The organism is Actinoplanes sp. ATCC 53533 (assembly GCF_003947245.1).
Window position 1 is genome coordinate 1 of the sequence record NZ_QHHV01000013.1, and the last position, 91,780, is coordinate 91,780.

Annotated in this window: 65 protein-coding genes, 2 tRNA genes and 2 pseudogenes; 38 read left to right on the forward strand and 31 right to left on the reverse strand. The window is 71.4% G+C overall.

The genetic code is table 11. The features are described from left to right. The 4 genes from DMB66_RS04635 to DMB66_RS04650 form a co-directional block, all read left to right on the forward strand. Nucleotides 1-563, forward strand: a 563-nt coding sequence (locus DMB66_RS04635; RefSeq protein ID WP_148112717.1) for a Rieske 2Fe-2S domain-containing protein, incomplete at its 5' end; no start/stop codon positions are given. A gap of 145 nt (nt 564-708) precedes the next feature. Further along, nucleotides 709-1,557: a MoxR family ATPase gene (locus tag DMB66_RS04640; protein WP_233624303.1), complete on the forward strand. Its 849-nt coding sequence runs from the start codon at nt 709-711 to the stop codon at nt 1,555-1,557. Next, nucleotides 1,554-2,693: a VWA domain-containing protein gene (locus tag DMB66_RS04645; RefSeq protein WP_125802748.1), complete on the forward strand. Its 1,140-nt coding sequence runs from the start codon at nt 1,554-1,556 to the stop codon at nt 2,691-2,693. Before DMB66_RS04640 ends, DMB66_RS04645 begins: the two co-directional genes overlap by 4 nt. Then, nucleotides 2,690-5,008, forward strand: coding sequence for a CHAT domain-containing protein (locus tag DMB66_RS04650; RefSeq protein ID WP_125802749.1), 2,319 nt, complete (start codon nt 2,690-2,692; stop codon nt 5,006-5,008). Before DMB66_RS04645 ends, DMB66_RS04650 begins: the two co-directional genes overlap by 4 nt. A gap of 9 nt (nt 5,009-5,017) precedes the next feature. On the opposite strand, the gene DMB66_RS04655 is transcribed toward DMB66_RS04650, so the two are convergent. The 3 genes from DMB66_RS04655 to DMB66_RS04665 are packed head-to-tail and all read right to left on the reverse strand — an operon-like array spanning nt 5,018 to nt 8,290. Further along, entirely contained in the window at nt 5,018-6,397 is a 1,380-nt protein-coding gene (locus tag DMB66_RS04655) for a hypothetical protein (RefSeq protein WP_125802750.1), read from the reverse strand. Between the two features lie 28 nt (nt 6,398-6,425). Beyond that, entirely contained in the window at nt 6,426-7,958 is a 1,533-nt protein-coding gene (locus DMB66_RS04660; protein WP_125802751.1) for a CATRA conflict system CASPASE/TPR repeat-associated protein, read from the reverse strand. Then, entirely contained in the window at nt 7,958-8,290 is a 333-nt protein-coding gene (locus DMB66_RS04665) for a hypothetical protein (protein WP_125802752.1), read from the reverse strand. The genes DMB66_RS04660 and DMB66_RS04665 overlap by 1 nt, the downstream gene beginning before the upstream one ends. Before the next feature lie 214 nt (nt 8,291-8,504). On the opposite strand from DMB66_RS04665, the gene DMB66_RS04670 reads away from it, so the two are divergent. Continuing rightward, nucleotides 8,505-14,591, forward strand: a complete 6,087-nt coding sequence (locus tag DMB66_RS04670; protein ID WP_125802753.1) for a polymorphic toxin-type HINT domain-containing protein — start codon at nt 8,505-8,507, stop codon at nt 14,589-14,591. 10 nt (nt 14,592-14,601) lie between these two features. Further along, nucleotides 14,602-15,486: a pentapeptide repeat-containing protein gene (locus DMB66_RS04675; protein ID WP_158647141.1), complete on the forward strand. Its 885-nt coding sequence runs from the start codon at nt 14,602-14,604 to the stop codon at nt 15,484-15,486. A gap of 1 nt (nt 15,487) precedes the next feature. Here the strand turns inward: DMB66_RS04675 and DMB66_RS04680 are convergent, their stop codons facing one another. Next, nucleotides 15,488-16,153 carry a TetR/AcrR family transcriptional regulator gene (locus tag DMB66_RS04680; protein WP_125802755.1) on the reverse strand — a complete coding sequence of 222 codons (666 nt, stop codon included), beginning with the start codon at nt 16,151-16,153 and terminating at the stop codon, nt 15,488-15,490. Nucleotides 16,154-16,263: 110 nt separating this feature from the next. On the opposite strand from DMB66_RS04680, the gene DMB66_RS04685 reads away from it, so the two are divergent. Together DMB66_RS04685 and DMB66_RS65755 are read left to right on the forward strand one after the other, a co-directional pair. Next, complete coding sequence (locus DMB66_RS04685; protein ID WP_125802756.1) at nt 16,264-17,211, forward strand: SDR family NAD(P)-dependent oxidoreductase; 948 nt, start codon at nt 16,264-16,266, stop codon at nt 17,209-17,211. A gap of 74 nt (nt 17,212-17,285) precedes the next feature. Then, nucleotides 17,286-17,651: pseudogene (locus DMB66_RS65755) on the forward strand (phosphotransferase); the annotation flags it as partial. Nucleotides 17,652-17,900: 249 nt separating this feature from the next. Here the strand turns inward: DMB66_RS65755 and DMB66_RS65760 are convergent. Both DMB66_RS65760 and DMB66_RS04695 read right to left on the reverse strand, forming a co-directional pair. After that, nucleotides 17,901-18,263 (reverse strand): MFS transporter, encoded by a 363-nt coding sequence (locus DMB66_RS65760; RefSeq protein ID WP_370318333.1) that lies wholly within the window; start codon nt 18,261-18,263, stop codon nt 17,901-17,903. A gap of 66 nt (nt 18,264-18,329) precedes the next feature. Then, on the reverse strand, nt 18,330-19,433 hold the full coding sequence (locus tag DMB66_RS04695; protein ID WP_125802758.1) for a 5-methyltetrahydropteroyltriglutamate--homocysteine S-methyltransferase: 1,104 nt from the start codon (nt 19,431-19,433) through the stop codon (nt 18,330-18,332). A gap of 94 nt (nt 19,434-19,527) precedes the next feature. Here DMB66_RS04695 and DMB66_RS04700 point away from each other — a divergent pair, with 94 nt between their 5' ends. Further along, nucleotides 19,528-20,331 carry an MOSC domain-containing protein gene (locus DMB66_RS04700; protein WP_125802759.1) on the forward strand — a complete coding sequence of 268 codons (804 nt, stop codon included), beginning with the start codon at nt 19,528-19,530 and terminating at the stop codon, nt 20,329-20,331. A 42-nt stretch (nt 20,332-20,373) separates the two neighbouring features. After that, entirely contained in the window at nt 20,374-21,315 is a 942-nt protein-coding gene (locus DMB66_RS04705; RefSeq protein WP_233624305.1) for an expansin EXLX1 family cellulose-binding protein, read from the forward strand. On the opposite strand, the gene DMB66_RS04710 is transcribed toward DMB66_RS04705, so the two are convergent. From DMB66_RS04710 to DMB66_RS04730, 5 genes are all read right to left on the reverse strand, one after another. Next, complete coding sequence (locus DMB66_RS04710) at nt 21,255-21,830, reverse strand: GNAT family N-acetyltransferase (protein ID WP_125802760.1); 576 nt, start codon at nt 21,828-21,830, stop codon at nt 21,255-21,257. The genes DMB66_RS04705 and DMB66_RS04710 overlap by 61 nt on opposite strands. A gap of 85 nt (nt 21,831-21,915) precedes the next feature. After that, entirely contained in the window at nt 21,916-22,812 is an 897-nt protein-coding gene (locus DMB66_RS63490) for a hypothetical protein (RefSeq protein WP_233624306.1), read from the reverse strand. Nucleotides 22,813-22,841: 29 nt separating this feature from the next. Further along, nucleotides 22,842-24,077, reverse strand: coding sequence for a DUF2786 domain-containing protein (locus tag DMB66_RS04720; RefSeq protein ID WP_370318334.1), 1,236 nt, complete (start codon nt 24,075-24,077; stop codon nt 22,842-22,844). Between the two features lie 241 nt (nt 24,078-24,318). Further along, nucleotides 24,319-24,858, reverse strand: a complete 540-nt coding sequence (locus DMB66_RS04725; RefSeq protein ID WP_125802762.1) for a hypothetical protein — start codon at nt 24,856-24,858, stop codon at nt 24,319-24,321. Nucleotides 24,859-24,898: 40 nt separating this feature from the next. Continuing rightward, on the reverse strand, nt 24,899-30,709 hold the full coding sequence (locus DMB66_RS04730; RefSeq protein ID WP_125802763.1) for a ThuA domain-containing protein: 5,811 nt from the start codon (nt 30,707-30,709) through the stop codon (nt 24,899-24,901). 578 nt (nt 30,710-31,287) lie between these two features. On the opposite strand from DMB66_RS04730, the gene DMB66_RS04735 reads away from it, so the two are divergent. The 5 genes from DMB66_RS04735 to DMB66_RS04755 all read left to right on the forward strand — a co-directional run bounded on the left by DMB66_RS04735 (nt 31,288) and on the right by DMB66_RS04755 (nt 36,363). Further along, a complete protein-coding gene (locus DMB66_RS04735) occupies nt 31,288-32,502 on the forward strand; it encodes a hypothetical protein (RefSeq protein ID WP_125802764.1) in 1,215 nt (404 codons plus the stop codon). Beyond that, complete coding sequence (locus DMB66_RS04740; RefSeq protein WP_125802765.1) at nt 32,489-34,852, forward strand: nitrate- and nitrite sensing domain-containing protein; 2,364 nt, start codon at nt 32,489-32,491, stop codon at nt 34,850-34,852. Before DMB66_RS04735 ends, DMB66_RS04740 begins: the two co-directional genes overlap by 14 nt. Beyond that, nucleotides 34,849-35,322 (forward strand): roadblock/LC7 domain-containing protein, encoded by a 474-nt coding sequence (locus tag DMB66_RS04745; RefSeq protein ID WP_125802766.1) that lies wholly within the window; start codon nt 34,849-34,851, stop codon nt 35,320-35,322. The genes DMB66_RS04740 and DMB66_RS04745 overlap by 4 nt, the downstream gene beginning before the upstream one ends. Before the next feature lie 146 nt (nt 35,323-35,468). Continuing rightward, on the forward strand, nt 35,469-35,795 hold the full coding sequence (locus DMB66_RS04750) for a DUF742 domain-containing protein (RefSeq protein WP_233624307.1): 327 nt from the start codon (nt 35,469-35,471) through the stop codon (nt 35,793-35,795). Next, the gene (locus tag DMB66_RS04755) at nt 35,773-36,363 is read left to right on the forward strand and encodes an ATP/GTP-binding protein (protein WP_125802768.1); all 591 of its coding nucleotides are present in this window, start codon (nt 35,773-35,775) and stop codon (nt 36,361-36,363) included. The genes DMB66_RS04750 and DMB66_RS04755 overlap by 23 nt, the downstream gene beginning before the upstream one ends. 9 nt (nt 36,364-36,372) lie before the next feature. Here DMB66_RS04755 and DMB66_RS04760 read toward each other — a convergent pair whose 3' ends face one another. Next, entirely contained in the window at nt 36,373-39,459 is a 3,087-nt protein-coding gene (locus DMB66_RS04760; RefSeq protein WP_125802769.1) for an AAA family ATPase, read from the reverse strand. 121 nt (nt 39,460-39,580) lie between these two features. Between DMB66_RS04760 and DMB66_RS04765 the strand changes: the two genes are divergently transcribed. The 4 genes from DMB66_RS04765 to DMB66_RS04780 are packed head-to-tail and all read left to right on the forward strand — an operon-like array spanning nt 39,581 to nt 41,898. Next, a complete protein-coding gene (locus DMB66_RS04765; protein WP_125802770.1) occupies nt 39,581-39,940 on the forward strand; it encodes a cupin domain-containing protein in 360 nt (119 codons plus the stop codon). 26 nt (nt 39,941-39,966) lie between these two features. Continuing rightward, nucleotides 39,967-40,827, forward strand: coding sequence for a TIGR03086 family metal-binding protein (locus DMB66_RS04770; RefSeq protein ID WP_233624308.1), 861 nt, complete (start codon nt 39,967-39,969; stop codon nt 40,825-40,827). A gap of 41 nt (nt 40,828-40,868) precedes the next feature. After that, nucleotides 40,869-41,192 carry a hypothetical protein gene (locus tag DMB66_RS04775; protein WP_125802772.1) on the forward strand — a complete coding sequence of 108 codons (324 nt, stop codon included), beginning with the start codon at nt 40,869-40,871 and terminating at the stop codon, nt 41,190-41,192. A gap of 7 nt (nt 41,193-41,199) precedes the next feature. Beyond that, nucleotides 41,200-41,898, forward strand: coding sequence for a nucleotidyl transferase AbiEii/AbiGii toxin family protein (locus DMB66_RS04780; protein WP_125802773.1), 699 nt, complete (start codon nt 41,200-41,202; stop codon nt 41,896-41,898). Between the two features lie 126 nt (nt 41,899-42,024). Here the strand turns inward: DMB66_RS04780 and DMB66_RS04785 are convergent. From DMB66_RS04785 to DMB66_RS04810, 6 genes and pseudogenes are all read right to left on the reverse strand, one after another. Next, nucleotides 42,025-42,107: transfer RNA gene (locus tag DMB66_RS04785), tRNA-Leu, on the reverse strand. 364 nt (nt 42,108-42,471) lie between these two features. Further along, nucleotides 42,472-42,943 (reverse strand): annotated as a pseudogene (bcp, locus tag DMB66_RS04790) (thioredoxin-dependent thiol peroxidase). Further along, nucleotides 42,936-43,922 (reverse strand): hypothetical protein, encoded by a 987-nt coding sequence (locus DMB66_RS04795; protein WP_233624309.1) that lies wholly within the window; start codon nt 43,920-43,922, stop codon nt 42,936-42,938. Before DMB66_RS04795 ends, bcp begins: the two are co-directional and overlap by 8 nt. Continuing rightward, nucleotides 43,919-44,656 (reverse strand): thioredoxin domain-containing protein, encoded by a 738-nt coding sequence (locus DMB66_RS04800; RefSeq protein WP_125802774.1) that lies wholly within the window; start codon nt 44,654-44,656, stop codon nt 43,919-43,921. Before DMB66_RS04800 ends, DMB66_RS04795 begins: the two co-directional genes overlap by 4 nt. Beyond that, complete coding sequence (locus DMB66_RS04805) at nt 44,653-45,144, reverse strand: MauE/DoxX family redox-associated membrane protein (protein ID WP_125802808.1); 492 nt, start codon at nt 45,142-45,144, stop codon at nt 44,653-44,655. Before DMB66_RS04805 ends, DMB66_RS04800 begins: the two co-directional genes overlap by 4 nt. A gap of 70 nt (nt 45,145-45,214) precedes the next feature. Beyond that, nucleotides 45,215-45,754, reverse strand: coding sequence for a sigma-70 family RNA polymerase sigma factor (locus DMB66_RS04810; RefSeq protein ID WP_125802775.1), 540 nt, complete (start codon nt 45,752-45,754; stop codon nt 45,215-45,217). 157 nt (nt 45,755-45,911) lie between these two features. Here DMB66_RS04810 and DMB66_RS04815 point away from each other — a divergent pair, with 157 nt between their 5' ends. From DMB66_RS04815 to DMB66_RS04830, 4 genes are all read left to right on the forward strand, one after another. Beyond that, a complete protein-coding gene (locus DMB66_RS04815; protein WP_125802776.1) occupies nt 45,912-47,642 on the forward strand; it encodes a copper resistance CopC/CopD family protein in 1,731 nt (576 codons plus the stop codon). A gap of 144 nt (nt 47,643-47,786) precedes the next feature. Next, nucleotides 47,787-51,932: a hypothetical protein gene (locus DMB66_RS04820; RefSeq protein WP_125802777.1), complete on the forward strand. Its 4,146-nt coding sequence runs from the start codon at nt 47,787-47,789 to the stop codon at nt 51,930-51,932. 321 nt (nt 51,933-52,253) lie between these two features. Then, complete coding sequence (gene orn, locus DMB66_RS04825; protein ID WP_125802778.1) at nt 52,254-52,844, forward strand: oligoribonuclease; 591 nt, start codon at nt 52,254-52,256, stop codon at nt 52,842-52,844. A 97-nt stretch (nt 52,845-52,941) separates the two neighbouring features. Continuing rightward, nucleotides 52,942-53,014, forward strand: a tRNA-His gene (locus DMB66_RS04830). A 56-nt stretch (nt 53,015-53,070) separates the two neighbouring features. On the opposite strand, the gene DMB66_RS04835 is transcribed toward DMB66_RS04830, so the two are convergent. The 3 genes from DMB66_RS04835 to DMB66_RS04845 form a co-directional block, all read right to left on the reverse strand. Next, complete coding sequence (locus DMB66_RS04835; protein WP_125802779.1) at nt 53,071-53,280, reverse strand: hypothetical protein; 210 nt, start codon at nt 53,278-53,280, stop codon at nt 53,071-53,073. A gap of 240 nt (nt 53,281-53,520) precedes the next feature. Continuing rightward, nucleotides 53,521-54,399, reverse strand: coding sequence for an MHYT domain-containing protein (locus DMB66_RS04840; RefSeq protein ID WP_125802780.1), 879 nt, complete (start codon nt 54,397-54,399; stop codon nt 53,521-53,523). A 178-nt stretch (nt 54,400-54,577) separates the two neighbouring features. Continuing rightward, nucleotides 54,578-57,778 carry a BTAD domain-containing putative transcriptional regulator gene (locus DMB66_RS04845; protein ID WP_125802781.1) on the reverse strand — a complete coding sequence of 1,067 codons (3,201 nt, stop codon included), beginning with the start codon at nt 57,776-57,778 and terminating at the stop codon, nt 54,578-54,580. Between the two features lie 73 nt (nt 57,779-57,851). On the opposite strand from DMB66_RS04845, the gene DMB66_RS04850 reads away from it, so the two are divergent. Beyond that, nucleotides 57,852-58,730 carry an alpha/beta fold hydrolase gene (locus DMB66_RS04850; RefSeq protein ID WP_125802782.1) on the forward strand — a complete coding sequence of 293 codons (879 nt, stop codon included), beginning with the start codon at nt 57,852-57,854 and terminating at the stop codon, nt 58,728-58,730. 237 nt (nt 58,731-58,967) lie between these two features. After that, on the forward strand, nt 58,968-60,128 hold the full coding sequence (locus tag DMB66_RS04855; protein WP_233624311.1) for a M20 family metallopeptidase: 1,161 nt from the start codon (nt 58,968-58,970) through the stop codon (nt 60,126-60,128). Nucleotides 60,129-60,146: 18 nt separating this feature from the next. On the opposite strand, the gene sigJ is transcribed toward DMB66_RS04855, so the two are convergent. Further along, a complete protein-coding gene (gene sigJ / locus DMB66_RS04860; protein ID WP_125802784.1) occupies nt 60,147-61,058 on the reverse strand; it encodes an RNA polymerase sigma factor SigJ in 912 nt (303 codons plus the stop codon). A 152-nt stretch (nt 61,059-61,210) separates the two neighbouring features. Between sigJ and DMB66_RS04865 the strand changes: the two genes are divergently transcribed. After that, a complete protein-coding gene (locus DMB66_RS04865; protein WP_125802785.1) occupies nt 61,211-62,275 on the forward strand; it encodes an LUD domain-containing protein in 1,065 nt (354 codons plus the stop codon). On the opposite strand, the gene DMB66_RS04870 is transcribed toward DMB66_RS04865, so the two are convergent. From DMB66_RS04870 to DMB66_RS04895, 6 genes are read right to left on the reverse strand one after another with little or no spacing between them, the layout of a single operon-like run. After that, a complete protein-coding gene (locus DMB66_RS04870) occupies nt 62,272-63,663 on the reverse strand; it encodes an FAD-binding oxidoreductase (RefSeq protein ID WP_125802786.1) in 1,392 nt (463 codons plus the stop codon). The genes DMB66_RS04865 and DMB66_RS04870 overlap by 4 nt on opposite strands. A gap of 2 nt (nt 63,664-63,665) precedes the next feature. Next, nucleotides 63,666-64,457, reverse strand: coding sequence for an ABC transporter permease (locus DMB66_RS04875; RefSeq protein ID WP_125802787.1), 792 nt, complete (start codon nt 64,455-64,457; stop codon nt 63,666-63,668). Continuing rightward, the gene (locus tag DMB66_RS04880; RefSeq protein WP_125802788.1) at nt 64,454-65,317 is read right to left on the reverse strand and encodes an ABC transporter permease; all 864 of its coding nucleotides are present in this window, start codon (nt 65,315-65,317) and stop codon (nt 64,454-64,456) included. Before DMB66_RS04880 ends, DMB66_RS04875 begins: the two co-directional genes overlap by 4 nt. A gap of 4 nt (nt 65,318-65,321) precedes the next feature. Further along, nucleotides 65,322-66,533, reverse strand: a complete 1,212-nt coding sequence (locus tag DMB66_RS04885; protein WP_125802809.1) for a spermidine/putrescine ABC transporter substrate-binding protein — start codon at nt 66,531-66,533, stop codon at nt 65,322-65,324. Between the two features lie 41 nt (nt 66,534-66,574). Next, nucleotides 66,575-67,699: an ABC transporter ATP-binding protein gene (locus DMB66_RS04890; RefSeq protein WP_125802789.1), complete on the reverse strand. Its 1,125-nt coding sequence runs from the start codon at nt 67,697-67,699 to the stop codon at nt 66,575-66,577. Between the two features lie 10 nt (nt 67,700-67,709). After that, nucleotides 67,710-69,146 carry a gamma-aminobutyraldehyde dehydrogenase gene (locus DMB66_RS04895; protein WP_233624312.1) on the reverse strand — a complete coding sequence of 479 codons (1,437 nt, stop codon included), beginning with the start codon at nt 69,144-69,146 and terminating at the stop codon, nt 67,710-67,712. 374 nt (nt 69,147-69,520) lie between these two features. Between DMB66_RS04895 and DMB66_RS04900 the strand changes: the two genes are divergently transcribed. The 6 genes from DMB66_RS04900 (at nt 69,521) to DMB66_RS04925 (ending at nt 76,037) form a co-directional block, all read left to right on the forward strand. Further along, complete coding sequence (locus DMB66_RS04900) at nt 69,521-70,483, forward strand: efflux RND transporter periplasmic adaptor subunit (protein WP_125802791.1); 963 nt, start codon at nt 69,521-69,523, stop codon at nt 70,481-70,483. Next, nucleotides 70,480-71,169, forward strand: coding sequence for an ABC transporter ATP-binding protein (locus tag DMB66_RS04905; protein WP_125802792.1), 690 nt, complete (start codon nt 70,480-70,482; stop codon nt 71,167-71,169). Before DMB66_RS04900 ends, DMB66_RS04905 begins: the two co-directional genes overlap by 4 nt. Beyond that, the gene (locus DMB66_RS04910) at nt 71,166-72,449 is read left to right on the forward strand and encodes an ABC transporter permease (RefSeq protein WP_125802793.1); all 1,284 of its coding nucleotides are present in this window, start codon (nt 71,166-71,168) and stop codon (nt 72,447-72,449) included. Before DMB66_RS04905 ends, DMB66_RS04910 begins: the two co-directional genes overlap by 4 nt. A 30-nt stretch (nt 72,450-72,479) precedes the next feature. Next, nucleotides 72,480-73,394, forward strand: a complete 915-nt coding sequence (locus DMB66_RS04915) for a RimK family alpha-L-glutamate ligase (protein WP_233624313.1) — start codon at nt 72,480-72,482, stop codon at nt 73,392-73,394. 205 nt (nt 73,395-73,599) lie between these two features. Beyond that, nucleotides 73,600-74,169 (forward strand): RNA polymerase sigma factor, encoded by a 570-nt coding sequence (locus DMB66_RS04920; RefSeq protein WP_125802794.1) that lies wholly within the window; start codon nt 73,600-73,602, stop codon nt 74,167-74,169. Beyond that, nucleotides 74,166-76,037, forward strand: coding sequence for an EAL domain-containing protein (locus tag DMB66_RS04925; RefSeq protein ID WP_125802795.1), 1,872 nt, complete (start codon nt 74,166-74,168; stop codon nt 76,035-76,037). The genes DMB66_RS04920 and DMB66_RS04925 overlap by 4 nt, the downstream gene beginning before the upstream one ends. 51 nt (nt 76,038-76,088) lie before the next feature. On the opposite strand, the gene DMB66_RS04930 is transcribed toward DMB66_RS04925, so the two are convergent. Further along, nucleotides 76,089-77,273 carry a hypothetical protein gene (locus tag DMB66_RS04930; RefSeq protein ID WP_125802796.1) on the reverse strand — a complete coding sequence of 395 codons (1,185 nt, stop codon included), beginning with the start codon at nt 77,271-77,273 and terminating at the stop codon, nt 76,089-76,091. Continuing rightward, nucleotides 77,270-78,973 (reverse strand): YncE family protein, encoded by a 1,704-nt coding sequence (locus tag DMB66_RS04935; protein WP_233624314.1) that lies wholly within the window; start codon nt 78,971-78,973, stop codon nt 77,270-77,272. The genes DMB66_RS04930 and DMB66_RS04935 overlap by 4 nt, the downstream gene beginning before the upstream one ends. 174 nt (nt 78,974-79,147) lie before the next feature. On the opposite strand from DMB66_RS04935, the gene DMB66_RS04940 reads away from it, so the two are divergent. The 6 genes from DMB66_RS04940 to DMB66_RS04965 all read left to right on the forward strand — a co-directional run bounded on the left by DMB66_RS04940 (nt 79,148) and on the right by DMB66_RS04965 (nt 90,315). Next, entirely contained in the window at nt 79,148-84,808 is a 5,661-nt protein-coding gene (locus tag DMB66_RS04940; RefSeq protein ID WP_125802798.1) for an AAA family ATPase, read from the forward strand. A gap of 100 nt (nt 84,809-84,908) precedes the next feature. Then, on the forward strand, nt 84,909-86,825 hold the full coding sequence (locus tag DMB66_RS04945; RefSeq protein ID WP_125802799.1) for a serine hydrolase: 1,917 nt from the start codon (nt 84,909-84,911) through the stop codon (nt 86,823-86,825). A gap of 99 nt (nt 86,826-86,924) precedes the next feature. After that, complete coding sequence (locus tag DMB66_RS04950; protein WP_125802800.1) at nt 86,925-87,716, forward strand: RNA polymerase sigma factor; 792 nt, start codon at nt 86,925-86,927, stop codon at nt 87,714-87,716. Nucleotides 87,717-87,762: 46 nt separating this feature from the next. After that, nucleotides 87,763-88,692 (forward strand): S-4TM family putative pore-forming effector, encoded by a 930-nt coding sequence (locus tag DMB66_RS04955; RefSeq protein ID WP_125802801.1) that lies wholly within the window; start codon nt 87,763-87,765, stop codon nt 88,690-88,692. A gap of 139 nt (nt 88,693-88,831) precedes the next feature. Then, a complete protein-coding gene (locus DMB66_RS04960) occupies nt 88,832-89,032 on the forward strand; it encodes a hypothetical protein (RefSeq protein ID WP_125802802.1) in 201 nt (66 codons plus the stop codon). Further along, nucleotides 89,029-90,315, forward strand: coding sequence for an HEXXH motif-containing putative peptide modification protein (locus DMB66_RS04965; protein ID WP_125802803.1), 1,287 nt, complete (start codon nt 89,029-89,031; stop codon nt 90,313-90,315). The genes DMB66_RS04960 and DMB66_RS04965 overlap by 4 nt, the downstream gene beginning before the upstream one ends. Nucleotides 90,316-90,364: 49 nt before the next feature. On the opposite strand, the gene fxsT is transcribed toward DMB66_RS04965, so the two are convergent. Beyond that, nucleotides 90,365-91,780, reverse strand: a 1,416-nt coding sequence (gene fxsT, locus DMB66_RS04970) for an FxSxx-COOH system tetratricopeptide repeat protein (protein WP_148112718.1), incomplete at its 5' end; no start/stop codon positions are given.

Consider the following 91,780-nt stretch of genomic DNA (forward strand, 5'->3'; position numbering starts at 1 on the left):
TCCTCGAGGAGTCCCTCTTGATGGCCAACGGGGTCGGCGGCCCGGTCCGCTTCGACCTGACGGACTCGTTCGGCTCGGGCGGCGAGGTCGTCGAGTCGATCGTCGTGGACTTCCCGGGCAAGCAGGTCCGGCCGTACGGCGACGAGAAGGTCCGCTACCGCTTCAAGACCGGCCGCGCCCTGATCGAGCACCTGATCTTCATCGACGAGGGCGACTGGGTGAACTCGCTCTTCCTGTCCTGCCGCTTCTCGGCGGCGCGGATCGGGCAGTACAACGAGTTCGTCTACGCCTTCTTCAAGTGCCTCTCCGAGGAACGCTTGCAGTACGCCGAGGGCTGGTACGACGAGCACGAGCGCTCCGTCGACGCCGAGGACACCACGATCGGCGACTGGAACGTGCAGCGCCGCTGCCCGCACCTGAAGGCCGACCTGTCCCGCTTCGGAGTGCTCGACGGCAACACGCTGACCTGCCAGCTGCACGGCTGGAAGTTCGACCTGCCCAGCGGGAGGTGTCTGACGTCGGCCGGGCACAAGATCCGCGCCGAGAAGACCGACCGTTTCTAGCGCATTTTCCGACGCGACGGCGGCGACGATCAGCGACCTGAGTGGCCTGCGGCTGCTACGCCGCCGGTCGGTGGTCCCATCTGGACGGACCCACTCACCCGATCATGTGATCGACAGATCTCGGGGATCACTGAATCCTGGTGGGGTGTCCGACAACCCGTTCGCGAGTCCGGAATCGGTCGCCGCAGCCCTGGCCGCTCGGAACTACTTCCCTGATCAGGGGCTCGCCTCGGCCGTCTTTCTCGCCATGAAGCTGCGCCTGCCGCTCTTCCTGGAAGGCGATCCCGGGGTCGGCAAGACCGCGCTGGCCACACATGTCGCGGCGATCATGGGGATCGAGCCGATCAGGCTCCAGTGTTACGCCGGGATCGATCGGGCGCAGGCGGTTTACGAGTGGAACTTCGCTAAGCAGCTGCTGCACATGCGGGCGGAAGGCAACGGCACCTCGGTTTACACCGAGGAGTTTCTGATCGCCCGGCCGATCCTGCGGGCAGTGCGGCAGCAGCCCTCGGTGCTGCTGATCGACGAGATCGACCGGGCCGACGACGAATTCGAGGCGTTCCTGCTCGAGATGCTCGAAGGCCGCACCCTGAGCATCCCCGACTACCGCACGATCGAGATCGTCGAGCCGCCGTTCGTGACGCTGACCTCGAACGGCACTCGTGAGGTGCACAGCGCCCTCAAACGCCGCTGCCTTTACCACTGGATCGACCATCCGACGTCCGAGCGGGAGGCCGACATCATCCGCGCGAACGTGCGGGAGTTGGCCGACGGCAAGCTCGCCGACGACATCGCCCGCGTCGTCGCCGAACTGCGAACCATGCCGCTGACCCGGGCTCCGGGGGTAGCCGAGTCGATCGCGTTCGCCCGCGCCGCGGTGGCGCTCCAGCGGAACACCGTCGAGGAGGCGCTGGAACCGGCACTCGGTCTGCTGGTCAAGCAACGGGAGGACCAGGAACTCGTCAGCCGGAGGTTCCGGATGGGCTCCACATGATCGACGTCGTCGCCGACCTGGCCGGGTTCGCTCGGCTGCTGCGCGTCGCCGGCCTCACCGTGGAGGCACCCCGGATCACCACCGCGCTGCGGGCCCTCGCCGCCTACCAGCCGCTACGGGCCGAGGACGTCTACTGGGCCACCCGACTCGCGTTCTGCGCCCGGCACGACGACTATCCGGCGTTCGACCGCGCTTACGAGGAGTGGTTCGGCCGCCCCGCTGCGGCCATAGCCGCCCCGCCGGCCGACGTCTCGCGGCAGGCCGCGGCCCTGGCTGGGGAAGGCACGCCGGCGGACGCCGGTGACCGACGCACGGCGGTGCGGGCGGGCTCGGCCGAGCGTCTCTCGCAGCCGAGGGGGTGGACTCTCGGTGCCGCCGACCGGGCCGAGATGGCCACCTACATGGCAGCGCTCGCCGGCGTGCCGCCCCGACGCCGGACAAGTCGGCACACGAGCGGCGGTCGTCGCGAGATCGACGTCGTGCCGACCATCCGGGTGATGATGCGGCACGCCGGAGAGCCCGCCGGCCTGCGCTACCGGACCAGGCGGGAGCAACGCCGCCGGCTGGTTCTGCTGCTCGACCTGAGCAAGTCGATGCGCGAACACCGGCGGATGCTCCTGCGGTTCGCGTTCGCTGCGGTGGCCGTGGCACCCACCACGACCGAGGTGTTCAGCGTCGGGACCCGGCTCGACCGGATCACCGCGGAGCTGCGGCGGCGCGATCCGCAGGCGGCCGTGGACGCGCTCTCGGGACGGCTTCTCGACTGGGACGCGGGCACCCGGCTCAGCGACGCGGTCACCGAGTTCACCCGGTCGTGGGGCGAACGCCGTACCGTCCGGGCGGCGAACGTGGTGCTGGTCTCCGACGGCTGGGAACTCGGGGATCCCACGCCCTTCGCCGGACAGATCGCGCGGCTGGCCCGGCTGGCGCACCGGGTCTACTGGCTGGACCCCTCGACGGGCGAAGCAGGGTATGCGCCGGAGGCTCCTCCGCTGGTCAGCAGCCTGCGACACGTACGACTGCTGGCCGGCGATGACCCGCCCGCGCTGTGCACGGCCGCTGGCGTGCTGGCCTGCCCGTCCTGTGGTCCCCGGTGCCGGGTGCACCGGGACGTCCGCTCCTGGGTGGCGGCGTGACGACCGCGGACTTCGACGGGTTGGTGGACCGCGCGCTGGCCCGCGACACCATGCTGACCATGGCCCACGACGCCGAGGAGGTCATGCTCGTCGTTCACCGCCGGGACAGCGCCGTCACGGTCGCCGGTGACACCGGCCATGAGGATCTCTTCGCCCTGGCCGTCGCCCGTCTCCTGCGCCAGGCGACCAGCGCCGGGCCCGATCGTGACTGGGCGCTGCGTAGCCAGGGATACGCACACGCCGCCACCGTCCTGCGGTTCGCCGACCACATGGGTCCGGGCCGGTCCGAGTCCGACCCGGGGGACCTCTACCGTTCCGCACTGGCGGAGCTGCGGCCGGACGGCCCGGACGGCTTCGCCCTCGACCCGATGAACGAGGTCCTGTTCACCTACCGGCACATCCGCGGCCTGCGCGCGTCGGGGCAGACCGGCGAGGCTCTGCGGCTGGCGGCGGAATTGTCACCGAAGTTCTTCAACGCCAGCGGCGCCGAACCACGGCGGGCCGACGTCCAGTTCGAGATCGGCGCCTGCCTGCTGGCCAAGGGCCAGGCCGGCCAGGTGTTCAGGGCCCTCGGCGAACTGGAGGAGGAGTACTGGCGGAAGCCGGAGACCGAGGTCTTCTCCACCCGGCACCGCTACGACTACATCCTGGGGCTGGCCGAGCAGGCGCGCGGCCGCACCGAGGAGGCGGCCACCCGGCTGGAGGCGGCCCTCGACCACCTGCGGATGTACCGGTTGTCGGACACCTGGCACGACGTCTACGAGCTGTCGCTGACCCTCACGCTCGCGGAGATCGAGGCGGTGCTGGTGCTCGAAGGCAGGCGAGCCGCGGATCCGGTCGGCCGGGCCGAGGCCGCGCTGAGGCTCTCCGAGCGGATCCAGGGGCGGTGGGGTGTCATCGCCCGGACCCAGACCCCGCTGTCCGCCGCGTTCCGCCGCATCTACGGCGACATCGCACTGATGGTCGCCGGGCTGACGTCGGGCCCCGCCGAGGCGCGACTGGGACTGCGGGTCTGCCTGTCGGCCAAGCAGACCGGATTCGCCGGCCACCTGCGGTCCGGCGAGTCGCTGCTGCCCCGGGCGATCGCCGGCCTGGTGCACGAACTCCTCTCCGCCGAGCAGGACCCGCCGCCCGAGCTCGGCGCCCTGCCGGAGATCATCGGCGCCTGGAAGGCACAACGGGCCGAGCGGCTGACCGCACTGCACAAGCGCATCAAGAGCCGGGTCAATCCGGTCCTCGCCGACATGTTGCTGCCGGTTCCCGCGGACATCGATGCCCTGATCCGGACGCTGAGGCATCGGTCGGCGCTGGATTTCACCGGCCTGCCGGACTCACTGGGCGACGGCCCGAACTGGTTCCGGACGCTGATCGACCCCTCCGGCACGGTCACATTCGAGAGCTTCGATCCAACCGGGGCGATCAAGGCGCACGCGACGGCCGCCGCGAGCGGGGACTACGACGAGGCGCCGTGGGACCGGATGGCGCGTGCCCTGCTTCCCGGAACGCTGCGGCAGCTCGTGGAGATCCCGGGGGACGAACCGCCGGGGATCGTCATCTCCGCCCATCGAGAGCTGAGCCTCATGCCATGGGCGGCCCTGCTGGTCGAGGACGGGACCCGTCTGGTCCGGTGCGCGCTGCTCACCCACACCCCGGTCCTGACCTGCCTGGCGGCCGACCCGCTGCCCGCGGTCACCGGACCGGCGCTGGTCCGGCTCGTGTCCCAGGACGAGACCGGCGGCGCGCCGGGCGAGAGCGGCGTCTACACCCTGCACGAGCAACAGGCGTGGGGTCTGGCCGACCACGACGGCCGGATCGCGCTGAGCCGGTGCACCCTCGACGGGCAGCCACCCCGTGCCGCCGGGAGTGGGCAGCTCAGCGTCGCTCTCGGCCAGGACGGCTGGGGTTTCGTCCACATCGCCACGCACGGGCACGGCACCGGCCTGGAACAGTGCCTGTGGATCCCGGAGGAGACCGGGGTCGGCGGTCTGCTCTCCGCTGCGCAGGCCCTCGGGCTCCGGTGGCCGGCGTCCACACTGATGGCGTCGTGTGACATCGGCAAGCTGCTCAACGCCGAGGACGCCGAGCCGCTGGGCTTCGTGATGGCGGTGCTGACCGGTGGCGGCCGGTGTGTGGTCGCCGCCGTCGACCACGTACGGAATAAGCAGGCCGGAGAGCTGGCCGCCCACATCGTGACGCTGATCCGTGGCGGCGGCGTCCGGCTGGATCAGGCGCTGCGGAGTGCGCAGCTCGCCTTCGAAGAGGACGAGCACGAGCCGGTAGGCGCCTGGGCGCTGTTCAACGCCTACCTCCGGTGAGTCGACCGGTCAGACCGGTCGCTCGACCGACACAGGCCGGCCCAACACCCGCTCGGCCGCCCCGCGCCGCGCGGATTCGCTCCCGTACTTGTCCAGCACGAACCAGCGGGCCCGCCAGGCCCGGTAGCCCGGCTCGCCACCGAAGCCCGCCCGGCAGGCCTCCACGCCGTTGACGAAGTTCGGCATGATCGCCGCTCCGATACCGCGGTACCGGCTGCGCTGCTCCGGGACGGGTTCGGTCAGCCAGGCGCTCAGCCCCTCGATCGCCGCGTCGTCCAGGACCTCGTGCGACAGGCAGGATGCGAACGTCTGGCGGGTCGGCAGGCGCAGACCCGGCATGAGCAGCCCCGCCCCGAGCCGGATCTGTACGATCGCCAGCTTGAGGTCGTCGCGCGGCGGCACGGTCCCGCCCTCGGCGTTGAGAACGGGCCGTTCGATGTAGTCGTACGCTTCGATGAACCGGTCCCGGAGGCGTTCCCGGCTCTGTTGCCAGGTCTTGTCCTCACCCATCGGGAAATAACCGAGGCGCTCCATCTCCGGCGAGAAGGCCAGCAGCAGCAAAAGCGCCCGGGCGGTCATGATTCCCGGGTTGATGAACCAGGCCCGCAGGGCGAGCCCTTCCTCATCGGGCTCGTCCTTGAAGCCGTGCAGGCGGTGGACCCGGTCCAGGGCCTTCAGCGCCTCGCCGCCGATGTCGGCGCCGTCGGTCAGCTGCTGGAAGACCAGTTGGGTCTGGGCGTCCTGGCGCTGCTGGTCCGCTGCCTCGTCGGTGCCGGCGAACTCCTCGGCCCATCGGTCGATGACCCGCTCGGCGGTGCGGCACGCAGTGCCGGTCTCGGCGAGCGCGAGCTGGGACAGGACCTCGTCCAGCGCCCTCAGGTGGAGGTCCCGCTCGTCGTCGGCGCGCTTGCGATGGTAGGCGAGGATCTGCGCGTGCCGGGTGCGCCCCTCCAGGTGCAGGGTCTGCGCCTCGACGTACGACTCCTCGGTGTCCACCTTGGACGCGGCGAGCGCCTGTGCCCGGATCGCGCCCAGCGCCCGCGGCGCGTACTCCGGCCAGGGCATGCCGCGGGCGGCGTTGGCACACCGGACGATGTAACCGGTGTTCTCGGTGGCGATGCGGAGCAATTCCCCGCCCCGCTGGCGGAAGCCGTTCGGGATGGCCTGCAATGCCCGCCAGCTCGCCTCATAGATGAGCCACCCGAGCAGCGGCAGCACCTCCTCCACATCGTGCGGTGGAAGCTGGGTCTGCTCGCGGCTCCGGTACTGCTCGATCTCCCGCTCGATGATCGCAATCATCGCCTCGTCGCAGGGCATCTTCTTCCGCCGAAGCCCCAGGCTCAATTCCTTGAGCCCGGCACGGCTCCTGATCGGCGTCGGGTCGGTCATCGTCGCTCCTCTTCGTCGTCTGATTCGTTCAGCGAGTGACCCGCCGGAAGCGTCGCCTCAGCCATGCAGTGCCACGCCCCGGCTGCAGGCCCAGCCACGTCAGCGTTCGAGCGATTCGTCGCCGCGCACTGAAGATCGACCAGGCGGCGATCACGCCGGCCGCGGCCGCGGCGGCGGCTACCAGGGCAGGTGCCGGGCCGTCACCCTGCCGCCGGACCAGCCAGCCGACGACGAACCAGGCGGTCGAGGCCGCGAAGCCAGCACCTGCCAGCAGTACCCAGCCGCGCCACCGCCGGTCCTCGCGTCCGGACGGCTGGGCCATCGCCACCACCGGAAGGAGAAGGCCCAGGAACAGCACCGAGATCACGAACGGGGTCTGCAGCGAGGCGAAGGTGCGCCATTCGTATTCGATCGACTGCGTGGCGGCGAGGAACAGTCCGATCGCGGCGATCGTCGCGGTCTGCTCGACCGTGAGTCGCTGACGGCGTTCCTCGGCGGCGGCCGTGGCCAGCGCGGCCATCGGCTCGGCATAGCTCACGGCGTCGGCCGCGGTGTCGGCCTCGTCGGCGATCTCGACCCGCAACCAGTCCACATACGCCAGGTCCGCGGCGAAGACACCGCCGTTCGGCTTGCGACCCGCGTATTCCAGGATCGCCAGCGCGTCACCGGAGGCGGCTTGAACGGTGCGTTGCATCGTGCGCAGCGCTGCCGCACCGGCCGAAGCCAGAGCGGTGTCCCGCTGGAGCGCCCGCAACTCCTCGTCACGCGCTTTACCTGTCCAGCCCCTGGATCGTTCGGCCGCCTCGAACCGGCTGGCCCGTTCGACGAGTTTGGGTACGACCAGCGCCGACCGGCGTTCATCGAAGCGGCGCGCCTCATGCCGGACCTTCGCCATCTCCCACAGGTAGCCGGGCAGCGGGGGCAGCCGGAAGCTGCCTGCCGGCCACACCCAGTCGTCGCTGCGTTGTTCCTGGTTCGCGGGCGAGAGAAGAGCGAACACCCGGTCTCGCCCGCCGTCCGCGCCGGGATTCACCTCCCAGAGGTGACAACCGGGGAACAGCTCCGTGCGATGTTTCAGGTTGACGGGGTCCGCGTGGTGTCCGCGGATGGCCGGATCCGTGCGGCGTTCCAGAAGGCCCGGCGCCGGCAGCGCCTGGCTGGCGAGACCCGCGAGCCGTTCGACCCCACTGCCGCCCTCGTAGAGGGCGTAGTAGAGGTGGACCCGCCCGACACAGTCGGCAGCCGGCGCCGTGCCGGCGGCTTCGCGCCACTCCCGGTCAAGCTGGGCCCACACCCGGCCGTCGGCGGGCACCAAGCAGGCGAGGAACGCGGTCAGGCGAGTGGTGTGGTACTCGATCGCCTGGTAGATCTTGCGCTCACTCGCCCCGCCGAAGGACCGCCGAGCCTCCGGCCCGGAGGTGCGCGCGCCCCGCGTCCCCTCGATGGGCGACTCCGGCATGCCCAGAGCACCGCAGATCTCGACCAGCTCCTGAAGCGCCGCGACGCCGTCTTCGCCGTCCAGGTAGGTGTAGACATGCATCGCGTACGACCGCAGCGTCATCAGCGCCGGCCACGGTCGTCGTCGAGCTCCTCCTTGATCCGGCGGCTCAGGTTATCGCTGGCACTGCGTGCTCGCGGCGGCTGCTTGACCGGCTCGTCCTCGCTCGGCCCGGCCACATTCTGCTGGCGGGAGTCGAGCTTCTCGATGTGCTGTCGCTTCTGGTTGACGACAACGTGGCCCTCGTCATCGTCGAGCGCGGCCAAGATCGCGGCCACGGCCTCTTCGAACTGGTCCCATGTGCCAGGCGGCAGCGAGGAACCATGGATGGCGTTGAGAGTGCCGAGGACCTTCTCAAGCACCGTGGCACGACTGGATCTTTCAGCAGCGGTCATCGAATACACCGTATAGCCGGTGTCCCAGCAGACTCACGCGTTGGAGTGACACGGAGCGGAATGATGACCTAACGGTGTGGCGAACTGACTCTTCAGCCACCTCCTCTACCTAGGACATTCAGGGGAGGAAGCCCAGCCCGTTCGATCCATTGATTTAGATCTACCGATGGTGGCATCGTGGCGCGCACTGCCATCGCATCCACGGGGGAATGCCATGCGTGTGCCGCAGCGCCTCAAGCTGTGCCGTCTACTGATCCCGATCCTCGCGGCAGCAATGCTGGCCGTGCCGCCACCGTCCGCCGCCGCCGCTGCCGAAGCGGCGCCCGTCGCCCCGCCCGGCGCGGGCCCGGTCGACCGCGGGCTCCCGGCCTCCGCCACCGCGAACCATGGACTGCCCGCCGGGCAGGAAGCGGAGCCCGTCCCGCCGGCCACCGAGGCCGCGGGCGCGCCCAGGAAGGTCGCCGCGACGGCCAAGGCCGATCGGCGCGAGATCACCGCCCGGACCATGCGCCTCAACGCCGAGCTGGCGCCGCCCAGCCAGCCCATCGTGCGGCCCGGCTACCTGCTCGGCGACACCTCGCTGGTGGTCTACTTCAACGCCGAGATCGGCCCGGCCGACCGCTGGTGGGCCACCGTCCGGGACGTCCAGTCGGGCACCGAGCAGCGGTCGGTCGACCTCGGGCAGGCCGATCTGAACATCTGCTCGTTCCCGGCGACCTATTGCCGCAGCTTCGGCGCGGCCGAGGGCTGGGTCCTCGACCCGGCCCGCACCTATACGGTGACCGTCACCGTGGCCACGGCCGAGGGTGAGCTGAGCAGCACCGAGTCGCAGCCGGCGCGCCCCCGGCGGGTGGAGACGCCGCCGTCGGTCCCGGCCGGCCAGGCGGTCGGCTGCGGCTGCGCCACCGTGCTGGGCACGACGGTCCGGGCGCAGGCCTTCCGGGGCCAGATGGTCAACACCGGCACCGGTACGTACAACCGGGTCGAGCAGGACTTCGCGATGCCGTCGTTCGGCATCCCGTTCCGGCTGGCCCGCTACTACTCCTCCGGCAACACCGCGCGGGGACTGTTCGGGCCCGGCTGGAGCTCGTCGTACGACGTGCGCATCGTGGCCGCCGACGGGGGCGCCGCGCGGGTGCGGGCCGAGGACGGCGCCGAGGCGGTCTACACCGGCGGCGCCGACGGCACGTACACCGCACCCGCGGGCGTACGGGCCAAGCTTGTCAAGATTGACAGCGGGTGGGAGCTGGTGCCGCCGGACCGGCGGGTGTTGCGCTTCGACGCCGAGGGCAAGCTCGTCTCGGTCAAGAACGCGCGCGGGCACGGCGTGACGCTGACCTACACCGCGACCGGAACGCTCGACCGCATCACCGACCCGAGCGGGCGCGCCGTCAAGTTCGAGGTGCGGTCCGACCTGGGCGTGGTCACGAAGGTGACGATGCCCGACGGCCGCAGCGCGCAGTTCGACTACCAGGACGGGCGGCTGCTCAAGACGCAGGACGCCCGCCGCGGCGTGACCAGCTACGGCTACGACGCCGCCGGGCGGCTGACCACGGTCCACGACCCGCGCGGCACGCGCCAGCTGCTCAACGAGTACGACGCGACCGGCCGGGTGGTCAAGCAGACCGACGCGCTCAACGGGGTCACCGGGTTCGCCTGGGACGCCGGTCAGCAGCGGGCCACCACCACCGACCAGGACGGCGTCGTGGTGGTCGACGGCTACCGCGACAACGTGCTGCTGTTCAGCCGCAACGCCAACAACGACGTGGTCAACACGCGCTACGACGGCAAGCTGCAGAAGAGCCTCGTGGTCGACCCGAAGGGAAACCAGGAGGAGACGGCGTTCGACTCCAACGGCAATCCCCGGACCCGTACGGCGCCCGAGCCCTTCTCGTTCCAGCAGACCAGCGACTTCGACGACCGCGGCAACCAGACCACCTACACCGACGGCCGCGGCCAGAAGTGGATCTACACCTACAACGAGTTCAACGAGCTCACCAGCCAGCGCAACCCGGAGCAGAAGACCGGCTACAAGTACGAGTACGACAGCAAGGGCCAGGTGGTCAAGCGCACCGACCCGCGCGACAAGGTCACCGCCTACGAGTACGACGCCGACGGCAACCGCACCGCGGAGATCACCCCGACCGGCCGCAAGACCGTCATGACCTACGACAAGACCGGCCGGATGAGCTCGGTCGTCGACCCGCGCGGCACGGTCTCCGGCGCCGACCCGGACAAGTACCGGACCCGGTACGAGTACGACGCCGAGAACCAGATCGTCGAGATGCGCAAGCCGGGCAAGCAGCAGCCGTACCGGTGGACCTTCGACGAGCTCGGTCAGCTCGTCGTGGAGACCGATCCGCTGGCCGGCAACACGATCTTCACGTATGACAAGTCGGGCCGCCCGGTCCTCACCAAGGACCCGGTCGGCAACGTCAGCGCGACCGAGTACACCCCGGCCGGCCGGCGCAAGTCGATGACGCTCGACCCGGGCGGGCTCAACCTGACCACGAGCTGGACGTACGATCCCAACGGCCGGGTGGCGACCGAGGTCGCGCCGAACGGAAACGCCGACGCGGCGCAGAAGGCGCTGTTCACCAGCACGTTCCACTACGACTTCAACGGCAACCTGGTGCAGGCCGACCGGCCCTATGGCTCGGACGCCACCCGGGTCAAGGTGGACACCGCGTTCGACTCGCTGGACCGGCCGAACGAGCAGGTCGACCAGCTCGGCAACAAGACGACGGTGCGCTACGACAACAACGGCAACGTCGTCGGCATGACCGACGAGAACGGCGAGTCGCTGACGAGCACGTTCGACGGGGCCAACCGGCGCACCGGAAGCTCCTCGGGCGGTGGCGCCGACGCGGGCATCTCCTACGACGAGGTGGGCAACCCGACCAGGCAGACCACCCCGACCGGCGGCGTGATCACCTGGAAGTACGACGACGACGGCCGGCCCACCGAGATCACCGAGCCACGCGGCAACGTCGAGGGCAGCGACCCGGCCGACCACACCACGAAGTACGGCTACGACCAGGCTGGCAACCAGATCTCGGTGACCGATCCGCTCGGCAACACCACCAAGCAGTCCTTCGACGCCAACGACCGCGTGACCGCGGTGACCGACGCGAACAACCACACCACGAAGTACGGCTACAACGACAACGACTGGCTCACCTCGGTCACCGGCCCGGACGCCACCATCCTGTCGACGACCTACCAGTACAACGCGAACGGCCAGGAGATCCGGCGCACCGACCCGCTGCTGCGCTCGACCCACACCGAGTACGACCGGGCCGGGCGCACCGAGGCGACCACCGACCAGCTCGGTCGCCGGCGGGAGTACGGCTACGACGCCAACTCGCAGCTGGTCCAGGAGCGCACCGCGCGGCTGCTGCCGAGCCGGCCCGATCCGGACGGCACGATCTTCTACGGTTACGACAACGTGGGCCGGCTGACCAGCAAGAAGCTCGGCGAGAACGGCACCCTGTACACGTACGGCTACGACGCGAAGAACAAGCTCACCGCGGCGGCCGACCCGACCGGGGTGCAGTCCTACTCCTACGACAAGACCGAACGGCTCACCGAGGTGGCCCGCGGCGACCAGGTCTTCGGTTACACGTACGACGCCGAGGACCGCATCATCAACCGCAGCTACCCGGACGGCACCAGGATCGCCGCCGACTACGACGACAGCGACCGCGTCACCGCACTGACCAGCAGCAAGGGCGGCACGAGCTCGCGGTACGAGTTCGGCTACGACGTCTCCGACAACCTGATCAAAACCACCTACCCGGGATCAACCGGCGTCGTCGAGAACCGCGAGTACGACCGGGCCGGCCGGCTGACGGGGATCGAGGCGACCAGGGGCGACACCACGCTCTCGGCCTTCGACCTGGTGCTCGACAAGGTGGGCAACCCGATGAGGATCACCGAGACCAAGGGTGAGCCGGGCCAGCCGACCAGCACCGAGGCAACCGCCTACACCTACGATGAGGCCGACCGGCTGACGGCCGAGTGCTTCGGGGCGCAGGCGTGCTCCGGCTCCAGCGCCTCGCGGACCGACTACACGTACGACCTGGTCGGCAACCGCACCAGCAAGAAGGTGGCCGCGCCGGGAGAGAACACGCTCACCAAGTACACGTACGACGCCGCCAACCAGCTCGTCCTCGAGGCGACCGCCGGCACGCGGTCCAATCTGCGGACCTTCTCCTACGACGAGGAGGGCAACCAGACGCGGGCCGGCTCGGACAAGTTCACCTACGCCCTCGACCACCGGATGACCTCGGCCACCGTCAACGGCAAGACCACGGACTACACGTTCGACGCGGTCGGCAACCGGATCCAGGCGGTCACCGGCACCGGCGCTGAGCAGATCGTCCAGAAGTGGTCGTGGGACACCAACGGCCCGCGCGCTGTGCTGGCCGCGGAGTCGCAGACCAGCGGTGGCACCACGCAGCAGCGCAGCTATCTCCACAACCCCGGTGGTCAGGCGCTCGCGCTGCTGTCCGGTGCGACCACGCACTCGTACCTGCACGACTGGCTCGGCGGTGTGTCCGGTGTGGTGTCGTCCGAAGGCACCCCGCAATGGTCGTACGACTACGACGCCTTCGGGGTCACCGAGAGCTCGAAGCTGACCGACGACGCGCCGGCCAACCCGCTGCAGTACACCGGCGCCTACCAGGACGTCAGCCAGGGCGACCGCTATTCGATGGGCGCCCGAAACTACGACCCGGGCACGGGCCGCTTCGACTCCGCCGACCCGGTGGCCCAGCCGAAGTCCGACCCGTCGGTGTCGACGTACTCGTACACCAACGCCCGCCCGACCGTGCAGACCGACCCGACCGGCGAGGACCCGGACAACGGCGGGGTGTTCTACGGCAGCGTCACCGCGGCCGAGTACCGGATGAACAACCCCGACGCGGGCGCCGCCACCACCGACGCGGCCGTGCCGGACGGCGGCATGGTCGAGGTCGACAACCCGGAGTGGCTCAACGCCAAGAAGCTGGTCGACGAGGCCGAGGGCTTCGTCAAGCAGATCGGCGACGAGATCGTCAATCTCATCCTCGACCTGGTCGGCTTCAACGACGCCAAGGCCTGCATCACCGAGGGCGACATCGTCGCCTGCATCTCCACCGCGCTGCAGGCGGTGCCGTGGGGCAAGATGTTCAAGGCCGCGAAGGTGGCCATCAAGGCCGTCGGCGTGGGCCGGCGCCTCATCGACGCCTACAGCAACCTCAAGGCGGCCCGCAAGGCGCTGACCTCGATCCCGCAGCGGATCAAGAAGATGGTCGACGCCCCGGTGACGGCGGCGAAGTCCAGCGCCGCGAAACAGGTCGAGAACACGGTCAAGGCGGCCAAGGACATCGGCGGCAAGGCCAAAGCAACCGCGAAGAACGCCGTCAACAAGGTCAGGAACAAGACCAAGTCGGCCACCGAGGAAAGCTGCAAGGTGGCCAAGGGCGCCGGCAAGCGGCTGTCCAACTCGTTCGTCGCCGGCACGCTCGTCCTGATGGCCGACGGGACCAGCAAGCCGATCGAGAAGGTGCAGCCCGGCGACACGGTCAAGGCCACCGACGCCAAGACCGGCATCAGCAAGCCGCAGCAGGTCATCGCGTCGATCACCGGCAGCGGCGACAAGAGCCTGGTCGAGCTGACGTTGGTGGGCGCCGGCGGCGGCGGGCCGTCCGAGGTCACCGCGACCGCGGGCCACAAGTTCTACAGCCCCGGTAAGGGCTGGATCGTCGCCGACGACCTGAAGCCCGGGGACAAGCTCCGGGACACCGGCGGGCGCACGGTCAAGGTCAAGGCCACGCACGAGTACGCGGCCCGGACCACCGTCTACAACCTCACCGTCGACAGCACCCACACGTACTACGTGGCGGCCGGCGGCAACCAGGTCCTCGTGCACAACTGCATGACGACCCAGGCCATCACGGAACGCCTGCAGGAGCACGTCGACGCGGTCGTCAACGACTTCGAGAACGGCGTGATCGGCCTGAGCCCGGGCCAGCAGGGCTTCGTCAAGCGCGTCGGCGCGCAGGAGGGCAGGGAGAGAGGGTCCTCCATCTACGAGATGGTCCGCGGCGACGTGATCGACGCGGCCGTCAAGAAGAGGGTCGCGCAGGACCCGAAGCTCAACAAGATCCTCTTCATCTGCGGCCGGGGCCAGGAATGCCCCGACTTCCACGATCCGGTACGAAACGTATGGTGGGACATGACCACCGACGGTGGCTGGAGATCGCACAACAAATATACGAAGTTGTTCGGCCGGGGCATCCACCTGCCGACCCGATAGGAGTCATGACGTGGCGCGCAGGGAGCTGATCGACCGCTGGCGCACCGGAAACCTCCGTACGGAAGTCCTCCGGCGGCTGGCCGACGGCAGCTCCCTGCTCGACCTCGAACTATCCGTCGTGGACGGCTTGCTGGACCTCCGGGGCCTTCCGGCCGGAGGCCTGGAGTCGCAGGCCGCCACGATCGCCGGCGTGGATTTCCGCTACGCCACGCTGGCTCACGCCCACCTCGAGGACGTCCGCTTCAGCGGTTGCCGCTTCGACGGGGCCGACCTCGCCCGGGCGGTGTTCACCGACGGATCGATCACCGAAGGCACGATGCTGCGGGCGACGCTGACGGAAACTCTGCTCGCCCGCACCACGTGGCAGTCGGTCAACCTGACCGGCGCCAAGATGAAGTACTTCTCGGCCGAGCGCACCCACTTCGCGGAGTGCACCTTCCCGGCCCTGCCCAAGGCCGAGTTCGCCGGTTGCACGATCGAGGATTCGTTGTTCACCGGCGCGCTGACCGAGACGCGCTTCCTGGGGCGCGCCCACGACAGCGCGGTCCTGCGGCGGGTGACCTTCTCCTCGGCCGACGTGACCTACCCCGAATTCGACGGCGTCGACTTCGAGGAGGTCACCTTCCCGCCGGGTGACACCCTGATCGTCGTCCCGCGGAATTTCCGGGCCGTGGCCGACCGGGCGGCCGAACTCTCCTCGAGCCGCGGCGACCAGGTCGGCAAGGACCTACGGCAGTTCCTCTCCCGCGAGTCCCGGCGACCCGGCCTGCGGGAAACGGCCGGCTGGGCCACGGCCAGGCACGTCCTCACCGACGACTACGAGGGCGGCGAGGAGTTGGCGGACTTCGCCACCACCACGCTGCGAGAAGCCCAGGAACACAGGTCGGCGACGTAGGTCAGCGGCGGGGTAGCACGCCCAGGAGGGTCGCGGTCAGGGCCAGCTTCAAGGAGTCCTTCAGCGCCAAGTGGAAGCGGGCCAGGTCGGGCTCGGCCTGGTAGGCGGCACGCAGGCTGGGTGGGGGTGTGCTGTAGGCCGACAGCGCGCCGGCCATGACCATGGTCTGCAGGCTGAACAATGTGGCGTTCTCGCCCAGCTCCGGCAGGTGCTTCTGGATCAGGGCGGTCATGGTTGTCAGGCGGTCCAGGGAGGCCCGCTTGTAGCGTGCTACGACCTCGACGGAGACGTTGTGTTCCAGGACGCTGCCCTGCGCGCCGAAGAGGTCGCACAGCACCACTCGGCCGGAGAGTGAGCGGCTGAGGATCTCGGCCACCGCTGCCGCTCGCTCGGCCATGGGTAGATCATCGTCGATGTCGGCGGCCAGCTCGCCGGCCAGTTCCGTCAGCCACTCCCGCAGGAAGTGGTCCAGCAGCTCCAGCAGCACCGCCTCGCGGGACTCGAAGTAGCGCAGCACGTTCGGCTTAGCCAGGCCTACCCGGCGGCTGAGCTCGTTCAGGGTGACCGCGGCCACCGGCATCTCGTCGAGCATCGCCGACGCCATGTCGAGGATCGCCCGTCGGCGGATCTCCCGCTGCTCCTCGGTTCGCGCCCGCTGGAAAGTCACGATCGCCAGCCTAGCTTAGGTACCTGCGGTACGTTGACAACGTACCGAAAGTACTTTAACGTCATCGGCACAAGATACCTTCGGTACGTTAGATGGCTTGGGAGCCTGACATGAGCGAGAAGTGGACGACGGCCACGATTCCGGACCAGCGCGGGCGGGTGGCCGTGGTGACCGGTGCCAACACCGGACTGGGGTACGAGACCGCCAAGGCGCTCGCCGAGCGCGGGGCGTCCGTGGTGCTCGCCGTGCGCAACGTCGAGAAGGGCGAGCAGGCCGCGGCCCGCATGACCGGCAACGTGACCGTGCAGGCACTGGACCTGACCTCGCTCGACTCCGTCCGGACCGCGGCGGCGGCGCTGCGGTCCCGGTTCGACCGGCTCGACCTGCTGATCAACAACGCCGGCGTGATGTACACCCCGAAGCAGACCACCCGGGACGGCTTCGAGATGCAGTTCGGCACCAACCACCTCGGCCACTTCGCGCTCACCGGGCTGCTGCTCGACCTGATGCTGCCGGTGCCCGGCTCGCGCGTGGTGACGGTGAGCAGCGTCGGCCACCGGATCCGGGCCGCGATCCACTTCGACGACCTGCAGTGGGAGCGGTCGTACGGCCGGGTCGCCGCCTATGGTCAGTCCAAGCTGGCCAACCTGATGTTCACTTACGAGCTGCAGCGCCGGCTCGCCACGCACGGCAGCACCGTCGCGGTGGCCGCGCATCCCGGCATGTCCAGCACCGAGCTCGCCCGCAACACCCCCGCGGCCCTCCGGCTTCCGCTCACCTGGCTCGCGCCGCTGATCACCCAGACGCCGGCGAGGGGCGCGCTGCCGACCCTGCGCGCCGCCACCGACCCCGCCGTGCTCGGCGGCCAGTACTACGGTCCCGGCGGACGCAACGAGGTCATGGGCCACCCCCGGCTGGTCACCTCCAGCCCGGAGTCGTACGAGGTGGCCGTTCAGCAGCGGCTGTGGGCCGCCTCCGAAGACCTCACCGGGGTGAAGTTCCCCGTCGTGCAGTCCAGGCAGAGCTCGTTTCCCTCCGGATCGGCCACCACGAGGTAGCCCGGGGCAGAATGCCGTGGTGATCGAGACGACGCTGCCCGGCTGGCTTCCCGACCTCGACGGCGCGGCCGACCGCCGAAGGATACGAGGAGGCCGTCCGCGTCCTGGCCAGGATGCGTGCCGAGTCGGCGCTGCGCCTGGCTTCCGACCCGGCGCTGGCCGCCGGGCTGCGCCGGTCCACCGCCGATCTGCTGGCCGTGGCGGCACGGGCTGACGCGGCGATGACGGCCCTGCGCCCGGATCTCGCCGGCGCGCTCGACGACCCGGTCCGGGCGATGACCGGCCGCCTGGAGCTGCTGTCCGGCGAACCCGAGACCATCGTGCACGGCGACTTCCAGGCCAAGAACCTGCTGTCCACCCCCGGCGGCGGCATCGTCACCGTCGACTGGTCGGACGCCTACGTGCACCCGCACCTCGGCGACCTCTACCTCCTGCTGCGCGAGGGCCGGAAACAGGGCCGAGTCGAAAGCGTACGGATCGAAGCCCTGCCGGAGCTCTTCGCGCACGAAGCCGGCACCGACCCGCGGGTGGTGACCGACCAGCTCGTGACCGGCGGCCTGTGCTGGACCATGAACGCGCTGCGCTGGGTTGTGGAGATCGGCGTCCACGCCGTCCCGGTGTCCCGCGAATGGATCGACGAACTGGTCACCGATCTCCGGGGGCTGGCCGCCATTCGAGTGGCCGGGTCGTCACCCTTCGCCGGGCGGGCGCATGGTGCGGATCGCCGGGCTGAAGTGCATGGTGATGGTGAGCGCCGCCACCAGGGCGGCGAAGGTGAGGAACGTGGGCGCTTGCCCGGCGCGGTCGAAGAGAAATCCTCCGAGTAGCGGGCCCAGGGGAGCGGCGATGCCCGCGGTCAGCATCGCCGCGCTGATGACGCGCCCCTGCAGTTCGGGTGGCGTGATGTCGATCTGCACCGCGAAGAGCATGGCGTTGGCCGGGGTGGCGGTGAAGAACAAGACGGCGAGCAGGGCGCCGACGGCGTAGGTGTCGTGGGTATGGCCGAGCGCGGCGAGGGCGGCCGTGGTGGTCCAGCAGAAGATGGAGATCAATGCGGACGGCGGCAGTCGCCGTTGGATGGGAGCTGATGCCCAGGCGCCGAGGATTCCGTGGGCGCCTCAGCCCCACACTTCCCGGGCCGTCTCCACGATGAGGCCGAGCTTCGCGAACTGCTGGTCCTGGGTGAGCACGTTGCCCTCCACAGTGGATGAGAAGCCGCACTGCGGCGACAGGCTCAGCTGATCGAGGTCGACGTACTTCGCCGCCTCGTCGATGCGCCGCTTGAGCTGGTCCTTGTCCTCCAGGGCGCCGCGCTTGGTGGTGACCAGGCCGAGCACGACCCGCTTGCCGGGCGGCACGAACCGCAGCGGCGCGAAGCCGCCGGACCGTTCGTCGTCGAACTCCAGGAAGAACCCGTCGACGTTCAGCTGGGTGAACAGCGCCTCGGCGACGAAGTCGTAGCCGCCGGACGCGGCCCAGGACGACCGGAAGTTGCCCCGGCACATGTGCGTCGTGACGGTCATGCCCTCGGGCCGGCCGTCGATCGCCGCGTTGATCTGCTTGATGTAGCGCTCGTGCTGGTGCTCCGGGTCGCCGCCCTGCGCGGCGATCATCTCGCGCTGCTTGGGATCGTTGAGATAGGCCAGGCTGGTGTCGTCGAGCTGCAGGTAGGTGCAGCCGAGCGCGGCCAGCCGGCTGACCTCGTCCGCGTAGGCGGCGCTGAGGTCCCGCCAGAACCCGTCCAGGTCCGGGTAGACGTCCTCGTCGATCGCGGCCCGGCCGCCGCGGTAGTGCACCATGCTCGGCGAGGGGATGGTGAGCTTCGGCGTGGCCGTCGTGACCTGGGACTTCAGGTAGGTGAAGGCGTCGGCGAAGATGGTTTCCTCGAGCCGTACGGGCGAGTTGATGCGCAGCGCGGGCGGGTCGAACTCGATGGTCCCGTCCTCGTTGAAGAACTGCACGTGCATGCGCTCGTCGGCCTGGGTGACGCCGCCCAGCCGGTAGATGAAGTCCATGTGCCACGAGGCGCGGCGGAACTCCCCGTCCGTGGCCGACTCCAGGCCGATCTCCTCCTGCCGGCGGACGACCTCGGCGATCGCCGCGTCCTCGATGGCGTGCAGCTCATCGGCCGGCAGCTTTCCGGCCGCGAATTCCTCCCTGGCCCGCAGCAGGCTGGCGGGCCGAAGCAGGCTTCCGACGTGATCGGCGCGAAATGGCGGCATACGGTCACCCTGCCACCGCCGTCGCGACCGGACAACCCTTGATCGGTCGCGCGCCGGGCGGCCCGGGTGGTGGCATCGTGCCTACCCTGGGCGGATGCGGATCAGCTCGCTGCACACGTACCCGGTCAAGGGTTGTCACCGGCTCGACCACGACGCGGCGCGAGTGCAGCCGTGGGGTCTCGCCGGCGACCGCCGGTGGATGATCGTCGACCCCGACGGGGTCGGCATCACCCAGCGCCAGGCACCCGTCCTCACCGGGCTGCACGCCGTGCCCCGGCCCGGCGGTCTGCTGCTCAACGGCTTCGACGTCGCCGAGCCTCAGGACGGCCCGAAGGAAACGCTGCGGGTCTTCAGCTCCAAGCCGCCGCTGACGGCCCGGCTCGCCACGGCAGCCACGGAATTCGTGTCCGACTTCCTCGGCCGCCCGGCCCGGCTCGCCTGGCTCGCCGACACCTCGGTGCGGCCGATCGAGACCCACGCGCTGCCCGGCGACCGGGTCAGCTTCGCCGACGGCTTCCCGCTGGCGCTCGCCAACGCCGCCTCCCTCGACGCGGTCAACGACTGGCTGCTCGAAGCCGGCGACGAACCCGTGCCGATGACCCGGTTCCGGCCCAACGTCGTCATCACCGGCGCGCGGCCCTGGGCCGAGGACGACTGGCTCGGCGGGCGCCTGCGCCTCGGCGACGTGACCTTCCGGGTCGCCAAGGCCTGCAGCCGCTGCGTAGTGACCACTGTCGATCAGGAGACCGGCGAGGTCGGCCGGCAGCCGCTGCGCGCGCTCGGCCGGCACCGCCGCTACCCCGCCGGCCTGCTCTTCGCCATCGCCCTGATCCCGGAGACGGCGGCCGGGACGACCGCCGTCCTCCGGGTGGGTGAGTCTTCCTTAGCTCTGTCTTAGGAAAGTTGCCGCAGGTGCCGCGGCCGCGAAGGATGCGTCAGCGTGACCGCTCATCGCTTCTTCGCCCCCCGCTGGCTCGCGACGGGCGGCGCCGTCTTGCTCGCCGGTGTCCTCGGCATCGCCATGTTGCTGCAGAACGGCGGCTCCGCATGCGCGGCGCCACCGAGCAGCGACAAGCACAAGGGCAAGGCGACGTTCTACGACCTGGGCGGAACGCAGGGCAACTGCTCGATCAAACCCCCGGCCGACGACCTGTACGTGGCGCTGGGCAAGAGCGAATACTCCGGTGCCCGGGCCTGCGGCAGCTACCTCGACGTCACCGGCCCCAACGGCAAGGTCCGGGTCAAGGTCTTCGACTCCTGCCCCGAATGCGCGGTCGGTCACCTCGACCTGAGCCGCACGGCGTTCAAGAAGATCGGCAAGGAGATCGACGGCATCATCCCGATCACCTACCGGGCCGTCCCGAACGCGCCCACGCCGGGCCCGCTGAGCATCACCTTCGTCGCGGGCACCTCGCAGTACTACTGGGCGGTCACGATCGACAACAACGCCAACCCGATCAAGTCGGTGTCGGCCAAGGGCCCGGGCGGCAGCTTCCGCTCGGCGGCGCTCCAGGACTACAACGCCTGGATCATCGACGGGCAGATGGGCAACGGCCCGTTCCAGGTGAAGATGACCGACATCTACGGCAAGACCATCACGGCCAAGAACATCAAGCTCAGCCCGCAGAAGAAGCAGACCACATCGGTACGCTTCGCCATCGGCACGACAACGACGGTGGAAGAGGCGCCCGCCCCGGTCAAGAAGAAGGCCACGGCGTCCCCGAAGCCCAAGAAGGTGGCGTCGCCGTCACCGAGCGCGGTGTCATCGTCGGTCGCGGCCCCGCTCGAAGAATCGACGGTGACCGAGGCAGCGCCGGACGCTCAGGCGGAGGTGGCCCTCGCGGCGGCCGAGCCGGAGGTCAAAGCGGCCTCCTGCGGCTGAGGCAGCTCGAGCCACATGAACAACTCGTCGCGGTCGTCGCCGGGGGCGACCCGGAGCGCGCCCGGGACGCGGCCGACCTCGCGATAGCCGAGGCCGCGATAGAACCGGTCGAGCCCGTGCCCGTCCCGGACGGTGACCTGCAGCGCGGCCAGGCCGAGCCGGGCGGAGACCTCGGCGGCCCGCCGCATGATCGCGGCGCCGTACCCGCGCCCCTGGCTGCCGGGCACGACCATGACCCGCTTGAGGACTCGCCAATGCGCCTTGAGCGGAAAGCGGTTGTCGGCGATGAACAACAGGGCGACCAGCCGGCCCTCGTCGATCCCGATCAGCAGCCGGTCGACCCCGGCGGCCACCCCGGCCAGCGCGCTGTCGGCGACGGGCCGTACGTCATCCTCGGTCACGGGCGCGACGAAGCCGACAGCCCCGCCGGCATTGGTGACCTCCGTCCAGAGTGCGACGATGTCCGCCCGCAGCGCGTCGGTAAGCGGCGGATCGAGCACGAACGACACGGTCATCCCGCCATCGTGCCGAACCGCCCGACGCCGGCACCGGCGGGCGAGCGCCGAAGTGACTGACATCGCAGGGTCGGCCTTCGCGAAGTCACCAACGTGGGGCGCGGCCGACCGTGCCCGCCTGCTCGCCGAGAAGCTCCGCGTACGCGGCCGGGTCGACGGTGCCGTTGGGGCAGCGGTCGAGCAGCCCGGCGAGCCGGTCGGCGATCTCGTCGAGGTCTAGGTCGAGGCGCACGCACAGGTCCTGATGGGCGTCGACCAGCGGCTCGCCGATCTCTTCCGGATCCGTACGGCGGGCGTAGTAGGCGTCGATGAGGTTGCCGGCCAACTCGTCCCAGACCTCGATGGCCTTCTCGATCAGGTCGAGCATGCCGGGTGCGGCCGGCCGGGCGCGCAGGATCTCGACCTCGGCGACGAGGCGGTGACCGGCGTTCTCCACGTCGGCGATCTCCCACCTGGTGCCGGTCGTCGCGTTCGACGCGTCCCGGATGACGGCTTGGAATCCGGCCAGGGCGGACTCGTCCGCCGGATCGAGCATGCCCGCCTTGCCCAGCAGCGAGGTGGCGAACAGCCGGTCCCGGACCGCGTGCGCCACCACCAGGTCGGTCAGCTGTCGCGGGCCGAGGCGCTGCACGGCCCGCAGATAGTCGGCGCGCTCGGGCTCGACCGGGCCGGCCCCGTGCGGGTGACCGGCGGCGGAGAACCTGGCACCCGCGTCGAAGGCGGTCAGGGCCACGGCGACGGCATGCGCGCAGAACTCGTCCGCGGGCCGGCCTCCGCAGTCGCAGTCCCCGGTGAACGCCCGATCGATGACGCCCACCCAGGGCTGGAACCTGATCCCGCCGTCGGACACCACCGCCCGGGCGCCGCCGCCCACGGACTCCAGGTCACCGACCTGGCCGTCTCGCAGCAACCGCTCGGCGACCGCGGTCACCTCCGCCGGGATCGAGCTACGAAACGCCGAAACATCGATGAGGGCAGCCACGGGCGCCAACCCTACCGACGGACGAGGGCTCAGTGGGGTGCGACCGCTTCCCGGCCGTGCAGCGATGCCTGGTCGGCGGCGGCCCGGCCGGAGGCCCAGCCCTCCCGGTTGCTGATGGTCGTCGCATGATGCGTCAGGTCAGGAAACTGCTTCTCGAACACGTCGCGCACCTCGTCGTCCCGCGCCGCGAGCACGGGCAGCAGCTGGGCGGCGCCGGCCGACTCGGCCATCTCCCGACCCACCACATCGGTGGCTTCGTTGAGTCGCTCACCGATCCGGGACGCGTACGCCGTCAGGAACGACTGCCGGAACGAGCGGGTGGTGTTGCGCCCGTATGCGTCGGTGCTCGGCTTGGCCTGCGTCATCGCTCTCGTCGCCTGGACGAGCAGCGAGGTGAACAGCAGCTCGGTCGAGTCCAGATCCGTGGGGAAGCCGACGACGGTGGTGAAACCGAATCGCTTCATCCACACCGCCCGGCAGCTGTTGGCCTCCGCCACGACCTGCAACAGCAACGTCTTCGGCGCTTCGTACGGATTGTCGACGCTCACCCGGCGGGTAGCCGGCTGGTCGCGTTTGCCGGTCGTGGCGACGAGCAGGGCGTGGTCGATGCGGTGCCGGGCCATCAGCGCCTGGGCCTTCGCCGTGTAAGCGTCGGCCTCCTCCGGGAAGTCGGTGGACTCCGCCTTGGCCAGCAGCGCCCGGACCCGGTCGAGCATCCGCTGATCGAGGTCCGCGGGCAGGGTCGCCGCAGCGGGCCTGGCGTTGCCCGGCGTCGGGCCGATCAGCTCGATCGCGGGCAGCGTCGCGAGCAGATGCAGCAGCTCGATGACGGTCGCGATCACCCCGGTGCGGTCGAGGTCCTGCCGTTCGCCCCAGACGGTCACCAGGTGGTCGTCGTGCTCCCACCAGACCCGCGCGTCGAGGGCGGCCAACTGCGACTGCCACCGCTGATCGACGGTCGCCGTGGGATAGCCGCGCATCTGCGCCGCGATGGCATCGACCATGAGCCGGCCGTGCCGTGCCGTGTGCTCGCGGCGGGCCGCACGCACCAACTCGGCCGGCTGCCAACCGCGCCGCCAAGCGTGCTCGACCTCGCGGAGCAGGGTCGTCAGCAGCGCCCGGTTGACGACCTGCGCTCCGGCGGCACCGCCGGGGCCGGCGGTCAGCAGCGCGTGGCAGCGATCGAGCTCAGCCGTCTCTTCGCGGTGCCGGGCCTGGATGGCCTGGTGGATGATCTGCTCGGCGAGCTGACGCTGGGACGGAATATGGGGCGCGCCGAACAGGCCCAGCGGATCGTCGACCCCGGGCGTCGTCCCCGTGGCCCTGCGACGGTGGGCCGCATCCGCGGCCTTCCGCTTGGCCTTGTGCCGCTCACGGCTGTTCTTGCCCATTGCCCTCCGCCCGGCCCGATGACACGAGTGGACGACGCTATCAAGCCGGACCGACAGGCAGCCACGGCCGGACGATGACGGCACCGGTTCGGGGGACGGCATCCGATCCGGCCGATCAGCGGAGACTCTCCCGCCGGCGGCGAATCGTCAGCATCGCCGTCGTGACGATCGCCAGGACGGCGAGGACGCCGATCCCGGCCGGCCACCACCGCCACGGGGGCCCGTCCTGGGCCGGCCCGCCCCGCTTCGCCGCCGCCACCGGCGCGACCTGCGCCGGGGGCGGCTGGGCAGTTCTGGCCCGCACCTCGACGGTCACCTTGCTGGTGTGCGGCGCCGGCGCGCGGACCGTCACCCGCCAGCTTCCGGGGGCCAGGATCGGGCCGGTGGTATAGAAGCCCTGTCCCTCGCCGGCCGGATCGAGTCGCACTGGTCCGACCGTCCGCCCACCCTCGGCGGTGGCGGTGAGTACCAGCCGGACCAGCGTGTCCAGCCGGTGCCCGTCGGCGTGGCGGGCCTGCACGGTGATGCCGGTGGCGCCGTCGCCGGCCACCTCCAGCTTGAGTTTTCCGTTGTGCGCCCACGCCGGGCCGGTCGCCGGCAGGATCGCCAGCGACAGCCCGACCAGGACGGCGGCTGCTCCACGGGTACGACGCATCGGGCGGTCTCCTTCCTCGGCGGCGGACGGGCCGGTGCCGTCAGAGCGGGCGGTCCGGGGAGATCCGGGTGGGGCCCCCGGCGAGCCGGCCGGCGCCGGTGACCGGCTTGCCGGCGTTCGCCCGTACCCCGGCCTTGCTGGCGGTGCCGCCGAGCCGCTCGATCATCGCGTCGGCGTCCCGGACCAGGGTGTCCCGGACGTCGGTGTCGGTGACCAGGGCGGCGTCGTTGACGAGCTTCTTGAAGGCGGTCAGCTGCCGCACCGCCTGCTCGTCCTTGCCGGCCGCCTCCGCGGCCCGGACCGCATCCAGTTTGGTGGACAACTGCCGGTGCGCCCTGGTCGAGAGCCGCCCGGTCGCCTTGAACCGGTCCAGCAGGTTCTGCATGTCCCGGAACGAGGTGGTGACGAAGAACCTGGCCGTCGTCGAGGTGCTGTTGCCCGCCCGGTCGGTCGCGGTCACGGTCAGCTCGTGCAGGCCGAGCGGCAGCTCGTACAGCGCCTGGAGGGCACCGTTGGCGTACGGCCGCCCGTTCAGAGTGCCGGTCGTGGTCTCGATGCCGGAGGTCGGGTCGACCGCCTGCCACGAGGTCCGGATGTCCTGGCTGTCGCCGTAGAGCTGGCCGTTGGCCAACCCGGAGACCAGCAGGGTCGGCTTGGTGCCGTCGATCCGCACGATCCCCGACTTGAGCGTCTCGGCGTTGCCGGCCTTGTCCACCGCCCGGTAGAGCAGCTCGTGCTCCCCGTCCCCGGTCACGTCCACCGGCGCGGTGTACGGCGTCCAGGCGCCGCCGTCCAGCGACCATTCCAGCTTCTCGACCCCGGAACCGGCGTCCGTCGAGGTCAGCACCACCGGGACGGCGCCGTCGTGCCAGCCGTTGTCGTTCGCCGGGGCGAACCGCGCCGAGGTGACCGGAGCCGTACTGTCGATCTTGACAGTGGCCGACTTCGTCTCCTCCACGTTGCCGGCCGAGTCGGTCGAGCGGAACCGCACCTGGTGAGTGCCGTCGCCGCCGACCGGTAATGGGGCGGTGTAGGCGGTCCAGGCGGTGGCGTCGTCGAGCCGGTACTCGGTGCCCGCCACCCCGCTGCCGCCGGCCTCGTCGTCGGCGGTCAGGGTGACCGTGACGGGTCCGGTGTACCAGCCCTGGACCGGGGTTCCGGACACCTTGGCGCCGGTCACCGGCGCGGTGGTGTCGGTCTGCTCGGCGCCCATCCGGAAGTAGTCGAACGCCACGGTCTTCGAGGCGGTCTGGGCGGCGCCGAGGCTGTACAGCCCCACCTTCGGGGTGGCTCCGACGGCGGCGTTGGTCAGCGGCTCGAGCGTCGTCCACTCCGTGCCGTCGGCCGAGTAGGCGGCGGTGTAGGTGTTGCCGACCCGGGCCAGCCGCAGGTGCCACACCGCCGAGGTCAAACCGCCGGCCTGCGGTTGTGGATCCTGCACCGTCGCGCCGATCTCGCTGCGGAACTCGATCCGCCGGCTGACCGGCTGACCGGCGGCGTTGTCGACGACGAAGTCGAGCTTGACGTAGTTGTCGTCGTCGCCGTACACGAGCAGCCCGGCCTGCTGGTACTGCTCGTTCAGCAGGCTGCCGTCGACCTTCGTCCGCAGGGTCCAGTCGCCGGACGGCGCGGTCCGCAGGATGAAGTTCTTCGGCCCGGTGTTGTTTCCGGTGTAGATGTCGCCGTTGGGCACGTCGATGCGCAGGGCCCCGTCCGTGACCCGGTAGGTCGCCGGGTCCTCCCGGACAATCGCGTCCCACCGGCACTTGTCCAGCGCGTCACCGGTGAACTCGTCCGACGGGTCGACCGGTTCCGCCGGCGCGTCCGGCGTGAACTGGAACCAGTCGAACACCGCGTCCACCACTGGCGCGGAGGTGCCGCCGTTGAGCGCGAAGACCCCGACGCGCGGGCTCTCGATGCCGGCCATCGCGGCCGGCCGGCCGACCGGGGTGAAGGCCTGGCCGTCGGCCGAGACCGCCGCGGTCAGGTTCGTCCCATCGCTGGTCAGCCGTACGTACACCACCTCACCAGCGGGCGCGGCGGTGCTGTCGGCGCTCTCGTTGCGGGGGGCCCCGGCGGTCTCCCGGATGAACTCCACCGTGCGCGCGCCGTTGTAGATGAAGTCCAGCTTGGCGTAGTTGTCGTCGTCGCCGTAAACCAGCAGGCCGGCCTGCTGATAGCTCGCGGTGGCCGGCAGGGCGACCTTCGTGGTGGCCTGCCAGGCCCCGCTGGGCAGGGGTTGCAGGACCAGGTTGGTGGCGTCGTTGCGGGTGCCGTAGAGGTCGCCCGCGGCGGTGGGCAGCCGTAGCGTCCCGTCGGCGACCGAGGAGAGCTGGTTCTCCCGGATCACCGTCCAGCGGTCACGGTTCAGCGCGTCGCCGAGGAAGTCATCCGAGCGCGCCCCGAAACAGGAGGTGTTCGGCGCGTCCACCTTGATCGGAACGCGCGCGTACGCACTGGCTCCGCGGCTGTCGGTCACCGTCAGGGTGGCGGTGAAGGTGCCGGGCACCCGGTAGGTGTGACTGGCGTCCAGGGTCTTGGCCGTACCGCCGTCGCCGAAGTCCCAGGCGTACGTCAGCGGGGTGTCGCCCTCCGCGTCGGTGGCCGTGCCGTCGAACGCGACCATGACCGGCGCGGTGCCGGCGGCCGGGGTCGCGGCCGCGGTGACCTTGGGCGGCGCGTTCTCGGTGACTCCCCGGCCGAGGAAGTCCATCCAGTTCACGTTGAACAGCGACCCCGTCCCGGCGGCCGGGTCACGGGCGACGAAGTAGAGCGAACCCGCGTTGGTGCCGGTGACCGGCGCGGTGACGTCGGACCAGGTCTGCCAGCCGCCGGTGCCCGGCACGTCGACCGTGGCGACCAGCGGGCCGTCGGCCGCGTCGGCGCGGACCTCGATCCGCCCGCCGCCGGTCGCCGAGGCGACCCGGAAGCGGATCGACTCGATGCCGGTCAGGCTGGCCGGGTCCAGCGACCACCAGTCGCCGTCCTCGATGAAGCCGATGTTCTGGCCGCCGCCGGCCGGGTCGGTGGCGGTCTCCCGCCCCACGCCCGGGTCGCCGCCGCCGACACCGCCGGGCACCCGGCCGGTGCCGGTGTGGTGCTCGGCCTGCTTCCGCTTGGGCTGCAGCTGCTCGATCGCCCGCCCGGTGAGCGGGCCGGCACCGCCGGTGCCGCCCTCGTCGGTGTAGGTCGCCTCGAAGACGGCGAAGACATTCGCCTCCGCGCCGTGCCCGGAGGCGAGTGCGGTCTGCACGGTGCCGGTGCAGCCGGTGTGCTGCTCCAGCGGGTGGGCGTGCTCGTCGTGGCCGAGCAGCACCTGCAACCGCACCCGGTCGCAGTCGATCTCGTCGTCCTCCGGATCGGTCACCGTGATCGTGTATCGAACCTGGTCGCCCCAGTCGAAGAAGCCGCCGTCCGGCGGGAACTCGATGGCCACCGTCGGGGCCGTGTTGCCGACCGTCACCGGTACGTTCGCCACCGCGCTGCGCCCGTTCGGATTGGTGACCGTGAGCTGCGCGGTGTAGTCGCCCGCCGTGGCGTAGGTGTGCGTGGGGTTGGCCTCGGTCGATGTCGCGCCGTCACCGAACTTCCAGGCGTAGGTCAGCGCGCCGCCGTCCGGATCGCGGGATCCCGCACTGGAGAACCGTACGGTCAGCGGCACCGGCCCGGAGGCCGGTGTGGCGCCGGCCGCCGCGATCGGGGCCCGGTGACCGGCGATGTAGTCGATCCGGTAGACCCCGGAGTCGTCGTTGTTGCCGCCGAAACCGCTGCCCCATTCGATCAGGTAGAGCGCGCCGTCCGGGCCGAACTCGAACTCCATCGGACGGATGAAGCTCATCCCCGCCAGCGACCGGTTGATGTCGACCAGGGACCGCCCGTCGGCGGTGACCTGCATCGTGTACATCTTCGACTGGTTCCACTCGCCGAACATCGCCTTGCCGTCGTAGTAGGCCGGCCACTTGCGATCGGAGTTCAGCTCGGCGTCGTAGCGATAGACCGGGCCGCCCATCGGGGCGCCGCCGCCGCCGATCTCCGGGAAGAGCGGGTTGCCGCTGTAGTCGTAGTCGACGGTGGCGGCGATGGCCGGCGGCAGCGCGGTAAGACCGGTGTTGTTGGGCGAATTGTTCACCGGTGCCGCGCAGTCGAACTTCGCCCCGCTCGGGCCGGACGGGAACTGGTAATCGTTGTACGCGTAGTTCGCGCCGATGCAGTACGGCCAGCCGTAGTTGCCGGGGGCGGCGACGATGTTCCATTCCACCGTGCCCTCGGGACCCCGGTTGGGGTTGGCCGAGCCGGCGTCCGGCCCGTAGTCGGCGACGTAGAGGGTGCTGGTGGCCGGGTCGATGCCGATGCGGAACGGGTTGCGGAAACCCATCGCGTAGATCTCCGGGCGGGTCTGCGCGGTGCCCGCCGGGAAGAGGTTCCCCGCCGGGACGGTGTACGACCCGTCGTCTTCCGGGTGGATCCGCAGCACCTTGCCGCGCAGGTCGTTGGTGTTGCCGGAGGTGCGCTGGGAGTCGTAGTCCGACCGGCCGGGCCGCTCGTCGATCGGGGTGAACGCGTCCGACTCGAACGGGTTGGTGTTGTCCCCGGTGGCGAGGTAGAGGTTGCCCGCGCTGTCGAAGGTCATGCTGCCGCCGGCGTGGCAGCAGGTGTTGCGCTGGGTGTTGACCTGAAGGACGACCTTCTCGCTGGCCGGATCGATGGTGTCGCCGGTGACGGTGAACCGGGACAGCAGGTTGCGGGCCACTCCGTCGTTGCGGGCGTAGTAGAGATAGACCCAGCCGTTGTCGGCGAAGTCCGGGTCGAGCCGGACGCCGATCAGGCCGTCCTCGTTGCCGGTGAAGACATCCAGGTCGACCGCGGTGACCGTGCCGCCGGTGTCGGGCTTGACGATCCGCACCCGGCCGTCGCGCTCGACGTAGAACACCCGGCCGTCCCGGGCGATGTCCAGCTCCATCGGGTTGCTGGTGTTGCCGTCCAGGGTGACCTTCTCGAAGCTGTCGGTCAGCGCGGCGCCGCAGTCGGCGTCCAGCACGCCGGCGGCGGTCTGGATGCCGCCGAGCAGGTGGGCGAGGAAGCCCGGCTCCGCGTACGACTCCGCGGTGTGACCGCCGCCGGTGTACCAGGCTCGTCCGCCGTCGTAGTCCTGGCACCACGCGGTGGGGTGGTCGTGGCCCATCGCGCCGGCACCCGCCGTGTAGCTGGTCTCGTCCAGGCTGGCCAGCACGTGCACGGCGGCGCGCGGGTTGGACTGGAAGTTGTACCACTCGTCGAAGCGCGACCAGCGCTCCGGCAACTCGGCCGTGGACGGGTGGGCCGGGTCCTCCACCTTCACCGTGGCCTGCTGGTTGGCGGGGTGGCTGGCGAAGTACGCGCCGACCAGCTTGCCGTACCAGGACCAGCTGTACTCGGTGTCGGAGGCGGCGTGGACGCCGACGTAGCCGCCGCCGGCCTGGATGTAGCGCTCGAAGGCCGCCTGCTGGCTGGGGTCGAGGACGTCTCCGGTGGTGGAGAGCCAGATCACCGCGCGGTATTTGGCGAGGTTGGCGTCGGTGAAGGCGGCGCCGTCCTCCGTGGCGTCGACGGTGAAGCCGTTGTCGGCTCCGAGCCGCTGGATGGCGGCGATCCCGGCGGGGATGGAGTCGTGCCGGAAACCGGCGGTCCTGGAGAAGACCAGCACGGAGTACGGCTCCACGTCGGCAGCGGCCTGGGCTCCCGCCGGCCGCGGGCCGATGGGGGCCGCCTGGGCGACCGGCGCGCTGGTCAGCACGGTCGACAGGAGGACGAACGAGAGCAGGGCAGCGGTGCGCAGGCTGGGCCTGGGAGCGCGCCGGCGTGGACGGAACACGTGTTCTCCTTGTCCTGGGTGGACAGTGGTTCACGGGCCGGTCCGCCTCGCCGGCGGGCCACGCCATTGACACATCGAAATTTGTTGATTCCCTTTACAAATTAGGGCCACCGGCTTCGTGTCCGGCAAGAGTTGAGCGTGTAACAGTTTCATAACCGACAGTGAAGCCGGTGTTGCGGGGTCGATCATCCTGACCGCGGCCCCGGCGATCGGAAGGCGGCCGCCGGGCGCCCCTCGGCATTCGGTGTGGTCGCGGTCCGGAGGTCGCCGGTCGCGGCCCTCGGGCGTGGGGCGGGCACCTTACACATGGCTGACTGTGCAGTCCATAGTTCGGAAAACTTCCACCCACATGACGCTCACGGGCTGCTCATTCGTCAACGTGACCCTCCGCCATTGTTGGATTGCGGGCAGTGTTCCGCGCGTCGTAAGGTCGCCGCCAGGCCGACCGGGCTACCAGAGCTGGACGTGCGGGAGCGGGCTCAAGCGGAAGCATTGTCCACAGTGGTACACATCACTGTGCGTAGTGGTACGCGGTAGTGGCGCTCACCGTCCAGCACGAAGTGTGAAGAGGGTTGCGGATGACGCTATCTGCTGCGAACCGTCGAGGACTGCTGGGCGCCGGCGGGTTCGCGGTGCGATCGCTGCTATCGGTGGCCCTGCTGGTGCCGCTTTCCTTCCTCTCCGTGCTGCTGTGGGAGCACACCTCCGGGGAAGGCAATACCGCCGATCTGCAGCGCAAGGGCACGGAATACTTCAGCGCGCTCATCCCGCTGGAAGTCGCGCTCCTTGACGCACAGGCCGCCGCGGTCGCCGGTCAGCCGGTGCCGCTGGACAACCTCGATCGGGCGGTGGAGGCGGTTGCTGCGGTCGACGCCCGGCTGGGCGACGACCTGAGCAGCCGCCAGCGCTGGGGCGAGGTCCGCGCGAAGATCGAGGCACTGCCGAACGGTCGCTCGCCGGGCGTCGATACGGTCTTCACCGCGTACACGGAGACCACCGACTTGCTGTTCGCGCTCTTCGACAAGGTCCGCAACAGTTCGAAAGTGATCCTGGACCCGGAAACCGACACCTACTTCCTGCACGACGGTGTCACTCAGGAACTGCCGTCGGCTATCGCCGCGGCCGGCGAGTTGGCCGATCTCACGGTTGTCATGGCGGGCAAGAGCGCCACGCAGCGCAGCGCCCTGGTGCCCGACCTGCTCGCCCGGCGGGTGGCGCTGGAGGGCGCCACCGGGGACCTCGTTGACGACATCCGGTTCTCCGTTGACAGCACCGAGAGCGCGACGCTGGGGGGCAACCTGCTCGGCCGGCTCGACCGCCTCCGCAGGGTCGTGGACTCGATCCTCCCGGCGACCTCGGCACTGTCCAATTCGTCTGCCACCGCGGATCCGGCGTTGATGGCGAAGAACCGGACGGAGGCCCAGGCCGCCGCCGCGGACCTGTCGCAGGCGATGCTCCGGGAGCTCGATCTCCTTATCGAGCAGCGACAATCGACGCTGCGGGCGGAGCTCCTGGTGGGCGTCGGATCGGTGCTCGCGATCGTTGCCCTTTTGGCTGGCGGCGTCGTCCTGGACGCGATCTCGCGACGCCGGGCCGCGCCCCCGAAGCCGCCCGCCGAGGGCACCGGCGCGCACTCACGGCCCGGCACGCTCGCCCGGCCAGCCGCCGGCGTGGACGCCCGGTTGGCGCCGCTGGCCCAGCCGCCCCCGGTGACCGTGCCGGTACACCCGCCGGTGGGCGGATCAGCGGACGCCGAGCCCGACCCGTGGGAGCGCTACGTTGCTAATCGATAGGCTCCGGATCCGTTGGAAACTGGCCGTGCTGGTCGGCATCCCGTTGGTGGTGATGGTCCTGCTCGCCGGGCCGATCGTGGCCGAGCGCATGAAGCAGGCCGACCGTGCCGAGGCGACCGCCGAGTCGGTGCGGATCGCGAGCCAGATCGGTCTGCTCACCCAGGACCTGCAGCAGGAACGGCTGCTGGCGGTCGGCCACCTGGCGAACGCGGTCGAGCGCAACCGCCTGGTTCTGCAGTTCTCGGCGGTCAACGACCGGGCCGTCGACGTCCAGAACGACCTGGGCGCCGACCTGCCGGCCGAGGTGGCGGAGGCGATCAGGGGAGTCCAGGCCGTAGTGGACGTGCGCGCGGCGGTGCTCGCCCGCGCCATTCCGGCGGATCAGGTCATCGTCGGATACGCCACGGTGATTCGAAGCCTGCTCGCCTCGCTGAATCTGGTCGACGTCGTGGACTCGGCCACCGGGGAAGGCCGTCAGGTGGTGGCGCTGGACGCGCTGCTCCGCGCGAACGAGGCGAGCGACGCTGCTGCGGCGTACCTCGTGGTCCTCGCGGCGACCAGGACCCAGGCGGCCGTGACCGGTTTCATCACGGAGCAGGCTGTCCTCGGCAGTGAGACCGCCCGGTTCATCCCGCTGGCCACACCGACCCAGATCTCGCTTCAGCAGATGGTCTCCGATGCCTTCACGGTCCGGTTCGGATCCGCCGTCCCCCGCTGGCCAACGCAGACGGTCGATGCCATTCCGATGGACCGGCTGTTTCCGTCGATGGAGTCGTTCGTCGCGCTGGACCGCGTCGCCGAGCAACGGATCGTGGCCGACGTGACGGCCGCGGTCACCGAACGAAGGAACGCGGCCCTGCTCGGCGTGTACGGCGTCAGCAGCGGCGTGTTCGCCATCCTCCTCCTCGTGGTGGCGCTGGTCATCGTGGTGGCGCGAGCCGTCGACCGCCCGCTGACCCGGCTCACCACCTCGGCCGCCCGGGTGGCCGGCGTCGCCGAGGCGGAACTGGTGCGGGTGGCCGACGACGAGACCGAATCCGTCGTGCGGATCCATCTCGATCAGCTCGATGTGCACGCGAGGGACGAGATCGGTGACTTGGCGCGGGCGTTCGAGCGCGTGCAGGGCACCGCCGCGCTGCTGGTCGAACGGCAGGCGGTCAGCCGGCACAACGTGGCCGAGATGTTCTGGCACATCGGCCGCCGAACCCAGACGCTGGTGAGCCGCCAGGTGGCACTCATCGACGAGCTTGAGCACGATGAGACCGATCCGGGCCGCCTGCAGCAGCTGTACCGCCTGGACCACCTGTCCAACCGGCTGCTGCGCAACGCCAGCAGCCTGGTGGTGCTGTCCGGGGCCCACGGGGCGGACGCGCACGTGGAGCCGCTTCCGCTGGAGGACGCGGTACGGCTCGCGCTGGCCAAGATCGAGGATTACACCCGGGTGGACACCACGATCCCGTCCGACATCGAGCTCACCCCGGCGATCATCCCCGACCTGGTCCTGGTGCTGGCCGAGCTGATGGAGAACGCGACCAATCTCTCGCCCCCGCACACGCGCGTCTCGGTCGCGGCGACCGCGTCCCCCGCCGGGGCCCGGATCACGATCGTCGACCACGGAATCGGTCTGTCCGAGGAGCGGCTGGCCGAGGAGAACGCCCGCATCCAGCGGCGCGAGCGGCTGGATCTCGCGCCGACCCGGGTGCTGGGGCTGTTCGTGGTGGGCCGGCTGGCCCGGCGGCACGGCCTGGGTATCAAGCTGTCCGCTACCGACGGTGGCGGCGTCACGGCCACCGTGGACGTTCCGCAGCAACTGGTCACCCGGGTGACCGTGCAGACGAGTGCTCGGCCGGCGGACGGAGACGTGCTGCAGCGGCTGCGCGCCGTGATGGACGGCGGGTCCTGGAACGGGTTCGCCGTCAGCCATCAGCCGGCCATCGCCGCGGCAGCACCGGTGGCCGCCGCCCTGCCGGCGGCACCGAAGGCGGTCGCCACAGCGCGGGCGGGCTCGGCGGTCGCCGCCCCGCGCAGCGTGTCCGGGCTGCGGCAGCGGGTGCCCGGTGCGCAGGTGATCCAGGGAAGTCCACGACCACAGCAGCCCCCGAGGTCCGAGGAACCGGTCAGGCAGGCCCCGCCGGACCGCCCGGTTGCCGCGGCTGCGCTCAAGCGCCGGGTGCCCGGCGCGACGCTCGAGGGCGACTCGCTGCCGCTCCAGCGACCGCCGGACGAGACCGCCGCGCCGGCCAGCCCCGACGAGGTGCGGCAACTGGTCGAGCAGTTCCAGCTTGGTGTCACCCGTGCGCGGACCGACGCCGGTCCGGTTCATCAGAGCAGGGAGCGTACAGAGCAATGACGATCATTCGCGTGTCCGACAACGGCGCGGATCGGGGTAGCTACGAGTATCCCCAGCTGAGCCCGGAGGCGAAGACCTTCAACTGGTTGCTGGATTCGTTCACCGGCAACACCGTGGGGGTCATGGAGGCGGTCGCGGTGTCCTCCGACGGCCTGCCGATCGCCATGTCGGCGATCAAGGACCGGACCAACGCCGACCGGCTGGCGGCGGTGGTGTCCGGCATGAGCAGCCTGGCCGGCGGCGCCGCGCACTGGTACTCGCTCGGCGACCTCAACCGGGTGATCGTCGACCTGACCCGCGGCTACCTGCTGGTCACGTCGATCAGCGTCGGGTCGCTGCTCGGCGTGGTCGCCAAGCGCTCCGCCGACCTCGGGACGGTGGCGTACGAGATGACGATGTTCGTGGACCGGGCCGGTGCCGCGCTGACGCCACAACTCGTCGCCGAGTTGAAGAACTCCGTACAGCAGTGAGCTCCCCGCCAGCCCGCGAGGGGCCGGCGGGCGATGCGGACAGGAGACTCCCTCCGTACCTGCGGGCTCAGATGCCGGCACCACCAGCGAAACCACCGGATCAGGCCGCGAGGACATCCGACGACGCCCACGGTGTCCGCCCGTTCGTGCTCACCGCCGGCCGGGTGTCCGGCGACGCCGCCGACATCGGCCTGGAGACGCAGGTCACGGTGCGGCCCGCCGGCCCCAACGGGCCGCGCGCCCCGGTCGCGAGCCTCGCCTCCGAGCTGCGGGCGATCGTGGCCCTGTGCGACAAGCCGGTTTCGGTCGCCGAGATCTCCGCCCGGTCGCGCCTGCACCTGGGGGTGACCAAGATCCTCGTCGGTGACCTCTGGGCCGCCGGCTACCTCGACGTCCACGCCGATGATCTGTCCGAGTTCCCTTCCCCCGAGACGATCCTGCGAGTGATGCATGGGCTACGCACCATCTCCTGACCGGAGCGCACCCCCGGTTCCGGTGAAGATCGTGATCGCTGGTGGTTTCGGCGTCGGGAAGACCACGACCGTCGGGGCCATCTCGGAGATCGCTCCGCTGACCACGGAGGCTGAGATGACGACCGCGTCGGTCGGGGTGGACGATCTGGGGGCCCGGACCGACAAGACCACGACCACGGTGGCCATGGACTTCGGGTGCGTCACCTTCGACGCGAGCCTCAAGCTGTACCTGTTCGGCACGCCGGGACAGAACCGGTTCGGATTCATGTGGGACGACCTCCTGCGCGGTGCGCTCGGTGCCCTGGTGGTGGTGGACAGCGGCCGGATCGACGACTGCTACCCGGCGGTGGACTACTTCGAGAACGCCGACGTTCCCTTCGTGATCGCGGTGAACGCCTTCGGCGGTGTGCTCACGCACCAGATCGACGAGGTGCGCTGGGCGCTGGCGGTGAAGGACTCCGTACCGGTGGTCGCCTTCGACGCGCGTAGCCGGGTGTCGGTCCGTGACACGCTCCTGATCGTCCTCGACAAGGCCCTCGAACGGGCGATGCGGACCCGGCGCTCCTGAACCGCGTTCTCAACCGGCCGTCTCCAAGCGGCGGGCGAGCTCGGCGAGGTAGGGCAGGTACAGGCGGGCGCCAGCCGAGGAGGCGGCCTCGACGGCGGTGGCGAGCAGGGCCGGCGCGGTCGGGTCGTGCCGGGCCACGGACAGCGCCGCGGCCGCCCAGCGTGCCTCATGCCGGCCGAGCGCCGGGCCGGTCGCGACCGCACGGGCGATCAGCTGGTCGGCCTCGGCGAGACGGTTGAGGTCGACACAGGTGAGAGCTGCGCGGGCCGCCGCCCAGCAGCCGAACAGGTCGAGGTTGGCGGAGAGATCCAAAGACCGGTGGTACGCGTCGAGCGCGGCCGGCAGGTCACCCAGGTTCTGGTAGGCGATGCCGATTGCCCGCCACGCCGTCGCTGTCCAGCCACGGTGGTGCAGGCGCTGCGCGATGGCCAGCGCGGCTCGGCCGTCGGCGAGCGCCTCGTCGGGACGGCCGAGCGCGGAGAGCGCCTCGGAGCGGTGCCACAGCGCATACGTTTGGCCGTCGGGGTGGCCGAGAGTGCGGGCCACGTCGAGGGCACGCTCGGTGTCGGCCAGCCCCTGGGCGGCCCGGTCGAGCAGAACGCGGCCGTGCCCACAGGTCGAGCGTGGGGTGACCGCGCGCATCAGGTCGCCCGAGCTCTCGAAGAGGTGGGCGGCGCGATCGAGTTCGTCCACGCCCTCCGCGATGCTGCCGTGCAGGAATGCGGCCATCGCCCGGGCATCGAGGATGCGGGCGGCGCCGCGCGAGTCGCCGGTACGGGTGTAGATCGCCAGCGCCGCCGCGGCCCGGGCGGCGGACCGCTCCGGCTGGTCGAGGTTCATGTCGATGACCGAGGCGACCTCGAGCACGGATGCTCGGGCCCGGTCGTCGCCGCCGGCTTCGATGAGGGCGAGCTCGGCGATCTCGGCCGCGCGCCGCATGTCGTCGGCGCCGGAGTCAAGCGCGGCGAGCTGGGCCAACAGGCCCGCGCGGGCCGAGCCGCCCGGATAGCCGGCAAGCGCCGCCCGGAGGTCGTCACGGGCGGCGGCGATGTCGCCGCGCCGCCGGCGCGCCTGTGCCCGGGCGGCCAGCAGCCGCGCCCGGACCGGTCCCTCGGCGCCGCCGGTGGCGAGGCCGGCGTCGGCGAGTTGGTCGGCCTCGGCGTCGGCCACCTGGTCGAGCGCGTTCGCGGCGGCGCGGGCGTATGCCTCGGCCGCCCTGGCGACATCGCCGGCGCCGAGCCAGTGCCGCGCCTGCTCGGGGGCGTCGCCCTGTTCCACGTCGAGGACGCCGGCCAGCCGAGTGTGCAGCCGGGCCCGGGTCACGTCGGTGAGACCACCGACCACCACCTCGGCGACCATGTCGTGGGCGGTCCGCCAGCCGTGGTCGCCGAGGCGGACCAGGCCGGCCGCGGTCAGCTCCTCCAGCGGGCCGAGCAGCTCCGTGAGCGACAGCTCAGCGGCGGCCGCCAGCGTCGGGGCCGGCACCTCGCGGCCCAGGAGCGCCAGCAGCCCCAGCACGGTCGCGGCCGGACCGGCGTGGGCGGCTGCCCGGTCCCCGATCGCTCTGCGCTGCCCGGCTCGGCCGGCTTGCCGGGCTCGCCCGGCGGCCTCCGGCGATGCGGCGCGCCAGCGGCCACCGGCGTCGGCCGCTTCGAGCAGGCCCTCGGCGTGCAGCAAACGGAGCACCTCGGCCACCGCCATCGGCGTCCGGTCGGTCTCGGCGGCGATCGCCGCGACGAGGTCGCCGTCGTCGACCAGGTCGGCCAGGGCGAATTCGAGGAGCCCGCCCAGCTCGATCACCGGCGGACCCGGCAACCGGCGTACCAGCTCCGCCGGGCCGGCGGGCAGCTCGTCCGGCCGGTATGCGACTACCAGCCGGGGCCGGTCGGCGCTGCCGGCGACACTGCCGAGCAGCTGGACGCTGCTGGGGTCGGCCCACTGGAGGTCGTCCACCAGCAGCGCCCGGTCGGGGTGGTCGGTGAGCAGCCGCCGCGCCGCCTCGCGGACCAGGGCGTTGCGTGTCTCCGGGTCGAATCCGGCCGGTAGCGGGTCGAGCTCGGGCAGCAGCTCGGCCAGTGCCGCGCGGAGCCTGCTCGGCAGCGAACCGAGAGCCGACCCGTCCGCAGCGATGAGCTTGCGCAGTAACGTCCGTGCCAGCGACCACGGTTCGTCCCGGTCCGCCCAGGACGCGGCCACATCGACCGCCGGCACGCTGGCCGCGATCTCCTCCATCAGCCGTGACTTGCCGGTGCCGGACCGGCCGGCGATCCGCACGATGCCGCCCGACAGACCGGCGACGACCTGACGGATCACGGCGTCGCGCCCGACGAAGGGCAGCAGCCCGAACCCGGCGCGCGGCTCGCCGGGTCCGCGGCCGCCGTCCGCGCCGGATCGCAGCAGGAGGCGATGGAGCTCCACCGCACCCGGCGAGGGGTCGAGGCCGAGCTCGGCTGCGAGGCTGCGCCGGTACCGGTCGAAGCAGGCCAGCGCGGCGACCCGGTCGCCGGCCGCGGCCAGCGCCCGCACCAGAGCCAGCGCGGCGGTCTCCCGCAACGGCTCGGCCGTGGCTGCCGCCGTCGCGTATTCCACCGCCAGCGCCGGCGCACCGAGCCCGACGGCGAGCGCTGCGGCCCGTTCCCAGGCGATCTGGCGGGCCTGCAGCACCCGGGTCCGGTAGGGCTGGGACCAGTCCGCGTACATGTCCTCGGGCAAGGGCTCGGCGACCGGCCCGAGGGCCTCGCGGTAGGCCGCCAGCGCCGCCGGCCCGGCAAGCTCGCCGGCCCGTTCCACGGCCGAGAGAAAGACCTCGGTGTCGACGCTGCAGTCCGGCGGACCGGTCAGGGCGTAGCCGTGAGGACCGGTGTGGATCAGCTCCGGCCGGCCGACCGCCCGCCGGGCCCGGTTGATCAGAACCTGCAGGTTGGCGGCCGGGCTGGCCGGCGGTCGCTGCGGCCACAGCGCCTCGATGAGCAGGTCGTTGGCCACGAACTGGCCCTGCCGGCTGGCGAGGACACGCAGCAGCGTGCGCACCTTGCGGCCCTGGTACGCCGCCTCCTCCAGCTCCCGGCCGTCCCGCACGACGGCGAAGCGGCCCATCAGACGCACCTGTACGGGCGCCGGCCGAGGTGCTGGCGCGTCCGCTAGATTCCCGCCAGTTGTCTGCAAGCACGTACTCCTAGCGTCGGGTCGACGGAATCACCGAGACCCGGAGGGCACGATGTCCGAACAGACCACGCAACATGTCACCTTCACCAAGCCCGACGAGGTCCGCTCCTTCGCCCACGGCCGGCTCGAGCTGCTCCAGGTCGACGGGTCTGCCATCGGCCGGCTCGTGCTGGAGCCGGGCTGGCGCTGGTCCAACGACGTCAAGCCGGTCGCCGGCACGCAGCTGTGCGAGGCGCCACACTTTCAGTACCACGTCGCCGGCGTGCTGCGTATCGCCATGGCGGACGGAACCACCTTCGACGCGGGGCCGGGCGACGTGACCTCGCTGCCGGCCGGGCACGACGCCTGGGTCGTCGGCGAGGAGCCGGTCGTGGTCGTGGATTGGTTCGGCGCGAGCGAGTACGCGAAATGATCGCCCGGCAGTTGTACACCCGCGCGGTGGCAAGCTTCGACGCGGTCCTGCGCGCGGTGCCCGGCGACCGCTGGACGGCACCGACGCCGTGCGCCGGGTGGGACGTGCGAGCGCTGGTCGGCCACGTGGTCGGCGAGGACTGGTGGGCGGCCGAGTTGCTCGCCGGCCGGACCATCGCCGACGTCGGCGATCGCCTCGACGGCGACCTGCTCGGCGGCGATCCGGCCGCGGCCTGGCGGGCCGCGAGCGCGGCGGCGGAGAACGCGGCAGCCGCCGCGAAGAACGACGACGTGGTGGCGCTGTCGGCGGGGCACACACCGGTCGACGAATATCTGCGGCAACTCGCCGCCGACCACCTCGTCCACGCGTGGGACCTGGCCACGGCCACCGGGACGAACCTGCGCCTCGAGGAAGATCTGGTCGACGCCGTGGCCACCTGGTTCGCGCCGGTGCGGGAGGTCTACCGAACCCACGGGCTGGTGGGTCCCCGCCCGCCGCTGACCGAGCCGGCGGAGGCCCAGGCACGCCTGCTCGCGATGTTCGGCCGGTCCGAGGCGCTCGCCGCCGTCGACCGGTTCGACAACGCGTTCAACGCCAAGGACCTCGACGCGATCATGGCGAACATGACCCCCGACTGCTTGTTCGAATCAACCGCGCCTCCCGACGGCGACCGCCACTCCGGCGCCGATGCCGTCCGCGCCGCGTGGCACCGGTTCTTCGAGGCGGCCGGCGACCACCGGTTCACGACGGAGTCCCGCACAGTGGCCGGCGACCAGGTCATCGTCAGGTGGCGCTACGACTGGACCGATGGACACGTTCGGGGGGTGGACCTCTTCCGCATCCGCGACGGACTGGTCGCCGAGAAGCTCGCCTACGTCAAGGGCTGAGCCGCTGGCCCGCAGCCTCGGGTGGGTGCGAGAATGAGAGGGTGGGTATCAACCAGATGCTGTCCCGGGCAGGCAGTGTCGCCGGGCGCATCCCGGGCCGGGGCGAGTTCGCCGGTCCAGCCGTCGGCCTGGTCGAACTGCCCAATCGCCTGTGCTGGTCCGGTAGCCCCGTGTTCGACGTCACAGATCCGCGTCGGCGACTGACCCTGTATACAACGCTGATCGGTGAAGGGCAGCGCGCTGATCTGGCTCAGTGGATCAACTGGGCGCACCTGATCGAGGACTGGCCGAAGGTCCGACGGCTGACCGCCAGAGACCTCATCGGCGTTTGGGAGAAGCAGCTCCCGGATCTAGCAGCGGCCTGACCCTGACGTGGACCCGTTCCACCAACAGCTCGCCCGGATCGCCTTCGACGCCTCCCACGACCTCGGCCTCGTCCTGGCCGGCGGGTATGCGATCAGCGCCCACCACCTGACCAGCCGTCCATCTCGCGACCTTGACTTCGCGACCGTGTCCACACTGCCGCTCGACGTCATCACCGATCGGCTCGCCATCGTCTACCGCGGTGCCGGCTACGACGTTCAGGTCATCGAAACGGCTCCGACGATGGCCCGCTTCGAGGTCCGCGATGGGGACCAGCGCTGCGAAGTCGACCTGCTGAAAGCTGGTATCCAGCCGCCAGTGCGACTAGGCATCGGCCCGGTCCTCGCGCTCGACGATGCGGTCGGTCTGAAGGTCGGCGCTCTGCACGACCGGGGCACCCACCGCGACTTCATCGACGTGCACGCCGCATACACCCGCGGCGGCTATTCGCTGCACGAGCTCGAACGTCTCGGCGCTGCCCACCTCCCTCGGTTCACGCCCGGCGAACTACTCGACCGGCTCGACTCGGTTGATTTCCTGGACGACGAGACCTTCACCGCCTACGGCCTGACCGACGACGACGTGGCCGCCCTGCACCGCTGGTCCCGATCCTGGGCGGACGACCTCCGCACCCGGGTGGCCACGGAAGACGTCGCGAGCCAGCCGCCCGCGCGGGATCCAGACTGGGACTCGTACCTCGACGGTTGAGCCGGCGCGCGGAAGATACCGCTGCGGACCGGATGGGCGTTTCCTGCGCGTGCTGGACAGTCACCAACTGCGCACAGAGCCCTTACCCGAAATCTCATCGCCGAGGGGACTTCGAGACAGCACGAGTGCGGAAGGGGGGACTCGAACCCCCACACTCTTTCGAATACTGGGACCTAAACCCAGGGCGTCTACCATTCCGCCACTTCCGCCCGATTTGCCCTCACGGGCCATCGTCATCCGCATCTTAGACGATCGCCGGCGGTTCGCGACTTGCGGCTGCGTTCCGATCGGCCGCCGGTATGCGGTTTCGCCGGGCACAGCACGGCGGCCGCCTCGCGGATCAAGCCGCATGACGGCCGCCGTGGGATGGCGGTCCCCGTAGGGATCAGTGGCGGGACATCGCAAGACTCTGCTGGTGCTTGTGGGAGACCCGGGCGATGGCGCCGGCGGCCGGCCGGGTGCGGCAGCGGCGAAGCTTGGCGACAGGCGGCATCTGCGGACTCCAGGAGCTGGGCGTCAGGTGCTGCTCTCATCGGCACCGCTTCTCAGGATCCGCGAAGTTTGCCGCAGAAGTCAGTCGATACCGAGATCTCGCCGGAGCTTGGCGACGTGCCCGGTCGCCTTGACGTTGTAGAAGGCGTGCTCGATGGCGCCGTCCTCGCCGATGACGAACGTCGAGCGGATCACGCCGGTCACCGTCTTGCCGTACAGCTGCTTCTCGCCGAATGCGCCGTACGCGGTCAGCACGCTCTTGTCCCGGTCGCTGACCAGGGGGAACGTGATCGAGTCGCGCTCGCGGAACTTCGCCAGCTTGGCCGGGGTGTCCGGGGAGATGCCGACGACCTCGTAGCCGGCCGCCTGCAGGGAGCCGAGCGAGTCGCGGAAGTCGCAGGCCTGCTTGGTGCAGCCCGGGGTCATCGCGGCCGGGTAGACGTACAGGATGACCTTGCGGCCGCGGAGGTCCTTCAGGGTCAGGGTGTCGTCGTTGTCGGTGGGCGAGGGTGAACTCGGGGGCCGGATCACCAGCGGTGAGGCGCTCAGTCATGGTCCGAAGATATCGGGGCCGCCCGCAGCCGCAGCACGCCCGTCGCCGCCATCGCCAGGCCGGCACCGATCGCCACCAGCACGGCGGTCCGGGCCAGCCAGCCCGGACCGGGGAACAGCACGATCGGCTGGCCGAAGATGTCCGCGTCGGCGTAGCCGCCGAAGATCGCCAGGAGCGCGCCGGCCAGCGCCAGCAGGAACGGCGTGCGGCCGAGCAGGGTCAGCACGCCCGCGGCGACCGCCAGCGCCGCCGCCACGATCGCCGGCGCCTGGCCGGCCACACCGAGGCTCAGCCGCGTCACCGCGTACCCCAGGGTGATCGTGCCCGCGGCCAGCGCGACGGGCCCCAGCCACCTGGCGCCGCGCCGGCCCAGCGCGGTCAGCCCGGCGCCCAGCGTGAGCGCGCCCACCCACCACAGCCAGGCAGTGGGCGGCGGCTCCCAGCTCAGGGTGCCGCGGACCTCGAACGTGCGCACGCCCTCGCGCAGCGGGACGACCCAGTCGCGCAGTTTGTGGCTGCGGGACGGGTCGGCCCGCGCCTGCGGCGGCAGGCCCTCGGCGAGCCACCGGGTGCGCTGGTCGTGCCAGCGCACGGTGTTGCCGGTGGAGACGCGACGCCACTGCGGGGCCGCGGCCGGGGAGGCACCGGCGGGCACGGGGGTGTCACCGGCGAGGGTCTGGTTCGTGTACGTGGCCGGCGAGTTGACGTTCTCGTACGTGCCGTCGGGCCGTACCTCAAGATAGGGCTCGCCCTGGTAGCCGAGCACCTCGATGGTGCGGCCGGTCCGGTTGACCAGCTCCAGCCGCGCGCCGGCCTCGACGGTCCGGACGGTGAGGCCGGGCTCGGCGGGGCTGAGCCCGGTCACTTCCGTCCGGTACGCGGTCGCGTCCGGTGCCTCGCCGCCGTGGGCGGACGCCGGGCCGGCCGGCACCAGCAGCGTGCCGGCCAGCACGGCGACGAACAGGGCGGTGCGCCTCACGCGCCGGCCGCCTCCACCGCGGCGGTCAGGCCCTGCGCCGACCGGTCCTCGAGGGCCTTGCCGGCGACCAGCACGGTCGGGGTGCTGTTGACGCCGCGTGACGCCGCGGTGTCGGTGACCTTGGTGGCCCAGGCTTTGTATGTGCCGTCCTTGACGGCGTCGGCGAACGCGGCGTCGGTGAGGCCCGCGGACTTGCCCAGCTCGATCAGCTTGGCGTCGTCGAGGCCGGCGCTGCCCTCTTCCGGCTGGTTGGCGAACAGCGCCCGGTGGTATTCGGCGAACTTGCCGCCCTGTGCCGCCGCGGCCGAGGCAGCGGCGGACCTGGTCGAATACTCGGTGCTGGAGGCGCGGTCGAGGATCGCGATCGGGTGGTACCGCACGGTCACCTTCTTCGCCGCGACGAGCTGGTCGATCGTGGTCGCCGCCCCGGTCTCGAACTGCCCGCACACCGGGCACATGAAGTCCTCGTAGATGTCCACCGTGACCGGGCCGGTGCCGATCGCGAATGCCGTGCCGTCGTCGACCGCGACGCTCGGCGTGGTCAGGCCGGCGGTCTTGTCGCTCTCCTGGCCGGCCGCCACGCCCCAGCCGATCAGCCCGACGGCGATCAGTAGCGCCACGACGCCCAGGCTGGTCCAGAGCGTGATCCGGCGGCGCCGCTCCTGCGCCAACTGCTCCTGGACGATCCGCTTGGCCTTGGCCTTGGCCCTGTCCCTGTTGTTCTTGCCGCTCACAGTTCCCCCATCAGGACGCCATCGATCGAATAGCGGGTCCGCGGCCGCCACAGCAGGATCCCGGCGAGCAACAGGAAACCGGTGTCCCGGACGATGTCCCAGGTGTACTGCGGGCTCTCTCCGGCACCCAGCGTCCCGCCCGAGCTGAAGCAGCCGCAGTCGATCTGCAGGCCCCGGGTCCAGGCCGAGATGATGCCGGCGATGAAGATCACCAACAGGACGGCGGAGATGCCGGCGCTGAGCCGCACCGCGAGGCCGGCCAGCAGCAGCAGGCCGAGCGCGATCTCCAGGAACGGTTGGGCGGCACCGATGACCTTCGCCACCTCGTACGGGAAGATCTCGTACGCGTTCACCGCCCGGCCCGATTCGGCCAGGTCACCGACCTTGAGGCCACCGGCGACGAGCCACACGACGGCCAGTCCCAGGCGTGCCACGGTGGAGATCCACACCCAGCCGGTCGTCATCCGGGCGGACTGCCCCGTCTCCATGCTCACGCCCCCTTAGTCGGCGCTCGCCGCCGCCAGGTTCCGTCCTACCGCCTGGGGGTTTGCTGACAGTTCAACTCGCCTGGGCGGCGGCGACCGCGGTGACCAGTTCCTCCCGCGCGCGGGCCACGCGGGACCGGATCGTGCCCACCGGGACCTCTTCGATCTCCGCCGCCTCCGCATAGGACATGCCTAGCACCTGGGTGAGCACGAACGCGGTGCGACGTTCCTCACCCAGGCGGCTCAGCAGGTCGGTGGCGCCGAGCCGATGCGCGGGGTCGGGCTGGCGGGGCACCTCCGTCCAGGCCTGGGCGGCCAGCCGGGCGTCGAGCCGGCGCCGGCGCACGACTGCCCGCAGGTGGTCGGCGCAGGTGCGCCGGGCGATGCCGAGCAGCCAGGTGCGGACCATGGCACGGCCCTCGAAACCGGACAGCGCCTTGAAGGCGCGCAGGTAGGTCTCCTGGGTGAGATCGTCGGCGGCGCCGGGATCCACCAGCGCGGCGGTGAACCGCCACACCTCGGCCTGGGTGCCGCGGACGAACGCGGCCTGAGCGTCCGCGTCGCCGGCGCGGGCGGCGAGGGCGAGCGCGGTGAGGGGGTCGGCCGCTGTCACACCCGGAGATGGTACGCGGAGAGGAAAATGTCAGGGGTCCGGGGAACTATGGACCCCGTGCCGACGACAACCTCATGTCCTCACGATTCCGCCCGCTGCCGGCCCTCGCCGCGACCTTGGTGCGGGCCGCGCCGAGCCATCGGGGAGCATTGCCCGCATGACCGTTGATCGACCCGGTGCATCCGATCGACTCCGCCCGCATCCGGCGCGGCCCGCCGGCGACCAGGTTGGGCCTGCTCACGGGCGGTTCCGGCGGGTGCTGGCCGCCGCGGCCGGGCTGCTGGTGGGGTTGTTCTGCGTGCTGCTCGGCCCGGCGGCGCCGGCCAGCGCGCACGCCGCGCTGGTCGCCAGCGACCCGTCGAGCGGCACGATCGTCCCGGACGCGCCCAACAAGATCACCCTCACCTTCAGCGAGTCGGTCCAGCTCATCTCGGGCAAGATCCAGGTGCTGGCCCCGGACGGCAGCCGCGCGGACCAGGGCGACCCGCAGGCCGCCGGCGGCACGGTCACCGTCCCGCTGCGCTCGGGCGGCGGCCGGGGCACCTACCTGGTGAGCTACCGCGTCGTCTCGGCCGACAGCCACCCCGTCGCGGGCAGCATCACCTTCTCCGTCGGCGCCGCCTCCACCCCGCCCACCGAGACCGCCGGCGCCGAGTCGGTCGACCCGGTGGTGCGGGCCCTGATCCCGGTCGGCAAATACCTGGGATATGCCGGCCTGGTGCTGCTCGTCGGCCCGGTGCTGGTGCTCGCCCTGCTCTGGCCGCACCGGCTGTCCCGCCGCGGCCCGGGCCGGCTGGTGTGGACCGGGGTGGGCCTGGTGCTCGGCAGCACGGTGCTCGCGCTGTGGCTGCAGGCGCCCTATACGACCGGCGCCGGGCTGTTCGGGGTCTCCGTCGACGACCTGCGCGACGTGCTGGGCAGCACGTTCGGCGCGGTCATGCTGGTCCGGCTCGGGGTGCTGGTCGCGGCCGGCTTCCTGTTGCGCCCGCTGCTCAAGGGCGAGGGTGGCGAGTCGAAGGCCGACCTGGCCCTGCTCGGCGTCCTCGCGGTGGCGGCGCTGGCGACCTGGCCGCTGACCGGGCACCCCACGGCGTCCCCGGTCGCCGGGGTCTCCGTTGTCGTCGACGCGATCCACCTCGCCGCCATGTCGGTCTGGCTCGGCGGGCTGGTCATGCTGGCCGGCTTCCTGTTGCGCCAGGCCAACGAGCGCGAGCTAGGTGCGATCCTGCCGATCTGGTCGCGCTGGGCGGCGACCGCGGTGGCCGCGCTGATCATCGCGGGCTCGGTGCAGGCGCTGATCGAGGTCGCCTCGTTCAAGGGGCTCTACGACAACACGTACGGCCGGTTGATCCTGGTCAAGATCGGGCTGGCCGCGGTGGTGATCGGGATGGCGGCATACTCGCGCCGGCTGGTCCGCAACCGGAGCGCCGAGACCGGGCCCCGGCTGCTGCGCCGGGTCGTGTTGGCGGAGCTGACGGTCACCGCGGTCGTGCTGGGCGTGACCGCGGCGCTGGTGCAGATCCCGCCGCCCCGGACGGCCAGCGCGGTCGAGAGCGGCGCCACCTCGACGACGATCTCGCAGACCATCACCGACAAGTCCGTGTCGCTGCAGGTCGACGTGTTCCCGGCGGTCGTCGGCAACAATTCGCTTCATCTGTACGCATATACGCTGGACAACAAGCCGCTGCCGGTCGTCGAGTGGACGGCCACGGCAGCGCTGCCGGCCAAGGGGATCGAGCCGATCGAGGTGCCGCTGCTGCGGATCACCGACTTCCACGCCATCGGTGACATCGCGCTGCCGGCGGCGGGGGACTGGACGCTCAAGTTCACCCTGCGTACGAGCGACATCGATCAGTCGACCTTGACGATGACTGCCAAGATCTCCTGACACCCGCCCTCTCGGATGGCCCGGCCCGCACCCGCGGACCGGGCCATTGTCATACCTCTCGGGTCCTAAGTAACTGTTTATCCAATTTGGTGTTATTTCGGTCTGTATGGTCTGCGCAGTACCACCGAGAAGGGGGAGATCGAGATGCGGGTGTTCCGCACGATCCTCGGCATGCTGTTGCTGACAGCCGGACTACCGACGTTGCTGGTGGGAGCAGCATTCTGGGCTGCCATGCAGCACCGGGACCCAGGCGGCGCCTTCACCGGCGACATGCAGCGGATCGCCACATCCGGGTATGCGCTGGTGGTCGACGACTTCGACGGCCTGCTCCGCGAGGACGCCCCGTTCGTCCGCCTCGGCGACACCCGGCTGCGCCTGACCGCCGAGTCCAGCGGCGCACCGGCCTTCCTGGGCATCGCCCCGGCGGCGGACGTCGCCCGCTACCTGGCCGACATCCCGTGCGTCGCGGTCTCCTCGATCGACCTCGGCACGGGCGCCCTGCCGGTGACCGGCAAACTGCGCCCGGGCACCATCGCCCCGGAGCAACTGCCGGGCCGGCAGACCTTCTGGCTGAAGACGGGTACGGGCACCCTCGACTGGAACCCGACCGAGCTCCGCGACACCAGCTACAGCCTGGTGGTGATGAACCCGGCGGCACAGCCCGGCGTACGGCTGGAAAGCTCGGCGAGCATCCGGCCCGGCTGGCTGAACCAGGCGACCTGGGCCCTGCTGATCCTGGGCAGCCTGCTGGTGATGATCGGCATGATCGTGCTGGGCTGGCCATCCCGCCGCCGCGAGGTCGTCTACGTGGTGGAACCGAGCCAGGTCCCGGACCTGATGCAGGCGATCGGCGCCCCGCTGCCCCTGAGCCGCACCGGCGGCGGCCGACACGCGGGCACCCACCGCCCCCGCACCCTGGCGGACTCCCAACCACGATCCCGCCCGCCGTCGCTGACCTGGCCGCCCTCATCCTCGTCGACGCGCTCCGGGCGCGGCGCGGCGATCCCGATGCCGGCCGCCCCGGTCTCCGGCGCGGCGACCACGCTGACGTCACCGGCTCCGGCGCAGGTGAGCGCGTCGTCGGCACCGTCGGCGAGCGGCTCCCCGCTCGCAGCGAGTTCGTCGATCGGCGGGCTCGCCGGTTTCCCGCCGGCTGGCTCCCCGGCTGCTGAGTCCGCGCTGGTCGGTGCTCCGGGTGCTGCTGAGTCCGTGCTGGTCGGCGGTCCGGGTGCTGAGTCTGTGCTGGTCGGTGGTTCGGCTGCTGGATCCCTGCTGGTCGGTGGTGCGGCTGCTGAGTCTGTGCTGGTCGGTGCTGCGGGGACCGGTTCGCCGGCCGCCGTTTCCGCGGCCGTCGTCGGGTCTGCGCTTGCCGATGCTCCAGCCGTCGGTTCGCCGGCTGCCGTCGTCGGGTCTGCTCCTGCCGATGCTCCGGTCGTCGGCTCATCGGCCGCCGCTTCCGCCGCCGGGTCTGCGCAGGCCGGGGCCTTGGCGGTGGGTCCGGTTGTCTCCGGTTCGGGTTCGTCGAGCTCCGGCTCGGTTGAGGACAGCTCGGCTGCTGTTGGTCTCGCCGCGGCCGATGGGCAGTCCGTGACCTCGCCGGTTACCCGGCCGACCGCCGGGGACGCCGCGGCAGCCGAACCGGCCCCCGGCGAGCCCCTGAACCTCATCGCGGGCCGGCCCGCGCCGGCCGCGGCGACCGATCCGTCGGCGCTGAACGACCCGCTGTTCGGCCGCCCGGCCGACCGCCAGGGCCGACGCCGCACGGCGCCGCAACCGACGGACCTGCCGATCTTCGAGGCATCCGCGGTAGGGGCCTGGGTGGCGGAGACGACAGCAGCCCGAGCCCGCGAAACCGAGGCGCGCGCGGCGGCAGCGATGAACGCCTCCCGCAAGCCGACGGCCACGTCGGCAACCCCGAACACCCCGGCCACGCCGAGCCTGAACACAGCGAAGCCTCATTCCCCGAACAACGCGGCCGAATTGCCGGACGCGTCGGCCGGGAAAGCGAACGCAGCAAAGTCGCAGGCCGCCACCCCGGCGGCGACTTCTCCCACCACCCCGACGGCCGCGACAGAACCTGCCGGGACGACGGACGCACCGAAAGCCGATGGCCGTCGAGCGTCATCGCAAGCCACCGCTGCGGAGTCGACTGCCGCTGATATCAAGGCCGGGCAGGCACCCGCGACCACCCGGGCGGCTGTCGCCGGTGCCGCCGCCATGCGCGCTGCCGCCGCCGGCGCTGCGGCTGCTCGGGTTGCTGCTGCCCCGACGCCCGGATCTGCGGGTGCTCGGGTTGCCGCTGCCCCGACGCCCGGATCTGCGGGTGCTCGGGTTAACGCTGCCCCGGCGCCCGGATCTGCGGGGAAGGCTGCCGGCTCGCCTGAAGCCGCAGTGCCGAAGGCCGCTGTAAGCGCGCCTGATGCCACCAACGGCGCCGGTTCGCGCCCTGTCCCGAACGATGCTGGTCCGAGCCCTGTCCCGAGCGACGTTGGTCCGCGCATCGCCGATGCTGGTCCGCGCGCCGCCGCCGATGGCGCCGGAGTCTCGCGCGGCTCCGGCGCCGATGAGACAGGTAACGGTCCAGGTGCGGGCACGCCCGCGAAAGCCGCGCGGCCCGCGGACGCTACGCCGCGGAACGCCCTGTTCGGTGGTTCCACCTCACCCGGATGGGCGGCCACCGGCCTGACCCGCGCGGACTCGGGGCGCGTGGGCCTGACCAGGAACCAGCCGAAGACGGCCGGTCCGGCACCGACGACAGCCGGTCCAGCGCCGACGGCGAAGACGGCCGGTCCGGCACCGACGACGGCCGGTCCAGCGCCGACGGCGAAGACGGCCGGTCCGGCACCGACGACGGCCGGTCCAGCGCCGACGGCGAAGACGGCCGGTCCGGCACCGACGACAGCCGGTCCGGCACCGACGACGAAGCAGGCCGGTCCGGCACCGGCGGCCAAGCAGGCGGGGTCTGAGAGCCTGAGTTCGGTCACGAACGTCAGCCGCCCTATCCCGACCGCGCCCGGGCGGCCCGGCCCATCCGAGACGCCGGCCTCGGCGGAGATGAGCGCCCAGCCTGAGGCCCAGGCATCGCCTGCGAACCTTGCTCGGCCCAAGCCGGCCACCCCGGCGGAGAAGCCCGAACCCGGAGCTTTGGCGGAGGAAGCGGTCCGAACCGGAACCCCGGTAGTGCGCCCGGCCCAGCCCGCAACCGCAGCAGGTGCATCTCCCGGCTCTGCGGCCAAGGCTCAGCCAGTAGCCTCGGCGGCGTCGGCCAACCAGGTCACGCCCGCCGGCGCGACCGCCCCGCAGCAGCCGACCGGCTCAACCCGATCGTCAGCACCGACCACCACGCCCCAGCCGCATCACATGGCCCCGGCCGGGCTTGGGAAAGCGGGCGGCCTGCCGAACCGCGACTCTCAGCGCCCCGTCTCGCCGGCAGCGGCCCCGGGGCAGCACACCGCTACCGCCCCGACCAGGCCGGCCCCGGTTCCGCCGGGCAATCCCACGACGCCGCGCCCCGCCGTCCCCGGCCCGTCCCGCCCGGTCGATCCCGACCGTGAGCCGGTCCCCGCCGCCTCGGACGGCACCACGACCCAGCCGGCCACGCCGCCGCCCAGCGCCGCCGGCCCGGCCATCGATGCGCACGGCACCACGCCACCGGCAGGCTCGGCGACGACGCGGGGCAACCACGCGGAGCCAGCCAGCCAGCCGGGCCAGGTCGGCCGGCCAAGCCAGGTCGGTCCGCCGGGCCAGGTCGGTCAGCCGGAGCGAGCCAGTCAGCCAAGCCAGGTCGGCCGGCCAGGCCAGGTCGGTCAGCCGGAGCGAGCCAGCGAGCCGGGCCAGGTCGACCAGTCGGAGCGGGTGAGCCAGGCAGGGCGAGGTGCCCAGGCGGAGCGGGTGAGCCAGGCCGGGACGGTGAGCCAGCCGGAGCGGGCCAGCAAGGCAGGGCGGGGTGCCCAGCCGGGGCCGGTGAGCCAGGCGAAGGCCGATCGGCACATCACCGAGCAGCGTAATCGCCCGCCCGCCCCGCAAGCTGACCCAGGCGGCAGCGCAGCCCCGGCAGATGCCGCGGAAGCAACCGCGAAGGTCGACTCCGACAAGGATGGCAAGAGCCCTTCGCGTCTCGCGGCGTACAAGGCTGAGGTTGCGGAGTTGCTCGGTGGTGACTCGGCGGCCCGGCGGCGCCGGAAGAACACCACTCCTTCCGGGTTGCCCGCGCCCGATCCGGCGACCCAGGAGCCGCCGATCAAGCTCACTCGCCCGCCGCGTAAGGGCGGCTCGCGCTCGAAGGACTGACCGGGCGAAAGCCGGGGCGGCCGTGGCCTGTGCTCGTCGTGGGTCGCGGCCGCCCAGCGGATCCGAGCGAACGTACAACCGTAGACGACCGAAAGGGCCCTCCGCGCTGCCGACGCGGAGGGCCCTTTACCGGGGAACGGAGTAACCGAAGGGGGCTTCGTCCGTTAAGCCCACTTTAACCCTTGGGCGACTGAACTGGGTAGTCCTGGCATTAATACGGACAATCTAGGGTGAAAGTGCCCCCTCCGGGTGTTGTGGCCCGGACGGGTGGGTACGGCAGACGCGGCGACACGCTCGGCGCCCGGCGCGTAGGCTGAGCGCGTGGCGGATCTTCTGGTGTGGATCGACTGTGAGATGACGGGTCTCGACCTGGGCAAAGATGCCCTGATCGAGGTGGCCGCACTGGTGACGGGTCCCGATCTCAACGTTCTCGGCGAGGGCATCGACCTCGTCATCCATGCCGACGACGCGGCGCTGGACGCGATGCCCGAGGTGGTGCGGGAGATGCACGCCAAGTCCGGCCTCACCGACGAGGTGCGCCGTTCCACGGTCACCATGGCGGAGGCTGAGGCGGCCGTCCTCGCGTACATCAAGCAGTTTGTCCCGAATCCGCGCTCCGCGCCGCTCTGTGGCAATTCCATTGCCACCGACCGGGGTTTCCTGGCCCGGGACATGCCGGCGCTGGACGACTTCCTGCACTACCGGATGATCGACGTCTCCTCGATCAAGGAGTTGGCCCGCCGCTGGTATCCGCGGGTGTACTTCGGTCAGCCGCAGAAGGGCCTGGCCCACCGGGCCCTCGCGGACATCCGCGAGAGCATCCGTGAGCTGGAGTACTACCGCCGCACGGTGTTCGTGCCGCTGCCCGGCCCCGACGTCGACCAGGCTCGCGCGATCGCCGCCGAGCTTTAGCCGCGCCGGGCGGTAACCCGGTCGACAGCCGGGCGGGTGCTGCCGCTATGCTGGTCCGGCACGCGTCGTGGGGGTCTTACCGCGGCAAGGCGGCATGGTGGTCGTAGCTCAGCTGGTAGAGCACCGGGTTGTGGTCCCGGGGGTCGCGGGTTCAAGTCCCGTCGGTCACCCAAGAGAAAGTCCAGTCAGAGGGCCTGATCGCGAAAGCGGTCAGGCCCTCTGACTGTTAGATGTCCGAATTTGGGGGCGAACTGGGGGCGGCGGCCCCCAGCGGGGGCGGCTGATACACGACCTTCCAGGTCGGATGCGAGATCGACTTCAGCGCGGCATCGAGCGCCGGAACAGGCGAGGTCGGCCACAGGGCCAGCCGGGCACGCAGCGAGTCCATCCATCGGCGCTGGAGCGCCTGGCGGATCTCGGCCAGCATCCGATCCATGACGTGGCTGTAGATCCCCCGCATGCCCGGTACCGGTGTCCGAGTTGCTGCGACTGCGGGACATACGGGATGCCATCCTCGTCCAGCCAGGTGTGATAGCCGTGCGGGGTCAGGCCGGCCCGGATCGGCCGCCAGGACGCAAACCGCGACTCATCGGTGACCCTTGGGGCGGCCTTGGCCCTGGGGCGACGCATACGGCTGTCCCACCTCGACCGCGGCCTCCAGACGCAATCGGTCTTCTTACCGGCCTTCGCGGTCCCGGTAGGTCCACGCGGCGCCGCTGGTCGGCATGCGCCGGCCGTTGGGGCCCTGCGGGGCGGGCTCGTAGAGATCGTCGTCGTCGTTGCGTTCCAGCCGCGCGGACAGGTATGCCGCAGCGGCCCGGTCCTCCTCGGTCGGGGCCGCCATCAGGGCGTAGACCAGGCCGAGCACGCCGAAGATGACGGTGAGCCCGATCGGGATGAGCAGCGTGCTCGCCGAGGCCCCGGTGACCGTGGCGGTGGTGTTGGCGTCCGGTTTGACCGACATGGCGGACATGCCGGTGAAGTGCATGCCGTTGACCGCGACGCCCATGACCAGCGCGGATGCCAGGATGGCGAGCGGTCGCCGGACGTTCATCGCCAGCCATAGCGCCACCGTCGCCGCCACGACCGCGATGGCCACCGCGGCCACGACCCGGCTGAAGAGGTAGTCGATGGTGCCGTCGAGGTGCATCGCGTACATGCCGGTGAAGTGCATCGCGGCCACGCCCAGGCCCGCGAAGATGCCGCCGAAGACGATCCGGATGCCTCGGATCCGGGGGCCGCCGGCCGCTATGGACAGGCCGGTCGCGACCGCGGTGACGGCGATGACCGCGCTGAGGGCGGTGATCGGGACGTCGTACCGGATCGGCATGCCGACCACGCCGAAGCCGAGCATCGCCACGAAGTGCATGGTCCAGATGCCGGTGCCGCCGATGGCGACCGCCGCGAGTGAGAGCCACCAGGCGCGCCAGCCGGCGCTCGGTGCCGAGTGCAGCCGGCTGGCGCACACCAGCCCGAGCAGTGAACCGAGCACGGACAGCGCGTAGCTGAACGCCGGCGTGAGCCAGCCGTGCTCGAAGTGGTGGATCTGCGCCATGCTTGGTAACTCCCTTTGATCGACCTTCCCAATGCATCGTGCCCGCTCGACGGGGAAACGGCAGTGCAATGTGAGCTGAATTCGGGGAATTCGACGTTGGGAGGGGGTGGTCCTGGCTGTTCGGAGGCTCGTGACGGCCGTCGATCGTGGGCGGTGATCAGGACGGACGAGGCGATGATCACTGAAGGTGATCGTCAATTGGACCAAGGGTGATCACTCCGCTGCCGGCGCCGGCGATCTCGCCGGCGGCCGGACGCAGCTCGGCGCGGACGCGGTCGAGGGTGCCGTGATCGTCCAGGATCCGGGCGGCCCGGACGGCGAGGCAGAGCCGGGCCTCCCACAGCAGGTCGTGCGGCGATTCGGGGAGGGCCCGCAGCGCGGTGGCGGCCCGCGCCCGGTGGCCGCCGGCGAGCAGCACCAGGGGCCGGGCCCATGGCTCGTACGGGCCGAAGTCGCCCTCCGGCCAGCCGTCCGCCTCCAGGGTCAACAGGGCGAGCGCGAGCAGGCCGTCCGCCATCCCCGGCATGCCGCTGCCGGCCAGCCTGGCCTGCGCGGCCCGGTAGCCGGTCGCCGCCTCGGCCGCCCGGCCGGCCAGGGCCAGGCGCAGCGCGGCATACCACTGGGTGAGGACGCCCACCAGCGGCAGGTCGTAGCGCTCGGCGAGCAGGTCGGCGGCCTGCGCGTGGGCGTCGGCGGCGGCGGGCTCGCCGAGCGCGCTGTGCGCCTGGACACCGATGAGATGGCCGAGGACCTCGAAGGTGACCAGCTCGTGCCGCGCGGCCACCGCGACCAGCTCGGCGCCGATCGCGGCCCGTTCGCCGGCCAGCCCGGTCCGGCCGAACGAGTGCATGAACCGCGCGTTGAGGGCGAACGCCAGCAGCGCGGGGTCGCCGGTCCGCCGGGCGATGGCCTCGGCCTCGCGGGCCGCCCGGTCGCCGCGGTCCGTGGTGCTGCCCCGCAGCTCCAGCGCGATGGTGCTCAGCAGCCGGCTGCGCTGCTCCGGCCGCCCCGGGCCGAGCGCCGCCAGGGTCCGCTCGGCCACCTCGACGATCTGCCCGGAGAGCCGCTCGTCGTCGTTCCGGGTCCAGACGGCCGGCACGTCGAAGGCGGCGATGACGCTCGCGGCCAGCTCCGGGTCGTCGAGGTGCCGGACGGCGGCGATCGCCTCGGCCCGGCGCCGCCGCGCCTCGTCCAGGTGCCCGGTCACGGCGAGCGCCCGGCCCAGACCCATCACGGCCGCCAGCCGGTCGCGGACATCGGCCTGCGTGCCGCGGTCGTACGCGTCGACCGCCTGCTGCCAGAGCCGGGCCGCTTCGTGCGGGCGGGAACCGCGTTCGGCCAGCTCGGCGGCGGCCGCGGAGTAGCGGGCGGCCCGCGCCGTGGTGTCCGGGCCCGCGGCCCGCGCGAAATGGTGGGCGAGGGCGGTGACGTCCTGCGGGCGCAGGCGTTCCAGCGCCGCGCCGGCGGCGGCATGCCAGTGGCCGCGGCGCAGGGCGGACAGGTCGTCGTAGACCGTGTCCCGGACCAGCACGTGGGTGAAGCGCGGCCGTCCGTCCGGCCCGTCCTCGGTGAGCAGGCCCCCGCGCAGGCCGGCCTCCAGGGCGTCCAGCGTCGCGTCGCCGGCGAGCACGGCCAGCACCTCCGGGTCGACGTCGCGACCGAGCACGGCCGCCTGCCGCAGCACGGTCTGCGCCCGCTCCGGCAGCCGCGCGAGCCGGTGCCGGATGACGTCGCGTACCCCCGCCGGCACCCGGTCGAGGGCCGCGCCGCCCTCGGCGGCGAGCAGCCGGGCCAGCTCGCGCACGAAGAACGGATTGCCGCCGCTGCGGCGAAAGATCACCCGCGCGAGCTGGGCGTCCAGGTCAGGGCCGACCACGGTACGGGCCAGAGCACCCGTCGCCGCCTCGTTCAGCCCGCCCAGATAGACCCGGACCGGCTCGGCGCGGGCGTACCGGGCCAGTGCCGCCGTCAGTTCCGGAGTGATCTCGGTGGCCCGGAAGGTGCCGACGACCAGGGCTGGCACCGGCTCGGCCACCAGCGCGGCGAGCAGATCCAGGGTGGCCTCGTCGGCCCGCTGCAGATCGTCGGCGACCAGCAGCACGGGCCCCCGAGCGGCCGGCGCCGTGAGGTGAGCCACCGCGGCCTGCCGCAGGCGGAACCGGGCCACGGCCGGATCCCCGGCGGCGGGCTCCGCCTCCCATCCACCCGGCCAGGTCACCGGCGCGCCCTCGTAGCCGGGGCTGCGTCCCCAGGTGGCGGTCCAGCCGAGCTGGGTCAGCCGGTGGGTGAGGGCCTCGGCCAGGGCGGTCTTGCCCGAGCCGGCCTCACCGGAGAGCAGGGCGAGCACGGGCCGGCCCCGCGCGGCGACGGCCTCGGCCGCCCGCATCAGCTGATCCAGCTCCTCATCCCGGCCGACGAGATCCCGGCCGACGAGCCGCGCTTCCGCTTCGAGCGCTTCGGCCCGGACCGGAGCCCCGGCCGCTCCCCGTCGGGTCGGCGCGCCGGGTTGCGGCAGCGCGGCGGGTGGGGTTGGTGCCTCGGGCGGGGTCGGCGCGTCGGGCTGTGGGGGCGCGGCGGGCTGTGGCGGCGCGGCGGGTCGGGCTGGTGCGTCGAGCGGCGGGCTCAGGTGCGGGGCCTGGGCGAGGATGTCGGCCTCCAGCCGGCGCAGCCGCGGGCCGGGGTCCACCCCCAGCTCGGCCACCAGCGTCGCGCGGATCTGCCGCAGCGCGGCCAGCGCCTCGCCCTGCCTCCCGGCCAGGTAGAGGGCCGTGGCCAGCAGGTGCCAGGCGTCCTCCCGGTGCGGCTGGCCGGCGGCGTGAGCCCGCAGTCCGGCGGCGGCGTCGACGGCCCGGCCCAGGGCGAGCAGGGCCTCGGCGCGGCGTTCGAGCGCCAGCATGCGCAGCTCGTCGAGCCGGTCGATCTCGGCGCGGGCCCAGCCCTGGTCGGCGTAGTCGGCGTACGCGGGGCCCCGCCAGAGCGCGAGCGCCGCGTCCAGGTCGGCCGGCACCCGGTCCGCCCGCCCGGCGGTGAGCAGGCCACCCGCGCCGGCGACGGCCGCCTCGAACTGCCAGGCGTCCACCGCGTCCGGCGCCGCCTGCAGCGCGTACCCCGGAGCTGCGGTGACCAGCAGCCGGGCCGGCTGCCGCGGTGGGCGGTCGGGTTCCAGCGCTCGGCGCAGATCGGACACGAAGGTGCGGATGGCCGCCACCGCACCCCGCGGGGGTCGCTCCCACAGATCGTCGACCAGCCGGTCGACCGGCACGACCCGGCCGCGGGCGATCAGCAGGCGGGCCAGCACGGCCCGGTGGCGGGGACCCTTCAGCGGTACGGGACCCAGCGCGGTGCTCGCCCGCACGGGTCCGAGCACGCCGAAGGTCACCACGACCCAATCTAAGCAGTGCGTTGATCCGCTGCTGATCGGCTACTGATCAGTGCCGGGCAGCCTGGTGGACATGAACCCCTCCATCACCGGATTCGACTACCAGCGCGTCACCGTCGCCGAGGACGTGGCGCTCAACGTCGCGGTCGGCGGCTCGGGCAGCCCGATCGTGCTGCTGCACGGCTTTCCGCAGACCCACCTGATGTGGCGGCACGTCGCCGCCGACCTCGCCGCCGACCACACCGTCATCTGCCCCGACCTGCGCGGTTACGGCGCGAGCGACAAGCCGGCCGGCACGGTCCCCGACGCGTACGCGAAGCGGACCATGGCGGCCGACATCGTGGCGCTGGCCCGCGAGCTGGGCCACGACCGGTTCGCCCTGGCCGGCCACGACCGCGGCGCGCTGGTCGCGATCCGGGCCGGCCTGGACCACCCCGGCGCGGTCACCCACCTCGCCTCGCTGGACGTCCTGCCGACCCTGGACATGTGGGACGTCCTGCACGGCGTCACCGCCGCGGTGGGCTTTCACCTGTTCCTGATGGCCCAGCCGCCCGGGCTGCCCGAGGAGCTGATCGGCGCCGCCCCGGACGCCTTCTTCGGCCACTTCCTCGACATCTGGACGCGTGACCCGGAGGCCATCCCGGCCGAGGTGCGCGCCGCCTACCTGCGGGCCTGCCGGGAGGCCGTCCCGTCGATCGTCGCGGACTATCGCGCCTCGGCCGGCGTCGACGTGGCACACGACCGCGCCGACCGGGCGGCGGGCAACCAGCTCCGGATGCCGGTGACGGTGCTGCAGCAGGACTGGGGCGCGGCCCTGGGCTTCGACGCGGCGGGCATCTGGCGGGCCTGGGCGCCGGACCTCGAACACCGCACGGTCTCCTGTGGTCACTTCATGGCGGAGGAGGCGCCGGCCGAGACTGTCAAGGCCCTGCGCGACCTGCTGGCCCGCTGATTCGCGGTACGGCTAGCCCCCCGGTCAAGACGGTGGCTGGCTCCAGCGCGTGCCGGCGGCGATTGCGACAGGCTCTTGTCGACCGGCTTACTCAGCCGCGACCGCGCTCACGCTGGAGGAACCATGTCGCACTCAGAAGCTCGCTCCGTCAGCCGACGCGCTGTGCTCGGTGGCGCCGCCGGTGTGCTGGGGGCCGCGTTGGCGCCACCGATGGCGGCATCCGCCGGTAACGGTCCGGTGGACCAGAGATCGGTGGACGCCGTGGCGTCCCGGCTCGACAGCGAGCTGATCGAGTTGCGCCGGGACATCCACCGGCATCCCGAGACCGCCGGCCGGGAAGAGCGGACCGCCGGGGTGGTGGCGCGGCGGCTGCGCGCGGCCGGCCTCGACGTCACCACCGGCGTCGGCGGGCACGGTGTGGTGGGACTCCTCGCCGGTGCTCGCCGCGGCCGGACCATCGCCTACCGGGCGGACATGGACGCGGTGGCGCCGGACGAGCAGATAGGCGGCGGCACGCAGGCGGCCCACCTCTGTGGACACGATCTGCACACCACCATCGGCGTGGGCGTCGCGGAGGTGCTGGCCCGCCTGCGTGACCGGCTCGCCGGCACCGTGGCGTTCGTCTTCCAGCCCGCCGAGGAGACGCTCACCGGCGCCGCCGCGATGCTCGACGCCGGCGTGCTCGCCCGCGTCCGTCCGGCGGAGATGCACGCCCTGCACTGCGGCCCCTTCCCGGTCGGCCAGTTCCTCGTCACCCCCGGGTTCGGCCTTCCCGGCCAGGATCGCGGCGTCATCACGCTCACGGGTGCCGATGCGATGGCGCGGGCGCGGCGGCTCGCCGTGGCGATCGGCGCGCTCGGCACGGTGCCCCGCCCCGCTTCCCCCGCGGACCTCGACCGGATCGTGGCGGATGTCCAGACGCCGGACGGCCCCCTGGCCGAGTTCGTCTTCATGCGGGCCGGCGTCGAGAGCGAGGACCGCGCCGAGGTCCAGGTGTCCTACCGCTGCTGGCCCGAGGAGCGGCACGTCGCGGTTCGCGAGGACATCCGTCGCCTGGCGCGTTCCTGTGGCGGGGCCTCGGTGGCCTTCCCGAAGGACCCGTTTCCCGCCATGGTCTGTCCCGAGCGCGAAGGCCGGGCGCTCCAGCGATATCTACACCGGACGGTCGGCCGGGACCGGGTGGCCGCGATGCACGCCGCGATCCCCTTCAGCGGTGAGGATTACGCGCTGTTTCTGGACCGGGTTCCGGGCACGTACACCTTCCTCGGCGTCCGGGCGCCCGGCGCTGCCATCGAGACCAGCTATCCACACTTCGGCTCGTTCACGCCGGACGAGCGAGCCATCGGCCACGGCGTCCGCGCGATGGCGGGCTGGCTGGCCACCCGCACCCGCGGTTAGGGGTGTCCGAGTCGCTCCTCAGCCGATCCGCCAGGGCCGGAGCTTCTCGGGGTTTCGCACCGCCCAGATGCGCCTGATCCGGTCGCCCGCGATCTCGAAGGCGAACACGGTCGCGAGGGTGCCGTCCTGCCGTGCCAGCAAGCCGGGCAGGCCGTTGACCGTGCACTCCAGGAACGTCGTGCGGTCGCCCGACAGGCGCGCGATCTCGGCGTAGGAACGTGCGATCTGCGCACCGCCCACGATCGGGTGCAGGTGGGTGACGGCCAGCCCGCCGCCGTCGGCGGTCGCGATGGCGTCGGGGTCGAGCAGGCCGATCAGGGCGTCGATGTCCTTGGCCTCCCACGCCGTCTTGAACCGCCTGACGATGGTGGCCTGCTCGGCAGTCGGGCCCGCCGGGGCCTGCGCGGTGCGGACGCGACGGCGGGCGGAGGAGGCCAGTTGGCGGCACGCCGCCGGGGTGCGGCCGACGATCTCGGCGACCTCGCCGAAGGGATAGCGGAAGACGTCGTGCAGGACGAACGCGACGCGCTCGGCCGGGGTCATCGCGTCGAGGACGACCAGGAAGGCCATCGTCACCGACTCGTCGAGGGTGACCCGGTCGGCCGGGTCACCCCCGGCGGCGCCGGAGCGCCCGGTGATCCACTCCGTGGGCTCGGGCAGCGGTTCCGGGATCCAGTCGCCCACGTACGTCTCCCGCCTGGCCCGCGCCGAGCCGAGCAGGTTCAGGCAGATGCGGCTGGCAACCGTGACCAGCCAGCCGCCGGGCGACTCGATGGCCTGCTGCTCCCGTGCGGGCATGGCGTACCAGCGGGCGTAGGTCTCCTGCACGACGTCCTCGGCGTCGGCGAGGGAGCCGAGGAATCGATAGGCGAGGTTGATCAGCCGGCGCCGCTCGCTCTGAACGTCGCCGGGCTCGGCTCCGGTGTCCATGGTCTGGCCAGTCTCCCTCGCTCGCTGCTGTGCCCCCTACCCGATACGACAACGCAGCCTCCCGGAATGTGAGGAGACACGTCGGCTCACATTCCGGCGGGCTGCTTTGTCGTATCGGTGAGGACGACGACAAGGACAGACAGGAGACACCCATGAACGACTTCCAGGCCATCGCGGACCGCGTCGAGATCGAGGCACTGCGCGGCGAGTTCACCGACGCGGCGATGATGCGCGACCGACCCCGCCTGGCGGCGCTGTTCACCCCGGACGGCGCCCTGCGCATGCCCAACATCCCCGTCGAGCAGGTCGGCCGCGAGGCGATCCTCGCCGGGGGCGAGCGGCTGCAGCGCCAGTGGGACTTCTTCGTGCAGACCACACACCCCGGCACGATCCTGCTCGACGGCGACACCGCGACCGGTCGCGCCTACATCCAGGAACTCGTACGCACCCTCGACGGACGCCAGGGTCTGAATTACGCCGTTTACCACGACCGCTACCAGCGCACCGCGGCGGGCTGGCGGTTCGCCGAGCGGGTATACGAGGTCAGGTATCTCGACACCTCCCCGCTGGCGGGCGCGGCACCCGACGGGACCGACCCGGTGCAAGCCGCGTCCTTCGCCGTCCCGGCATCGGCCGAACGGCTGGCGGGGGTGGCCGCCGCGTTGCGTGCCAACGGCTTCGCCGCCGAGATTCTCGACGACGCCGCGGCCGCGCGGGCCCGCGTCAAGGACCTGATCCCCGAGGGCGCCAGCGTGTTCACCGGAGCCAGCGAGACCCTCCGGCTGTCCGGCATCGACGAGGACATCAACACCGGCGGCCGGTACGACGCCATCAGGCCGCGCGTCCTGGCCATCGACCGGGCCACCGGCGCCGACGAGATCCGAAGGCTGGTCGCCAGCCCCGAGTTCGTCGTCAACAGCGTCGCCGCGGTCACCGAGACCGGCTCGCTCGTTCTCGCCTCGGGCAGCGGCAGCCAACTCCCCGCCAACGCGGGCGGCGCCGCGCACACGGTCTGGATCGTCGGCGCGCAGAAGGTGGTGCCCGACCTGAGCACGGCGCTGAGCCGCGTCGAGGAACACGCCCTCCCGCTGGAGAACGCTCGTGCCCAGGCGGTCTACGGGACGCCCAGCGCCATCAACCGCCTGCTCATCCTCAACGCGGAAACCCGCCCGGGTCGCGGCACAGTGCTGCTGCTCCGCGAGGCCATCGGATATTAGGAGTCGAAGCCGAGGCCGACCTTGTCCAGGGTGCGCAGCCACACGTTGCGCCGGCCCTCGTGCGCGTCCGCTTGGGCGATCGACCAGCGGGTCAGTTCGATCACCCCGGAGCGCACCGGTTCCGGTGGGAACGGCATGGGCTTACTACGCACCATCTTGAGCCTGGTCAGCTCGGTTCGCGAACCGCCGAGCAGGTCCAGCATCACGTTCGCGCCGAACCGGGTCGCTCCCACGCCCAGCCCGGTGTATCCGACGGCGTAGGCCAGCCGGCCGCTGTGCGCCGTACCGAAGAAGCCGCTGAACCGGCTGCACGTGTCGATGACGCCGCCCCACTTGTGCGTGAAACGCACGTCCGTGAGCTGCGGGAAGGTCTGCGCGAAGTGCTCGGCCAGCACCTCGAAGGTGGCCTCGCGCTGGTCGCGTTCCGGGCTGATCCGCCCGCCCCGGTAGTAGATCGCGTCGTAGCCGCCCCACAGGATCCGGTTGTCGGCGGTGAGCCGGTAGTAGTGGAACTGGTTGGCCGCGTCACCCACGCCCTGGCGCTGCCGCCAGCCGACGCTCGCCAGTTGCGCGGCGGTCAGCGGCTCGGTCATCAGCGCGTAGTCGTAGATCGGGACGACGTAGTGGTGCAGCCGGCGCAGCAGGTTGCCGTGCGCCCCGGTGGCCAGCGCGACCCGCGCCGCGTCCACCCGGCCGCGCCAGGTGTGCAGGCGCAGCCCGCCGCCGGCCGCGCCGATCCGCTCGACCGGGGAGTTCTCGTAGATGCGCACGCCCAGCTCCAGGCAGGCTCGGCGCAGGCCCCAGACCAGCCGGGCCGGGTCGACCATCGCGCAGCCGGTGCGGTCCCAGACGCCGCCGAGGTAGGTCGGCGAGTTCACCTCGGCCCGGACCTGGTCGCGGTCCAGCAGCCGGACGTCCAGGCCGCGGGCGGTGGCCTCCTCCTGGTACGCGGTCAGCTCCCGCACCTGCCAGTCGGCGCTCGCCACGATGAGCTCCCCGGTGCGGGCGTAGTCGCACCCGATCCCGTACCGCTGGACGGCCTGCTCGATGCCGTCCAGGTTCGCCCGGCCGAGCCGCTCCAGGGTGTCCATCTCGTCCGGGAAGCGGCTCAGCCCGTTGTCGAACCCGTGGGTGAGGCTGGCCGAGCAGAAGCCGCCGTTGCGCCCGGAGGCCGCCCAGCCCGCCGTGCCCGCCTCGACGACCACGACGTCGCGGCCCGGGTCGCGTTCCTTGGCGAGCAGCGCCGTCCACAGCCCGCTGTAGCCGGCGCCCACCACGGCCAGGTCCGCCGAGTCGACGCCGTCCAGCGGATCCGCGGCCGGCGGCGCACCCGCCTGAGCGAGCCAGTACGGCTCGGGGACCGCGTCGGCGAGCGCGCGCGCCGTCATGCTCAGGAACGTTTCCGCGGGCGCGATCGCACGCTGGTGGCCACGGCGATCAGCACGCCGCCCAGGAAGATCAGCGTGCCCATCACGTTGACCTGCGGCGGCAGGCCGACCCGGGTGGCGCCCCAGATCCACAGCGGGAACGTCGTGGTGGTGCCCGCGGTGAAGTTGCTGACCACGAAGTCGTCGATGGACAGCGCGAAGGCCAGCAGCATGCCGGACATCACCGCGGGCAGGATGATCGGGAAGGTGATCCGCCAGAACGTTGTCCACGCGTTGGCGCCCAGGTCCGCCGCCGCCTCCTCGATCGAGCGGTCCAGGGTCAGCACCCGGGCCCGCACCACCACGGCGACGAACGAGATCGAGAACATGATGTGCGCGATCGTGATCGTCACGGCGCCGAGTCCCACGCCCAGCGACACGAACAGGGTCAGCAGCGAGGCGCCCATCACCAGCTCGGGCGAGGACATGGTGGCGAACATGATCAGGTTGACCGTGCCCGAGCCGCGGAACCGGTAGCGGCCCAGCGCGAAGCCGATCCCGGTGCCGAGCGCGCCGGCGACGACCGCGGTGACCACCGCGACCAGCAGCGAGATGACCAGCGCCTGGGTCAGCTCGTCCAGCGCGAAGACCCGGCCGTACCACTTGACGGTGAAGCCCTCCCAGGTCTGGTTGTAGCGGCCCGGGGTGTCGTTGAAGCCGAACACGATCATGACCAGCACCGGCAGCGTCAGCCACGCGATGATGGCCCAGGTGTAGATGTGCAGGGCCCGCCCGCCGGTCAGCCGGAGCCTCATCGCGCCGCCACCTTCATGACGTCCTCCGTGCCCAGCGCCCTGGCGTAGGCGAAGACGCCGACCAGCAGCACTGCCATCAGCGTGAAGGACAGGGCCGAGGCCGTCGGATAGTTGGAGCTGGTCAGGTACTGCGACTGGATGACCTGCCCGATCATCGTGGTGGACGAGCTGCCCAGCACCGCCGAGTTGACGTAGTCGGAACTGGCCGGCACGAAGGTCATCAGCACGCCGGCGAACACCCCCGGCAGCGCCAGCGGGAAGATCACCTTGCGGAAGGCGGTGGGCGGGTCCGCGTACAGGTCGCGGGCCGCCTCCACCACCCGGGGGTCGATGCGTTCCAGCGCCACGTAGATCGGTAGCACCATGAACGGCAGGAAGTTGTAGACCAGGCCGAAGATCACCGCGGTCGGCGTACCCAGGATGTTGAAGTCGTCGGCCAGCAGCCCGGCGTCCTTGAGCGGGCCGAGCAGCATGCCCTCGTCGGTGAGGATGTATCGCCACGAGATCGTGCGCAGCACGAACGAGACGAAGAACGGCAGCAGCAACAGGAACAGGTAGGTCGGCTTGCGCCGGCCGCCGTAGAAGGCGATCCAGTACGCGACCGGGAAGGCCAGCACGATCAGGATGATCGTGGTGATCGCCCCGTAGATCAGCGAGCGCACCAGCTGCGTGCGGTAGTTGCCGATGGCGTCCACGTAGGTCTGCCAGTGGCCGGTGAAGACGTAGCCGGAGACCACGTCGCCCTGCTGCAGCGACAGGGACAGCATCGTCACCATCGGGATCACGAAGAACAGCAGCAGCCACAGGCCGCCCGGCAGGATCAGCAGGTAGGGCGCGAGCACACGCCGTGAGCGGGACACGGGCTCAGGCCAGCACGATCGGTTCGAAGATGCTCTGGAACTCCTGCTGCTCGGCGACCGTCTTGAAGTCGACGTAGTAGTGCAGCTTCGCGTAGTCGCTCTGCGCGGGGAAGACCAGCGGGCTGGTGGCGACCGCCTCCATGGCCGCCTTGTCGTCGCCGGACAGCTTGGCGGCGTCCTTCTTGATCTGCTCCTGCGCGGCCGGCACCGGGCAGACGTAGTTGATGTACTCGGCCAGCGTGGCCGCGTTCGCCACCTCGTAGAAGAAGTCCATCAGCTTGATCGCGTCGAGCGGGTTCTGCGCGGTGATCGGGATGGCGAAGTTGTCCGTCCAGATGGTGCCGCCCTCCTCCGGGATCACGAACTTGAAGTCCGTGCCGTCGGAGACGTTCTTCTGGAAGATGTCGCCGGACCAGGCCTGGGTGATCCACACCTCGCCCTTGCCCAGCGCGTCCACGTAGCTCTGGTCGTAGTAGTTGCGCACCATGCCGGCGCTCTTCTGCTCCTTGAGCTTGGCGGCGGCCTTCTTCCAGTCCTCCGGCGTCGACTTCGCCGGGTCGATGCCGAGCGCCATCAGGCCGAAGTTGGCCAGCTCCTGGGTGTCGGAGTACATGCCGACCTTGCCCTTGAACGCCGGGTCCCACAGGTCGGCCAGCTTGGTGATCGGCCGGGTGACCTTCTTCGGGTCGTACGCGATGCCGGTGATCCCGGAGGTCCACGGCACGGAGTAGACGTTGCCCTTGTCGTAGGCGGTGTCGGCGTACGACTTGTCGGCGTTGGCCACGTAGTTGGGCAGCTTGCTGTGGTCCAGCGGGGCGAGGAAGCCCGAGTCCACGAACTGCTTGAACTGGATGCCGTTGGTGATCACCATGAGGTCGTAGCCGATCGACTGACCGGCCGCGAGCTGCGGCTGGACCTTGGCGAACCAGGGGCCCATCTCCTGGATGACCTCCTGGTAGTTCACCTTGACCCCGGTGGCCGCGGTGAACTTCTTCAGCTCGGGCTGCTTCGGGTCCATGTACAGCGGCCAGTTGGCGAAGTCCACCTTGCCGTTGCTGGTCTTACCGGCCCAGTACTTGGCCACCGCGTCCGGGGCGGGAGCGCTCGGCGCGGTCGAGCCGGTGCCCTTGACGCCGCAGGCGGCCAGCGCCATGGCGAACGCCGACAGGCCGGACATCCGCAACGCGTCACGCCGGCCGAGCCGCCGCTGGGTCAGGCCGCGCACCAGGGAGGGGTCGGGGAGGTTCGACTGCACGATCAGACTCCGATCGGGTAAGAGTGCTGCGGGCTCCAGCTGAGGTACACCGTGTCGCCGTGCTCGGCGAGGTCTTCGGCGGAGTAGGCGTTCTGGTCGAAGACCACCAGGTCCGGTCCGGCCGAGGTCTTGACCGTGTAGTTGGTCGAGGTGCCGTGGTAGACGACCTCGGTCACCACCGCGGACAGGACGCTGATGCCGGCGGCGGTGGGTGCCTCGCGGGACAGATCGATCTTCTCCGGCCGGACCGAGACCTCCAGGTTGTCGCCGACCTTCATGGCCCCGCTCACCGGCACCAGCACCCGCTCGCCCTCGCCGTAGCTCAGCACGGCCACCTCGCCCGACAGGCTCTCGACCCGGCCGTCGAGCAGGTTCGACGTGCCGATGAAGCCGGCCACGAAGCGGGTCGCCGGGCGCTCGTAGATCTCCCGCGGCGACCCGAGCTGGTCGATGCGGCCGGCGTCCATCACGGCGATGCGGTCCGACATGGTCAGCGCCTCGCCCTGGTCGTGCGTCACGTAGACGAAGGTGATGCCGACCTCGCGCTGGATGCGCTTGAGCTCCACCTGCATCTGCATCCGCAGCTTGAGGTCGAGCGCGCCGAGCGGCTCGTCGAGCAGCAGCGCCCGCGGCCGGTTCACCAGGGCCCGGGCCAGCGCCACCCGCTGCTGCTGGCCGCCGGACATCTCGCGCGGGGCCCGCTTCTCCATGCCGGTCAGCGAGACGATCTCCATGATCTCGCCGGCCCGCCGGCGGATCTCGGCCTTGTCGACCTTCTTGCGCTCCAACCCGAAGGCCACGTTCTGGTACGCGTTCAGGTGCGGGAACAGCGCGTACGACTGGAAGACCATGTTCACGTCGCGCTTGTTCGGCGCGACGCGGGTGACGTCCTTGCCGTCCAGCAGCACGGTGCCGCCGCTGGGCTCCTCGAAACCCGCGATCATCCGCATCGTGGTCGTCTTGCCGCAGCCCGAGGGGCCCAGCAGCGAGAAGAACTCACCCTGCGCTATGGACAGGTCCAGGCGGCGGACGGCCTGCACCGTCTCGCCATGGGATAGATAGTCCTTGTGCACTCCGGCGAGCTCGATGGCCGGTTGGCCGGGGTCCGGTTCGACACCAGTGGTCATGTTTACCTCTTCAGGCCAGGTGGCTCATCACGTGTTTGATCCGGGTGTACTCCTCGAACCCGTACATCGATAGGTCCTTGCCGTAACCCGAGTGGCCAAAACCGCCATGCGGCATCTCCGACACGAACGGCAGATGGGTGTTGATCCACACCGCGCCGAAGTTCAGCCGGCGCGACACCCGCATCGCCCGGCCGTGGTCGCGGGTCCACACGCTCGCGCTCAGGCCGAAGCGCACGTCGTTGGCCCAGCGCACGGCGGCGTCCTCGGCGTCGAACTCCTGCACGGTGATCACCGGGCCGAAGATCTCGTCCTGGATCATCTCGTCGCGCTGGCGCAGGCCGGCCACCACGGTCGGCTCGACGAAATAGCCGCGGTCGCCGATGCGCCGCCCGCCGGCCACCACCCGGGCGTGCTCCGGCGTGCGGTCCAGGAAGCCGCGCACCCGGCTCAGCTGGGCGGCGTTGTTGACCGGCCCGAAGTACGCGTCGGGGTCGGCCGGGCCGCCGACCCGGGTGTCCTTGGCGGCGGCGGCCAGCGCGTCGGTGAAGTCCGCCGCGATCCGCCCGTGCACCAGCACCCGGGTGGCGGCGGTGCAGTCCTGCCCGGCGTTGAAATAGCCGGCACCCGCGACGGCGGCGGCGGTCGCCTCGATGTCGACGTCGTCGAAGACGATCACCGGAGCCTTGCCGCCCAGCTCCAGGTGGACCTTCTTGAGGTCGGCGGCGGCCGCGGCGGCGACCTCCATGCCGGCCCGGGTGGAGCCGGTGATCGAGACGAGCTGCGGGGTCGGGTGCACGACCAGGGCGCGGCCGGTGTCCCGGTCGCCGCAGACGACGTTGAGCACGCCCGGCGGCAGGAACTCGGCGGCGATCTCCGCGAGCAGCAGGGTGCTGACCGGTGTGGTGTCGGCGGGCTTGAGCACGACGGCGTTGCCGGCGGCGATGGCGGGCGCGAACTTCCACACGGCCATGACCATCGGATAGTTCCAGGGCGTCACCTGGGCGCAGACTCCGATCGGCTCGCGCCGGACCCAGGAGGTGTGCTCGCGCAGGTATTCACCGGCGGACTTGCCCTCCAGCATCCGGGCGGCCCCAGCGAAGAAGCGCAACTCGTCCAGCAGCGGCGCCATCTCCTCCTGCCGGGTGGCCTCGACCGGTTTGCCGGTGTTGCGGCATTCAGCGGTGATGATCTCGTCGGCTCGGGACTCGACGGCGTCGGCGATCCGCAGCAGGGCGCGCTGCCGCTCGGCGGGTGTGCTGTCCCGCCAGACCTCGAAGCCAGCCTCGGCGGCCGTCATCGCGACGGCGACATCCCCGGCGGCGGAGACCGGGGCGTACGCGTACGCCTCCCCGGTGCAGGGGTCGACGACCGCCGACGTCGCGCCGTCGGCGGGATCGCTATAGGACCCGCCGACGAAGTTGCGGAGGACCGGTAGGTCGGTGCTCACGGAATTCGGACCTCCCGCCCCGGGGCTGTGACGGCCCCCACACGAAGAGGTGGACCTTGACATAGCCGTAGACCTAAAGACAAGGGAATCCGAAGGATTTTGCAAGACCGAAACGGAATCAGGAGCGTGCGCCGAGGCGCAACCACGCATTCCGGCGCTAGTCGCCCGGGGAAGCCCGGTTTCCGCAGGATGGCGTCCCTGGTCCAGGCGTCGCGGTGCCCGCCGGTTCGGACCCGTCCGTGTTGCCTCCCCCATGTACCGTCTGCGAGCGCCGTTCGGATCGGAGTTCATCTCTGGGCGGTCGCGGTCTCACGACGATCAGCTAAGGGGAACCGGTGGACGGACGCAGGCTGCTGCCGCGTGTGCTTTTGGGGATGTCCGTCGTGGCGGCACTGGCCGGTTGCTCGGGGACCGACGACAAGGCCGAGACGCCCGGGCTGGAGCCGCGCGGCACCGTGCTGACCACGGTCAAGCCGACCCGCCAGGACCTCACCAACAAGATCAGCCTCAACGGCAAGGTCGCGATCAACGCGGTCTACGGGATCGTCGCGCCCGCCGACGGCGAGTTGCGCTACGTGCAGCGGCAGCCCTCGAAGACCGCCAGCACCCAGGCGACCTGGGTGGCGACGGTCTGGGACCACGGCACGCCGCACAAGGTGCTGATGCCGAAGAACTCGATCCTGGCCGGCCGGCTGCTGGAGGACCGGGCCACCGTCACCACCGGGATGCCCGTCATCTCGGCCACCCGCGCCGGGTATGCGGTCGTCGCGGACATCGACAGCGCGCTGGCGTACCGGATCTCCGGCTCGGCGAAGTCCGTCCAGGGCCAGATCAAGAACGGGCCGGGTCCGTTCCCCTGCAAGCCGCTCGGCACGATCGCGGCCCTGCCGGCCGGGACCATTCCGGAGCCGCCGCCGGCCTCGCCCGCCCCGGGCGCCACCGGAGAGCCCGAGACCGAGACCGAACAGCAGCAGACCGGTGGGGGCGAGGGTTCCGAGTCGACCGGCCTGCGGCTGGTCTGCACCACCGCCAAGGGCATCAAGCTGATCAACGGCGCCGCGGTCACCCTGGAGATGGTCACCGCCAAGGCCAGCGACGTGCTGGTGCTGCCGGTCGAGGCGGTCGCCGGGGCGCAGGGCAAGGGCAAGGTCGACGTGGTCGGCCCGGACCGCGTCCGCAAGACCGTCGACGTGGTCCTCGGCCTCACCGACGGCAAGGTCGTGGAGATCAAGAAGGGCCTCAAGGGCAGCGAGACGGTGGCGATCCCCGGACCCAACCTGCCGGCCGCCCCCGAGGGCCAGAACCCCGAGGACCAGCCGTCCGGGGCCGTGGGATGACCGCGCTGATCGAACTGACCGGCATCACCAAGGTGCTCAAGGGCCAGCAGCAGCCGCGCACCATCCTGTCCGGAGTCGACCTGGCCGTGCACCCGGGCGAGAGCGTGGCGATCGTCGGCCGGTCCGGCTCCGGCAAGAGCACCCTGCTCAGCATCCTGGGCCTGTTCGACCGGCCCGACGAGGGCAGCTACCTGCTCGACGGCCAGGACATCAGCCGGCTGCCCGAGCGCAAGGCCGCGAAGCTGCGCAGCTCGCACTTCGGCTTCGTTTTCCAGCGCTTCTTCCTGCTCAAGCACCTGACCGCGGCGCAGAACGTCTCCATGGCGCTGGTCAACGGCCAGGGCTGGCTGCCCCGGCGGGCGCGCCGGGCCCGCGTGCTGCAGGCGCTGGAGCAGGTCGGCATCGCGCACCTGGCGAAGAACCGGCCGGCCCGGATGTCCGGTGGTGAGCAGCAGCGGGTGGCGATCGCCCGGGCCCTGGTCCGCGAGCCGAAGGTGCTGCTCGCCGACGAACCGACCGGCGCGCTGGACACCGAGACCGGCACCGCGGTGATCGACGCTCTGCTGGCCGCGACCACCCGGGGCTGCGGGTTGGTGCTGGTGACGCACGACCGGGACCACGCGGCCCGGATGGGCCGGACCCTGGACCTGGTCGACGGCGTCCTCACCGAGCGGGTGAACGCGTGAGGCGGCTGTCCGGCCGGTTCCGATCGGCGCTGATCATCGGGCTGCAGGGCATCCGCGCCCGCAAGACGCGCACCCTGCTGTCGATGGTGAGTCTCTTCCTCGGTGTGCTCGCCGTGGTCGTGGTGCAGGCCGGCGCGAGCATCGCGGACCGGGCGCTGCTCTCCGACATCGAGCTCACCTCGGCCGTCGACGGCACCACGATCATCGGGCTGCCGATGCAGCCGAAGGCCACCGCTGTCGTGCTCGACACCGTGCAGGACCGGTCCGACACCGTGGCGATGCTCAATCTCTCGGCGATCATCGGCGAACCGAACGTCACGCCGGTCAACCCGGGTGCCTCGCCGTTCGACGAGGACTGGGGCGGCGGCATGGTCTGCTACGGGAACGGCCCGTGCGAGCCCGCCGAGTCGGTCGCGCCGGCGGGCCAGGCCGTGGAGGTACGGCTGACCGCGATGACCGCCGACGTCCGCCCGTTCCGGCCGTTGCGCCCGCAGACCGGACAGTGGCTGGAGTTCGCCACGATGCCGTCGATGGCACCGCGGCTCGTCGTCAACCTCGAGGCCGCCAAGGGCTTCGAGCGGTACAAGGTGCCCGCCGAGATGCGCATCGGCGGCGCCGCGGCGAACATCACCCCGCAGTTCGTCGGCGTGGTCGACGACGGCGACATGCAGCCGCGCGCCTACGTCCGGCTGGACGAGCTGACCACCTGGCTGCCGAGCGCCAACCTGGCCGACCCGAACACCGGCGGCGAGATGCAGGTGCTGGTGTCCCAGGGCAGCCCGGTCCAGCAGGTGCTCACCGCGAAGCTCAAGGGGATCGGCTCGGAGACCTGGATCGAGACCGTCGACGCCAAGAAGCAGATGGAGAGCGAGCTCAAGCTGCTCCGCCTGGTGTTCCTGGCGATGGCGAGCCTGGTCCTGCTGATCGGCGTGGCCGGCATCCTCAACGTCGGCCTGGCCACCGTGGGGGAGCGGGTCGAGGAGTTCGCCCTGCGCCGGGCCGTCGGCACGCCGAGGATGCTGCTGGCCGGCATCGTGCTCGCCGAAACCCTGCTGACCGGCCTGTTCACCGCCGCCGTGGCGATCGGGGTCAGCGCGGCCGGCCTCAAGGCGGTCTCCGTGGTGCTCGGCGACTCCGAGCCGTTCCTGCGGGACATGCAGTTCCCGTGGGAAGCGGGCATCGCCGGCATCATCGCGGGGCTCGTCGCCGGCGTCCTGGGCGGCTTCGTTCCGGCCCTGCGCGCCGCCGGCATCCCGATCGCCACCGTCATGCGGGCTTGACCGGGCCGTCGATCACCGGACAATGCACCAGTGGACAAACTGACCATCGGACTGCTCACCACCGACACCGACATCGTCCGCGACCATGACAAGGACAGCGGCGCGCTGCTGCGGGGCCTCGCCGAGGCGGGTTTCCAGACCGGCGCGCCGGTCTGGCACGATCCGTCGGTCGACTGGGCGGCCTTCGACCTGCTGGTCGTCCGGTCACCGTGGGACTACCCGGAGCGGTACGCCGAGTTCACCGGCTGGCTGGAGCGGGCTGCCGGCCGCACCCGCATCCTCAACGCGCCGGACCTGATCGGCTGGAACATCGACAAGCGCTACCTCGACGACTTCCGCGCGCGGGGCATCGCGTGTGTGCCGTACACCTTCTGCACGACGCCCGCCGAGGCCGCGACGGCGATCGCCGGGCTCGCCCCCGGCCGGATCGTCGTCAAGCCCACGGTCTCGGCCGGCTCGCGCGACACGGGCCTGTTCCGGCCGGACGACCCGCGCGCCCTCGACCTGGCGGAGCGCATCATCGCCGGCGGCAAGACGGCGATGATCCAGCCCGCCGCCGAGCACGTCATCGAGCACGGCGAGAACGCCCTGTTCTACTTCAACGGCGACTACGCGTACGCCTGCCACAAGGGACCGATCCTGCTGCCCGGCGGCGGCTACCTCGGCGGCGAGTACACCGAGCACATCACGCGCGCCGACCCGTCCCGGGCGGAGATCGAACTGGGCGGCCGGGCGATCGCCGCCATCGCCGATATCGCGGCCCGCAAGGGTTTCAGCGAGGACGCCGGGCGTCCGCTGTATGCCCGGGTGGACATCGCGGCGCACCCGGGCGGCGCGCCGGAGATCATCGAGGTGGAGCTGTTCGAGCCCGCCTACTTCGTCCGCATCGCGCCGGAGGCCGTCACCCACTTCGTCGAGGCCGTCAGGAAGCGCTGCCGGCAGTAGTAGGACGATTACGCGAGGTCACCGATTTTCGTAGCGAGAAGGCTACGGATAGTCACTGACTGTGCCGAGTGTGCGCGCCTCTGTAGGGTTTCCGCTGGTGGGGCGCGCGGGCTGGGAATCCGCGAAAAAGTTTCTCTGATCGACACTTACCGAACGTCGTCTCCGCTGACTTACATATAGGACTGTGGGTGACGTCAGGGGATAGATGATGATCGAGGGCTCGGCAGCTCGGGCGCTGCCCGAGGACGGGGCACCACGACGGCCGGCGGCGACCGACGAGTCCCTGGTGCAGTTCATCCGGGACAACCAGGGGCGGATCAAGAAGTTCCTGCAGCGCGTCTGCGACGACCCCGGCCTGGTCGAGGACGCGTTCCAGGAGGCGTTGATCGTCGCCTACGCGCAGTGGGAGGTGGTCAAGCACCACGAACGGCCGCTGTTGTGGGTGCACAAGACGGCCTGGTACAAGCTGCTCGGCCTGCTGCGAAGCCGGCGCCTGGAGGTGGTGGGCCTGGACGACATCGCCCCCGCGCCGCTCGCCGACCCGTCGAATCAGTGGGAGGCGGAATTCATCCTGCGCCAGCTGCTGCGCCGGCTGCCGACCCGGCAGCGGGCTGTCCTCGCGCTGGCGGCCGACGGCTGCACCGACGAGGAGATCTGTCAGCAACTCGGGCTGGCGCTGACGACGGTCCGCACCTACAAGTCGGCCGCCCGCAGGAAGCTCAAGGAGCTGGCCGAGGGCGCTTCCTACGAGCCCGGCACGCGGAGGCGGACATGAACCTCGACGACCTCCTCGCGCTCACCGCCCAGCAGGTGCCGACGCAGCTGGACGAGGCCCGGGCCCGCCGCATCGCCGGCCACATCGAGCGCGAATACGCCGAACGGCTGGCGGCGAACGTCGACATCACCAGCGACGTCGACCTGCGGGACCCGGTCGCCATGCGGGAGAGCAAGCGCATCCTGCGCTCGGCCGAGCTGCTCAAGCTGGGCACGATCAGCTGGTTCCGGCCCGGCCCGCAGATCGACTGGTCGCCGGAGATGTCGAGAATCCTCGGCCACGCGCCCGGCGAGGTCCCGCCGTCGCTGCCGCACCTGGTCTCGATGATTCATCCCAGGGATCGTGCGACCGTCCGGCGGCAGGTCCGGGCCGCCTGGCGTGACCAGGAGGAGAAGGAGGCCGGCTTCCGCGTCGTGAAGCCCGACGGGGTGACCGCCTACGTGCACTGCTCCATCGAGGTGGTGACCGAGGACGGGCAGGCGACCGGCGTCATCGCCACGGGGCAGGACGTCACCGTCGTCGAGAAGGCGCGCCAGGAGCGTGCGCGTCGCCTGTTGCGCGGTGGCACGGTGCAGCAGGACCTGATCGAGCTGGACCCGGTCACCGGCCTGCTGACCCGGCGGCGCTTCGCGGACGAGGTCGGCCGCGCGCTGCGTACGGGGACCGGGACCCTGCTGGTCGTGTCCGCGCCGCCGTACATCCGCCGGAGCACGGACGCCGACTCCGGGCGCGATGACCGGCTGAGCGCCGCCGCGGCGGAGGTGATCCGGTCGGTGGTGGGGCCCGCCGACGCCTGCGGAGTGCTGGGCCGGCACGAGTTCGGCGTGCTGTTGCCGTACACCACGGTCGACACCGCGAAGCTGAAGGCCGAAGAGATCCTGAACAGGCTGCGCGCGACCCGCTACCTGGCCGCCTCGTCCCGGCTCGATGCCTTCGGCGGCCTGGTGCACTACGACTACCGCATGCCGATCGAGAGCATCGAGTTGCTGTTCGACGCGGAGACGGCCTGGCGGCAGGCCAAGTCCCAGGACGCCCCGCTCTATGTGCTCCGGCAGCCGCCGTCGACCACCCAGCGCCGGGACATCGCCCGGGCGGGAATCCGGGCGGCGGTGGAGGGAAGCCGCTTCGCCCTCTACGCGCAGCCGCTGCGGGATCTCGAACTCAACCAGACGACCCGGCACGAGATCCTGCTGCGGGTGCTGGACGATGTCGGCCGGCCCGCACCACCGTCGACCTTCCTCGAGCTGGCCGAGCACGTCGACGAGATCCTGGCGGTGGACAAGTGGGTGATCAACAATGCGCTGCGCCTGGTGGGGGAGGGCTCACAGACGTCGCATTATCAGGTCAACATCTCCGGCCGTTCGCTGGCCGATCCGCTGCTCATCGACCACATCCGCGATGCCGTCGCACGTCACCGGGTCAATCCGGAGCGCCTCACCATCGAGATCACCGAGACCGCGGCCATCGGCAACCTGACGATCGCGAGGCGCTTCGCGGACGGGGTCCGGGCCCTCGGCTGCCAGCTGGCTCTCGACGACTTCGGGACGGGTAACACGCCGCTGAGCTTCCTGACGCAGCTTCCGGTCGACCTCGTCAAGATCGATGGCAGCTTCATTCAGGACCTGCCGCGCTCGAAGGCGCTGCAGGCGGTCGTCGAGGGGCTGGTGCAGACCTGTCACCGGCTCGGCATCCTCACCGCGGCCGAGTACGTGCAGGACGACGCCACCCTGGACCTGCTGCGGAGCTACGGCGTCGACTTCGCCCAGGGGTTCCACGTCGGCGAACCGGAGCTGATCGTGGTGGGCCGGCGCACGGCTCCCTCCATCGAGCTGGAGTTGTTCCCGGCGCAGGAGCAGGCTGCCAGGTGACCGGGGCCGAAAGGCGCTGCACGGCCCTCCCGAGCGGGCTGTCCGATGCGCCTATCCGGCCTGGATGTCGTGCCAGGGACGGCGGTCCACCTGCCGCAGCCGGGCCGGCGCGGCATCCACCGGCACCGGCCGCGGCGCGGGCCGGCGCACCGGCCCGGGGATGTCGTTCGCGTCGGCGTCCGGCGTCTGCGGAAGGGCCCAGATCGGCGCCACCCGGGGCGGTGGGCTCCACTCCAGTTCGGCCATCGGCCGCGCGGCGACGGCCGCCCGCGCCGGCGGCTTCCAGATCGGTGGCGCCCCCCACCAGATGACCCGCTCGGCGTGCTGCCGGACGCGGGCCGGGTGCGGCGCCGCCGCGAGTGCCAGGCGCGGGGCCGCGGCGGTGATGGCTTCCGGCGGGCGGGAGCTCTCGTCTTCCACGGACGCGCCGGCCAGCAGGACGGCCGCGCCGACGGTGACCAGGCCGGCGATCGCGGCCGCCAGCTCCCAGCCGGGGCGGACCGCGTCGCCGAGGATCGCCAGCGCGACGGCGGAGGGCGCGATGACCTCGGCGATCCAGAGCACCGCGGTCACCGGTCCCACCTTGCCGTGCTGCAGCGCGTGGGTGTACATGAGCATGCCGCCGACGGCGAACACCAGCAGCGCCCAGACCAGCGGCTCGGTGGCGATGTGCAGCGCCGCCGAGCCCACGGTCTGCATCTCCTGCTCGGGCATGGGCAGCGCGCGGCCGGCCAGCGCCGCACCGCCGAGCGAGAGCCCCGCCAGCGCCGCGACGGGACCGGGCCGGCCGGTCTTGGCCGTGCCCCAGCCGATCACCGCCAGGCCGACCGCGGCCGAGCAGAGCAGCCAGCGGAGCCCGTTCGTCGCCGTGACACTCTCCTGCGGCCCGGCCGACATGGCCAGCACCGTCAGCGCGGCGACGGAGACCACCACCGCCGCGACGTCCCGGCGGCGGAGCCGGGCCTTGAGGAAGATCCGGGCGGCCACGACGGTGATCGCGAGCGAGCCGGCCAGCACCGACTCGACCAGGTACACCGCCAGTTCGCGAAGCGCGACCATCGACCCGGCGAAGGACACCAGGTCCAGGACGATGCCGATCAGGTAGAGCGGGTGGCCCAGGGCGCGCACGGTGCCCTTGCTGCGCCGGGCGCCGACCGACTGCAGGATCGAGCCGGCGGCGTAACAGAAGGCACCGAACACGGCGATCGCCAGCGCGATCCACCCCGCGGAGGTCACCGCTGTCCCCTGTCTCCGGCTTGCGCGCTGATCCGCAGCATGGAGATCGTGTTGTCGGCGCCGTTGGTGACGTACGCCAGGCGGCCGTCGGGCGAGACCGAGATCGTCCGCGGGCTGCCACCCACCCGCACGGTCGCGGTCACCGCGCCGGTGCGCCCGTTCAGGACGGACACCGAATCGTCGCCCTCGTTGACCACGTACGCGTGCTCGCCGTCGGGGGCGAAGGCCACGCTCTGCGGCTGCTTGCCGACCCGGAACGGCCCGGTCCGCCGCCCGTTGGCCGCGTCGAGCAGGTCGGCGGTGTTCGCGTCGTAGCCCGCGACCAGCACCCGCCTGCCGTCCGGCGAGACGGCGATGCTGTGCGGCGACTTGCTCACCGGAACGGACTTCACCAGCCGGTCGGTGCGCGTGTCGATGATCGAGACCGCGTTGGACTCGTGGTTCGCCGTGTACGCGCGCCCCAGCCGTTCGGAGAAGGCGACCGCATGCGGATTGGGCGGCACCTTGACCCGGCCGCCCGCCCGGTGACCGTCGGCGCTGTAGATCTCGACCCGGCCGGCGCTGTGGATCGGAACCCAGATCCGGCCGTCCGGGCCGACGGCCAGGGTGAACGGCTGCACTCCGGTGCTCAGGTGCCGGAGCACCTTGCGGCTGGCGGCGTCCACCACGGCCACGCCGCTGCCGGACATGTCCTTCTCGTACATGGAGACGAAGACGAGGCGCCCGTCGCGGGACGTGGCGACGAACCGGGGGGTGTTGCGCATCCGTATCGTGGTCACCCGCCGGCTGGCGGCGTCCACCACGGACAGGATGCGGGAATTCTGGTTGGCGACGTAGACCGTGCGGCTGTCCGGCGAGACCATGACGCCCTCGGGCTCGGCGCCGACGCGGATCGTGCCCACCACGGCCGGCTTGGCGACGCTCGCCACGCCCTGGGCGAGCGGGACGCGGACGATACCGGCGGGCGCGGGCGCCGCCGCGGTGGTGGGCGTCGTCGCGGGCGCCGTCGAAGGCAGCGGCCCGAACGCGACCACCGGGGCCGGGTCGGGCTGCTCGCCCCGGTTCAGCGCCACCGCGACCCCCGCGCCGCCGAGCAGCACGCCGGCGGCCAGCGCGGCCAGCAGCACCGTTCCGCGGGCCTGCCGGCGTTTCGCCGGAGCGGACAATACGGTCATCCGCGTCGCGCCGAGATCGTCGACCGCCGCAAGCTCCTCGATCTCGACCTGAGACGGCGGCAAGGTCGCCGCGACCTGGCCGGTGACCCGGACGTCGGCCCAGCCGGCCGGGCCGCGGACGGTGACGGTGCCGTCGAGCCAGTCGGAGGCCGGCAGCCAGGCGATCCGCAGTCGGCGACCGGCCAGCACGGCGCGCAGCCCGGGCCCGGAGACGGTGACGGCGGCGGCCACGGCGAGCGGCGGCCCCTCGACCAGGACCTCCGCGAGCAGCCGGGGCGTACCCGCGCTGACCTGGCCGAAGTGGATCTGGTCGGGAACCAGGCGCACGGTCGTCCGCTCCAGCGCCGCGGCGGCGGCAGCGGCGACGCTACGGCTGTCCTCCTGGGTCAGCCGCATCAGCGTGTGCCGGGCCGCGGCGGCCATCGCGAGATCGGTACCGTTCGCGAGCCGCTCCAGCTCGCCCACACCCTTCAGGCGAGTCTCACGGACCGAACTGTCGATCTCGGTCAGTACCTGCGTCGGCAAAGTTTTTTCACTCATAGTGTCCCCGGTGTCATTCTGCGTGACGATCGGCATCGACGAAACCCTCAGCCCAAAATTGGCATCTGGCGATCAAACCGGTGGGTCCGGCCGGGGGCGGCGCACCGGGCCGGCCGCGGATCTCAGCATCGGGGTTTCGCTGCCGACTAGAGAAAGGCGATGACTGACGCAGACGAGGCCGAGCACGACGCCGGAGCGGTCCGGCGGGCCAGCACCGTGCTGTACGAGAGTGAGCGCGCCCGCGTCATCCGGTCGCCCGGCGCCGACGGGGAGCCCGGCGGGGTGATCTGGAAGGAACCCCTGGGCCCGGGCGCGGCCGAACGGCTACGCCACGAGGTGGCGATCCTCTCCCGGCTGACCGGCGTCCCGGGGGTGGCCCAGTTGGCGCAGGTGCCCCGGGGCGGGACCCGGTTCGCGCTGACCGACGTCGGTGGCGTCTCGCTCGCCGCGGACCTGTGCGACCGGGGCCGGGCCGATCGCGGGGTGCGCTCCAGGGCCGACGTGGTCGACCTGGTCACCTTCGCGTCGTCCCTGGTCCGGGTCCTGGCGGGGGTGCACCGCGAGGGAGTGCTGCACCTGGACGTCAACCCCGCCAACATCCTGGTCGGCGGGCCCGGCCGGCAGCCGTTCCTGATCGACTGGGAACTCGCCTCGACCGCCCCGGAGGAACTACCCGGCTTCACCCACGAGACCACGATCGCCGGAACGCCCGCCTACCTGGCCCCCGAGCAGACCGGGCGCACCGGCCGGGGCGTCGACCACCGCACCGACCTGTACGCCGTGGGCGCGACCCTGTACGAGCTGGCGGTGGGCGCGCCGCCGTTCGGCGACCGGGGTGGTGACACGCTCGCGCTGATCCACGACCACCTGGCGCGCGTCCCCACCGCACCCCACGTGGCGAACGAACTGGTGCCGGCGGTCCTCTCCGACATCATCGGCAGACTGCTGGAGAAAGAACCGGACCGGCGGTACCAGAGCGCCGCCGGGCTGGCGCACGACCTCGCGCGGCTGCTGGCCGCCCTCACCGCTGCGGACCCGGCCCAGGAACCCCGTTTCCCGCTCGGCGAGCACGACTTCCCGACGCGCATCTGCGCGCCGTCCCAGCTGGTCGGCCGGGCAACCGAGCTGGCCGCGCTGCGCACGAGCTTCGACCTCGCCATGGCCGGTCAGGGCCGGGGCCTGCTGGTCACGGGCGCGCCGGGGGTCGGCAAGACCGCGCTGGTCGACGAGCTGCGGGCGATCGTGGCGGCGGCGGGCGGCTGGTACGTCCAGGGCAGGTTCGACCAGTACCGGCAGGACGCCGCCACCGACGCGGTCACGCAGGTGATGCGGGCCCTGGCCAGGCTGCTGCTGGCCGAGCCGGAGGCGCGGGTGGCCGCGGTGCGGGCGCGGATCGCGGCGACCCTGGGCGCCGACACGAGCATCGTCGCCGCCATGTGCCCCGAGTACGCCGTGCTGCTCGACACGGCTCCCGGGCGGCTCGATGAGGGCGAGACCGAGCAACTGGCCGTCCGGCTGCGCCAGGCGGGCCTGGGCGTGCTGCGTGCCATCGTCTCGCCCGAGCGGCCGATCGTGATGGTGATCGACAATCTGCAGTGGGCGGGCGAGTATCCGATCGAATTCCTGGGCGCGGTCCTGACCGATGAGGAGCTGCCGGGTCTGCTGCTGGTCGGCGCGTACCGGGACGGCGAGCTGGCTGACTCCCCGTTGCCGGCCATGGCGGCCCGCTGGGTGCGCATCGGCGCCGTACCGACGCGGTTGCACCTGGAGAACCTGCCGCCCGCGCAGCTCGGCACCCTGCTCGCGGACATGCTGCGGCTGCCGCCCGAACGGGCCGCGGAGCTCGCCGACGCGGTCGATGTGCACACCGGCGGCAACCCGTACGACACGGTGGAGCTGGTCAACGCCCTGCGCCGGGAGGGCATCCTGAGCCTCGGCGACACCGGCTGGCAGTGGGCGGCCACCGCTGTCCGGAGCTACATCGGCAGCGGCGACGCCGTGCGACTGCTCACCCAGCGGATCGAGGAGCTGCCCACCGGCGTGGCGCGGCTGCTGGAGGTGCTCGCCTGCCTCGGCGGCGAGGTGGAGGTCGACCTGTTCGCGGTCGCCGCCGGTCTTCCCGCCGACGTCGCCGCCGAGTCCCTGGCGCCGGCCATCGGGGACGGCCTGCTCGTGATGATCCATGACGGCCCTCCCGCGGTCCGGTTCCGGCATGACCGGGTGCAACAGGCGGCGTTCGCCCGGCTGACACCGCAGTCGCGCCGTACGCTGAATCTGGAGCTGGCCCGGCGCCTGGCCGCGCACCCGGACCGGCAGGAAGCAGCAGCCGAGCAGTATCTGGCGGGCGCCGCGGACGTGACCGACCCGGCGGAGCAGTACCGGCTGGCCCAGCTGTTCCGGACCGCCGCCGTCCGCATCCGGCTCATCAACCAGGCCAAGGCGGAGCGCTTCCTGGCGACCGCGCTGACCCTGCTCCGGTCCGGCGGCGTCGGCCTGCCGGACGGGGCGGACGCGCTGGTCACGCAGTTGCTGATCGACCGGCACGCGGCGCTGTACCGGCTGGGTCGCCTGGCGGCGGCCGACCAGCTCTACGAGGCGATCGAGCACCGGGTGCCCGGCGCGACCGAGCTGGCCGAGGCCGCGGCTCCGCAGATCGTGAGCCTGGCCCGCCGGTCCCGTTCGCAGGAGGCGGTGACCCTGGGCATCGCGCTGCTGGCCCGCCTCGGTTGTCCGCAACCGGCCGCGGGCGATCTGGCGGCGGAGCTGGACCGGGGGATGGATCTGCTGTACGCCTGGGTCGCCGAGGGCCCCGCGCCCGACGAGCTCGGCCGGCCCGAGTCGGGCGATCCGCAGGCGGTGGCCGCGGCGTGCCTCATCGCGCGGATCCTTCCCGCGGCGTTCCGCAGCCGGCATTCGCTGATGCCGTGGTTGTTGTTCACGGCGCACCGGCTCTGGGTCGCGCACGGCCCGAGCCGGCCGCTGGTGACCGCCCTGGGCGCCATCTCCGTGCTCGGCGTCGCGGTCCGGCAGGACTACGCCGTCGGCTACCAGGTCTGCCGGCGGATCCTCAGCGTCAGCGAGACCCACGGCTACGAGCCGGAGACCTCGCAGCTCCGCAACACCATCGCCACCTTCGGCACCCCGTGGTTCGAGCCCGTCGAGGAGGTCGCCCGGCTGTCCCGGTCGGCCCGCGAATGCCTGCTGCGCCACGGGGAGCTGCAGTTCGCCTCCTTCACCTACGTGAACACGCTGTGGGCGATGCTCGACTGCGCGCCGACGCTCGACGCCTGCGTGGCCGAGAACCACGGGGCGATGACCTTCTGGGCCCGTATCGGCGACGAGAGCCTGGCCGCGGCCGGGCAGAGTTACCAGCAGTTTCTGCGCTGCCTGCGCGGCGAGACCGACGTGCCGGGCGGTTTCGACGACAGCGACTTCGACGAGGTCAAGTATCTGGCCGAGATGAGCGCGGACCTGGTCATCGTCTGCAACCTGCACTGGCTCCGGGCACTCGCCGCGGTCGTCTTCGGCGACGCCGCGGGCCTCTCCTCGCACGCGGCGGCGGCGTTCGAGATGGTGCACCACCGGCCCGGGATGTACTCGTCGGCCCTGATCTATTTCCTGCGAGGGCTCGCCCTGGCCCGGTCGGCCGGCCAGGCGGCACCGGCCGAGCGGCCGGCCCTGCTCACCGACTTCGCCGCCTGCCGGGACTGGCTGGCGGCCCGCGCCGCCGACGCCCCCGACAACTTCGCGCACCTGGTGGGCTGGCTCGACGCCGAACGCGCCTGGGCGCAGGACGACTTCCGGGACGCCGTCCGGCATTTCGACGCGGCGATGAGCCGGGCCGGCAGCCGCCGCCCCGGGCACGCGGCGATGATCACCGAGCGGGCGGCCCGCTGCCACCTCGCAAACGGGCTCGACCGGATCGGCCGACTCCTGCTCGCCGAGGCGCGCGACCGCTACGACGGTTGGGGCGCCAGTGCCAAGGTGACCGAGCTGCACCGGGAGTTCCCGTTCCTGCGGTCGGCGGCGCGGAGCCCCGGCCAGCTGCGCCGCTCGGGCCAGAGCACCGTGGTCTCGTCCGACGCCATCGACCTGCTGGCGGTGGTGCGGGCCTCGCAGGCGCTCAGCTCCGAGACGAATCTCGACACGCTGCGGATCCGGGTCGTGGAGGTGCTCACCGCGCTGACCGGGGCGACCTCGGTGCGGCTGCTGCTGTGGAACGAGGACGCGCAGGACTGGTTCCTGTCCCCCTCCGACGACCCCGACGTGCCGGCCGGCCGGGACGGCCGGGCTCCGGAGACGGCGATCCGGGCGGGGGAGGCCGGCGCGGCGGGAATGATCTGCCTGTCCGCGTTCCGGTACGCCGAGCGCACCCGGGAGCCGCTGGTCGTGCCGGACGCGACCCGCGATGACCGGTTCTGCCGGGACCCGTACCTGAAGGGCATGAGCAGTTGCTCGCTGCTGGTCATGCCGATCATCAGCCGGGGCACGCTCCGGGCCATGCTGCTGATGGAGAACACGCTCAGCCCCGGCATCTTCACCAGCCACCGGCTCGACACCGTCATCCTGATCGCCGGCCAGCTCACGGTCTCCCTCGACAACGCCCTGGCGGAGCGGTTCCGGTCGCTGGTCCAGCGCTCCTCCGGGCTGACGCTGGTCTGCGACCGGGACGGGATCCTCACCTACGCCAGCTCGGCGTCGGTGGACATCCTGGGCGCCCAGGACGTGTCCCTGACCGGTCGCCCGGTCGCCGAGCTGATCCATCCGCAGGATCGCGAGGCCTTCGCCGGGTGGATCGGCGACGGCGGGCTGGAGGGGCAGCTGCTCGAATGCCGGGTGACGCCCACCGGATCGGGCCCGCGCTGGGTGGAGGTCAGCTGCACCGACCTGACCGCGGATCCGGCGGTCGCCGGCATGGTTCTGCACCTGCGGGACGTGAGCGAGCGACGGCACCTGGAGGGCGAGCTGCGGCACGCGCAGAAGCTGGAGTCGGTGGGCCAGCTGGCCGCCGGCGTGGCCCACGAGATCAACACCCCGATCCAGTTCATCTCGAACAACCTGATCTTCATCGCCGAGTCCGTCGCACCGATGAACGCGCTGCTGGAGGAATACCGGCAGGCCATGTCCGACACCGACGGTCCGGTGGACTGGGCGGCCCGGCGGCAGGCCTTCGCCGAGCGCGAGACGGAGATCGACCTGGAGTTCCTGCGCGAGGAGCTCCCGCTCGCCGCCGACCAGGCGCTCGAGGGCGCCGAGCGGGTTGCCAAGATCGTCCGCGCGATGAAGGCGTTCGCGCACCCGGGAGGCGAGCAGAAGGGCTTCGCCGACCTGAACGAGGCGATCCGGAACACCCTGATCATGGCGACCAGCGAGATCAAACTGGTCGCGGACGTGGTGCTGTCCCTCGGCGAGATCCCGCCGGTGTGGTGCAATCTCGGCGACGTCAACCAGGCCGTCCTCAACCTGGTCGTCAACGCCGCGCACGCCATCGGCGAAGCCGCCGGGACCGGCCGTGGCCGCGGCACCCTCACCGTCCGCACCTACGCCGACGAGGCCGGCATCGTGGTCGAGATCCAGGACACCGGCAACGGGATCCCACCCGAGATCGCCGACCGGGTCTTCGAGCACTTCTTCACCACCAAGCCGGTCGGTGTCGGCACCGGGCAGGGCCTGGCCCTCGCCTACACCCTCATCCACGACCGGCACGACGGCACCATCACCTTCGCCTCGGAACCCGGCGCCGGCACCACTTTCACCATCCGGCTGCCGCAACCGGCCGCGAGCGACAGCACCACCGTGGACAATCCGCGGTCGTCCTGATCACGAACGGCGACTTCTGCGCGGAAAGTGTTGGTCGGCGCGGCCCGCACGACTCTCACCTGGGTCCGGACAAGACGTCCGGCGCACGGAGGGACTCTTCATGAACGGTCAACTTTCCATCGGCCGGCGCTGGGCCGGGCGGCTGCGGCGCGTCGGCCGGGGCGCCGTCACCGCGGTCGTCCTCGGCAGCCTGCTCACCGTGCCGAGCCCGGTTGCCGCCCATCCGGGCGTGCCGTCCGCGGTCTTCGACGCGCCGGCCGTCGAGTGGGCGTCGGTGCGCGACATGACCAGCGCGGCGTTCGGCGCCACCTTCGACGATATGACGGCCAAGGGCTATCTGGTCGTTGACCTGGAAGTTGACGTGACCGCCGGCGACTACCGGGTCGGCGCCGTCTTCCAGCGGAACACCGACAAGCGGGCCTGGCGGTCGCTGCGGGACCTGACCGAAGCGGAGTACGCCGCGGCGAAGGCGAAGGCCACCACCGACGGTCTGCGGCCGGTGGACTTCGAGACCTACGAGCTGGCGGGCCGGCGGCAGTACGCCGCGGTGTGGGTGCGCAACGTCGAGCGGCTCGGCTCGGCGATGCTGCACGACCTGACGGACGCCCAGTTCAGCACCGCGTTCGAGGCGCAGAAGGCCGCCGGGCGGATGCCGCTGGACGTCGAGCAGTACCGCACCCCGGCCGGCCCGCGGTTCGCCGCGGTGTGGGTGGACAACAGCGAGAAGCTCGCCTGGCAGCTGCTGCGGGGCCTGACCACTGTCGAGTTCAGCACGGCGTTCGCCAAGTATCAGGCGGACTACCGGATGCTGGCCGTCGACTCGGTGGCTACCGCCGCGGGCCAGCGGTACGCCGGGATCTGGGTCGCCAACCCCAGCAAGCGGCAGTGGCGGGAACGTCGTGACATGACGCTCGGGCAGTGGACCAACTGGTGGCACCGGTACGCCGACGAGGGCTTCCGGTTGATCTCGTACGACCGGTACCAGACCGCCGCCGGCACCCGGTACGCCGGCATCTGGCGGCAGAACAGCGACCGCCCCACCTGGTCGCTGCGGAGCAAGGTCGAAACCCGGGTGCAGAAGCACGTCGACGACAACAAGGTGCCCGGCCTCGCCGTGGCGATCATCCAGCAGGGCGAGTACCGCTACCTGCGCGGCTTCGGCGACTCCGACGTGGCCAACGACGTGTGGCTCGACTCCGAGCACGTGCTGGGCCTGGCCTCGGTCAGCAAGGCGGTCAGCGGCGTGCTGGCCATGCGGATGGCCGAGCAGGGCACGATCGCGGTCACCGACCTCACGTCCAAGCACCTTACCGACATTCCCGAGCAGCACACCCACTCGTTGCAGCAGCTCGCCAGCAACCTCGGTTGCGTGCAGCACTACAACGAGGGCTCGGGCTTCGGCGGCAACACCCCGTACGCCACCTCGCTGGCCTCGGCCAAGGAGTTCTGGGCCGACCCGCTGGTCTGCACCGTCGGGGCTCCGCACTACAGCAGCCACGGCTACACGATTCTCTGCGCGGCCCTGGAGAAGGCCGGCGGGCAGAACACCGCCGACCTGATCCGGACCCGGCTGACCACGCCGTACGGGCTGGGCACGCTGCGGGCCAAGCGGCTCACCGACGCCGGGGTGCGCCGCTCGCTCATCTACGACGACGACGCCGGCAACACGCAGATCCCCTTCGTGGACGAGAGCGCGAAGACCTGCGGCGGCGGCATGGAATCGACCGTGCGTGACCTCGCCTGGTTCGGCCACCGGGTGGCCACCGGCAAGATCCTCTCGGCGGGTTCGCTGACGGCCATGTGGCAGCCCAACCCGAACAACTACTCGTACGGCTGGAGCATGAACACCGAGAGCGGGCACCGCGTCGTGGCCAAGGACGGCGCGAACACCGGAGCGCGTTCCTACCTGCGCATGTACCCGGACGACGACATCGTGGTCGCGGTGATGAGCAACCGCCGCGGGCACGACACGACGCAGCTGGGCCGGGACCTCGGCGCCATGATCCTCAACGGCTGACCGGGCGGGGTGCCGGGCCCGGTGACATGCCGGACCCGGCACCCCGACACATCCGGCTATCGGGACGAATGCCTTAAAGGACCCGTTAATCTCCAGGTCGTGGAAGATCGGGACCTGGTGGCAGCCATGATCGGACGGGATCCCCGCGGGCTGGAGCTGGCGTACCGCCGCTATGCCGGCCCGCTGTACGCCTACAGCGTCGCTCTGCTCGCCGACCCGCACGCGGCGGCCGACATCGTGCACGACACCTTCGTCCTGGCCAGCAGCCGCGTCCGGCAACTCCGGGATCCCGACCTGCTCCGGCCCTGGCTCTACGCCATCGCCCGCAACGAGTGCCGGCGGGCCGTCCGCGCCCGGCGCCGCACGGCCACTCTGGACCTGGCCGGCGACCCGGCCGCCGAGGAACCGGACCCGGAGACGGCCGTACGGACCGCGCAGGCCGGCGAACTGGTCCGCGCCGCCGTCGCCAGCCTCGGCAGCGGCGACCGTACGGTCATCGAACTGGCCCTGCGCCACCACCTCTCGGCCGTCGACGTCGGCGCGGCGCTCGGGATCGCCACCAACCACGCGCACGCCCGGCTGTCCCGGGCCCGCGCGCAGTTCGAACGGGCCCTCGACGCGCTGCTCATCGCGCGGGCCCGGGGCGCCGACTGCCCGGCGCTGCGCCAGGTGCTGGGTGAGTGGCCCGGCCGGCTGACGCCCCTGCTGCGCAAGCGGGTCAACCGGCACATCGACGTCTGCGACTCCTGCCGGCCGCGGGGCGGGCGACCGCTGACCGCCTCGGCCGTGGTGGCGGCGTACACGGCCGGAGTGCTGCCGGCGGAGCAGCGACGCTGCGCGGCCGCCACCGGACCGTCACTAAAGGACCACTTGTCAGCGGCCCCGCGGTAGCTGATCGTTGAAGTCCTGCTACACCTTGCTACGAGAAGGGCTTTCCATGTCCTCCCCGCGGACCGCGATAGCCGATCGGCAGAATACTCCGGAGAACTTGAACCTGGTCCGGGCCATGGCCGCGGCGCACGCCCGAGTGCAGCGACTCGAAGGCGGCCGGCTGCTGGCCTCGGTCCTGGTGGCGTTGACCTCGATCGTCGCCGCCCTGACGCCTTCGCTGGCCGGCACGGTGGCTGCCATCGGCGCCGGCTGGGCACTTCTGCAGGGCTGGGGCTACTCGGTGTGGATCCAGCGGGAACTGGCCCAGGCCGCTTCGACGCAGGAACTGCTCGACGTGACTCTCTTCGAGATCGAGTGGAATCCCGTCGTCGCGGGTGACCCGCCGTCCCCGGCGGAGGTGAGCAGCCTGGCGCAGCGGTTCCGGGGGCCCGACGACATGATCGTTGACTATTACGAGATCCACGGCGTGCAGGATCTGCCGCGGCCGTTCGACGTGCTGGCCTGCCAGCTGCAGAACCTGCACTGGGGTGCGCGGGTCCGCCGCCGCTTCGCCGGCACCGTGCTCGCCGTACTCATCGGCTGGCTGGTTGCCGGGATGCTGGTCGGCGTGGTTTTGCAGGTGCCGCTGGGCCGGCTCCTCCTGATCTGGTTCCTGCCGGCCCTCGGCGCCCTGCTCATGGCATCGGAGATCTATCGCCGGCAGCGGGACACCGCGGCCACCAGGGCCCGAGTGTTCGCACTGGTACGTCGCCGGATCGACGCCCATCTCGAACAACCCGGACCGGTCGGGGATCTCCTGGTCCTGACCCGCCAGGTGCAGGATGTCATTTTCGCCACCCGGCGGACGCAGGCGCGCGTGCCGGACTGGTTCTTCCTGCGATTCCGCCCGCGAGACCGCATCGACTTCCAGCGTGAGGTGGCCGAACTCGCCCGGTCGGTGGCGCGGGCGCGGGGTCGGGCGACTCCGTCGGGCTAACCGTCGCCATAGACGCAATGCGATGGTTAGAGTACGGAGAGGTACCCGTGCGCAGTCCATCGCAGGGTTCCGCCCGATTTGTGCGCCGAGGATGCGCCAATGCTGTCGGTATGCCCGGTTGCATCCATGAGGAGGTTCCGTGCACGAGCCAGACTCATCCGAGGAGCCGCCATCCGAGCTGGAAGCTGCGGAGTCGGTCGCGGCCGACGTCTCCAGCAGTCCCATGCTCGAGCTGCTCAATGAGCCGGAGTCCGACCTTGCCGAGTCGGTTCGGCAACTGCTGGCCCAGCGCACCTATCGGCAGGACGCCGTCGCAAGCTGGAGTAGCTTCCTGCGATGACAACGCCGGTGCGGCGGCATCGGTTGTCGTCGGCGCAGCTCACCGAGATCGTCTGGGGCCGGCCGGGGCCGGAGGTCATCCGGGCGCTCTATGCGGCCGACGTCAGCCGGCACCGGCTGCTGGCGGCCCATGCGCTGCGGCGGCACGCCGGGCCCGCCGAGAACGTGGTCACCGCGTTGGCTGTCCTGGATGAGGCCCAACGGCGCGATCCGGCCGGCACCGCGGACGTGCTGCGCACCGGCTGGCTCGGCACGTGGGCAGCCAACCTGCTCGATATGCCCGGGCGAGGGGCTGAAGCGGCGAACCGGCTGGGCGCCCTGGCGGCCGTCACCGCCCTGCGTGCCGGTCTGGAGGCCGACCTGATGGTCGGGGCGACCGCGGGGCAGCTCCACCTGCCAGGTCTCGGGACGCTGAGCACGGCCCTCCCGGACGGTTCCACGGTCGCTCTGCGGGTGCGCGATGGCCTCGCCGTCCAGCTGGCCGAGGGGCCACTCCAGCTGCCGGCACCGGCCATCCATGGCCGGTGGTCTCCGATCCGGACGCTGAACGTCGCCGGCTTCCAGCTCATGATCGACGACCAGGATCCGTACCGGGACTGCTTCAGCATGCCGTTGGGCGCGCCGCTGTCCGACGAGGAGTTCGGGCGATGGCGCAGGGTGATCGGCGAGGCGTGCGCATTGCTCGCTGGATTCGCGCCGGCCGTGGCGGAACAGATGCGGCTGGGAGTGCGGGTCGTGGTGCCGCTGGCGCCCACTCCGCACGGCGCCGAGGCCAGCGTGAGCTGCTCGGATGCTCTTGGCGTGATCGCCACGACCACCCCGGTGGACAGCATGACCTTCGCCGTCACGCTCGTTCACGAATGGTCGCATTCGGTCCTCAACGGCCTGCTCGGTTTCGTCGGCCTGCACCACCTGGAGCAGCCCGGGTTCTATTTCGCGCCGTGGCGGCCCGATCCCCGGCCCTTGAGCGGAATTCTGCACGGAACATTCGCGTTCCTGGCTGTCGCCGAGACCTGGCAGGCGCTGCGTGCGGCCGATTCCGGCGGCAAGCGGGCCGAATTCGAGTTCGCCTTGCGCCGGCGGCAACTGGCCGAGGTCATGGCCTATCTGCCGGCGGCGGCCGGGCTATCGCCGCAGGGCCGGCGCTTCGTCGCGATCCTGAAGCGCCGGTGCGCCGCACTGTTCGAGACGCCGGTGCGCCGGGAAGCGGACGACGACGCGGTGGCCGCGGTCGCGGCGCAGAAGGCGATCTGGATACGGCGCCACGGCGGAGATTCGCCGTGAGGACACGAGCCGGGGTCGCATCCGGGACCCCGGCCCGTCGTCCGTCGGATCAGGTCGGCGGAGGCTCGATGTCACAGTCCGTGCGGCGGCCCCGGACGGCGTCCAGCGTCGCCGGATGATCGGTGCCGAGCGAGCGGCCCATCGCCGTGAGGGTGCGGTCGAACAGTGGCTGTCCGCTGTCGTCGCCGATGGCGACCCGATCGAGGGCTGCGTTGATCGCGCAGGCGAGGGTGTCGGGATGATCGGCACCGCGCTCCTCGACCGACAGCAGATAGGTCGAGTGGGAGAGCCGCGCAGCCTCCTCCGGCAGCCCGGCCAGGAAGAGGTCTTCGGCCAGGTTGATCGCCGCCGCTAGCGTGTACGGGTGCCGCTCGCCGACCTGCGCGGTGAGCCCGGCCAGGGCGTTCTCGTCCAGGCGCCGGGCCTCCTCGTGGTCGCCCGCAGCCCGCAGGGTGAGCGCGAGGTTGACCGTCGCCGCCAGGGTCAGCGGGTGCTTCGCCGAGAACACCTCGCGGTAGGCGTCCGTGGCCTCGCGCAGCTTGGCGCGGGCGTCATTGATCTCCGTCGGCGAGCCGCAACAGCGCATCGCGTTCGCATAGCTGATCGTGGAGGCCAGGGTGTGCTCGTGCTTGGGCCCGAAACGGTGATGATGGTCGAGGTAGTTCTGCCGGGCGTTGTCCCGAGCCTCGGCGTAGAAGCCGCTCTTGCGGAGCGCCATTGTAAGCGTCCGGGTGGCCAGCAGTAGGTCGCGGTGGCGGGGACCGAGCAGGTCACGGTACTGCGGCAGGACCGCCGTACGCATGAGTTCGAGGGCCCGGCCGTACTGGCCCAGGCCGTAGTAGTCCCGGGCGAGATTGGCCACTGAGAACAGTGTGCGCGAGTCACCGTCACCGGCCTGTTTACGCCGTTGTTCCAGGATTCGTTCGTCGAGGGGCAGCGCCTCGGTGAACCGGCCGAGGTGGCGCAGGCTCACCGCGAGGTTGTTCTCCGCCCGCCAGGTCGCCTCGTCGTCGGCACCCAGGACTCGCATGTGCCGTGCGACGTTGTCCTCCTCCACCTGAAGGGCGTCGGCGAGCAGGCCCTCGAGGCGGAGGTCGACGCCGAGGTTGTTGGCGGTGTAGAGGGTGTGCTCGTGATCCTCGCCGAAGCGGGGGTCACGCCGCAGCCGTTCGAAGGTGTCGGTGTCCAGCCTCCGGGCCTTGCTGGTCTGGCCGAGCAACCGGTATGCGTTCGCCAGATGCCGCTGGGCGATCAGGGTCAGCTCGTGGTCCGGGCCCGGGCTGCCGGGCTCGTCGCTCTTCGTCCACCTGTCGACAACGATCTCGCCGAGGTGCCGGCTCGCCTCGTAGTCGCCGATGACGAAGTAGTAGCGGATCTGGTCGACCACCACCATGCGCGCGGCGTCATCGGTCGCCTCGACCAGCTGGGCGGCGTCGACGTGCGCGGCGACCTCGGCGTGCACGGG

What these genes read in the sequence shown, in the direction of transcription:
- DMB66_RS04645 (WP_125802748.1), top strand. Translation starts at nt 1,554, where the DNA reads ATGATCGACGTCGTCGCCGACCTGGCCGGGTTCGCTCGGCTGCTGCGC.
- DMB66_RS04655 (WP_125802750.1), bottom strand. Translation starts at nt 6,397, where the DNA reads ATGACCGACCCGACGCCGATCAGGAGCCGTGCCGGGCTCAAGGAATTG.
- DMB66_RS04660 (WP_125802751.1), bottom strand. Translation starts at nt 7,958, where the DNA reads ATGACGCTGCGGTCGTACGCGATGCATGTCTACACCTACCTGGACGGC.
- DMB66_RS04665 (WP_125802752.1), bottom strand. Translation starts at nt 8,290, where the DNA reads ATGACCGCTGCTGAAAGATCCAGTCGTGCCACGGTGCTTGAGAAGGTC.
- DMB66_RS04670 (WP_125802753.1), top strand. Translation starts at nt 8,505, where the DNA reads ATGCGTGTGCCGCAGCGCCTCAAGCTGTGCCGTCTACTGATCCCGATC.
- DMB66_RS04685 (WP_125802756.1), top strand. Translation starts at nt 16,264, where the DNA reads ATGAGCGAGAAGTGGACGACGGCCACGATTCCGGACCAGCGCGGGCGG.
- DMB66_RS04695 (WP_125802758.1), bottom strand. Translation starts at nt 19,433, where the DNA reads ATGCCGCCATTTCGCGCCGATCACGTCGGAAGCCTGCTTCGGCCCGCC.
- DMB66_RS04700 (WP_125802759.1), top strand. Translation starts at nt 19,528, where the DNA reads ATGCGGATCAGCTCGCTGCACACGTACCCGGTCAAGGGTTGTCACCGG.
- DMB66_RS04710 (WP_125802760.1), bottom strand. Translation starts at nt 21,830, where the DNA reads ATGACCGTGTCGTTCGTGCTCGATCCGCCGCTTACCGACGCGCTGCGG.
- DMB66_RS04725 (WP_125802762.1), bottom strand. Translation starts at nt 24,858, where the DNA reads ATGCGTCGTACCCGTGGAGCAGCCGCCGTCCTGGTCGGGCTGTCGCTG.
- DMB66_RS04735 (WP_125802764.1), top strand. Translation starts at nt 31,288, where the DNA reads ATGACGCTATCTGCTGCGAACCGTCGAGGACTGCTGGGCGCCGGCGGG.
- DMB66_RS04745 (WP_125802766.1), top strand. Translation starts at nt 34,849, where the DNA reads ATGACGATCATTCGCGTGTCCGACAACGGCGCGGATCGGGGTAGCTAC.
- DMB66_RS04755 (WP_125802768.1), top strand. Translation starts at nt 35,773, where the DNA reads ATGGGCTACGCACCATCTCCTGACCGGAGCGCACCCCCGGTTCCGGTG.
- DMB66_RS04760 (WP_125802769.1), bottom strand. Translation starts at nt 39,459, where the DNA reads ATGGGCCGCTTCGCCGTCGTGCGGGACGGCCGGGAGCTGGAGGAGGCG.
- DMB66_RS04765 (WP_125802770.1), top strand. Translation starts at nt 39,581, where the DNA reads ATGTCCGAACAGACCACGCAACATGTCACCTTCACCAAGCCCGACGAG.
- DMB66_RS04805 (WP_125802808.1), bottom strand. Translation starts at nt 45,144, where the DNA reads ATGGAGACGGGGCAGTCCGCCCGGATGACGACCGGCTGGGTGTGGATC.
- DMB66_RS04815 (WP_125802776.1), top strand. Translation starts at nt 45,912, where the DNA reads ATGACCGTTGATCGACCCGGTGCATCCGATCGACTCCGCCCGCATCCG.
- DMB66_RS04820 (WP_125802777.1), top strand. Translation starts at nt 47,787, where the DNA reads ATGCGGGTGTTCCGCACGATCCTCGGCATGCTGTTGCTGACAGCCGGA.
- DMB66_RS04835 (WP_125802779.1), bottom strand. Translation starts at nt 53,280, where the DNA reads ATGGATCGGATGCTGGCCGAGATCCGCCAGGCGCTCCAGCGCCGATGG.
- DMB66_RS04840 (WP_125802780.1), bottom strand. Translation starts at nt 54,399, where the DNA reads ATGGCGCAGATCCACCACTTCGAGCACGGCTGGCTCACGCCGGCGTTC.
- DMB66_RS04850 (WP_125802782.1), top strand. Translation starts at nt 57,852, where the DNA reads ATGAACCCCTCCATCACCGGATTCGACTACCAGCGCGTCACCGTCGCC.
- sigJ (WP_125802784.1), bottom strand. Translation starts at nt 61,058, where the DNA reads ATGGACACCGGAGCCGAGCCCGGCGACGTTCAGAGCGAGCGGCGCCGG.
- DMB66_RS04865 (WP_125802785.1), top strand. Translation starts at nt 61,211, where the DNA reads ATGAACGACTTCCAGGCCATCGCGGACCGCGTCGAGATCGAGGCACTG.
- DMB66_RS04870 (WP_125802786.1), bottom strand. Translation starts at nt 63,663, where the DNA reads ATGACGGCGCGCGCGCTCGCCGACGCGGTCCCCGAGCCGTACTGGCTC.
- DMB66_RS04875 (WP_125802787.1), bottom strand. Translation starts at nt 64,457, where the DNA reads ATGAGGCTCCGGCTGACCGGCGGGCGGGCCCTGCACATCTACACCTGG.
- DMB66_RS04890 (WP_125802789.1), bottom strand. Translation starts at nt 67,699, where the DNA reads ATGACCACTGGTGTCGAACCGGACCCCGGCCAACCGGCCATCGAGCTC.
- DMB66_RS04900 (WP_125802791.1), top strand. Translation starts at nt 69,521, where the DNA reads ATGTCCGTCGTGGCGGCACTGGCCGGTTGCTCGGGGACCGACGACAAG.
- DMB66_RS04905 (WP_125802792.1), top strand. Translation starts at nt 70,480, where the DNA reads ATGACCGCGCTGATCGAACTGACCGGCATCACCAAGGTGCTCAAGGGC.
- DMB66_RS04920 (WP_125802794.1), top strand. Translation starts at nt 73,600, where the DNA reads ATGATGATCGAGGGCTCGGCAGCTCGGGCGCTGCCCGAGGACGGGGCA.
- DMB66_RS04925 (WP_125802795.1), top strand. Translation starts at nt 74,166, where the DNA reads ATGAACCTCGACGACCTCCTCGCGCTCACCGCCCAGCAGGTGCCGACG.
- DMB66_RS04940 (WP_125802798.1), top strand. Translation starts at nt 79,148, where the DNA reads ATGACTGACGCAGACGAGGCCGAGCACGACGCCGGAGCGGTCCGGCGG.
- DMB66_RS04945 (WP_125802799.1), top strand. Translation starts at nt 84,909, where the DNA reads ATGAACGGTCAACTTTCCATCGGCCGGCGCTGGGCCGGGCGGCTGCGG.
- DMB66_RS04955 (WP_125802801.1), top strand. Translation starts at nt 87,763, where the DNA reads ATGTCCTCCCCGCGGACCGCGATAGCCGATCGGCAGAATACTCCGGAG.
- DMB66_RS04965 (WP_125802803.1), top strand. Translation starts at nt 89,029, where the DNA reads ATGACAACGCCGGTGCGGCGGCATCGGTTGTCGTCGGCGCAGCTCACC.